This window comes from Lysobacter solisilvae, from assembly GCF_016613535.2.
Classification (GTDB): Bacteria; Pseudomonadota; Gammaproteobacteria; order Xanthomonadales; family Xanthomonadaceae; genus Agrilutibacter; species Agrilutibacter solisilvae.
The window spans coordinates 624,187-736,417 of record NZ_CP071518.1; the positions used below are offsets into that span (position 1 = coordinate 624,187).

At 69.3% G+C, this 112,231-nt stretch carries 100 protein-coding genes and 2 pseudogenes (2 of these 102 running past the window's edge); 52 read left to right on the forward strand and 50 right to left on the reverse strand.

Going from position 1 to position 112,231, the window contains the following annotated elements; genetic code table 11:
- Positions 1-428, reverse strand: partial view of a YaeQ family protein gene (locus I8J32_RS02865; protein ID WP_200615309.1) — the 5' portion only. 133 nt of this gene lie to the left of the window's left edge; only the first 428 of its 561 coding nucleotides appear in the window; it begins with the start codon at positions 426-428; its stop codon lies beyond the left edge, outside the window.
- Between the two features lie 248 nt (positions 429-676).
- On the opposite strand from I8J32_RS02865, the gene I8J32_RS02870 reads away from it, so the two are divergent.
- The 9 genes from I8J32_RS02870 (at position 677) to prpF (ending at position 10,108) form a co-directional block, all read left to right on the forward strand.
- Positions 677-1,039 (forward strand): RcnB family protein, encoded by a 363-nt coding sequence (locus tag I8J32_RS02870; RefSeq protein ID WP_200615308.1) that lies wholly within the window; start codon positions 677-679, stop codon positions 1,037-1,039.
- Positions 1,040-1,229: 190 nt separating this feature from the next.
- On the forward strand, positions 1,230-2,327 hold the full coding sequence (locus I8J32_RS17840; RefSeq protein WP_207526744.1) for an alpha/beta fold hydrolase: 1,098 nt from the start codon (positions 1,230-1,232) through the stop codon (positions 2,325-2,327).
- A gap of 175 nt (positions 2,328-2,502) precedes the next feature.
- A complete protein-coding gene (gene mddA, locus I8J32_RS02880) occupies positions 2,503-3,288 on the forward strand; it encodes a methanethiol S-methyltransferase (RefSeq protein ID WP_207526745.1) in 786 nt (261 codons plus the stop codon).
- Entirely contained in the window at positions 3,285-3,845 is a 561-nt protein-coding gene (locus tag I8J32_RS02885; protein ID WP_200615305.1) for a GNAT family N-acetyltransferase, read from the forward strand. Before mddA ends, I8J32_RS02885 begins: the two co-directional genes overlap by 4 nt.
- Positions 3,846-3,944: 99 nt before the next feature.
- Positions 3,945-4,202: a hypothetical protein gene (locus I8J32_RS02890; RefSeq protein WP_200615304.1), complete on the forward strand. Its 258-nt coding sequence runs from the start codon at positions 3,945-3,947 to the stop codon at positions 4,200-4,202.
- 204 nt (positions 4,203-4,406) lie between these two features.
- Positions 4,407-5,291, forward strand: a complete 885-nt coding sequence (locus tag I8J32_RS02895) for a tetratricopeptide repeat protein (protein WP_200615303.1) — start codon at positions 4,407-4,409, stop codon at positions 5,289-5,291.
- 280 nt (positions 5,292-5,571) lie between these two features.
- Positions 5,572-8,184 (forward strand): Fe/S-dependent 2-methylisocitrate dehydratase AcnD, encoded by a 2,613-nt coding sequence (gene acnD / locus I8J32_RS02900; RefSeq protein ID WP_200615302.1) that lies wholly within the window; start codon positions 5,572-5,574, stop codon positions 8,182-8,184.
- Positions 8,185-8,331: 147 nt separating this feature from the next.
- The gene (locus I8J32_RS02905) at positions 8,332-8,784 is read left to right on the forward strand and encodes an SRPBCC family protein (RefSeq protein WP_200615301.1); all 453 of its coding nucleotides are present in this window, start codon (positions 8,332-8,334) and stop codon (positions 8,782-8,784) included.
- A gap of 127 nt (positions 8,785-8,911) precedes the next feature.
- Entirely contained in the window at positions 8,912-10,108 is a 1,197-nt protein-coding gene (gene prpF / locus I8J32_RS02910) for a 2-methylaconitate cis-trans isomerase PrpF (RefSeq protein WP_200615299.1), read from the forward strand.
- 189 nt (positions 10,109-10,297) lie between these two features.
- Here the strand turns inward: prpF and I8J32_RS02915 are convergent, their stop codons facing one another.
- The gene (locus I8J32_RS02915; RefSeq protein ID WP_200615298.1) at positions 10,298-10,687 is read right to left on the reverse strand and encodes an SRPBCC family protein; all 390 of its coding nucleotides are present in this window, start codon (positions 10,685-10,687) and stop codon (positions 10,298-10,300) included.
- Positions 10,688-10,860: 173 nt separating this feature from the next.
- Between I8J32_RS02915 and I8J32_RS02920 the strand changes: the two genes are divergently transcribed.
- Positions 10,861-11,259 carry a YciI family protein gene (locus I8J32_RS02920; RefSeq protein WP_200615296.1) on the forward strand — a complete coding sequence of 133 codons (399 nt, stop codon included), beginning with the start codon at positions 10,861-10,863 and terminating at the stop codon, positions 11,257-11,259.
- An 81-nt stretch (positions 11,260-11,340) separates the two neighbouring features.
- On the opposite strand, the gene I8J32_RS02925 is transcribed toward I8J32_RS02920, so the two are convergent.
- Entirely contained in the window at positions 11,341-11,982 is a 642-nt protein-coding gene (locus I8J32_RS02925) for an HAD hydrolase-like protein (RefSeq protein ID WP_200615295.1), read from the reverse strand.
- A gap of 191 nt (positions 11,983-12,173) precedes the next feature.
- On the opposite strand from I8J32_RS02925, the gene I8J32_RS02930 reads away from it, so the two are divergent.
- Positions 12,174-12,443, forward strand: coding sequence for a hypothetical protein (locus I8J32_RS02930; protein ID WP_200615293.1), 270 nt, complete (start codon positions 12,174-12,176; stop codon positions 12,441-12,443).
- A gap of 76 nt (positions 12,444-12,519) precedes the next feature.
- Here I8J32_RS02930 and I8J32_RS02935 read toward each other — a convergent pair whose 3' ends face one another.
- Positions 12,520-13,749, reverse strand: coding sequence for an RCC1 domain-containing protein (locus I8J32_RS02935; protein ID WP_207526746.1), 1,230 nt, complete (start codon positions 13,747-13,749; stop codon positions 12,520-12,522).
- A 205-nt stretch (positions 13,750-13,954) separates the two neighbouring features.
- On the opposite strand from I8J32_RS02935, the gene I8J32_RS02940 reads away from it, so the two are divergent.
- The gene (locus I8J32_RS02940) at positions 13,955-14,854 is read left to right on the forward strand and encodes a hypothetical protein (RefSeq protein WP_200615291.1); all 900 of its coding nucleotides are present in this window, start codon (positions 13,955-13,957) and stop codon (positions 14,852-14,854) included.
- Between the two features lie 100 nt (positions 14,855-14,954).
- On the opposite strand, the gene I8J32_RS02945 is transcribed toward I8J32_RS02940, so the two are convergent.
- The 10 genes from I8J32_RS02945 to msrB form a co-directional block, all read right to left on the reverse strand.
- Positions 14,955-15,386 carry a hypothetical protein gene (locus tag I8J32_RS02945; RefSeq protein WP_207526747.1) on the reverse strand — a complete coding sequence of 144 codons (432 nt, stop codon included), beginning with the start codon at positions 15,384-15,386 and terminating at the stop codon, positions 14,955-14,957.
- Between the two features lie 178 nt (positions 15,387-15,564).
- Positions 15,565-15,942 (reverse strand): cupin domain-containing protein, encoded by a 378-nt coding sequence (locus I8J32_RS02950; protein ID WP_200615289.1) that lies wholly within the window; start codon positions 15,940-15,942, stop codon positions 15,565-15,567.
- Positions 15,943-16,086: 144 nt separating this feature from the next.
- Positions 16,087-17,787 (reverse strand): tetratricopeptide repeat protein, encoded by a 1,701-nt coding sequence (locus I8J32_RS02955; RefSeq protein ID WP_207526748.1) that lies wholly within the window; start codon positions 17,785-17,787, stop codon positions 16,087-16,089.
- Between the two features lie 306 nt (positions 17,788-18,093).
- Positions 18,094-18,930, reverse strand: a complete 837-nt coding sequence (locus tag I8J32_RS02960; RefSeq protein WP_200615287.1) for a right-handed parallel beta-helix repeat-containing protein — start codon at positions 18,928-18,930, stop codon at positions 18,094-18,096.
- A gap of 212 nt (positions 18,931-19,142) precedes the next feature.
- Positions 19,143-20,765: a hypothetical protein gene (locus I8J32_RS02965; RefSeq protein WP_207526749.1), complete on the reverse strand. Its 1,623-nt coding sequence runs from the start codon at positions 20,763-20,765 to the stop codon at positions 19,143-19,145.
- Between the two features lie 318 nt (positions 20,766-21,083).
- Positions 21,084-21,533, reverse strand: coding sequence for a DUF421 domain-containing protein (locus I8J32_RS02970; RefSeq protein WP_200615285.1), 450 nt, complete (start codon positions 21,531-21,533; stop codon positions 21,084-21,086).
- Between the two features lie 8 nt (positions 21,534-21,541).
- Positions 21,542-22,006, reverse strand: coding sequence for a hypothetical protein (locus I8J32_RS02975; RefSeq protein WP_200615283.1), 465 nt, complete (start codon positions 22,004-22,006; stop codon positions 21,542-21,544).
- Between the two features lie 94 nt (positions 22,007-22,100).
- Positions 22,101-22,622, reverse strand: a complete 522-nt coding sequence (locus I8J32_RS02980) for a hemerythrin domain-containing protein (RefSeq protein ID WP_200615282.1) — start codon at positions 22,620-22,622, stop codon at positions 22,101-22,103.
- A 190-nt stretch (positions 22,623-22,812) separates the two neighbouring features.
- Positions 22,813-23,319: a peptide-methionine (S)-S-oxide reductase MsrA gene (gene msrA / locus I8J32_RS02985; RefSeq protein ID WP_200615281.1), complete on the reverse strand. Its 507-nt coding sequence runs from the start codon at positions 23,317-23,319 to the stop codon at positions 22,813-22,815.
- Entirely contained in the window at positions 23,316-23,759 is a 444-nt protein-coding gene (gene msrB, locus I8J32_RS02990; RefSeq protein ID WP_200615280.1) for a peptide-methionine (R)-S-oxide reductase MsrB, read from the reverse strand. Before msrB ends, msrA begins: the two co-directional genes overlap by 4 nt.
- Positions 23,760-24,060: 301 nt before the next feature.
- Between msrB and I8J32_RS02995 the strand changes: the two genes are divergently transcribed.
- Entirely contained in the window at positions 24,061-25,350 is a 1,290-nt protein-coding gene (locus I8J32_RS02995; RefSeq protein ID WP_200615279.1) for a PQQ-dependent sugar dehydrogenase, read from the forward strand.
- Between the two features lie 126 nt (positions 25,351-25,476).
- Here the strand turns inward: I8J32_RS02995 and I8J32_RS17485 are convergent, their stop codons facing one another.
- The 3 genes and pseudogenes from I8J32_RS17485 to I8J32_RS03005 form a co-directional block, all read right to left on the reverse strand.
- A complete protein-coding gene (locus I8J32_RS17485) occupies positions 25,477-25,983 on the reverse strand; it encodes a glutaredoxin domain-containing protein (protein ID WP_245156477.1) in 507 nt (168 codons plus the stop codon).
- Positions 25,963-26,976 (reverse strand): annotated as a pseudogene (gene cysK, locus I8J32_RS03000) (cysteine synthase A); the annotation flags it as partial. The gene I8J32_RS17485 and the pseudogene cysK, both read right to left, overlap by 21 nt.
- A gap of 490 nt (positions 26,977-27,466) precedes the next feature.
- Entirely contained in the window at positions 27,467-27,955 is a 489-nt protein-coding gene (locus tag I8J32_RS03005) for a VOC family protein (protein ID WP_200615277.1), read from the reverse strand.
- Positions 27,956-28,527: 572 nt separating this feature from the next.
- Here I8J32_RS03005 and cueR point away from each other — a divergent pair.
- Positions 28,528-28,989: a Cu(I)-responsive transcriptional regulator gene (gene cueR, locus I8J32_RS03010; RefSeq protein ID WP_200615276.1), complete on the forward strand. Its 462-nt coding sequence runs from the start codon at positions 28,528-28,530 to the stop codon at positions 28,987-28,989.
- A gap of 626 nt (positions 28,990-29,615) precedes the next feature.
- Here cueR and I8J32_RS03015 read toward each other — a convergent pair.
- Positions 29,616-31,082 carry an ankyrin repeat domain-containing protein gene (locus tag I8J32_RS03015; RefSeq protein WP_207526750.1) on the reverse strand — a complete coding sequence of 489 codons (1,467 nt, stop codon included), beginning with the start codon at positions 31,080-31,082 and terminating at the stop codon, positions 29,616-29,618.
- Between the two features lie 119 nt (positions 31,083-31,201).
- Positions 31,202-32,170 (reverse strand): hypothetical protein, encoded by a 969-nt coding sequence (locus tag I8J32_RS03020; RefSeq protein WP_200615273.1) that lies wholly within the window; start codon positions 32,168-32,170, stop codon positions 31,202-31,204.
- 597 nt (positions 32,171-32,767) lie between these two features.
- Here I8J32_RS03020 and I8J32_RS03025 point away from each other — a divergent pair.
- On the forward strand, positions 32,768-35,578 hold the full coding sequence (locus I8J32_RS03025) for a M16 family metallopeptidase (RefSeq protein WP_200615271.1): 2,811 nt from the start codon (positions 32,768-32,770) through the stop codon (positions 35,576-35,578).
- Positions 35,579-35,936: 358 nt separating this feature from the next.
- Here I8J32_RS03025 and I8J32_RS03030 read toward each other — a convergent pair whose 3' ends face one another.
- The 3 genes from I8J32_RS03030 to I8J32_RS03040 all read right to left on the reverse strand — a co-directional run bounded on the left by I8J32_RS03030 (position 35,937) and on the right by I8J32_RS03040 (position 38,572).
- Complete coding sequence (locus tag I8J32_RS03030; RefSeq protein WP_200615270.1) at positions 35,937-37,019, reverse strand: methyltransferase; 1,083 nt, start codon at positions 37,017-37,019, stop codon at positions 35,937-35,939.
- Positions 37,020-37,272: 253 nt separating this feature from the next.
- Entirely contained in the window at positions 37,273-37,923 is a 651-nt protein-coding gene (locus tag I8J32_RS03035) for a helix-turn-helix transcriptional regulator (RefSeq protein ID WP_200615268.1), read from the reverse strand.
- Positions 37,924-37,933: 10 nt separating this feature from the next.
- Positions 37,934-38,572 carry a hypothetical protein gene (locus I8J32_RS03040; RefSeq protein WP_200615267.1) on the reverse strand — a complete coding sequence of 213 codons (639 nt, stop codon included), beginning with the start codon at positions 38,570-38,572 and terminating at the stop codon, positions 37,934-37,936.
- Positions 38,573-39,127: 555 nt separating this feature from the next.
- On the opposite strand from I8J32_RS03040, the gene I8J32_RS03045 reads away from it, so the two are divergent.
- The gene (locus I8J32_RS03045; protein WP_200615265.1) at positions 39,128-40,303 is read left to right on the forward strand and encodes a c-type cytochrome; all 1,176 of its coding nucleotides are present in this window, start codon (positions 39,128-39,130) and stop codon (positions 40,301-40,303) included.
- Positions 40,304-41,041: 738 nt separating this feature from the next.
- Here I8J32_RS03045 and galE read toward each other — a convergent pair.
- From galE to I8J32_RS03070, 5 genes are all read right to left on the reverse strand, one after another.
- Complete coding sequence (galE, locus tag I8J32_RS03050; protein ID WP_200615264.1) at positions 41,042-42,058, reverse strand: UDP-glucose 4-epimerase GalE; 1,017 nt, start codon at positions 42,056-42,058, stop codon at positions 41,042-41,044.
- 5 nt (positions 42,059-42,063) lie between these two features.
- Entirely contained in the window at positions 42,064-43,029 is a 966-nt protein-coding gene (locus I8J32_RS03055) for a glycosyltransferase family 4 protein (RefSeq protein ID WP_245156399.1), read from the reverse strand.
- Positions 43,026-43,892 carry a glycosyltransferase family A protein gene (locus tag I8J32_RS03060; RefSeq protein ID WP_200615263.1) on the reverse strand — a complete coding sequence of 289 codons (867 nt, stop codon included), beginning with the start codon at positions 43,890-43,892 and terminating at the stop codon, positions 43,026-43,028. Before I8J32_RS03060 ends, I8J32_RS03055 begins: the two co-directional genes overlap by 4 nt.
- 493 nt (positions 43,893-44,385) lie before the next feature.
- On the reverse strand, positions 44,386-44,697 hold the full coding sequence (locus tag I8J32_RS03065) for a hypothetical protein (protein ID WP_200615262.1): 312 nt from the start codon (positions 44,695-44,697) through the stop codon (positions 44,386-44,388).
- A gap of 59 nt (positions 44,698-44,756) precedes the next feature.
- Complete coding sequence (locus I8J32_RS03070; RefSeq protein WP_200615261.1) at positions 44,757-45,275, reverse strand: Hsp20/alpha crystallin family protein; 519 nt, start codon at positions 45,273-45,275, stop codon at positions 44,757-44,759.
- Between the two features lie 452 nt (positions 45,276-45,727).
- Here I8J32_RS03070 and I8J32_RS03075 point away from each other — a divergent pair, with 452 nt between their 5' ends.
- A complete protein-coding gene (locus tag I8J32_RS03075; protein WP_207526751.1) occupies positions 45,728-46,240 on the forward strand; it encodes a hypothetical protein in 513 nt (170 codons plus the stop codon).
- A gap of 635 nt (positions 46,241-46,875) precedes the next feature.
- Here the strand turns inward: I8J32_RS03075 and I8J32_RS03080 are convergent.
- The gene (locus I8J32_RS03080; protein ID WP_207526752.1) at positions 46,876-47,241 is read right to left on the reverse strand and encodes a hypothetical protein; all 366 of its coding nucleotides are present in this window, start codon (positions 47,239-47,241) and stop codon (positions 46,876-46,878) included.
- Between the two features lie 1,315 nt (positions 47,242-48,556).
- On the opposite strand from I8J32_RS03080, the gene I8J32_RS03085 reads away from it, so the two are divergent.
- The 3 genes from I8J32_RS03085 (at position 48,557) to I8J32_RS03095 (ending at position 50,329) form a co-directional block, all read left to right on the forward strand.
- Positions 48,557-49,090, forward strand: coding sequence for a CREC-EF hand family protein (locus I8J32_RS03085; RefSeq protein WP_200615258.1), 534 nt, complete (start codon positions 48,557-48,559; stop codon positions 49,088-49,090).
- A 54-nt stretch (positions 49,091-49,144) separates the two neighbouring features.
- Complete coding sequence (locus I8J32_RS03090; protein ID WP_200615256.1) at positions 49,145-49,393, forward strand: hypothetical protein; 249 nt, start codon at positions 49,145-49,147, stop codon at positions 49,391-49,393.
- Positions 49,394-49,546: 153 nt separating this feature from the next.
- On the forward strand, positions 49,547-50,329 hold the full coding sequence (locus tag I8J32_RS03095) for a hypothetical protein (protein ID WP_200615255.1): 783 nt from the start codon (positions 49,547-49,549) through the stop codon (positions 50,327-50,329).
- 261 nt (positions 50,330-50,590) lie between these two features.
- Here the strand turns inward: I8J32_RS03095 and I8J32_RS03100 are convergent, their stop codons facing one another.
- The 3 genes from I8J32_RS03100 to I8J32_RS18020 form a co-directional block, all read right to left on the reverse strand.
- Positions 50,591-51,127, reverse strand: a complete 537-nt coding sequence (locus I8J32_RS03100; RefSeq protein ID WP_200615253.1) for a DsbA family protein — start codon at positions 51,125-51,127, stop codon at positions 50,591-50,593.
- Positions 51,128-51,129: 2 nt separating this feature from the next.
- Positions 51,130-51,606, reverse strand: coding sequence for a redoxin domain-containing protein (locus I8J32_RS03105; protein WP_200615251.1), 477 nt, complete (start codon positions 51,604-51,606; stop codon positions 51,130-51,132).
- Positions 51,607-52,009: 403 nt separating this feature from the next.
- Positions 52,010-52,099 (reverse strand): hypothetical protein, encoded by a 90-nt coding sequence (locus tag I8J32_RS18020; protein WP_407060983.1) that lies wholly within the window; start codon positions 52,097-52,099, stop codon positions 52,010-52,012.
- Positions 52,100-52,379: 280 nt separating this feature from the next.
- On the opposite strand from I8J32_RS18020, the gene I8J32_RS03115 reads away from it, so the two are divergent.
- From I8J32_RS03115 to I8J32_RS03135, 5 genes are all read left to right on the forward strand, one after another.
- Positions 52,380-53,516: an extracellular catalytic domain type 1 short-chain-length polyhydroxyalkanoate depolymerase gene (locus I8J32_RS03115; RefSeq protein WP_207526753.1), complete on the forward strand. Its 1,137-nt coding sequence runs from the start codon at positions 52,380-52,382 to the stop codon at positions 53,514-53,516.
- Positions 53,517-53,775: 259 nt separating this feature from the next.
- Positions 53,776-55,020, forward strand: coding sequence for a DNA (cytosine-5-)-methyltransferase (gene dcm / locus I8J32_RS03120; RefSeq protein WP_200615246.1), 1,245 nt, complete (start codon positions 53,776-53,778; stop codon positions 55,018-55,020).
- A 42-nt stretch (positions 55,021-55,062) separates the two neighbouring features.
- On the forward strand, positions 55,063-55,527 hold the full coding sequence (locus I8J32_RS03125) for a very short patch repair endonuclease (RefSeq protein WP_245156478.1): 465 nt from the start codon (positions 55,063-55,065) through the stop codon (positions 55,525-55,527).
- Positions 55,485-56,864, forward strand: a complete 1,380-nt coding sequence (locus I8J32_RS03130) for a type II restriction endonuclease (RefSeq protein WP_200615242.1) — start codon at positions 55,485-55,487, stop codon at positions 56,862-56,864. Before I8J32_RS03125 ends, I8J32_RS03130 begins: the two co-directional genes overlap by 43 nt.
- Before the next feature lie 24 nt (positions 56,865-56,888).
- Entirely contained in the window at positions 56,889-57,713 is an 825-nt protein-coding gene (locus I8J32_RS03135; protein ID WP_200615241.1) for an endonuclease NucS domain-containing protein, read from the forward strand.
- Here the strand turns inward: I8J32_RS03135 and I8J32_RS03140 are convergent.
- A complete protein-coding gene (locus I8J32_RS03140; protein ID WP_200615239.1) occupies positions 57,710-58,258 on the reverse strand; it encodes a hypothetical protein in 549 nt (182 codons plus the stop codon). The two genes, I8J32_RS03135 and I8J32_RS03140, sit on opposite strands and share 4 nt — an antisense overlap.
- 529 nt (positions 58,259-58,787) lie before the next feature.
- On the opposite strand from I8J32_RS03140, the gene I8J32_RS03145 reads away from it, so the two are divergent.
- Positions 58,788-59,126: an excalibur calcium-binding domain-containing protein gene (locus tag I8J32_RS03145; RefSeq protein ID WP_245156400.1), complete on the forward strand. Its 339-nt coding sequence runs from the start codon at positions 58,788-58,790 to the stop codon at positions 59,124-59,126.
- 41 nt (positions 59,127-59,167) lie between these two features.
- Positions 59,168-60,070 (forward strand): nuclease-related domain-containing protein, encoded by a 903-nt coding sequence (locus I8J32_RS03150; protein WP_200615237.1) that lies wholly within the window; start codon positions 59,168-59,170, stop codon positions 60,068-60,070.
- A 203-nt stretch (positions 60,071-60,273) separates the two neighbouring features.
- Here the strand turns inward: I8J32_RS03150 and I8J32_RS03155 are convergent, their stop codons facing one another.
- Positions 60,274-62,076 carry a HEAT repeat domain-containing protein gene (locus I8J32_RS03155; protein WP_200615236.1) on the reverse strand — a complete coding sequence of 601 codons (1,803 nt, stop codon included), beginning with the start codon at positions 62,074-62,076 and terminating at the stop codon, positions 60,274-60,276.
- A 175-nt stretch (positions 62,077-62,251) separates the two neighbouring features.
- Here I8J32_RS03155 and I8J32_RS03160 point away from each other — a divergent pair, with 175 nt between their 5' ends.
- Positions 62,252-62,632: a YajD family HNH nuclease gene (locus I8J32_RS03160; RefSeq protein WP_200615233.1), complete on the forward strand. Its 381-nt coding sequence runs from the start codon at positions 62,252-62,254 to the stop codon at positions 62,630-62,632.
- Between the two features lie 5 nt (positions 62,633-62,637).
- On the opposite strand, the gene I8J32_RS03165 is transcribed toward I8J32_RS03160, so the two are convergent.
- From I8J32_RS03165 to I8J32_RS03175, 3 genes are all read right to left on the reverse strand, one after another.
- Positions 62,638-62,967, reverse strand: coding sequence for a hypothetical protein (locus I8J32_RS03165; protein WP_200615231.1), 330 nt, complete (start codon positions 62,965-62,967; stop codon positions 62,638-62,640).
- 54 nt (positions 62,968-63,021) lie between these two features.
- On the reverse strand, positions 63,022-63,633 hold the full coding sequence (locus I8J32_RS03170; protein ID WP_200615230.1) for a hypothetical protein: 612 nt from the start codon (positions 63,631-63,633) through the stop codon (positions 63,022-63,024).
- A gap of 175 nt (positions 63,634-63,808) precedes the next feature.
- Positions 63,809-65,275, reverse strand: coding sequence for an amidohydrolase family protein (locus I8J32_RS03175; RefSeq protein ID WP_200615229.1), 1,467 nt, complete (start codon positions 65,273-65,275; stop codon positions 63,809-63,811).
- Positions 65,276-65,889: 614 nt separating this feature from the next.
- Between I8J32_RS03175 and I8J32_RS03180 the strand changes: the two genes are divergently transcribed.
- Entirely contained in the window at positions 65,890-66,774 is an 885-nt protein-coding gene (locus tag I8J32_RS03180) for a right-handed parallel beta-helix repeat-containing protein (RefSeq protein WP_200615228.1), read from the forward strand.
- 90 nt (positions 66,775-66,864) lie between these two features.
- Here I8J32_RS03180 and aceE read toward each other — a convergent pair whose 3' ends face one another.
- Positions 66,865-69,555, reverse strand: coding sequence for a pyruvate dehydrogenase (acetyl-transferring), homodimeric type (gene aceE / locus I8J32_RS03185; protein ID WP_207526754.1), 2,691 nt, complete (start codon positions 69,553-69,555; stop codon positions 66,865-66,867).
- A gap of 276 nt (positions 69,556-69,831) precedes the next feature.
- Here aceE and I8J32_RS03190 point away from each other — a divergent pair, with 276 nt between their 5' ends.
- From I8J32_RS03190 to I8J32_RS03215, 6 genes are all read left to right on the forward strand, one after another.
- Entirely contained in the window at positions 69,832-70,770 is a 939-nt protein-coding gene (locus tag I8J32_RS03190; protein WP_200615226.1) for a UDP-glucuronic acid decarboxylase family protein, read from the forward strand.
- 43 nt (positions 70,771-70,813) lie between these two features.
- Positions 70,814-71,809: a glycosyltransferase family 2 protein gene (locus tag I8J32_RS03195; RefSeq protein WP_200615225.1), complete on the forward strand. Its 996-nt coding sequence runs from the start codon at positions 70,814-70,816 to the stop codon at positions 71,807-71,809.
- A gap of 45 nt (positions 71,810-71,854) precedes the next feature.
- Positions 71,855-72,979 (forward strand): glycosyltransferase, encoded by a 1,125-nt coding sequence (locus tag I8J32_RS03200; protein ID WP_200615224.1) that lies wholly within the window; start codon positions 71,855-71,857, stop codon positions 72,977-72,979.
- Positions 72,980-73,410: 431 nt separating this feature from the next.
- On the forward strand, positions 73,411-75,360 hold the full coding sequence (locus tag I8J32_RS03205) for a SpoIIE family protein phosphatase (RefSeq protein ID WP_200615222.1): 1,950 nt from the start codon (positions 73,411-73,413) through the stop codon (positions 75,358-75,360).
- Positions 75,360-75,776, forward strand: coding sequence for an ATP-binding protein (locus I8J32_RS03210; RefSeq protein WP_200615220.1), 417 nt, complete (start codon positions 75,360-75,362; stop codon positions 75,774-75,776). Before I8J32_RS03205 ends, I8J32_RS03210 begins: the two co-directional genes overlap by 1 nt.
- A 15-nt stretch (positions 75,777-75,791) precedes the next feature.
- Complete coding sequence (locus I8J32_RS03215; protein WP_200615218.1) at positions 75,792-76,181, forward strand: STAS domain-containing protein; 390 nt, start codon at positions 75,792-75,794, stop codon at positions 76,179-76,181.
- A gap of 429 nt (positions 76,182-76,610) precedes the next feature.
- Here the strand turns inward: I8J32_RS03215 and I8J32_RS03220 are convergent, their stop codons facing one another.
- The 3 genes from I8J32_RS03220 to rsgA form a co-directional block, all read right to left on the reverse strand.
- Positions 76,611-78,896 (reverse strand): NADP-dependent malic enzyme, encoded by a 2,286-nt coding sequence (locus tag I8J32_RS03220; RefSeq protein ID WP_200615216.1) that lies wholly within the window; start codon positions 78,894-78,896, stop codon positions 76,611-76,613.
- A 286-nt stretch (positions 78,897-79,182) separates the two neighbouring features.
- Entirely contained in the window at positions 79,183-80,445 is a 1,263-nt protein-coding gene (locus I8J32_RS03225; RefSeq protein WP_200615214.1) for a flavohemoglobin expression-modulating QEGLA motif protein, read from the reverse strand.
- A gap of 271 nt (positions 80,446-80,716) precedes the next feature.
- Positions 80,717-81,856 (reverse strand): ribosome small subunit-dependent GTPase A, encoded by a 1,140-nt coding sequence (gene rsgA, locus I8J32_RS03230; RefSeq protein WP_200615213.1) that lies wholly within the window; start codon positions 81,854-81,856, stop codon positions 80,717-80,719.
- 242 nt (positions 81,857-82,098) lie between these two features.
- Here rsgA and I8J32_RS03235 point away from each other — a divergent pair, with 242 nt between their 5' ends.
- The 3 genes from I8J32_RS03235 to I8J32_RS03245 all read left to right on the forward strand — a co-directional run bounded on the left by I8J32_RS03235 (position 82,099) and on the right by I8J32_RS03245 (position 84,892).
- Positions 82,099-83,349, forward strand: coding sequence for a pyridoxal phosphate-dependent aminotransferase (locus tag I8J32_RS03235; RefSeq protein WP_200615212.1), 1,251 nt, complete (start codon positions 82,099-82,101; stop codon positions 83,347-83,349).
- A gap of 169 nt (positions 83,350-83,518) precedes the next feature.
- Complete coding sequence (locus I8J32_RS03240) at positions 83,519-84,145, forward strand: SGNH/GDSL hydrolase family protein (protein ID WP_200615211.1); 627 nt, start codon at positions 83,519-83,521, stop codon at positions 84,143-84,145.
- Positions 84,146-84,223: 78 nt separating this feature from the next.
- Complete coding sequence (locus I8J32_RS03245; protein WP_407061004.1) at positions 84,224-84,892, forward strand: methyltransferase domain-containing protein; 669 nt, start codon at positions 84,224-84,226, stop codon at positions 84,890-84,892.
- A 214-nt stretch (positions 84,893-85,106) separates the two neighbouring features.
- Here the strand turns inward: I8J32_RS03245 and I8J32_RS03250 are convergent, their stop codons facing one another.
- A complete protein-coding gene (locus tag I8J32_RS03250; RefSeq protein WP_200615210.1) occupies positions 85,107-85,931 on the reverse strand; it encodes a polysaccharide deacetylase family protein in 825 nt (274 codons plus the stop codon).
- A gap of 80 nt (positions 85,932-86,011) precedes the next feature.
- Here I8J32_RS03250 and grxD point away from each other — a divergent pair, with 80 nt between their 5' ends.
- The 3 genes from grxD to I8J32_RS03265 all read left to right on the forward strand — a co-directional run bounded on the left by grxD (position 86,012) and on the right by I8J32_RS03265 (position 89,819).
- Positions 86,012-86,941, forward strand: coding sequence for a Grx4 family monothiol glutaredoxin (grxD, locus tag I8J32_RS03255; protein WP_200615209.1), 930 nt, complete (start codon positions 86,012-86,014; stop codon positions 86,939-86,941).
- A 96-nt stretch (positions 86,942-87,037) separates the two neighbouring features.
- Entirely contained in the window at positions 87,038-88,678 is a 1,641-nt protein-coding gene (locus I8J32_RS03260; RefSeq protein ID WP_200615208.1) for an alpha/beta hydrolase family protein, read from the forward strand.
- A 253-nt stretch (positions 88,679-88,931) separates the two neighbouring features.
- Positions 88,932-89,819 (forward strand): right-handed parallel beta-helix repeat-containing protein, encoded by an 888-nt coding sequence (locus I8J32_RS03265; RefSeq protein ID WP_200615207.1) that lies wholly within the window; start codon positions 88,932-88,934, stop codon positions 89,817-89,819.
- Between the two features lie 78 nt (positions 89,820-89,897).
- On the opposite strand, the gene I8J32_RS03270 is transcribed toward I8J32_RS03265, so the two are convergent.
- From I8J32_RS03270 to I8J32_RS03280, 3 genes are all read right to left on the reverse strand, one after another.
- A complete protein-coding gene (locus I8J32_RS03270; protein ID WP_200615205.1) occupies positions 89,898-90,434 on the reverse strand; it encodes a DUF924 family protein in 537 nt (178 codons plus the stop codon).
- 104 nt (positions 90,435-90,538) lie between these two features.
- The gene (locus I8J32_RS03275; protein WP_200615203.1) at positions 90,539-91,120 is read right to left on the reverse strand and encodes a lysozyme inhibitor LprI family protein; all 582 of its coding nucleotides are present in this window, start codon (positions 91,118-91,120) and stop codon (positions 90,539-90,541) included.
- 207 nt (positions 91,121-91,327) lie between these two features.
- Positions 91,328-91,735: a GFA family protein gene (locus tag I8J32_RS03280; protein WP_200615201.1), complete on the reverse strand. Its 408-nt coding sequence runs from the start codon at positions 91,733-91,735 to the stop codon at positions 91,328-91,330.
- Between the two features lie 145 nt (positions 91,736-91,880).
- Here I8J32_RS03280 and I8J32_RS03285 point away from each other — a divergent pair, with 145 nt between their 5' ends.
- Positions 91,881-92,927 (forward strand): hypothetical protein, encoded by a 1,047-nt coding sequence (locus tag I8J32_RS03285; RefSeq protein WP_200615199.1) that lies wholly within the window; start codon positions 91,881-91,883, stop codon positions 92,925-92,927.
- A gap of 21 nt (positions 92,928-92,948) precedes the next feature.
- Here the strand turns inward: I8J32_RS03285 and I8J32_RS03290 are convergent, their stop codons facing one another.
- Positions 92,949-93,725, reverse strand: coding sequence for an AMP nucleosidase (locus I8J32_RS03290; RefSeq protein ID WP_200615198.1), 777 nt, complete (start codon positions 93,723-93,725; stop codon positions 92,949-92,951).
- A 262-nt stretch (positions 93,726-93,987) separates the two neighbouring features.
- On the opposite strand from I8J32_RS03290, the gene I8J32_RS03295 reads away from it, so the two are divergent.
- Entirely contained in the window at positions 93,988-95,454 is a 1,467-nt protein-coding gene (locus I8J32_RS03295) for an amidohydrolase (protein ID WP_200615583.1), read from the forward strand.
- Positions 95,451-96,788, forward strand: a complete 1,338-nt coding sequence (locus tag I8J32_RS03300) for an amidohydrolase family protein (protein WP_407060984.1) — start codon at positions 95,451-95,453, stop codon at positions 96,786-96,788. The genes I8J32_RS03295 and I8J32_RS03300 overlap by 4 nt, the downstream gene beginning before the upstream one ends.
- Before the next feature lie 135 nt (positions 96,789-96,923).
- Here I8J32_RS03300 and I8J32_RS03305 read toward each other — a convergent pair whose 3' ends face one another.
- Positions 96,924-98,651, reverse strand: coding sequence for a sensor domain-containing diguanylate cyclase (locus tag I8J32_RS03305; protein WP_207526755.1), 1,728 nt, complete (start codon positions 98,649-98,651; stop codon positions 96,924-96,926).
- Between the two features lie 110 nt (positions 98,652-98,761).
- On the opposite strand from I8J32_RS03305, the gene I8J32_RS03310 reads away from it, so the two are divergent.
- The 4 genes and pseudogenes from I8J32_RS03310 to I8J32_RS03325 all read left to right on the forward strand — a co-directional run bounded on the left by I8J32_RS03310 (position 98,762) and on the right by I8J32_RS03325 (position 101,363).
- The gene (locus I8J32_RS03310; RefSeq protein ID WP_200615195.1) at positions 98,762-99,157 is read left to right on the forward strand and encodes a DUF1761 domain-containing protein; all 396 of its coding nucleotides are present in this window, start codon (positions 98,762-98,764) and stop codon (positions 99,155-99,157) included.
- Between the two features lie 55 nt (positions 99,158-99,212).
- Positions 99,213-99,836 carry a 2-hydroxychromene-2-carboxylate isomerase gene (locus tag I8J32_RS03315; protein ID WP_200615192.1) on the forward strand — a complete coding sequence of 208 codons (624 nt, stop codon included), beginning with the start codon at positions 99,213-99,215 and terminating at the stop codon, positions 99,834-99,836.
- Positions 99,837-99,973: 137 nt separating this feature from the next.
- Positions 99,974-100,923, forward strand: a pseudogene (locus I8J32_RS03320) (DegV family protein).
- 95 nt (positions 100,924-101,018) lie between these two features.
- A complete protein-coding gene (locus I8J32_RS03325; RefSeq protein WP_200615188.1) occupies positions 101,019-101,363 on the forward strand; it encodes a hypothetical protein in 345 nt (114 codons plus the stop codon).
- Positions 101,364-101,441: 78 nt separating this feature from the next.
- Here I8J32_RS03325 and I8J32_RS03330 read toward each other — a convergent pair whose 3' ends face one another.
- Complete coding sequence (locus tag I8J32_RS03330; RefSeq protein ID WP_200615187.1) at positions 101,442-102,071, reverse strand: helix-turn-helix transcriptional regulator; 630 nt, start codon at positions 102,069-102,071, stop codon at positions 101,442-101,444.
- Between the two features lie 207 nt (positions 102,072-102,278).
- On the opposite strand from I8J32_RS03330, the gene I8J32_RS03335 reads away from it, so the two are divergent.
- Both I8J32_RS03335 and I8J32_RS03340 read left to right on the forward strand, forming a co-directional pair.
- Positions 102,279-104,153: a hypothetical protein gene (locus tag I8J32_RS03335; protein WP_200615186.1), complete on the forward strand. Its 1,875-nt coding sequence runs from the start codon at positions 102,279-102,281 to the stop codon at positions 104,151-104,153.
- 472 nt (positions 104,154-104,625) lie between these two features.
- The gene (locus tag I8J32_RS03340) at positions 104,626-104,766 is read left to right on the forward strand and encodes a hypothetical protein (protein ID WP_207526756.1); all 141 of its coding nucleotides are present in this window, start codon (positions 104,626-104,628) and stop codon (positions 104,764-104,766) included.
- Here the strand turns inward: I8J32_RS03340 and I8J32_RS03345 are convergent.
- Positions 104,759-106,423 carry an NEW3 domain-containing protein gene (locus I8J32_RS03345; RefSeq protein ID WP_200615185.1) on the reverse strand — a complete coding sequence of 555 codons (1,665 nt, stop codon included), beginning with the start codon at positions 106,421-106,423 and terminating at the stop codon, positions 104,759-104,761. The genes I8J32_RS03340 and I8J32_RS03345 overlap by 8 nt on opposite strands.
- A gap of 413 nt (positions 106,424-106,836) precedes the next feature.
- Here I8J32_RS03345 and I8J32_RS03350 point away from each other — a divergent pair, with 413 nt between their 5' ends.
- Entirely contained in the window at positions 106,837-107,457 is a 621-nt protein-coding gene (locus I8J32_RS03350) for a Dph6-related ATP pyrophosphatase (RefSeq protein WP_207526873.1), read from the forward strand.
- Positions 107,458-107,582: 125 nt separating this feature from the next.
- The gene (locus tag I8J32_RS03355; protein ID WP_200615183.1) at positions 107,583-108,338 is read left to right on the forward strand and encodes a tetratricopeptide repeat protein; all 756 of its coding nucleotides are present in this window, start codon (positions 107,583-107,585) and stop codon (positions 108,336-108,338) included.
- Here the strand turns inward: I8J32_RS03355 and ppc are convergent.
- Both ppc and I8J32_RS03365 read right to left on the reverse strand, forming a co-directional pair.
- Positions 108,335-111,088 (reverse strand): phosphoenolpyruvate carboxylase, encoded by a 2,754-nt coding sequence (gene ppc / locus I8J32_RS03360; protein ID WP_200615182.1) that lies wholly within the window; start codon positions 111,086-111,088, stop codon positions 108,335-108,337. The genes I8J32_RS03355 and ppc overlap by 4 nt on opposite strands.
- Positions 111,089-111,235: 147 nt before the next feature.
- Positions 111,236-112,231, reverse strand: the 3' portion of a protein-coding gene (locus I8J32_RS03365; protein WP_200615180.1) for a glutamate--cysteine ligase. The gene runs 384 nt beyond the window's last position; 996 of the gene's 1,380 nt are visible here — the last part of the coding sequence; its start codon lies beyond the right edge, outside the window; its stop codon occupies positions 111,236-111,238.

Below are 112,231 nucleotides of genomic sequence, written 5' to 3' on the forward strand. Positions count from 1 at the left end.
GTGATCGCCTCGACGTCACGGGCGTCGAGGTCGAGCACGGTGAGGTTGCGCAGGCGCGCGAGGGTGGACGCGTTGCGGTTCCACCAGGATTCGGCGGCCTGGCCGCCGTAGCTGATCACCACGACTTCCTGCGCGCGTCCACTGGCCTTGCGCAGGCGCGACTCGTCGGGTTGGCCCAGCTCGATCCACTGTTCGATCTCGCCGGTGTAGTCGCGCCGCCACAGCGAAGGTTCGTCCTCGTCGCTCAGGCCGCGACCAAACTCCAGCCGTTCGTGCGCGTGCAGCGCGAACGCCAGCAGCCGCACCATCAGCCGCTCGTCGGTCTCGGAGGGATGCTGGGCGAGGGTGAGGTTGTGCGAGGCGTAGTAATGCCGGTCCAGGTCACTGACCTGCAGTTCGGCTTTGACGATGGTGGCCTTGGGCGCCATGCATGGATCCTGGCACGCGGCCGGGGCAGTAGGGGCGGCCATTCTAGGCCCTGGGCGGGTCGCACGCCGGCGCGACGCAGCGGCCGCTTCGTGAACACGTCACCGGCCGCCTCCGCAAGCCGGCCGCTTCACGACCCGTCACGCCACCTGCTCGACGATGAACCGTTGCGCAGCGTTCATCGCCCGCTGCGCCTGCGTGCACATGCTGCGGCCTAAGGTGCGCTCTGCAACCTCGAAGGAGGCACTGCATGAAAAAGCATCGGATTCTTTCGATCGCCCTGGCCACCCTGGCGCTGGCCGCCAGCCCGGCGTTCGCCGGCGACGGCAAGCACCACAAGGGCAAGCACCACAAGGGCCATGGCGACAATCACCATTACGTCGTCGACGGCCGCCACGACAACGGGCTGCACAAGGGCTGGTACAAGCAGGCCTGGAGGCGCGGTGACCGCATTCCGGTCGCCTATCTGGAGCCGGTCTATTACGTGGATGATTACCGCGTCTACCACCTGAGCGCTCCGCCGGTGGGTTACCGCTGGGTGCGCCCGATGGACGACCGCTACCTGCTGGTCGAACTGGCCACTGGCCTGGTGACCCAGGCGCTGGGCTACTGACCGCGGCGCGCTGTCGCCCGACGTCAGCAACCGGAGGCCCCGCACCACGCGGGGCCTTTTTTGTAGCGGACTGCGCGCGGATGGCGCCATGGCCGTCGACCGCAACCTTGCACCCGCTTCGCGCCAGCGCACCGACACCCACGGCCTACGCAGGCCGCGCGGGTCGCAGGACCGGCGTCCCATCGGCGTTATGCTCCCCTGCAACCTCCGCCGCGAGCGCGTGATGAAGCCGTCCATCCGCTACATCGCCACCGCAGACCAGATCAACCTGGCCTGGACCCAGACCGGCCGCGGCATGCCACTGGTCAAGGCCGCCACCTGGCTCACGCACCTGCAATACGACCTGGAAAGCCCGGTCTGGTCGCACTGGATCCGCTTCCTGGACGAGCACTTCCGCTACATCCGCTACGACGAGCGCGGCTGCGGCATGTCCGACTGGAAGGTGAAGGACCTCGACCTGCCGCGCTGGGTCGACGACCTGGAAAGCGTGGTCGACGCCGCGCAGATCGACCGGCCCTTCGCCCTACTGGGCATCAGCCAGGGCGCGGCCACGGCCATCCGCTACGCCGTGCGCCATCCCGAACGGGTCTCGCACCTGATCCTCTACGGCGGGTACGCCATCGGCAGCAGCCGCAACCCGGCCTCGGCCGAGCTCTATCAGGCGGTGCAGGACGTCGTCCGCCTGGGTTGGGGCCGCGACAATCCGGCCTTCCGCCAGCTGTTCACCTCGCGCTTCGTACCCGGCGGCACGCAGCAGCAGATCGACTGGTTCAACGAGCTGTGCCGCCGCACCACGTCGGTGGAGAACGCCGGCGCCCTGCTCGCCGCGCGCGGCAATGTCGACGTGCGCGAATACCTGTCACAGGTGCGCGTGCCCACGCTGGTGCTGCACGCCAGCCACGACCAGATCGCGCCCCTTTCGCAGGGCCACTACCTGGCCGGGCACATCCCCGGCGCGACCTTCGTGCCGCTGGATTCGCGCAACCACGTGCTGCTCGAGCACGAGCCGGCCTGGCAGCAGTTCCAGCAGGCGGTGCTGGAATTCACCGGCCAGTCGGCGCAGGCCGCACGCGACGCGGTCCTGCAGCAGCTCACCGATCGCGAACGCATGGCCCTGCGCCTGCTGTGCGAAGGCCGCAGCAACGCGCAGATCGGCTGGGAGCTGGGCATCTCGGAAAAAACGGTGCGCAACCACGTATCCAACCTCTACCGGAAGCTGGGTGTGCGCAGCCGGGCCGAAGCCATCGTGCTCGCGCACCGGCAGGCGCCGGCCGAACTGCCGGACTGAACAGGCAGGCCGGGACATTTGTCCCGGTGTCCCGGTCCCTGCAGCCGGCGACCGGGACAAGGTTCCCATCGTGCCGCCCCCGCCAGGTGCACAGACTTGCGGCACGCCAGCGCAGACCCGATCGCATCGGCCCCGCGCACTGGCGTCCCCCGAGTCCGCCCCCGCGAGGTTCCCCATGTTCCGCCTGCTCGCCCTGCTCTATGGCACCGCCGCGTACGCGGTGTTCCTGCTGACCTTCCTGTACGCCATCCCCTTCGTCGCCGGCCTGGGCGTGCCCAGGCACATCGACAACGGGCCCACGACCTCCTTCGCGCTGGCCCTGGCCATCGACCTGGCGCTGCTGGGCCTGTTCGCCGTGCAGCACAGCGGCATGGCGCGCCCGGCCTTCAAGCGCTGGTGGACGCGGTTCGTGCCCGCGCCGATCGAACGCAGCACGTTCGTGCTGGTCAGCAGCCTCACCCTGGCGCTGCTGTTCTGGCAGTGGCGGCCGCTGACGCAGGTGCTGTGGCACGTGGAGTACCAGCCCGCGCGCTGCGCGGTGCACACCCTGTCGGCACTGGGCTGGCTGCTGGTGCTGGCCGGCTCGTTCGCCATCAATCACTTCGACCTGTTCGGCCTGCGCCAGGTGTGGTTCTTCGCACGCGGACGCCACGCGGTCGACGGACCGTTCGTGACGCGCGCCTTCTACCGCATCGTGCGCCACCCGCTGATGCTGGGTTTCCTCGTCGCCTTCTGGGCAACCCCGACGATGACCCTGGGCCACCTGCTGTTCGCCCTGATGACCACCGGCTACATTCTGGTGGCGGTCAAGTTCCTGGAAGAGCGCGACCTGGTGGCCGCCCACGGGCAGACCTACCGCGAATACCAGCGCCGGGTGCCGATGCTGCTGCCCTCGCCGCGGCCCCGGCAACAGGACGATGCGGCCCGGGCGCAGGTGGCCTGGTCGGAGAAGCTGCAGTGAGTGGTGCCTTCATCCGTCCCGCCGGCGCCGGCGACGCCGCGCGCCTGTGCGCGCTGATGCGCGAGACCTTCGTTTCCGCCAACGGCCACTGCAGTTCGCCGCTCAACGTGGAGCGCTTCCTCGACGCGACCTACACCGTGCCGCGGCAGCGCGCGGAACTGGCCGACCCGGGCGTGACCACGCTGGTCGCGCAGGCCCGCAACGGCGACTGGGCCGGCTACGCGCAACTGCGCCGTGCCGGGCCGGCCAAGGACGGCGTCACGCTGGCGCGACCGATGGAGCTGGGCCGCATCTACCTGCTGCCGCGTTTCCATGGCCAGGGGCTGGGCACGGCCCTGCTGGAATGCCTGTCCGACCTCGCCCGCCGCGGCGGCGCCGACGGCCTGTGGCTCAACGCCTGGCAGCAGGCCCACGCGGCGCTGGCGTTCTACCTGCGCCACGGCTTCGAGATCGTCGGCCAGACCGTGTTCACCGTCGGCGACGACCCCAAGCCCAACTGGGTGATGCAGAAACGCTTCGCGGCCGCGCTGGCGCAACCCTTCCGGCGCGCCGGCTGAGGCCGCAGCGGGCGCGCCCGGCCGATGCCTGGTGCGCCCGCTGCACGATGGCGTGACATCATGCGGCGCCAGCACCCGCACGAGTCCCGCGTCATGGCCATGTCCGAATCCGATATCCAGCCGGGCTGGATCTATCGCACCAGCAACAACCAGGAGCGCCTGGTCCTGGGCTGGGACCGCGACGGCCGCGTCGTCTACACCTCCAAGGGCCGCGACGACGCCACGCCCTTCCAGAACTGCCACGTGCGCATCACCGGCAAGAAGTTCGCGCAGCGCGCCATCGGCAAGGTGCGTTTCATCGAGGACCTGAAGCCGTACATCATCGCCAACAAGGCGACGACGGTGGTGAGGCGCTGAAGGCAGGATCGCTGCAATGGCAGGGCCATCGGCGCGACGCCCCGACCTGCGCGCCCCCCGGCGACTCGGGGATCTACGACCCACGTGGTCTGTGCAGCGCTTCCCGGCCGCTGCCTGCCCGGGTCAGCGGCCCAACATCTCGCGGAAGGATCCTCGTCTGGCTGGGCATACTGTTCGCCAGGCCAGGCGAAACAGGGGACAGTGATGCGGATCGGCAAAGGGTGGGCACTGGTCCTGCTGCTGTGCGCGGGGACGGCGAACGCCTGCATCAATGAGGTGGGGACCGACCACCAGGGGAACCGCTTCCACGCGGACTGGCCGCTGGGTGACGGGCTGGCCATCAACCTGACGCGAGCCCCTTCGGACAACTTCTGGCTGCGAGATGCGGACGCGATCGTCACGCGAGCCCGCAGCGAGCCCGATTTCCAGACGTTGACAGCCCTGGGCATCGTGCTGATCCACCAGGGCAAGTACACGCAGGCGATCCGCCTGTTCCTGGCCCTGGAGAAGCGCTACCCCGGCCATCACCAGACGGCGGCCAATCTGGGTACGGCGCTGGAGCTGGCCGGCCACGACGCCACGGCCTTGCGATGGATCCGCCTCGGCATCCGGCGCAACGCCGATGAACACTATGGAACCGAATGGCTGCACGCCCGCATCCTGGAAGCCAAGTTGGCCCAGGCGAAGGATCCGACCTACCTGAAGCGGCATTCGGTGGCCGGCGTGACCTTCGACAAGACCCTCGTTCCCGACGTGCCGCGGCAGCTGCCCTTCGGCAATACGGGCAAGCCGGTGACCCCGCGGGAGCTCGACCAGGCCTTGTCGTATCAGCTGTTCGAGCGCACGACATTCGTGCGGTCCCGGGACCCGGTCGTCGCCAGCCTGCTCGAGGATTGGGCGACACTGAACCTGGCCGGCGGCGCCATCGAGAACGCCGCCGTGCTCTACGACGCGGCGGTGAAATACGGCGCGCCGCGCGATGCCCTGATGCGCAATCGGCAGGAATACATCGCACGGGTCCTCAGACAGGCAGGCGATTCCGAGCCCAAGGCCGACGCGCACTGCGAGATCTGCTGGCGCCAGGAGTAGCGAGCCGCACCCCACGGCGCAGCGACGTCGGGCGGGACGGCCTGCATGTTGCAGCCGGGCCGTTGCGTCCGGATCCGCTGCCACATGGCCCGGTTATTTGACCGAGCCTGACCCCAACCCCGCGATTGCGGGATAATTGCCCCAGCACCGGTAGCAACAGCTCCGGCGCCTGCCGATTGAGCCTCCGGCCGCCTCGTGAAGGCAGGCCCAGCGCTTCGGCCGCGCCACCGCCCCAGCCGGCGGCGCGCCCTGCCCCCCGCCACTTCGCAGCCGCCCAATCATGAACACTCTTTACCGCAAGCCGCTCCCGGGCACGACGCTCGACTACTTCGACGCGCGGGCCGCCATTGAAGCGATTTCGCCAGGCGCCTGGGACACGCTGCCCTACACCTCGCGCGTGCATGCGGAGAACCTGGTGCGCCGCGCGGAGCCGGCGATGCTGGAGGCCTACCTCACCCAGTTGATCGAGCGCCGGCGCGACCTCGACTTCCCCTGGTTCCCGGCGCGCGTGGTGTGCCACGACATCCTGGGCCAGACCGCGCTGGTCGACCTGGCCGGCCTGCGCGACGCCATCGCCGAACGCGGCGGCGACCCCGCGCAGATCAACCCGGTCGTGCCCACGCAGCTGATCGTCGACCACTCGCTCGCGGTCGAGGCGGCGGGCTTCGACCCGCAGGCCTTCGCCAAGAACCGCGCCGTGGAGGACCGTCGCAACGAGGACCGCTTCCACTTCATCAACTGGACGAAGAAGGCGTTCAAGAACGTCGACGTGATCCCGCCGGGCAACGGGATCATGCATCAGATCAACCTGGAGCGGATGTCGCCGGTGGTGCACGCGCGCGACGGCGTGGCCTTCCCCGACACGCTGGTGGGCACCGACAGCCACACCCCACACGTGGACGCGCTGGGCGTGATCGCGATCGGCGTCGGCGGCCTGGAAGCCGAGAGCGTGATGCTCGGCCGCGCCTCGTGGATGCGCCTGCCCGACATCATCGGCGTGGAGCTCACCGGCAAGCCGCAGCCCGGCATTACCGCCACCGACATCGTGCTGGCGCTGACCGAATTCCTGCGCCAGTCGAAAGTGGTCGGCGCCTACCTGGAATTCCGCGGCGAAGGCGCCGCCGCGCTCACGCTGGGCGACCGCGCCACGATCTCCAACATGGCTCCCGAGTACGGTGCCACCGCCGCGATGTTCTTCATCGACGACAAGACCATCGACTACCTGCGCCTGACCGGCCGCGAAGACGAGCAGGTCAAACTGGTGGAGACCTACGCCAGGCACACCGGCCTGTGGGCCGACGCGCTGGTTCGCGCCCAGTACGAACGCACGCTGTCCTTCGACCTGTCGAGCGTCGCGCGCAACATGGCCGGGCCGTCCAACCCGCACAAGCGCCTGCCGACTTCCGAGCTGGCCGCGCGCGGCATCGCCGGCGACCTCACCCAGGCACGCGCTGACGAAGCCCAGGGCCTGATGCCGGACGGCGCGGTGATCATCGCCGCCATCACCAGCTGCACCAACACCAGCAATCCGCGCAACGTGATCGCCGCCGGCCTGCTGGCGCGCAACGCCAACGCGCGTGGCCTGGTGCGCAAGCCGTGGGTCAAGACCTCGCTCGCGCCCGGCTCCAAGGCGGTGCAGCTGTACCTGGAAGACGCCAAGCTGCTGCCAGAACTTGAGAAGCTGGGCTTCGGCATCGTCGGCTTCGCCTGCACCACCTGCAACGGCATGAGCGGCGCGCTGGATCCGGCGATCCAGAAGGAAGTGCTCGAGCGCGACCTGTATGCCACCGCCGTGCTGTCGGGCAACCGCAACTTCGACGGCCGCATCCATCCCTACGCCAAGCAGGCCTTCCTGGCTTCGCCGCCGCTGGTGGTGGCCTACGCCATCGCCGGCACCGTGCGCTTCGACATCGAGAAGGACGTGCTGGGCATGGACGCGGACGGCCAGCCGGTGCGGCTCAAGGACATCTGGCCCAGCGACGAGGAGATCGACGCGATCGTCAAGGCCAGCGTCAAGCCCGAGCAGTTCCGCCAGGTGTACGAGCCGATGTTCCGCGTCGGGGCCGACCACGGCGAACGTGTCAGCCCGCTGTACGACTGGCGCCCGCAGAGCACCTACATCCGCCGCCCGCCGTACTGGGAGGGCGCGCTGGCCGGCGAACGCACGCTGCGCGGCATGCGGGCGCTGGCGGTGCTGGGCGACAACATCACCACCGACCACCTCTCCCCGTCGAACGCGATCCTGCTCGACAGCGCCGCCGGCGAATACCTGGCGAAGATGGGTTTGCCGGAAGAGGACTTCAATTCCTACGCCACCCACCGCGGCGACCACCTCACCGCGCAGCGCGCCACCTTCGCCAATCCCAAGCTGCTCAACGAGATGGTGCGCGACGACAACGGCAACGTCGTCCAGGGCTCGCTCGCACGCGTGGAACCCGAAGGCCAGGTCACGCGCATGTGGGAGGCGATCGAAACCTACATGGAACGCCGCCAGCCCCTGATCATCATCGCCGGCGCCGACTACGGCCAGGGATCCTCGCGCGACTGGGCCGCCAAGGGCGTGCGCCTGGCCGGCGTGGAGGCCATCGTGGCCGAGGGGTTCGAGCGGATCCACCGCACCAACCTGATCGGCATGGGCGTGCTGCCGCTGGAATTCCAGCCGGGCACCAACCGCACCACGCTCGGCCTGGACGGCACGGAAAGCTATGACGTCGTCGGCCCGCGCACTCCGCGCGCCACGCTCACCCTGGTGGTCCACCGCCGCGACGGGACGCGCGTGGAGGTGCCGGTCACCTGCCGCCTGGACACCGCCGAGGAGGTGTCGATCTACGACGCCGGCGGCGTGCTCCAGCGTTTCGCCAACGACTTCCTGGAGTCCGCGCAGGCCGCGTGACGCATGGCTGCCGTTCCGTGGATCCGTTGTCCGGGCAAGGCCATCGGCCGTACCCGGGGATCCACGGTGACCGGCACGAAGAACCCGGGTGCGCTGAGCATGCCCGGGCTACGGTAGAAAGAACCCCCCACGCAAAGGAGTAGCGACATGACCGGTACCGTCACCCTGCACCGCGTGCTCAAGGCGCCCGCCGAGCGCATCTACCGCGCCTTCCTGGATCCCGATGCGATGGCCAAGTGGCTGCCGCCACACGGCTTCACCGGCAAGGTCCATGCGATGGACGCGCGCGTGGGTGGCAGCTACCGCATGTCGTTCACCAATTTCTCCACCGGCAACAGCCACAGCTTCGGCGGCACCTACGTCGAGCTGGTCCCGAACGAGCGCATCGTCAACACCGACCGCTTCGACGACCCGAACCTGCCCGGCGAGATGCGCAACACCATCACCCTGCGCCCGGTGATGGGCGGCAACACCGAACTGCAGGTCGTGCAGGAAGGCATCCCCGCCGTGATTCCGGTGGAGATGTGCTACCTGGGCTGGCAGGAGTCGCTCACGCTGCTGGCGCAGCTGGTGGAAGCGAACATTCCCGACAACCCCTGAGCCATCCGATTGCCGTCATCCCCTCGAAAGCGGGGATCCAGTGTCTTGCGCCATTCGATCGTGAAGTCGCTGGATTCCCGCTTTCGCGGGAATGACGGCTTGTCCCGAACCGTCCATAGGTCTCCCCATGCCCCACGCCCCCCAACTCCGCATCCCCGCCACCTACATGCGTGGCGGCACCAGCAAGGGCGTGTTCTTCCGCCTGCAGGACCTGCCGGTCGCCGCGCAGGTCCCCGGTGCGGCGCGCGACGCGCTGCTGATGCGCGTGATCGGTTCGCCCGATCCCTACGGCAAGCACACCGACGGCATGGGCGGGGCGACCTCCAGCACCAGCAAGTGCGTGATCCTGTGCACCTCAAGCGTGGCCGACCACGACGTGGATTACCTGTACGGCCAGGTGTCGATCGACCAGGCCTTCGTCGACTGGAGCGGCAACTGCGGCAACCTGTCTTCTGCGGTGGGCCCGTTTGCCATCGCCCACGGCCTGATCGACCCCGCCCGCGTGCCGCGCGACGGCATCGCGACCGTGCGTATCTGGCAGGCCAACATCGGCAAGACCATCGTCGCCCACGTGCCGATGGCGAACGGCCAGGTGCAGGAAAGCGGCGACTTCGAACTGGACGGCGTGACCTTCCCCGCCGCGGAGATCCAGCTGGAGTTCCTCGATCCGGCCGACGAGGGCGAAGGCGGCGGCGCGATGTTCCCCACCGGGAACCTGGTAGACACGCTCGAGGTGCCCGGCGTGGGCACGCTGCAGGCCACGCTGATCAATGCCGGCATCCCCACCGTGTTCCTCAACGCCGCCGACCTGGGTTACACCGGCGCGGAACTGCAGGGCGCGATCAACGACGACAAGGCCGCGCTGGCGAAGTTCGAGGCCATCCGCGCCTACGGCGCGGTGCGCATGGGCCTGATCGCCGACGTCGCCCAGGCCGCCACCCGCCAGCACACGCCCAAGGTCGCCTTCGTCGCGCCGCCGCAGGACCACGTGGTGTCCAGCGGCAAGGCCATCGCGGCCGGCGATGTCGACCTGCTGGTGCGCGCGCTGTCGATGGGCAAGCTGCACCACGCGATGATGGGCACCGCCGCCGTCGCCATCGGCACGGCGGCGGCCATTCCCGGCACGCTGGTCAACCAGGCCGCCGGCGGCGGCGCGCGCGAAGCCGTGCGCTTCGGCCATCCTTCCGGCACCCTGCGCGTGGGCGCGCAGGCGCGCCAGGTCAACGGCGAGTGGACGGTGACCAAGGCGGTGATGAGCCGCAGCGCGCGCGTGCTGATGGAAGGCGCCGTGCGCGTGCCGGCCGATCCGGCTTACGCGGAGTAGAACAGCCCCCTGCTGCGGGACGGTGGGATGGGGACCGCCGATCGCCGCGTCGCTTTTAGCCCCTTCCCCCGCTCTGCGGGGGGTGAGAGGACGCGCTTGCGGACCACTGGTCCGCGCGTCATCGAACGCCAGCAGGCTGTGCCTGCTGGCCGGGACGGTTGGGATGGGGGCCAACGATCGCCGCGCGCCCTAACCCTCCAGCGTCCGCTTCATCGCCGCCAGCCCCTGCTCGATCATCGCCGCCACCTTCGGCTCCAGCTCGCTCGGCAGCAGGTCGGCGATCCACACCAGGCGCGTTCCCCCACTCTCGGCGAAGGCCTGCAACGAGGCGTTGTAATGGGTGAACGGCGCACCCACCGCCGACCACGCCACCCGCCGCCGCGTGTCGTCGATGGAGATGATCTGCTCGCGCGCGCTCATGCCACTGGCGAAAGTGACCACGCGGGTATCACCTTCCATGCGGCAGTCGGTCACGAAGCCCGGCACCAGCCGCTCATGGATGTGGCCCACATCGCGCATCGCGTCCCAGACGCCGTCGGTCGCGGCCGCAACCTGCACTTCCCGATGGATGGAGGCCATCTGCGTGCTCCTCGCCGGGGACCGCCCGGCTCCCGGAGCAGCCTAGCGCCGCGCGGGCGCTCGCGTTGGACACAAGTCGACGCTTCCGCACGCGCGCAGTGTCCGCCGCGCCCGTACTTCGCCCCGCGTCCCGCATGCGGCATCATCAGCGCTTCCCCACCACAGGCGATCCCATGCAGTTCCTGATGCTGGTCTATACCGATCCCGCCCTGCTGGAAGCCCTCGACGAAGACGAGTACGCCACGCTGATGCGCGGCTGCCTGGAGCATGCCGACGAGCTGCGCGAACAGGGCGTCCTGCTCGCCTCGCAGCAGCTGGAGGCGGCGGCCACGGCGCGCAGCTTCCGCACGCGCGGCGGCCGTACCCAGGTATTCGACGGGCCCTTCGCCGAAACCAAGGAAATGCTCGCCGGCTTCAACATCCTGGAGGCCGACAGCCTCGATGACGCCGTGCGTATCGCGCAGGAGTTCCCGTGGTCGCGCACCGGCAGCATCGAGGTACGGCCGGTCCGCGACATCGACGGCGTGCGCCGGCAGGTCGGCGCGCGGATGCCGGCGGCGGCCAATACCTGATTTCGCGTCGGCACGAGCGCCGGCATGGCTGAGTTCGTCGCGGCGTTGCGGGCGCGCTCAAGTTGAGCCGGTCCGAGCGCCTCACGCGCCGCCGAAGCGGCGCAGCTGTTCCACCGTTTCGAAGAATTCCTCCGGTTGCGCAGCGCGCAGCGCGTCGGCGTGCGCGTAACCCCAGCCAACCGCGCCGAAGGCCACGCCGGCCGCGCGTGCGGCCTCGCCATCGCTGAGCTGGTCGCCGACGTAGATCGCGTCCGTGGCCGCCGCCGGGGTCCCGCTCGCCGCCGCGCGCCGCACCAGGCGGGCGATGCGGCGCTGCTTGCCGAGCATGTGCGCGCCCCCGTCGATCAGTTCGATGGCGGCCATCAGCGTGTCGCCGAGCACGCGGCGCACGTTGTCGACGGAATTGGAGGTCAGGATCGCCAGCCGGACCTCGCGTTCGCGCAGGTGCAGCAGGGTGTCGGCGATGCCCGGAAACAGCGGCACCGGGGGCGCTTCACGCATGGCGCGGATGAAGTCGGCGGCCACCACAGGCAGCTTCCAGGCCGGCACCGCCAGTTCGCGCATGATCTCGCGGGGCCCGAGCCGGCGCAGGTCCTCGATTCGGTCCTCGGCCACCGCCGTGAAGCCGTGCCGCTGCGCCAGCACCTGCTGGGCCTGGAGGAAGAACGGGAACGAGTCGGCGAGCGTGCCGTCGAAATCGAAGATGACGAGCGGATATTTCATGGGTCCGGTCCGTGGCGCCGCGCGTTGCGGATGATGACCGGTCCGGCCGCCGACGGCGAGAGCGCAGGCCCGGCCAGCGGCCACGCGCGGGTACCCCCCATCCGGGTGAATGACAGCCCGGCCACGCCTCCCGGCAAATAGCCCTGTCACCCGAAGCGCTCCGCGCCCGGCCACGTCCCCCGAGGTGTCCGATGAACCTGATCTATTCGCACAGCTACGCCAGCGCGCGCACCTTCGCCCTGCACCACGACTTCATGCCGGGCGACTGGAAGTGGATCCAGGATTCCAACATCGTCCGGCAGAACCCGCGCGCCGACGTGTACCGCGTGCCCAAGTGGGAAGCCAACCCGAAGCGGCAGAAGATCGACGAAGCACTGGAGCAGGCGCGCAGGGCCCGGCGCCTGGGCACGGTGACCGACGCGGACGGATCGCCGGGCACGCTGGGGATCTCGGGCGCCTGAACGCGTCCTGCGCGGGCCGCGCGGCGGCCCGACGTCCTGCATCGCCCCCCGGCTACCGCGCCGCTACAGGCCGTCCCTAGCGGCACCCCATCAGCGCGCGGATGTCACCGCCCTGCGCGATCAGGTAGTCCGCCTGCGCCAGGGTCAGCTGCCGACCGCGCTGCGCGCGCGCCAGCTGGCGGAAGCTCTTCATCGCCAGGCAGGCCACGCGGGTGTTCTGCACGCCCAGGCCCACCAGCGCCAGGCTCAGCCGCGCCCGCAGCGCGCGGCGGATGACCACCCCGGGCAACTGCGCGACTTCGGCGCGCAGCTCGCGGATCGCCTGTTCCGGCGACAGCGCATCGCGCAGCGCGAGGTTGTGGAAGCCGCACGCGGCAATCGCCGTGACGCCGATCAGCCCGGCCGGAATGCTCGCCTGCCCGTCGCTGTCGAAACCCCACGCCACCAGCGTGCCGTCGGCGCGCAGGGCCAGGCTGTGGCTCACGCCGCCGGCGATGGCCACGACGTTGGTCAGGCCCGCGGGCGTTGGCCGGGGGCTGTCGAAGTCGCCCCAGCTCGCCACCGTGCCGTCCGCGCGCAGGGCCATGCTGACCAGGTTGCCCGCCGCGATGGCCACGACGTTGGCCAGGTCCGACGGAACGTCGAGCTGGCCGTTGATGTTGTCGCCCCAGGCGACCACGGTGCCGTCGCCCTTCAGCGCCAGGCTGTGGAAGCGGCCGGCGGCGATGGCGGTCACGCCGGCCAGGCCCGCGGGCACCGTGGACTGGCCGAACAGGTCGCTGCCCCAGCCCACCACCGTGCCGTCGGACCGCAGGGCCAGCGTATGCAGGCCCCCGGCCGCGATCGCGGTCACGCCGGCCAGGCCCGCGGGCACCTGCGCCTGCAGGTCGGCATTGCCGCCCCAGGCCACCACGGTGCCGTCCGACCGCAGGGCCACGCTGTGGAACAGCCCGCCGGCGACCGCGGTCACGCCGCTCAGGCCCGGGGGCACGTCGCACTGCCCGAAGCTGTTGCTGCCGAAGGCCGAAACGGTGCCGTCGGCATGCACGACCAGGCTGTGCAGGTGGCCGGCACCGATGGCCACGACGTCATTTGAATTGGCCGGGAGGGTGGTCTGGCCGTCGATCCCCAGCCCCCAGGCCGCGACGGTGCCCTGCGCGAGGACGGCCGCCGGCAGCAGGCACAGGCCCGCTGCCAGGAGCCACGCGCGCCAAGGCCACCGGCGAGCCGGGCGTTCATGGTTGCCGGATGCGGGTTGGCCAGGTGCGCCGACCCGGAGCTGCCTTGCTGTTTCGCGCGAAATCATCGCGTGCCTCCCATGGCGTCGGTCGGCGGCGGCGCTCGACTGACTCGACTACGAAGATGTCCGCCCTCTCAGGATCACGCGAAATTCGGACATGGTCGGTCAGGCCATTCGGGTCAGCCAGATGAACACGGCGGTCCGGCGCCCGCCTGCCGCCGCACCGGCCGGCGTTGCTACCCTGCGGGGAATTCCGCTTGTTTCCGCAGACATGCGCCGCACGATCCAGGCCACCGTTGCGATCCTCCTGCTCGGCGTCGTCGCCGTCGCCGACGCCGCCCAGCCCCCGCCCGGCTCACGCGCCGACCCGCAGGTCGCCGTGGCCGGCACGACCCTGCATTACACGGGGTTGCTCAACCGGGTCGGGCTCGAGCGGCTGCGCACGGTGCTGGCGCAGCATCCGGAGCTGGTCGAACTGCAGGTGAACTCGTCCGGCGGCGAAGCCCTGCCGGCCATCGAGATCGGCACGCTGGTCCGCGCGCGGGCGCTGTCGATCCGCGTCGAACAGCGCTGCAACTCGGCCTGCGCCAATTATCTGTTCGTGCCCGCCACGCGCCGCACGATCGCGCCCGGCGCGATGGTGGTGTGGCACAACGCCTGTCCGCAGAACCTGCCGGCCGACCTGCGCTTCTCGCAGGTGCTGCAGGGAAAAGTGGAGAACGTGGGCGGCATGGCCTACGTCGACGGCAAGGCCAGCACGCACACGCTGTCGCGCCGGCAGGCGCAGGCGCTGGATCGCGACATGCGGCGCTATTTCCGCCAGTACGCGCAGCGGCACACCGCGTTTTTCGCCGGCCTGGGCGTCGACAGCCGCATCGTCTGCCTGGGTGATTACGTCAACCTGCCCAAGGGCAAGGGCCAGGCGTACACGATGTCGGTCGAGGACATGGCGCGATTCGGCGTGTGCGGCGTCACCGCCGAGCCCGATTACCTCGCCCGCGTCGAGCGTGCGCTGGCGCGCGACGGCAAGTCGGCCACGGGCGGCGTGATCCGGCTGGCCGATTTCCCGCAACTCAAGTTGCGCCAGCCCCAACCGCGAGCCGCCTGCGCACCGGCCAGCGCACGCGCGGCGGCGCCGCCGGCCCTGCCTGCGGGCCGTCCGCGCAGATGAAACGCCGCGTGGCTCCGGGCGTGCCGGGAGCCGGCCGCATCACCACCCCTGGCCAAGTCGCCCGAAGCGCGTGCGGCGACGGCGAGCGTCCCCGAGTGGTTCAGCAGGGCCCGTCCTGCACCCAACCGTTGTCGACCCGACGCATGCGCTGGCCGTTTTCGCAGCGCACGCGATCGGTCTGCCGGGTCTGCTGCGCCTTGCGCGCCAGCTCCTGCGCGCGCAGGCGCTCCTGCATGCGGATGGTGGCCTCCCGTGCTTCGCGCCAGTTCGCCTCGCGCGTGCCGGCATCGGCGACCACCGTCGCGGGCGCTGCAGGCGCAGCCGGAGTCGTGTCGGCGAGATCGGTGTTTCCAGCCGTCGCCTCCGCGGGCAACGGCGCCGCGCTCGCGACCGCCATCGACGGCCCGGGTGCCGTGGCCGTGGGTTGCGGCGTCAGCCAGGCGCGCATCGCCATCGCGCCGCCTGCCACCAGCGCGCCGAGCACCACGACGGTGAGCAGGCGCCCACCCCTCCCAGACCTGCGTCGCCTCATGCTGTCCCCTGCACCCGGTGCCTGCGCCGGAACGGCGCGCCGCCGCCTTTGTGCTTCAAGGCGACGGCGGGATCAAGCCCGCGCCGGACGGACGGCGCCGCCGGGTGCCGCAACTGTGACGCGGTGCGGCGCTTGCCCGTGATGCAGGGCAGCCAGCAGCGATTTGCCGCCCCAGCGGCTACTTCAACTCGATCACCAGGGTCCGCGTGGGCTTCTTGCCGGTGTTCTTCGTCTCGTGGGTCGCCGGCCCGCTCCACATCACGTCGCCCGGCTTGCGGTCCAGGGTCTTCGTCGAGCCGTCCGCCTGGGTCTGGGTCGCCGACCCGCCCGACAGGAACACCACCATGCTGTCGCCCTCGTGCGAGTGCACGCCCGTCGTGGCGCCGGGGGGCATGTTGAGCTCGATCACCCGCACCTTGTCGTTGTCGAGCACCACCTTGGCGTTGCTGCCGGCGGTCACGGCCATGTCCTGCGCGCTGGCGAGCGGCGCGAGGATGAGCGAGGCCAGCAGGCCGGCGGCGAGCAGACCGCCACCCAAAAAGTAGTCGCGCTTCATGGGGCATCTCCGTTCCGAGGGGATGACCGTTAGAGCATTCAGGCTTGTGGTCGGATATCCCCCGGGTGGGGGTGGCTCACCGGTGCTGCCGCGCCCGGCACCGCAGGCGGCGGCGCTGCCCCCGCCTGCATGCCGGCCGTGACCCTACATGCGCGACGCCGTCAGCTTGATGTCCGCGTTCTGCCAGGCCTTCGCGAAGCGCGCTTCCACCTGCGCGGCGTCGGCATCGCGCTTCTGCGCGCGCAGCGCCTGGGCCAGCCCGTACAGCGACCAGCCGTTTTCCGGGTTGCGCTGCAGTTCCTCACGGTAGACGGCCTCGGCCTCCTTCGGCTGCCGGTTGGCCAGCAGCAGGTAGCCCAGCGTCTGGCGCGTCGGCGCGTGCCAGCCCGGCGGTTCGTCGTAGGGAATGCGGTCCTCGATCGTCACCGCCTCGCGCAGCGCGGCGATGCCGGCCGCGCGATCGCCGCGCGCGGTGGCCAGTTCGCCGGCGACATTCAGGCGGGCGATGCGGACCGCGTGCGACAGCGGGTAGCGATCCCAGACGGTGAGCGTGTCCATCACCGGATCCGCGGCGAGCTTGTCGAGCGCGGCCAGGTGTCCGGCGGCGGCGTCCAGGCGCTTCTGGCGCACGGCGGCCATGCCCTGCGCGTAGTGCCAGATCGCGGTGACGTAGGGCAGGTCGGGCGCGGGGTTGGGCTCGGCGACGATCTCGTCCCAGCGGCCGAAACGCACGCGCTCGAACCATGGCGTCAGCCAGAAATGCTGCAGGCCGGCGAAGCCCGGCTGGCGCATCAGCTCCGGCAGGTTCGTGCGCGTGGCGGTATGCGCGGCGGCGGACTTCGACAGCGCGCTGGTGCCTTCCATGCTCGAGGCGAACCACAGGAAGTGGTGGTTGTGCGGCACGTAGCCCAGCGGATAGACGCCCTTGGTATTGCCGCGGCACAGGGCCAGGTACCGGTCGTCGGCCTCGATCGCGATCTGGTTGGCCAGCACGGCGTCATGCCAGCGCCCCACGCGCGAATAGATGTGCGCCGGCATGTGCACCAGGTGCCCGGATGCCGGGATCAGCGTGCGCAGGCGGTCGGCGGCCGCGGCACCGCGTTGCGGGTCGGACGAGGCTTCCACCGCGTGCACGTAAAGGTGCAGCGCGCCGGCGTGCCCGGGGTCGCGCGCGATCACCTTCTCCAGCGTCGACACCACGCTCGCGGTGTGGCCCTTGGGCTTGAGCGCCGCGTCGTAGTAGTCCCAGGGCTGCGTGTCCATCATCGCTTCGGCGTGGAACGTGGCGGCGTCCAGGTCATCGGGCATCTGCGCGGCCAGCTGGCCCATCGCCTGCGCGTACGCCTCGTCCAGCGCCTTGCGATCGGCCGGCGGCTGCTCCGCGTAGCGCGCGGACAAGGCGCGGATGAAACCCTGCTCGCGCGCGGTGGCCTTGGGCGCCAGCGCGATCGCCTTCTGCAGGCGGCTCCACGCCACCGGATTGTTGGCCGGGTCCATGCCCGCGTTGACGTGCGGGCCGATCACCAGCGCCGCGCCCCACCAGCACATCGCGCAGTCCGGATCGAGCTCGGTCGCGCGCAGGAAGGACCGCTCGGCCGCGTCGTGGTTGAAGCCGTAGGTCAGCATCAGGCCCTGGTCGAACCAGCGATTGACCTCGGGATGGGCGGTGGTGATGGCGAAGTGGTAGTTGCCTAGGCCCTCGAGCAGCGTGGCGCCGACGGGCGCGGTCGCGGTCGGGGGCGGTGCGGAAGTCGCGGCAGGCACCGGCTCGCGCGCGGTCTGCATGCAGGACAGGGTGAAGGCGGCGAGGAAGGCGGTCACCGCAACGGCCAAAAGACGTTTCATGGGAATTTCCCGTGTCTGGGCGCCGATCTGTTCTACGCCGCAGCGGCGGGGGAAGCAATCTGCAGTGCGGGGTGAAGCCCCTTCCCCCGCTCCGCGAATCTGCTCCTTCCACCGCTCCGCGGATCTGCCCCTTCCCCCGCTCCGCGGGGGGGTGAGAGGACGCGTTTGCGGACCACTGGTCCGCGCGTCATCGAACGCCAGCAGGCTGTGCCTGCTGGCCGGGACGGTTGGGATGGGGGCCAACGATCGCTGCGTCGCTGCAATTAACCCCTTTCCCCGCGGATAGCAGAGAGGGGAACAAAAAAATCACGGAATCAAAAAATTCCCACCCGCATCCAGACAGTTGCCATCGAGCCCACCACCCGACTCCAGCGTGTTGTCCTTCGCCACGCCGCCGCCGGCGTCGTCGCAGTCCAGGGCCCAGCTCGCGCCGGACAGGCTGTTGTTCACCACCCGCACGCGATCGGCGCTTGCATAGAGCACCACCGCTCTGTTGCTCGTGCCGCCCAGGCCGCTGACGCGGTTGCCGATCACCGTGCCGTCCACGTTGTCGCCCACGCCAATCCCGGTCGTGGTGGTGGCCGTCACCATCGGGGTCGTGCCCCAGACGGTGTTGTCGATGATGTTGGTGGCGCCGCGGCTGTCGATGCCCAGCGTGGTGGCCAGGCCCTGGCCCAGGTTGGTGCTGCCGCCGGTGGCGAACACGAGGTTGCCGCGGATCAGCGAGCCATCGCCGCTCACGTGCACGCCGATGTAGGTATTGCCGTCGAAGCGGTTGTTCTCCACCACGTGCCCGCCGCCGGTCCCGGCGAGGTTGATGCCCTGGCGGAAGCCGCGCACGTTGCAGTTGCGCACCGTGATGTTGAGCCGGTTGTTGGCGTAGATGCCGGCGGTCATCGTGTTGTCGCCCGCCGCCAGCCCGCCCAGCTTGTAGCCGTTGCAGTCGATGGTGACGTTGTTGGTGGCGATGCCGATGGCGAAGCCGCTGGTGATGGCGGTCGACACGTCCTGCTTGAGGCAGTACACCCCCTGGGTGGAGATCGTCACCGGCAGGGTGGTCAGGTTGGTGCAGTTGACGGTTTCGGCGTGCGCGGGAAACACCCCGCAGCAGGCGAGCAGGAAGAAGGCGACGATGCGGTTCATGGACTCTCCGGAGGGACCGGCCCGAGGGGGGCCGATCGTTGGGTTAAACCTCTTTGACGCAATCCGGACCCCGGCCCGGCCGCGCCTGCCGATGGGCACCCGCGTTCCACCGCGACCGCAAACGAAAGTGGCCGGCACCGGGCCGGCCACTTCCGATCACACTCGATCGCGGTCGTCGCAGCGCACCCGCCGCGACGACTGCTCCCCGCGCATCACCGCATGCGCAGCTTCTTGCCCTGGTAGTTCGTTTCCTCGGCCTCGCGCAGTTCCTGCATCAGCAGGGCCTTGGTGGGATTGGCCAGCGCGCTGCACGCCGGCGCCTTGTCCGGGTTGCCCTGGTTGATGCAGATCTCCTTGGCCCAGTACTGCAGGGACTTGAAGGGGAAGTTCATCGCGTAGTCGGTCGCGGCCAGCACCTGCCGGTTGGCCGGGTCCTGCGGCTGCGTGCCGGGGCGGCTCTGGAACCAGCGCATCCAGTCGTCCGAGCCTTCCTGGAAGAACACCAGGTTGCCCTGCACGTTGCCGGGCACCGGCTGGCCGGTGGCGTTGATCTTGGCCAGCGGCGTGGGCAGCAGGAAGGAGGCCATCGCGTACTGCGACACGCCGTGGCAGCTCATGCACGAGGACATGGCCATGTTCGGGCCACCCACGTCGACCAGCTTGCAGGTCGTCGGGTCCTTGCAGATCGTCTTGGGATTGCAGCCCGCGCCGGTGCAGGTGTAGTACGGCGGGTTCTGCACCGCGCCGTCGTTGGGGCCCGACAGCCGGCCGCCCCAGCCCAGGGTCTCGGTCGCGTACACGGGCGCGGCGGGATTGATCCAGTTCTCGTTGAGCGTGTCGCCGGCCTTCGTCGCCTGCGGGTCGTTGCCCCACATCGCGCCCAGCGGCACCATCTGCGCCCACGCGTCGCTGGCCGGCGTGCCGCCCGGTGCCTTGACGGCGTTGTCGAAGGTGAGCGTGCTGAACACCCAGCCGGTCTTCGGCGCGGCCTTCGTATCCTTCACGATGATGTCGAACTGGAAGAACGACACCTGGAACTGCGAGGGCGTGCCGGCCTGCGTCTGCGAGGCGCAGTCGAAGGTGGGCAGGTAGATCGTCCATGGCAGCGCGCCCTTCATCGGCGGCCAGGTGCTGGCATCGGCGGTGGAGAACGCGGCCTTGACGACGATGGAGCCCTCGTCGAACTGCGAGGCGTTGTTGCTCAGGTCCGGCGCCAGCGAGGCGCTGCCCCACACGCGCTGCAGCGAGCGCGCGGCCACGTCGTTGTAGAACACCAGCACGTAGGTGGTGAACGGCTGCGTCAGCCCCGACTTGGGAAACAGCACCGGCGAGAAGCAGGTGGATCCGGTGTAGGCGCCGTGGATGCCGTCGCGGATCGGCGACAGCCAGGGCTGGTTGAACCAGCCCAGTTTCGCCGGATCCCAGGTCGAAGGCTGGCTGGTCGTGCGCGGGTCGGACAGCAGCGTCACCATGTCGTCGGTGATGTACTGCTTGAGCAGCTCGACGTACTGTCCGGCCGTCTGCGGCGTGATCGGCTGGCCGTTCAACGATTGCGTCCACGGGTAGCCGCCGGCCGGTGGCGGCGGTGTCGTGGTGGGATAGGCATAGCTGCCGTCGAAACCGCGGAACCCATCCGGAACACCGGTGGCGGGCGGCGCGTACGGACTGGCCGGCGCGGCGGCGGCGCCGACCGTGCCCTTGGCGGCGACCGCCTGCGTTGCTGCACTCTTCACGACCTCGCCCTTCTCCGGGCTGGCCTGCGCGATCTTCCAGATACCGGCGGCGGCGACGGCCGCCAATCCCACCAACAGCAACGACCTGATGTGCACGTGCATGAGCTGTCCTCCTTGAAGCAGACGAATGTTCCGGCGTACCTGCCGGCATGGCACGGGGTGGCGCGAAGTGGTGGTTGGTTGCCCTCGATGGCCAATGGACGCAATCGCGTCGCGGTTACCGGTGTGCACACCGCTTCGTGGCATCGCACAGCCGCGCGGCCTGCAAGGCCCGCATCGGCTGCGAAGTGCGACGTATCGGCGCTTTCCCCTGCCTGCTATATACGCCGCCGCCTGGCGGGGGGCAACCGCGGATGGCGGGTGGCCTCGTTCCGGGGCGGTGGTCGCCACGCAATGACGAAGGCGCGCCGCATCATCGGATCACGACGAACGGCGCGGCACCACGGAGATCTTCCCGTCGTTCTCCAGCGTGGCGTCCTTGATGGCGCCCATCGAATCGATGCCCTGCGTGAAGCGCGCCGACATCAGGATCTCCTCCTCGTCGACGCGCGCCTTGTCCATGTTTTCCTTCAGCAGCTTGCCGTCGCGCACCAGCGGCAACGGCAGGCCGTCCAGCCACCGGCTGACGCGGGGCGAACGATGCTTGACGATCGACAGCAGCACGCTCATGCCGGTGAGCGTCATGATCAGCAGGAAGGCGTTGGTGACCGAGTGGTCGCTGTCCACCATCGCCTGGTTGGTGACCTCGGAGATGATCAGCAGCAACACGAGTTCGAATGGCGTGGTCTGGGCCAGCGTCCGCTTGCCGGAGATGCGGAAGATCAGCCAGAGGAAGACGTAGACGGTGACACCGCGAAAGACCGATTCCATGGGACACCTCAGGGATAGGCGTACTGCTCGATGAGTACCCGGTGCCTGCCCTCCACCGACACGCCGCCGCGCATCTTCCCGAAGGTCGCCGGCGCGAAACGGAACTCGATCGCCGCTGGCGTGGTGCCCGCCGCGGTGTTGAACAGGAACTGGGTGTAACCGGGCCCGGCCTGCTGGCGTTCGGGCCCCGGCACGATGCTGTCGATCTCCATCCGGTCGACGAGCGCCTGGTCGATCCGCAGTTGCAGCACGCCGCTCGGCGTCACGGAAGGATCCACTCGGATGCTCAGGGCGGTGGGCGCGCTGGAGCGCACCAGCCGCTCGTACTCGACCTCCAGCGTCCCCGCCGAGCCCCGGCGGGCATGGCTGAGCGGACCGTCGCCGAACGCCCCCAACAGGGTGGCGGCCAGGGCGAGGGCCCCCACGGCCCAGCCCACCCGCTCCACGCGCCAGGCGGCGCGATGGTGCCGCATGACCTGCGCGCGGTCCGCCTGGCCTGCCGTTTCCGCGGACGCCGACGCCCGGGGTGATCTGCGCTGGCCTGGCGTGCTGCGCGCCATCGGGGGTTTACCGGGTGATGGACCTGACCGTGCCCTTCAAGCCGGCCTTGACCTTCTCCGCCACCAGCAGCGTCTGCGCGGCGGAGGAGTCCTTCCAGTTCTCGTAGCGCTCGTCCAGGTCGGCCAGTTCTTCGGCCGAGAACATCTTGCGCGCCATGGCGAACATGGTCTTCTCTTCTTCCTTGGCGTGGTGGTCGATGAACTCGCCGAACACCTTCACCCGGCCGGCGAACTCGGGCGTTCCCGGGTCTGCGGCGTGCACGTCGGGGATCACCGAGGTCTCAACCGCGTGGTGCTCGGCGAGCGCTTCGGCGTGCGTCTGCAGCCCGTCGCGGTCCGCGCGCTCCATGAATTCGGGATAGAACACCTGCTCTTCCCACTTGGCGTGCGGGATGAGGCTGGCCTCGATCTTCTCGAGCAGCTCGCCACGCGTCTTGACCGCGCGATCCGTGGTGTCCTTGATTTCGTCGAACAGGGCGCGCAGCACGTCGTGCTCACGCTTGAGGGTCTTGAGGATGTCGCGAGCCATGGGGTGTCTCCAGGTGTGGAGCGCCATGGTGTTCGCCGCATCGTCAATGGGGCGTGTTGTGCGACTGACCAACGTGCGCGCGCACCGCCGCGCGCATTCAGCACGCGGGTGTCAACGCCGCGTGGGTGCGCGCCCGCTCGATGAACCCTTCAGCCACGCGCCGCATGCGCGCGGGTGGGCATTTCCGCCGCTAGGCCGCACCGCGACGCGGCAGCCTCCAGTCTGGGCGCGCGAAGTGGCAGGTGTAGCCACCGGGATTGCGTTGCAGGTAATCCTGGTGCTCAGGCTCGGCTTCCCAGAAATCGCCCGCGGGCGCCACTTCGGTCACCGCCTTGCCGGGCCACAGGCCGGAGGCGTCGACGTCGGCGATGGTGTCCAGCGCGATGCGCTGCTGCTCCGGGGTGGTGTAGTAGATCGCCGACCGGTACGAGGTACCCAGGTCGTTGCCCTGCCGGTTGCGCGTGGAGGGGTCGTGGATCTGGAAGAAGAATTCGAGCAGGTCGCGGTAGCTGATGCGCGCCGGATCGAACACGATCTCCACCGCCTCGGCGTGCGTGCCGTGGTTGCGGTAGGTGGCGTTGCGCACGTCGCCGCCGCTGTAGCCCACGCGCGTGGCGAGCACGCCGTCCTTCGCGCGCAGCAGGTCCTGCACGCCCCAGAAGCAGCCGCCGGCGAGGATCGCGGTTTCCGTCGTCATCGCACGTCCTCCACCTGGTCGAGGTAGTCGCCATAGCCGGCCGCCGCCATCTCCTCGCGAGGGATGAAGCGCAGCGACGCCGAATTGATGCAGTAGCGCAGCCCGCCCCGGTCGGCCGGGCCGTCTTCGAAGACGTGGCCCAGGTGGCTGTCGCCATGCACGGAGCGCACTTCAGTGCGCAGCATGCCGTGCGAGCTGTCGCGCAGCTCGCGCACGTTGGCCAGCGGCCGGGTGAAACTGGGCCAGCCACAGCCGGATTCGTATTTTGCCGACGAGGCGAACAGCGGTTCGCCCGAGACGATGTCGACGTAGATGCCCGCCGCCTTGTTCTGCAGGTATTCCCCGGTGCCGGGGCGTTCGGTTCCGCTTTCCTGGGTAACCCGGTACTGCTCCGGCGTGAGCCGGGCAATGGCCTCGGGCGTCTTGCGGTAGTCGCTCATCGGGGGCTCCTGTGCGGTGGGCCTGGCGTCTGGGCGACGCCGGGGGTCTTGCTGGTGAAACCGTGTTCGCCGAATCGTGCTCCCGGAATGACGCTCCCGGAATCGTGCTCCAGAGATGGGCCCGAAGGCGCGCAGCGCAAGACCCGGCCGGGCGCTTCCAGCGCCCAGGGCCGGCAAGGCCGCCGACGCGGCCGGCGACACGGCCCCGGCAGCCGACGGATGAACCGCGATCCGCCCACGCCATGACAGCTTCATCGGCACGGGTGTACAACCGACCCGTCACCCCCCGGAGCCCGCGGCCATGACGCGCCTGCTTGGGACCCTCGCCTGCGTGATCGTACTGGCGGCGTGCGACCTGTCGCTGCGGTCGGGATCCGTCGAGGGCGGGACCGACGACGCCAAAGCCAACCGCGCCACGCTTACGGTCGAGCCGGGCACGGCGTCGGCGCTCGCCGCGCCCACGGCCGACGCCGCGTCCGCCCCGGCCGCCTCGACGCAGACCGCAGTCGTCTTCCGCCAGACCGGCGGCCCGCTGCCGCCCCAGCGGCTGCCCAACCCGCCCTTCCAGCCCGCCGAGATCGCGCGCTTCCACGAGCCCTGGGCGATGACCTTCCTGCCCGACGGCCGCCTGCTGGTGACCGAGAAACCCGGCCGGCTGCGGCTGCTGAACATCGCGACCCGTCAGGTCGGCGACATCGGCGGCGTACCGGCCGTCGCGTACGGCGGCCAGGGCGGCCTGGGCGACGTCGTGCTGCATCCGCAGTACGCGAGCAACCATCTGGTCTACCTGAGCTACGCCGAGGCGGGCGCCAACGACACGCGCGGGGCCGCCGTCGTGCGCGGCACGCTGACGCTCTCCGGCAGCGGCGGCAGCCTGACCGGCCTGCGCCTGATCTGGCGGCAGGTGCCGAAGGTCAGCGGCTACAACCACTACAGCCATCGCCTCGCGTTCGACCGCGGCGGCAAGCTGTGGATCAGCTCCGGCGAGCGCTTCACCTTCACGCCCGCGCAGGACCTGCAGACCAACCTCGGCAAGATCCTGCGCCTCAACGACGACGGCTCGGTCCCCGCCGACAATCCCTTCGTGGCCCGCGGCGGCGTCGCCGCCCAGGTCTGGTCGCTGGGCCATCGCAACGTGCTCGGCATCGCCTTCGACCCGCAGGGCCGCCTGTGGGTCGACGAGATGGGACCGCGCGGCGGCGACGAACTGAACCTGATCGAGCGCGGCTCGAACTACGGCTGGCCGATCGTCTCCAACGGCGACAACTACGACGGCACCGTCATCCCCGATCACCCCACGCGGCCGGAATTCAACGCACCCGAAGCCTGGTGGACGCCGGTGATCGCACCCGCGGGCTTCATCATCTACACCGGCTTGCGATTCCCCTTCTTCCACGGCCGCGGCCTCATCGGCGGCCTGGCCTCGCAGGCCCTGATCGTCATCGAGTTCGACGGCGTCCGCGCCCGCGAAGGCACGCGCTATCCGATGGGCCGGCGCATCCGCGAAGTGGAGCAGGGGCCGGACGGCACGCTGTGGGTGCTGGAGGACGGGGTGGATGCGCGATTGCTGAAGCTCAATGAGCGGTTTTGAGGTTTGGGTAGGGGGCGACGATCGCCGCGAATCAGCCCCTTCCCCCGCTTCGCGGGGGAAGGTTGGGATGGGGGCCAACGATCGCCGCGCTGTCCAGGCTGCTGGCAGAGCAGCGAAGGCGCCAACTCACCGCGGCTGCAACCACGCCGGCAACAACGCTCCCGGCTCCACGCGCACGCCCTCATCGCAAGCCACGCCCTGCGCCTTCAGCATCGCCTGCAGCCGGCCCTCCTTCGCCAGGTCGAGCGTCTCCGTGCAGCCGCCGATCCACTGCCCGCCGACGAAGACCTGCGGGATGGTCCGCTTGCCGGTGCGCGCGGCGAGCACCGCGCGGATCTGGCCGCCGCGGTCGTCGCGCTGGTACTCGGTGGAGTCCAGGTCCACCGACCGATACGGCACGCCGAGTGTCGCGAACAGCTTGCGCACGGACCAGCAGAACTCGCACCACTCCAGCGCGAACAACACCACCGGCTGCGCGGCATCGGCGAGCAACGCCTCGACGAAGGCTTCGACATCTTTCGATACCGGCGGCGCGACGGGCTGCTGCGCCGGTGCGGCCGGCGGCGGCGGCGCGGCCGCGTCGAAACGCGCGCCGGGCGTGGAGCGCGAGATCGCGAGTTCCTCCTGCGTCATGTCGATGCCGATCCCCTCGAACAGCGGCGTGCTCAGGTAGCGCTCGCCGGTGTCGGGCAACATGCACAGGATGGTGGCGCCGTCCGGCGCTTCCTCCGCGATCTGCAGCGCACCGGCCAGGGTCGCACCCGCCGAGATGCCGGCGAAGATGCCTTCCTGCTGCGCCAGCTCCTTCGCCCGCCGGACCGCATCGGCGCCGTTGATCGGCAGCACGCGGTCGATCCAGTGCGCGGTTATTGCGTCCTGGGTGAGCTTGGGAATGAAGTCGGGCGACCAGCCCTGCATCAGGTGCGGGCGGAAGGCCGGATGGCTCTCGCCCGGCGTGCCGTCGGCCGCGCGCGGTTGCGGCAGCCCGCTGCCGAGGATGGGCGAGTTGTCCGGTTCGCACACGACGATGCGCGTATCCGGCCGCGCCTGCCGCAGCACGCGCGCCACGCCCTTGAGCGTCCCGCCGGTGCCGTAGCCGGTGACGAAATAGTCCAGCCGCTCGCCCTCGAACGCCGCCAGGATCTCCGGCGCCGTGGTGCGCGTGTGCATGTCGGCGTTGGCCTCGTTCTCGAACTGGCGACACAGGAACCAGCCGTGCGCCTGCGCCAGCTCCACCGCCTTGGCGAGCATGCCGCTGCCCTTCAGCGCGGCCGGCGTGAGCACGACCTTCGCGCCAAGGAAGCGCATCATCCGCCGCCGCTCGACGCTGAAGTTCTCCGCCATCGTCACCACCAGCGGGAAGCCCTTCACCGCGCACACCATGGCCAGCCCGATCCCGGTGTTGCCGCTGGTCGCCTCGATCACCGTCTGCCCGGGCTTGAGCGCCCCGCGACGTTCGGCGTCCTCGATCACCCCGAGCGCGAGCCGGTCCTTGACCGACCCCATCGGATTGAAAGCCTCCACCTTGGCGAACACGTTGACGCGCGCCGGCGCCAGCTTGTTGATGCGCACGATCGGCGTGCGTCCAACCGTACCGAGGATGTCGTGGAAGCGGTTGGCGGCCATGGCGTTCCTCCCGCGCGCCAGTGTGCGCGGGAGATTGTTCGTTTTGCGATAAAGGGATCTGCCGGTCGCCGCGAATCAGCCCCTTCCCCGCTTCGCATGAGCCCCTTCCCCCGCTCCGCGGGGGGTGAGAGGACGCGTTTGCGGACCACTGGTCCGCGCGTCATCGAACGCCAGCAGGCTGTGCCTGCTGGCCGGGACGGTTGGGATGGGGGCCGACGATCGCCGCGAATCAACCCCTTCCCCCGCTCGGATGAGCCCCTTCCCCCGCTCCGCGGGGGAAGGTTGGGATGGGGGCAGCCGATCGCCCCGTCGCTCAACCCACGCCGGGCGCTGCTTCACCGCTGCACAGGATCAAGTGCGAAAGAGTGGGCATCCATGCCGGCCGCCCTCCGGGTCTACGTTTGAAGCGGGATCTTGGCCTGCGTGGCAGCAACAGCAGCCGCAACAGGTCCCTAGCCCGGGCAGCGAAGCACACCCGGGCTACCCTGCTTCAATTCCTAGTGTTTTCCATCCGCAGCGCGCGGCGGCGCGTTCGAAGCCCTCGCCGGTTTTTGTTCCGTCTGGCGCGGCTCGAACAGCTCGATCGGATTGCCGTCCGGATCCTCGATCTGCACCTGCCGGCCGGCCGGGCCCGACTCCATCTCGTTGCGGAAATGCAGCCCGCCTGCTTCAACTGGGCGATGAACCCGGGCAGGTCCTCGACCTCGAGCACCACCCGGTTCCACCCGCCCGGCTCCTGTTGCTGCCCGTCCGGCATCGGCCGCGAGCCCGATGCCTCCGGTCCGCTGAGCAGGACGTGTTCGCCGCCCAGCACGACGCTGGCGAACGCGGGCGGCTGCTGATGCTCCAGCGTGAAACCCAGGCGCTGCGTGTAGAACTCGACCGCGCGCGCGATGTCCCGCACCTGGTAACGCACACCGTGGAAACCCTTGACGAACGCGTGCTGTTCCACGCCACGGGATTGTGTCTTCTGGACCATGGGATCCTCCTCCTGTCGGGACCCGCGCGGATGAGCCACCGGCGGGATGCGAATGGCACAACCCCATGACGCTAGGACGGCACCGATCCCTGCGGGGTGAAAGCGTCCGTCGAAACCAACCACGTGGATCTCGCAAACGGCGACGGGCCGCCGTCCCTCGCAGACAGGCAAATGAACCGGCGCGCACAGCGCGTCGTGCGTGGCGACGCCCCGGAAACCGGGGCGTGCCCGCGGTACGTCAGAGGCTGGAGCCCGTACCACCACAACCGCAGCCGCCACCGCCGCACTTGCAGCACCGGCAGTCGACGCAGCGACACTCGACGCACTTGCAGCAGCCGCACGGGGTCGCGGTGGCGGCCTGGGAACCGGTGGGGAACAGGAACTTGCGCATGGGAATACTCCGAAGGGATGCGGCCGATTGCCGCGACGCGCACACTGGGGCTTGCCCCCATGGCAAGGTCAACCGCCCCATGACGACCGGGCGATGCCTTGACCTTCCCACGAGGGCAGGCTTCACCCTCCATGCCGATCAGCGTCGCGATTCCGCCACGCACTGTCCGCGGAGTTTCCCCATGGCCAAGCCCTCCCTGCGTCCTGAACTGGCCCAAGCGCGCCAGCAGGGTTTCCACAACATAGGCGAGGCCGCCGACGACACCGGGGTCAGCGCGAAGATGATCCGCCACTACGAACGCAGCGGCCTGATCCCACCGGCGCAGCGCACCTTCGCGGGCTACCGTCTGTACGCCGACAGCGACCTGCACCGGCTGCGCTTCATCAAGCGCGCGCGCGTGCTCGGCTTTTCGATGAAGCAGATCGAAGTGCTGCTGAACCTGTGGAACGACCGCCAGCGCGCCAGCGCCGAAGTGAAGGCCCTGGCCCAGGCACACGCCGCCGAACTCGGCCAGCGCATCGCGCAGATGCAGGCGATGCAGCACACGCTGGAGAACCTCGCCCGCCACTGCCACGGCGACGACCGCCCGGAATGCCCCATCCTGCAGGACCTGGCCGGGACGGCGCAGGCGGCTGCGCCGTAGTACGGGTCGCCGTAGTCAGCATCACCGTGCGCTTGCTCGGCTTCGCTTTGCTGTTGCTGTCACGCAAGCCAGCACGTTGCGCCAACCGTAGACCCGGAGGGCGGCCGGCATGGATGCCGGGCGTTTACCGCCGCGCCATGGATGGCGCGTCGCCGGCGACAATGATGCGGCCGGTTAGAGTTGGACTCACCCGCACTTTCATTGGTTACCTTCTTGATGAGCGCCTTTGGCGCTCACCCCTTCGGGGCCGGCTTCGCCGTTCGCACTTCGTGCGTGTGCGAGCAAAGAAAGTAACCCGCCGCCAGGCGAGGCGATTTTCAACAGCGAAGCTGGTCAAGCATTTGAACTGGCGTGTCCACTCTTTTGCATTTGATCTTGAGAGGCAGGGTGTGCGGCGTAGGTTGAGGGCGCCGCGATCGTCGGCCCCCATCCCAACCTTCCCCCGCAAGCGGGGGAAGGGGCTGATGCGCAGCGATCGTTGGCCCCCATCCCAACCTTCCCCCGCGGAGCGGGGGAAGGGGCTGATTCGCGGCGATCGTCGGCCCCCATCCCAACCTTCCCCCGCGCAGCGGGGGAAGGGGCTGATTCGCGGCGATCGTTGACCCCACAGGCGAAGGCGCCAAAGCTCAGCGCGCCTCATGCTCCCTCAGCACCTGCGCGACCGCATCGTGCCCGTTGCCCTGCGCCATCATCAGCGCAGTCCACTGCTTTTCCCCGGAGCGGGCGTCGGCGTCCGCACCCGCGTCCAGCAGCGCGCGGGCGAGCTCGGCGTTGTCGTACTGGGCCGCGGCCATCAGCGAGGTGAACCCGCGCTCGTCGGCGTGGTTGACGTCCGCGCCGCCCTGGATGAGCACCCTTGCCGCCGCGGTGTGGTTCCTCGATGCCGCCACGTGCAGCGCCTCGCCGGCGGCGGCGGCCTCGAGCTCGCCCTTGCCCAGCAGAGCCTGCACGTTGCCAGGCCTGTTCTCGCTGGCGGCCAGTATCAGCGCGTTGGCGTCGTAGGCGTTGCGCGCGCTCGTGGAGGCGCCCTGGGCCAGGAGCCAGCGGATGTCGTCCGGTTCGCCGCAGGCGGCGGCGGTCATCAGCGCGGTGTTGCCCTTCGGGCCGGGCGTATCGATCGACAGGCCCGAGCGCAGGAAGGCCAGCAGCATGCGTTGCAGGGCCTGATTGCCGCCGACGGTGCAACCCGCGGCCGCCATCACTTCCTCGGGACTGCCCGCCACTTCCGCCTCGCGACGGGCCTGCGGCGCCGCGGCAGGGTCCTGCTCCAGCCGCTGCGCCCAGCGGGCGTACAGGGCCATGATCCGCGTCAGCTCCATCTGGCGGTTGCCGCGCAGGGCCATCGCGCGGCCCACCATGTCGAGCGCCGCGTCGATGTCGCCCGCCTCGCGCAACAGGTACTGCGCGTAGTTGCCGTGCATGAAGGCCGATTCGGGGAAAGCCGCGATCGATTCGCGATATGCGCGCAGGGTGCCGGCGCGATCGCCCATGCCGGTGTACAGATTGATCCGCGCCGCGACGGCCAGCTTGCCGCCGCACACGCGCAGCTCCTGCTGGCCCGGCTTGCAGGGCGGCACGCGTTCGAGGCTGGCCTGCGCGCCCTGCCAGTCGCGGCGCTCGATCTGCAGCAGCGCGCGGTGCACGTGCAGCTGCGCGTCGGTGGCTCCCGCCTTCCCGGCGCGGTCGAGCGCCGCGGCCGCCTCGTCGTAGCGCCCCTGCTGGGTGTGCACGCGGCCGAGCTGGATGAGCGCGTCCACCTGCGCCGGGTCTTCCTCCAGCGCGATCTTCAGCTCCGACTCGGCCATGCGCAGGTGCTGCTCGTCCGCGGTCATCGTGCAGGCGCTGCCGCGGATGAGATGCAGCCGCGCGGTCTCCACATGTGCCGCGGTGTTCACGGTCGACGCCGTTTCGGCCGCGACCTTCGCCTGCTGCAGCAGATCCCCGATCAGCATCAGCTGTTCGTCGTCGTGGCAGGCCACCGCATCGAGCATGGGCCGGGCCTGGGCGACTTCGCGGTCGCCTGGCCTGCCCTCGCAGGCGGTCGTGGCGAGCGCCAGGGCGAGCAGCGCGAGGTGGCGGAAGGGGACGGGCATGCGGTGGTTCCTTGGGCAGGCAGCGTGGGTGAGGTGAGGCGTCATGTTGGAACGTGGGATCAGCGCGTCGCATCCGCGCGTGCGCAGCGCGCCGCGCCACGCTCGGGATGCACCGCCGCTCAAGTGGCCGGCGGGGCCCCGAGCGCCTTGACCAGTTCAACGCACAGCTTCTCCAGCGCCTCCGGATCGAGCGGCACCGGCGTGGGCGGTTCGGCGACCTTGTCCTGGAACGCCGCCGCATCCCACCAGCGGGGATCCGCGCGCATGCGCGCCGCCGACGCTTCGTCGAGCATCGACAGCAGGACCTCGTTGTCCAGTTGCGTCTCCGAGAGGATCCGCGCGATCCATTCGGGCGAGAGCACCCACGGCGTCGTGCCCGCGAGTTTCAGTTTCGACAGCACGAAATCGATCCGGCCCGCGTGGGCATGGGGCCGCAGCTCGCGATTGCGCTGGAACAGGCGCAGCACGTCCCCGGGCAGGCTGGCGTTGACGAAGGCCGTCTCCTCCGGCGGTTCCACGTCCAGGACGTGGCTGTACATGTCGGCCACCACGTCGTCGGGCAGCAGGCGTACGTTGACCGACCACACGCCGGGCACCGACCGCCACTCCTGCATGCGCGCGCCCCACAGGCTGCGCCGCAGCCGGGTCGCCATCCATTCGTCGAAGGGCTTGTCCTTCCACGCGCCCCATTGCCACCACGCCGAATTCAGCAGCGGCACCTGCGGCCTGACATAGGCGAACACCTCGGCGTCCATGCCGGTGCGCTGGAGGATGTCGGCCCAGTGCTCGGCCTGGTAGATCCACGCTTCCTCCGACAGCACCACGTCGTGCCCCACGTCCTGCAGCGCGCCGGCGAGCGCGGCCAGGTCCATGTCCCGCATCGGCCGGGCCGGCGGCGACGTCCGGTAGCCCGCGATCCCCGCGCTCTCGCGCAGGCGCTCGCCGCGGACCAACTGGCCCTGGCGATCGATGGCGATGTATTCGACGGTCGAACCATCACGGCGCTGAAAGCGCGGACGCTGCGTCAGCGCGGCCTGGATGGCGCTGGAACCGCACTTGCCGGCGCCGATGTGGAGGATCAGGGTCATGGCGGCATGATGCCGCGCCTGGGGGAGCGCAGACCAGCCCGGGCAGCGAACGCGCTGCGTGCAGCAGCGTAGCCCGGGTAAGCGAAGCGCACCCGGGGCTCTCCGCACAGATGAGGGGCTGCGTAGCTTCCCCGCTCGCGCATCAGCTCCTTCCCCCGCTCTGCGGGGGAAGGTTGGGATGGGGGCCGAAGATCGCCGCGCCCTCAACCCGCGCCGCGTGCCCGCTGCTCAAGATCAAATGCAGAAGAGTGGACAGGCCAGTTCCAAGGCTTCCGCCTTGCGGCGGGTTACTTTCTTTGCTCGCACAAAGAAAGGTAACCAAAGAAAGTGCGGGGAGGTCCACTTCTAACCGGCCGCATCGTTGACGCCGGGATTTTCCGACGCGCCATCCATGGCGCGGCGGAAAACGTCCGGCATCCATGCCGGACGCCCTCCGGGTCTACGGTTGGCGTGACGTGTTGGCTTGCGTGAGAGCAAGGACCGTAGCCCGGGCAAGCGAAGCGCACCCAGGCGGCACGGCGCCCCCCCTTTCCTTTGGCACTCCTGCCCCCCAGCCATATTCCCTATGTTCCTGCGATCCCAGCACCGGAGTGCCGTATGCGTCGCGCCGCCCTGTTCGTTGCCGTCTGCCTCGCCCTGTCGCCTGCGGCCTTCGCCGGCGCGCCTGCCAAGCACGCTCCCGCCAAGCCCGTGCCCGCCGCCGAACTGGCGCGCAGCGTCGACATTCCCTCTGAATCATTCACCCTCGACAACGGCCTGCGCGTGGTCGTGCATACCGACCGCAAGGCGCCGGTGGTGGCGGTGCAGGCCTGGTACAACGTCGGCTCCAAGGACGAACCGCAGGGCAAGACCGGTTTTGCGCACCTGTTCGAACACATCGGCCTGTTCAATCCGACCGAGAACCTTCCCGGCGGCCTGATGCAGCCGCTGCGCGCGATCGGCGCCACCGACTGGAACGGCACCACCTGGTTCGACCGCACCAACTTCTTCCAGACCGTGCCGACCGCCGCGCTCGAGCAGGCGCTGTACATGGAGAGCGACCGCATGGGCCACCTGCTCGGCGCGCTCAACCAGGAGCGGCTCGACAACCAGCGCGGCGTGGTGCAGAACGAGAAGCGCCAGGGCGACAACCAGCCCTACGGCCTGGTCGAGTACGCGCAGCTGGAGACGCTGTTCCCGCCGGGACATCCCTACCACCACTCCACCATCGGCTCGATGGCCGACCTCGACAGCGCCAGCCTCGAGGACCTGCGCCAGTGGCATCGCGACAACTACGGCCCGAACAACGCGGTGCTGGTGCTGGCCGGCGATGTCGACGTCGCCACCGCCAAGACCCTGGTGCAGAAGTACTTCGGCGACATCGCGCGCGGCGCGGTCAACGAACCGGCGCCCGCCGACGTACCCACGCTGCCGGCGCGCGTGGACAAGACCCTGCACGACCGCGTGGCCAACACGCGCCTGTATCGCACCTGGATCGTGCCCGGCCTGCTCGACGCGACCGCCGCCGACCTCGACATCGCGGCCACCGTGCTCGGCGGCCTGGCCAGCTCGCGCCTGGACAACGCGCTGGTGCGCGGCGACGAGAGCGCGGTGGCGGCCACCGCCAGCTACCAGCCCTTCCATCGCCTGGGCATGTTCGAACTGTCCGTCGACGTGAAGCCGGGGCAGGACGTCGCCGCGGTGTCGGCCAGGCTCGACGCGCTGGTCAACGACTTCATCGCGCAGGGCCCGACGCAGGACGAAGTCGCGCGCGTGACCGCCACGCGCATGGCCGAGCGCATCCGCGCGCTGGAGCCGGTGGGCGGCTTCACCGGCAAGGCCGTGGTGCTGGCCGAGGGCCAGCTGTACGCGGGCGACCCGTCGTACTACCGCCGCGAACTGGCCGCCTACGGCGAGGCGACGCCGGCCTCCGTGCGCAAGGCGATGGCGCAGTGGCTGAGCCGTCCGGTACTCGCCATCACCGTCGCCCCCGGCGAACGCGAACCCTACGCCGAAGCCGCCGCGACGCGGCCCGCGCCCAAGCCGCCCGCGCCGCTGGCGATCGCGCCGCGCGCGCCCATGCCCGGCGTGGGCGTGATGAAGGCGCTGGACTTCCCCACCGTCGAACGCGCGCACCTGCGCAATGGCATCGAAGTGGTGTACGCGCGCTCCGGCGCGGTGCCGATGACGCAGGTGGCGGTGGAATTCGACGCCGGCGTCGCGGCCGATCCGGGCGACGCGCTGGGCACGCAGAAGCTGGTGCTGTCGCTGCTCGACCAGGGCACGGCCTCGCGCAACGCGGTGCAGATCGCGGAGGAGAACGAACGCCTGGGCGCCACCCTGGCCACCAACGCCGGCCTGGACCGCACCGCGGTGATGCTGGGCGTGGTCAGCCCGAACCTGGCCCCGGGCCTGGAACTGCTGGCCGACGTCGTGCGCAACCCGGCCTTCCGCGCCGAAGACCTGGAACGCATGCGCGCGCAGCAGCTGGCCAACATCGACCAGGAGAAGACCTCGCCCAACGGCATCGGCGGCCGCGCGCTGCCGGGCATCCTGTACGGCGCCGCGCATCCCTACGGCCGTCCGTTCTCCGGCCTGGGCGACCCCGCCGCGGTGAAGACGCTCACGCGCGATGACCTCACGGCCTTCCACCAGCGCTGGCTGCGCCCCGACAACGCGCGCGTGTTCGTCGTCTCCGACCGCCCGCTGGCCGAACTGCAGCCGCTGCTGGACGCGCAGTTCGGCGCGTGGGCCGCACCGGCCACGCCGAAGGGCCAGAAGGTCTTCCCCGATGCCCTGCCCGCGCCGACCCCGCGCATCGTGCTGATCGACCGCCCGCAGTCCCCGCAGTCGCTGATCCTCGGCGCGGCCGTGCTGCCGGTCTCCGGCCGGGACGACCTGGTCGCCTTCAACGCCGCCAACGAAGTGATCGGCAACGGCTTCCTGTCGCGCATCAACCAGGACATCCGCGAGACCCGCGGTTGGTCGTACGGCCTTAACGGCCGCATCACCCTGGCGCAGCAGCGCTCGCCGTACATCATCAGCGCCCCCGTGCAGGCCAACCGCACCGGCGAATCGATCCAGGTGCTGATCGACCAGTACCGCCACTTCCTCAGCGACCAGGGCGTCACCGCCGCCGAACAGGAACGCACCATCAACGGCAACGTGCGCTCGCTGCCCGGCGGCTTCGAGACTTCGGCCAACGTGCTCAACGCACTGCGCACCAACGTCCTGTTCGAACGCCCCGACGACTACTGGGAAACCCTCGGCCCGCGCTACCAGGCGCTGTCGACCCAGGCCATGGACGACGCCGCCCGCCGCATCATCGACGACGGCGACTTCGTCTGGGTGGTGGTCGGCGACGCGGCCTCGGTGAAGCCGCAGCTGGAGAAGCTGGGGTTGCCGGTGGAAGTGCGGCAGGCGATGTAGTTGCGACTACTCCCTCCCCCGCTCGCGGCGGAGGGCTGGGGTGGGGGCCAAGTCGCGGCGAACGCATTTACCCCCTTCCCCGCTCCGCGGGGGGTGAGAGGACGCGCTTGCGGACCACGGGTCCGCGCGTCACCGAACGCCAGCAGGCTGTGCCTGCTGGCCGGGGCGGGGCGCAGCCACGTAGGCTGGGTTGGCCTCACCAACCCAGCGCCTCGCGGCGATCAGGTTGGACGCGAGGCTGGGTTGAAAGAGCCAACCCAGCCTACGTCACTGATTCGCGGCGATCGTCCGCCCCCATCCCAACCTTCCCCCGCGGAGCGGGGGAAGGGGCTGATCCGCAGCGGGGGAAGGGGCGAGGCTACTTGTACGCCACCCCCGCACTCGCCGGCCCACCCAAGCCGATCACCTCGGTGCGACTGAACCCCGCCTCCCGGCACCAGCCCGCGAAGTCGCTGCCGGTGAAATCGAATGCGTCGCCGAACTCGATCAGCATGTTCAGCGACATCAGCAGCCCGAACGCATTCTCCCGGCGCGCGTCATCGATCAGGTTCTCCACCACCACGAACGCACCGCCGGGCGGCAGCGCCTCGAACGCCGCGCGCACCAGGTGCCGCTTCGTCTCCAGGTTCCAGTCGTGCAGGATCATCCCCATCGTGATCACGTCCGCGCGCGGCAGCGGGTCGCGCAGGAAATCGATCGACTGCACGGTGACCCGGTCCGACAGTCCCGCCGCGGCGATCTCGCGCGCGGCGATCGCGGTGACCTCGGGCAGGTCCGCCGATATGCAGCGCATGTGCGGATGGCGGCGCGCCACGAACATCGACAGCTGCCCCGTCGCCCCGCCGACGTCGCACAGCGTGGTGTAGCGCGAGAAGTCGAACGCCTCGGCGAACGCGCGGAAGTTACCGGCGGAGATCCCGCTCATCGCGCGCATGAACTGCTCCAGCCGCGCCGGGTCGCGATAGAGCTCGGCGAACATCGACGCGCCGGTGCGCTTGATCTCGTTCTGCGGCTTCCCGGTGCGCAGCGCCTCGGTGAGATCACCCCAGAACGGATACAGCCGCGCATTGGCCATCTCCAGGAAGCCGCCGATATACCCCGCCCGATTACGGTCGAGGAACGCCGCCGTCTCGGGCGTGTTGCGATAGCGCGCCGCCGGGCCGTTGCCGTCGCGCTCCAGGAAGCCCAGCGCGAGCAGCGCATCGAAGAAATCCGGGTTGGCCCGCGCATGCAGCCCCGCCGCCGCCTGCAGCTGCGCACCCGTCATCGGCCCTGCCCCCAGATGGGTGAACAGTTCCAGCTCCACCGCCGACAGCAGCGTCTTCGCCGGCCAGAAGCCCATGCCCACCTCCATCAGCCGTGCGGGGGACAAGTCGTTCATGGCGGGCTCCTGCGTCGGGGTGACGAAGGAATAACGGGGCGGTTTGGCGAGTGCGGCCAAGGGTTCGCCGCGATCGTCGGCCCCATCCCAACCTTCCCCCGCGAAGCGGGGGAAGGGGCGCATTCGCCGCGATCGGCGGCCCCCATCCCAACCTTCCCCCGCAAGCGGGGGAAGGGGCGGATTCGCGGCGATCGGCGGCCCCCATCCCAACCGTCCCGGCCAGCAGGCACAGCCTGCCGGCGTTCGATGACGCGCGGGCCAGTGGTCCGCAAGCGCGTCCTCTCAACCCCCGCGAAGCGGGGGAAGGGGCTGTTCACCCCGCCGGCCGCTCCTTCCGCGCCCCAATGCGGAAGCGGCACACATTGCCGCCGCGCACCATGCATTCCATGTGGTGGATGCGGCGCGCCGACGCTGCCTCCATGAAGGCGATGTCGAATCGGCACACGTCGGGATGCTCGCGTGCGAGGGCGTGGAAGACGCAGTTGTAGGCTTCGACCTGTGCCTCGCCGCCGCGTTCGGTGGCGATGGCTTCGTAGCCCAGTTCGTCGAGGCGGGCCGCCAGGGCGCTGGCGATGGCGTCGGGCGGGGCGTCCGGATCGGGCGCCGGTTCGGCGTGGCCCAGGCCCTGGCCGAGGCTGACCAGCATCTCGCGCGCATCGTCCTCGCCGAGCCTGTCGATCACGCCCTGCATCAGCGCGCCGGCGATCTGCGCGTAGTTGCGCGGGAACAGTTCGTGCGCGGCCGCGGTGAGGCGGTAGCGCGCTTCGGGCCGGCCGCCGGTGGGGCGCGGCGCGATGCGTTCCACGCAGCCCTTGGAGATCAGCGCGGTGAGGTGCTGGCGCACGGCGTTGTGGCTGATGCGCAGGCGTTCGCACAGCGCCTCCACGCCGATGCCGTCGGGCTGCTGCAGCATGTGCCGCAGCAGCGCCTGTTGCGTGGTGCCCAGTTGACGCAGGTCGGCCATGTGTCCCCGCTCAGCTCACCTTGCCCGGAAACTGCTTGGCCAGTGCGCCGGCCATCGCGTCGGCGATCACGTCCATGTGCGCCTGCATCGCCGCCCAGGTCTTCGCCTCGGCGGCACGGTCGCCGCGCATGAGCTGCTCGATCTGCGCGGCGTGGTGCGCACCGTGCGCGAGCAGCAGGCCGCGCACCGCATCCTGCGGCAGGTAGGGATTGGCGCTGGACAGGAACACGGCGATCTCGCCGGCGTTCTGCGTCAGCGTCGCCATCGCCGCTTCGCCTGCGGCGCGATTGCCACCGTGCCCGGCATCGGTCATCGCCTTCACCGCGCCCCAGTGGCCGGCCAGCAGCGCCAGCATGCGCTCGCCGGCCGGCGCGCCGTAGAAGCTGCCGACGGCGTCCGCCAGCTGCCTGGCGTTGGCGACGACGGCGCTCGCCGCCGCTTCACTGCGCCTGGCGTCGTTGGCGTGGACGGCCAGCGCGTATTGGCGCGTTCTGTCGACGTGCCCGTGCCAGAGCGTGCGCAGCGTGGCCTGCAACTTGGGCGCGGGCGTGGCTGCGGTCGCGGCCGGCGCGCCGTGCGCAGCGTCGTGCGCCTGCACGCCCGGCGGGACCAGCAGGCCCGAGATCAGCAGAAAGGTCAGGTACTTCATGGGTTCCGCTCCTGTTCGGTCGCACACCGCGACAGGGGGATTCGGACAGGGATTGAGGGTATGGACAAGCTAGATATGTGTAAAGCGCGACGGTGGATCTTTCTGTTTCCACCGCGCGGGGGACAGGTCGCGGCGCAGTGGCCCCCGCGTGGGGCCCGGTCGCGGTGATCAGCCCCCTCCCCCGCTTCGCGGGGGAGGGTTGGGGTTGGGGACAGGTCGCGGCGAATCTTAGGAAGCAAGGGGGCTTTGCGTTTGGGTTGAGCGAGGCTTTCAGGAAGAGCTTTGGTCTGGTTCGCGGCGATCTGCGGCCCCCATCCCAACCTTCCCCCGCAAGCGGGGGAAGGGGCTGATCCGAAGCGGGGGAAGGGGCTGATCCGAAGCGGGGGAAGGGGCTGATCCGAAGCGGGGGAAGGGGCTGATCCGAAGCGGGGGAAGGGGCCAGGCACTGTCCAGCCACATCGTCCGCTCCGCACCCCACAGCCTTTGCACATGCCATCTCGCCGGCGATTCCGCCCCGGCGTAGCGTCCGGTGCATCCCGGCAAAGGAGAACCACCATGCCCCGCACCCCGCTCGCCGTTCTCTCCTGCGCGTGGCTGTCGACATTCGCATCGGGCTGCGCCCAGGCCCCCGCCGCGCCCGGCCCGGCGGCGTCCGGCCAGGCGCTGTCGCCGGCGATGATCGCCGAGGGCCAGCGCATCTTCCGCTTCGACACCTTCGGCGACGAACAGCTGTGGACCGACCAGCTGCAGATGCACCAGGTGGTCGAGACCGCGGTCGATCCCACCACCGCGCTCGCCGTCGGCCTGAAAGTCGACGCCGACGCCCTGCCGCCGGGCATCCTCGGCACCGTCGATCTCACCAGCCCGGCAACCACCGTCGCGCTGCTGAAGTTGAATGCCGTCGTCGGCCTGCAGGCCACCGTCGATGCGGGCAACCACATCACCAAACTCGGCGTCACTTGCGCGCTGTGCCATTCCACCGTCGACGACTCAGTCATGCCCGGCATCGGACATCGCAAGGACGGCTGGCCCAACCGCGACCTCGACGTCGGCCGCATCATCGCGCTGTCGCCGGCGCTGCCGCCGGCCAAGAAGGCCGTCTACAACGGCTGGGGCCCGGGCAAATACGACCCGCGCTACAACATCGATGGCTTGAACACGCCGCTCGTGCTGCCACCCGCCTACGGGCTGAAACACATCAGGAACGAGACCTACACCGGTGACGCGCCGATCTCGTACTGGAACGCGTATGTCGCGGTGACCCAGATGGGCGGCCAGGGCAACTTCGCCGACCCGCGCCTGGGCATCAACGTCACCCATACCCCCGACCTGGTCACGCCGAAGTTGCCCGCGCTGCGCGCCTACCAGCTCAGCCTGCGCGCGCCGGCGCCGCCGGCCGGCAGCTTCGACAAGATCGCGGCGACCCGCGGCCGCGCGGTGTTCGGCCAGCACTGCATGGGCTGCCATGTGGGCGCCAGCGGCTCGGACAACAACGGCGGCAAGCTGCACGCGCCGACCGAAACCGGCATGGACGGCGCGTACGCCGCGCGCACGGTGAACAAGGCATACCGCACCACGCCGTTGCGCGGCCTATGGCAGCACCCGCCGTATTTCCACGACGGCAGCGCGGCGACGCTGGCGGAGGTGGTGGCGCATTACGACACGGTGCGCGGGCTGCATCTGACGCAGGCCCAGCGGGATGATCTGGTGGAGTATTTGAAGACGCTTTGAGCGCCCGACGCCCGACCGCGTTTCCACCAACATAGGGCGGGTCTTGACCCGCCACCTGGTCGCCAACCAGGATGCGTACCGGCGGGTCAAGACCCGCCCTATGCGTCGTGGCTGTTGCAGTTGCGGTTGCAGTGGTTTTCACGCATACCAACATCCCGCTTCAAACGTAGACCCGGAGGGCGGCCGGCATGGATGCCGGACGTTTTCCGCCGCGCCATGGATGGCGCGTCGGAAAATCCCGGCGTCAACGATGCGGCCGGTTAGAAGTGGACCTCCCCGCACTTTCTTTGGTTACCTTTCTTGATGAGCGCCTTGGGCGCTCACCCCTACGGGGCCGGCTTCGCCGTTCGCACTTCGTGCGTGTGCGAGCAAAGAAAGTAACCCGCCGCCAGGCGAGGCGCTTTTCAACAGCGAAGCTGGTCAAGCATTGGAACTGGCCTGTCCACTCTTTTGCATTTGATGTTGTGCAGAGGCGAACAATCAAAGCTCGCGTGGGTTGGGCGCGACGCGACCGTCGGCCCCCATCCCAACCTTCCCCCGCGGAGCGGGGGAAGGGGCTATCAGCGACGCGGCGATCGGCTGCCCCCATCCCAACCGTCCCGGCCAGCAGGCACAGCCTGCTGGCGTTCGATGACGCGCGGACCAGTGGTCCGCAAGCGCGTCCTCTCAACCCCCGCGAAGCGGGGGAAGGGGCCAATCCGAAGCTGGGGAAGGAATTACCGCTGCCCCGTTAGAGCGTCAGCCCTCATACCCTCGCGGATTATCCCGCTCCCACCGCCACGCATCGGCACACATCTCCTCCAGCCCGCGCCGCGCGCGCCACCCCAGCCGCGCCTGCGCCGCGGTGGCGTCGGCGTACATCTCCGCGATGTCGCCAGCGCGGCGCGGCATCAGCTGCCGCGCGATTGGCCGCCCGCAGGCGTGCTCGAACGCGTGCACGAGTTCGAGCACCGAGGTGCCCTGCCCCGTGCCGAGGTTGTACGCCTCGAATCCAGCGGCGGCATCACCACCGACCAGCGCCGCCACATGCGCCTCGGCCAAGTCCATCACATGGACGTAGTCGCGCACGCCGGTGCCGTCGCGGGTGGGGTAGTCGCCGCCGAAGATCGCCAACTGCGCGCGCCGGCCGGCCGCGACCTGGGTGATGCAGGGCATCAGGTTGCCCGGCCGGCCGAACGGGTCTTCGCCCAGCAGGCCGCTGGCGTGCGCGCCGACGGGATTGAAGTAGCGAAGCGCGTGCACCGACAGTGCGGCGTCGGCCGTGCAGGCATCGCGCAGCAGCGTCTCGCACATCGCCTTGCTGCGGCCGTAGGGGCTGGCGGGCGCGAGCGCGGCCGACTCGTCGACCGGGCTGGCCTGCCGCCCGCCGTACACCGCGCAGGAGGAGCTGAACACCAGGCGGGTGACATCCGCCTGCTGCATCGCGCGCGCCACCGCGATCGTGCCGGCGACGTTGTTGGAGTAATAGCCCAGCGGATCGAGCGCCGACTCGCCGACGATCTTGCGGCCGGCGAAATGGATCACCGCCGCGACTGCGTGGGCACGCATCGCGGCCAGCACCGCGGCCTCGTCGCGCACGTCCGCGCGCACGAAGGCGGGGACCTCGCCGGTGATGCGCCCGATGCGGCCGAGCACGGCCTCGCGGCCGTGGCTCAGATCGTCGAGCACCACCGGGCGATGGCCGGCCTGGATCAGCGCCAGGCACGTATGCGAGCCGATGAAGCCGGCGCCGCCGGTGACCAGTACGACCGCCATCCGCCTCAGGTCGCCAGCGCGGTGTGCGACGCGCGCGCGGCCAGCATGGTGTCGAACATGCGCGCGTAGTGCTGCGCCTGCTGGCGCCAGTCCCACTCCAGGATCGAAGCGCGGATCGACGCGCCCCACTGCGCGGCGAGCGCGGGCTCATCGCGCAGCCGCGCGAGCTTGTCCGCCAGGCCCTGCGCGGTGCCGTCGAAGAAGCAGCCATTCTCGCCGTCGACGATCAGCTCGGGCATGTTGCCGACCCGCGTGGTGACGACCGGCACGCCGCAGGCGGCGGCTTCCAGGCAGGGATTGGGCGTACCTTCGTTGACGCTGGCGCACACGTACACATCCAGGTCGCGATAGAAGACCCGCATTTCCTCGCTGTTGCGCCACTTCTGCTCGCGGATCGCGGTGACCAGCGTGACGCCCGGCAACGCGGCGACCGCGGGCTGGATGACGTTGGGAAAGCCGCGATGCTCGGCGCCCATGTTGCCCAGGCTGCCCGCCCAGCCCACGCGCAGCTCGCCCGGCGCGCGCACGCGCGGTGTGGCGGCGGGCTGGTAGAACGTGGTGTCGACGCCGTTGGGCGTGTAATGCACCGGCACCCGGATCAAGGGCGCGAACTCGCGCTGCAGCAGCGCGTTGTTGGCGAACACGCAGCGCGGCAGGCGGTTGAGCGTCGCCAGACCCTCTTCGCGCAGCGGGCCCGACAGTTCGTAGTGGCTGCAGATGCCGATCATCAGCCGGTCCGCGTAACGCGCGAGCGTGGCTTCCGGGATCTGGATCTTACGCAGCTCCAGCCAGTAGAAGATCAGCACCAGGTCGGCGGCGTCGAGGTCGTCCTCGCTGACTTCGTGCTGGTAGCGCACGACGAGGTCGAAGCGCCCGGCCAGCTCACGCGCCAGGTTGCGCGCCTTGTTGTCGATCGCCCAGCCCGGCCGGTCGGCGATCGCCAGCACCCGCGGCAGCGCGGCGTCGCTCACGAGGCCGCGCACTGGTCGAGCCAGTGCTTGGTCCACGGGCTGGTGGAATCCAGGTCGTCGTCGTTCGCCGTCGTGCGCAGGTGCGCGGCGCTGGGCAGCGCGATCTGCTCGGTGCGCAGCCGCGGACGCCAGCCGTGCCAGCGCAGGCGGTTGACCTCGTCGTCGTGGTACTTGCGCCCCGGGTACTTGCGCGAGGCGTGGTCCGCGCTGAGGAAGATGTAGTGCTTCATCCGGAACTGTTCCGGGAACAGCGGCGGCTGGACGGGCTTGCCCGGCGCCTGGAAGCGCACGTGGTGCCCCCCGGACCAGGCGATCTCCATCGGCACCGGCTGCTTGCGGAACGCGCGCACGCAATGCGGCGAGCGCGGACGGAACGGGTAGTAGGTGCGCAGCTGCTGCACGAAATCGGGATGGTCGTGGTCGGGCGCTTCGCGCGTCGGCAGGAAGGTGAACTCGGCGAACTCGACCGCCTCATAGCCCTGCGCATCGGCGGCGGCGATCGCGGCGGCGATCGACGCATGGCCCGGCGGCGGCAGGTGGATCTCGTCGGCGTCCACATGCATCAGCCAGTCGGCGTCGAGTTCGCGGAACAGCGCCTCCTTGCGTTGCAGGATGCGCTCCCACTGGTAGGTGCCGTCGAACGGGATGTGCTCGATGCCGATCACCCCCGCGCCCAGGTAGGCCTTCGCGATCTCCACCGTGCGGTCGGTCGACCCGTTGTCGCAGACGTAGACCTCCACACCCTGGCGGAAGAGGTTCTCGAGGCAGGTTTTGAGGAAGCGCTCTTCGTTGCGCGCGGCGAGCACCGCGACGATGCGCGGAAGCCGCGACGGAGCCGAAGCGGGGCTGGGGACGTCGCTCATGGAATCACTGGAATTGGGGGGTCGCGGTGCGAAAGGCACCTGCGTCCGGGGCGCGACAGGATACACGGCGGTCATGAACGGCCCGGAGGGCGCGGCGTGTGACGTGGCCTGTGAAGTAGTGAAGCTGGTCGCGTTTTCACGGGCGTTTGTTGGGTGCGACAGAGGCTGCGGGGCCGGAGGCGGGCGTCGCGGAAATGGGGTGTGCCGATTGAGGTGAGTGGTGTGGTGGAACTGGCTTGTCCACTTTTTTGCATTGATCTTGTGCGGCGGCCAACGAGCAGAGCGCGGCGTGGTTGAGGGTGCGGCGATCGTTGGCCCCCATCCCAACCTTCCCCCGCGGAGCGGGGGAAGGGGCGCATTCGCCGCGACCGGCGGCCCCCATCCCAACCTTCCCCCGCAAGCGGGGAAGGGGCGGATTCGCGGCGATCGTTGGCCCCCATCCCAACCTTCCCCCGCGGAGCGGGGGAAGGAGCTGGGGAAGGGGCGAAGGCCCTTAATCCCTCACGACATGCAACGGCACCGCATCCCCGACCACCGCGCCAGCGGCATCGGCCGCCGGCAGCGTCAACTCCACCAGCTCCGCGGTCCAGTCCTCCGCCCGCACGCGGCAATGCTCCGCCAGGTACTCGCTGTCGCGCGCGTGGGCGGCGACGGGGCCGGAGCCGGCGTGGTCCAGGCATTGGTGCCAGATCGCCAGCAGGCGCGCGGGTTCCGGATGCGTGGCGACCAGGGCGCGCAGCACCAGTTCCTGCACGTGCACCTGCGCCTGCAGGCTGCACAGGGCTTCTTCGGTGATTCGGTCCATGGGGTGCTCCATAGAACGCGGCGGCGGCCAGGCCTGCGCCCGGCCGCCGCCAGCGTGGATCAACGCTCCGGCGAGTTGCCGACCTGCGCCGTACCCACGTAGGTCGTACCCGCCTGGGTCGTGCCCACCTGGATCCGCCGCGGCGTCGACTCGGGGCGCTTCGGGATGCTGATGGTCAGCACGCCGTTGAGGCCGGAGGCGGTGATGCCCTCGGCGTCGGCGCTGTCGGGCAGCGCGAAGCGCCGGTGGAACAGGCCGTGGCGGCGCTCGATGCGCGAATAGCGCTCGGTCTCGCTGGCGCGCTCCTCGCGGCGTTCGCCCTTGATCGTGAGCATGCCCTTGTCCATCTGCACCTCGATGTCCGCCGGATCCACGCCCGGGATGTCGGCGTGCAGCAGGAAGCGATGCGCTTCCTCCTTGATGTCGACGCGCGGCACCCACTGGCTGGTGACGACCGCGGACTCGTCGGTCGCGTTCTGGAACAGGTTCCCTTCGAACAGGCGGTCGAAGATCTGCTTGACCGGGTCCTTCATCCCGCCCTGCAGGGGCCACTGGTGATTGCGCACCATCTCGTTCATGGCGAAGTCTCCAATTGGGTGGACGGCCATCCCGTCCCTGCGAGGGTGGATATGTTCGCGGCGGCTGTTTTCAAGGGGTTTGGGGCGGGGGCCTTCGCGGATTAAATTTCGATTCAGGGTCGCGGCGCCGGCGGAAACCCCGGCCGGGGCGCGAGCTCCCGCGCGCCCGCAGGCGTGCCGCGACGACCTCGGCGCCGGCCCCAAGGCGATCGATGTGGCGGGGTGTCCGGCCGCCACCCGCACATCCCGATACATGGATACAAAACGACACAAAATTCTCCCCGGATTCCTGACCGGATCCGCGCCCCGCCCGCGTATCTTCGGCATGCACGGACACTCGTGCAGCGCGCGCTCGCCGCCCCGTCGGCCCGCACCAACCCGCACGGACCGCGGGTGCGCATGGACCCCCGGCCACTTCCGGGATTTGCCAAGGACCGTAAGGACACACGCACATGCAGAATCTTGTATCGCTACAACTCTCCGCGCAGGACCTCACCGATTTCGACGCCGCCCTGGCGACGCTGCGCCGGCTCACCGCCAACATGCGCGCGCTGCCGGCCAACACGCGCCGCGATCTCAACAAGATGGGCGAAAAGTCGGAATACTTCTGCCGGCAGACCCTCAACGTGCTGGCCGCCAACCCGCAGATCCTGCCGTCCACCCTCGACCTCGCCGAGGCCCAGCGCGACATGCTGGCGGTCGAACAGCTGCGCCCGCGCCTGCAGCAGCTCGAGCAGATGGTGGAGAAGCTCGACGACACCGTGCTGGCGCTGGGCAGCGACGTGATCAACTGCGCGCTGGAGGGCTACGCCCTGCTCCGCGTGACGGGCAAGAGCGAAGGCCTGAAGGCCGCCCGCCGGGAGCTGTCCGCGCGATGGTCCAAAGGGCCCGCGCGCGGTGTCGGCGGAGGAGCAGGAGCCGCCGAACCGCTGAGCCCGGCCGGCGCTCGCAATAACCTGAAGTGATGGAACCTGGGCCCGGTGTCCGGAGGCGAGCAGCCCCGGGGCACCGGGCCTTTTTTTTGGGCCAGGCAACCTCCGCCGGCCGCGCCGCGTGCGGGGTCTTCACACGTTTGGCGAATAGGGCTGCGAGCCCTGGCGATAAGGCTCCCAGGATCATTCCGCCAAGGCTCAAAGCCCTGGCGTTGAGGCTCAAAGCCTTGCCGGAACGGCACTCCAGCCTTGAGGGCCAAGGTGTGGAGCCTTTCGGCCAAGGCTTTGAGCCTTGACGGCAGGGCACCGGAGCTTCAAAGCCAGGGCTTTGAGCCTTGGCGGAATGAAGCAGAGCCTTGCCGTCAAGGCTCGTTTCCCTCTCCCGAAAGGCTCGGACACATTCCGCCAAGGCTTCGAGCCTCAGCGTCAGGGCCTGGATCCTCAACGCGGCGGCGCTTCCCGCAGCCCCGTAGGCTGGGTTGGCTTCACCAACCCAGCGCTTGTTGTGTCCTCGCCGCGCCGGGTTCGGCGGGTGCTGGGTTGGTGAGGCCAACCCAGCCTACGAGATTGGTCGTCCGTCCGATCGCCGACGTTTTGCTCGCTCCCGCGCTGGCCCAGCCCGTAGGCTGGGTTGGCTCCATCAACCCAGCGCTGCCCTGGACGAGGCGCTACTCCTCCAGCACCGCCCGGATCATCGCCTCCGAGTAGAACGCCCCGCTCGCCTCGCTCCTGGCCATCAGCGCCCGCCACAGCGGCACCGGTGGCATCGCGTAGCCGTGGAAGCGCTTGAAGCCGCAGGCGTAGAGGCCGCGGTTGACGTTCACGTCGTCGTGGAGCTGGTCGCACTCGGCCAGCAGTTCCTGTGCGTACTGGTCGCTGGCCTGCGCGGTGTAAAGGCCGGTGGCGCGCAGGGCCTCCAGCATGACGGCTTCCGCGCCGCCTTCGTGGACCCAGGGGTCGGTCTCGCCGATGCCGCCGCGGGTGAGGTTGAGCTGCCACAGGTGCGCCATTTCGTGCGCGACCAGGCGCGCCATCAGGGCGCGCTTCTTCGGGTGGTCCTCGACCCAGGCCCGCGCCCTCGAGGCGGTAGGCGATGCCGCCGCCGACCGCGCCGCCCTTGATGCTGATGCTGCCCGGCTTGCCGTCGAAGCCGACCAGCGCCACCGAGACCAGCGGCGTGTCGATCATCTTCCGGCCGAAGGCCTGCTCGTAGAACCGCGACACCTTGGCCGTGGTGTCGTCCAGCACTTCGCGCAGCCAGGCCGGCGCCTGCGGATCGATGATGACGTCGACGCTGCCCATCCGGGCCGGGCGCTGCGGCCCGAAGTAGGCGTAACCCGCCAGATCGCTGCCGGCCTTCGCCGGCGCCAGCGCGGTCTCGCCCGGCAGGCCCTTGAGCTGCAGCGCGACGTCCATCGCGCGCGCGGTGCCGTCCTGGCGCAGCGCACCGTGCAGGAAGCCGACATAGACATTCCGCCCGCCATCGGAGAAGCGGTTGATCGGCGCGTACTGCCCCTCGGGGAAATCATCGTAGGCGCTGATCTCCACGCTCAGCCGCGTGAGCGGCGCCGCACTGAACAGCGCCTCGTTGTCGCCCTCGGCCACCAGCGCCACGCCCGGCGTCAGCGGATGCCAGGCCTGCGTGCGGTAGGCGCCGACCTGCGCACCGAGTTCCACCGCCGTGACCGGCTCGGCGAAGACGTAATCGGCGCGCCACTTGTCGGCCGCGACATGGGTGAGCGTCAGGTCGGTGTGCAAGGGCGCGGGCGGGGCCGCGTTCGCCGCGCCGGCAAGCGCCGCCAGCAGCGCGCCGGCGAACAGGACGATCGAGTAGCGCCGCGCGCGTTGCGCCGACGCGTGTCCGCGATGAAGGGAAGTGCGCACGCCGGGCTCCATGCTCGATCCAGTGGCAGGCATTGTCGGCGGGACGCGCGGCGCGCAGGAATGTGCAGGAGGTCACCGTGTCATAGCTCCCTCCCCCGCTCCGCGCGAGCCCCTGCCCCGCTTTGCGGGGGGTGAGAGGACGCGCTTGCGGACCATTGGTCCGCGCGTCATCGAACGCCAGCAGGCTGTGCCTGCTGGCCGGGGTGGTTGGGGTGGGGCCAACGATCGCCGCGCCTCCCCGAAGCACCGCAGCTGCGTAGGCTGGGTTGGCCCCATCAACCCAGCGCTCCTGGTTCCCCCAACTCAACAACACGACACGCCCGCGAAAACCGCCCCGTTCTCCCATTCACCCGCACCGCGTTAACGCCACATCACCCCCACGCAAGCACCCCGCTAACACCCCCATTCGCACACTCACCAGCGCCCATTTACGGCCGCACCCCCGCGGCCCCGAGGAGGCCAGGCATGAACGAAGCAATGCGCAACACCTTCCGCCCATGGCGCATGGTCGCCGCCTTGTCGCTGGCGCTTTCCGCGCCCGCGTGGGCCGGCGGCGGCCACGCCGGCGACAAGTTCAAGGACATGGACGCTGACCGCGACGGCATGGTGTCGGCGACCGAATACGCCGCGTCGGTGAGCCGGATGTTCGGCGAGATGGACGCCAACCACGACGGCAACGTCACCGCCGCGGAAATGGACGCCCGCCACCACGGCAAGAAGATCGCCGCCGTCGAGTCGAAAGAACCGGTGACCTACAACGACGCGGCGACGGACGAGGGCCCCATGCGCCCCGAGCTGTCCTCGGCCGACAGGATCGCCAGGCTCGACGCCAGCGGCGACGGCATGCTCTCGGCCGCCGAGCACGAGGCCGGCGCCGAATCGATGTTCAAGGAGCTGGACAACGACGGCAACGGCAACCTGTCGCAGCAGGAAGTCGCCGCCAGCCACGCGTCGATGCATAAGGACAAGACCAGCAAGCCCACGTACAAGACGCCATGACGGCGACGCACGATGAGTGAGCGAACGGGCACCGGCGGCACAGGGAGCACATGCATGAAGGCACACACCACCCCGCCGGTGCCGGGCACGCCCGACGCGCCCGCCCCGGGCCCGCAGCGGCCCGACACGTCGGCACCCAAACCGGAAACCCCGACACCCGCGCCGGCACCACCGCAGCGCGAGATCCCCGTGCAGCCCGTGCCGAAACCGGAAATGCCGCCACCCGAAGCGCCACCGCCCGACGTGCCCGAGCCGGTGCAACCGCCGATGCATGATCCGGTGCCGCCCGCGCCGATCGATTAGGGCGGTTACGGCGTCGGGCATCGAACTGGGATCTGCAGTGCACACTTGCCGCGGCGTGCAGACGGCGCAGCCGCCCTTGCACCCTGCACCGCAACCCCGTTTCCGCCCCACTCCCGTTCCACTGGGATATCCCGCCTGCCAACCGCCCGCCCCATGCCCACACCCGCCCGCGTCGCCCGCCAGTTCCTGCTGCCCATCGCCTGCCTGCTCGCGCTCTCCGCCTGCGCACACTGGAGCGGAAACAGCCCCGGAACCTGGGCCGGCCAGTACGAACTCGGCACCGACCGCCTGCACCTGCTCCCGTCCGGCGAGTTCACCTACGACGGCGGCTACTGCATGCCCGAAGACACCGACGTCGGCCTGGGCGACGCCTTCGCCGGCCGCTACCGCGTGCACGCCGGCTGGATCACCCTGGAACCGCTGACCGGCGCACCCGGCTGCAGCTCCCTGGGCCTCAAACTCCACGCCCTGCGCATCGACGGCCACCGCTACCTGTTCGACGAGAAGTACCTGCGCTTCATCGTCAACGAAATCCGCAGCGGCAAGACCCGCGACAACTTCCCGACCTGGCACCCCACCGGCGAACCCGCCGCCTTCACCGCGCCCCCGACCGAGTGGCTCCCGGCCCCGTACGCGCAATGGGCGCGGCAACCCGCACCGTCCGGCCACGTGATCGCCATCGGCCCCACCTCCACCCGCACCCGCTACGGCTCCGCCGGCCTCGTCCTCGGGGAACAGCTCTCCGCGCGCCTCACCGTCGACATCGGCCGCCGCGACGGCGCGTTCGAAGGCATGCACATGTGCGTCCCGGGCGGCACCTGGAAGCTGGCGCTCGACAGCGTCGCGGAAGAGCAGGCGACGCTGGCCTGGTCGTGGGCCAAGGAGGGCGGCAACGCGCCGGAAGTGGGCATGCGGCTGGAGGGACGGTGCCCGTAGGCTGGGTTGGCTCCATCAACCCAGCCGTTGGAAGCACAGGATCCCGGCGCGGTGCCCACCAGCATCGAAATTGGTCTGGACCCTACCCCGCTTTCGACCAGAAGCGCTCCCCGCATCCCGCGTAAACGTGCGCAACTGTTGTGCCGGGGACGAAGTCACTCACCCACGCGCAGTAGCCAGGCATCACGGCTGACATCGCGACCTTCGCCGCTACGACAGCCTGCCACCTGGATCGTTGTTACTTCCGGCGGAGCAACAAACTCACCTCGTCATGGCCAGCATCGCGTCGTCGATGCTGGAGGCGAGGTCGGCGAAGGTGTAATCGGCGTCGTGGCGAACACCATTGACGAAGAACGTGGGCGTGCCGTTGACTCCGCTGCGCACACCACCCATGAAATGGGCCTGCACCTTGGGTGCGTGCAACCCCGAAGCCAGAGCTTCCTGGAATTCCTCGGCGGGCAGCTCAAGTGCGCTGACCAGCGTCAACAGCAACTCGGGACTGAGACGCGGCTGGTTGGCGAAGATGGCGTCATGCATCTCCCAGAAACGCCCATATCCTCCTGCGAATTCGGCCGTCTCCGCAGCCATGCCCGCCATCGGATGGACCTCGGTCAGCGGAAAATGCCGGAACACGAGACAGATCCTGCCGCCATAGTGCGACAGGATCTGCTTGACCGGCAATTGCGCGGCGGCGCAATGGGGACACTGGTAGTCGCCGTACTCGACCAACGTCACGGCACCACTGGAGGCGCCGAGGATGTGATCAGAAGTTGTCACGGGAACCTTGAGGCTGGCCATCGTCATTCTCCGGTCGTCGGCATCGCGTCGAGCGCATCAAGAATTCCATCGGCGCCAGGGTTGACTGCGATCGGCGAGCAGTAGCTCCAAGCTATTGCCTGGTTCTCGTCGATCACGAACAGCGCACGTTCGCAAACGCCTTCCGACGCCCGGTAAGCTCCGTAGGCACGCGCCACATCGCCCTTGGGCTCGAAATCCGCGAGCAGCGGAAAGTGCAGGTTCCTGGCCTGCGCGAATGCCTGATGGCACCACGCACCGTCCACCGAGATGCCGAATATATGGGCACCCCGACTGCGGAACTCCGGAAGTACCTGGTTGTACAGCGCCATCTGGTCGCCACACACCGGACTCCAGTCCGCCGGGTAGAACGCAAGCACAATTCGTTTGCCCCGCATCTCGTCCAGCGAGAGCACCTGGTCCGGAGTCACGTGGAGCCTGAAGTCTGGCGCCCGGGCGCCGGCAGCAAGAATCGTCGACATGTCGTGTCCTCAAGAGAGTGCCCGAGCCAAGGCGGCTGGCTGACCCTCTTCGCGCCATTTCCTGAGCCGGAATGCCAGCAGCAGTGCGACCCCGAACGCGAACGAGTATGCACCCGCCCACCCGCGGCCATGGTGACGGGCTTGCCACCAGGATGGGTGCATCGCGTGCCAACCACCAGGCAGGCACTACGGCACCATCACTGCGCTGCGAACAACACCACGCCGCATACCCCGACAGTAGACCGCCCGCCACCATCAACCGGCGGCCGGGCGCGCTCGTGAGGCTTGATTGCAGCGGCCGGCAGCAGAACGCCGGATATCGGCGATGACGAAGTACCGCACAGTCAGGTTCGGCCAGCGGCACGTGCCGAATGACGCATTCGGCCGTCAGCGAACTTCGATGTTAGGTTGATCGCATGATGAAGCCGCCGTCTACTGAAGTGGGCTGGCCGGTGACGTAGCTGGCTGCGTCACTTGAGAGCCAGAGAACCACGTCGGCAATTTCGTTTGGCTCGCCGCAGCGTAGTCGGCGTTGAATCGACTCCAGTGGTTCGATAGCCGACCTGCGCCAATCGATCTGCTTGGGCCTGCGTCTTGAGTTGCTCCGGATTCTTCCGCGTTGTGAAGCGCAGGGTGCCCGTCCGGGCCGCGGGCTTTGATCCGACCAAGCGGGCAATGCCGATGGCCGCGCTCGCGGACAGCCTTCATGCCGGGCTCACGCTGCATGCCACAGGGTTTTGTGCACTGCAGCAAGCGCAACATCAGGAAGTCCCTTGTCCCTTTTGTCCGAGCTTTTGACCCGCGCACGCCTGGCACTTGCCAAGCCCCAGTCACACACCGGCAGCGGAGCGCTGCAGGCGCAGGTCAGCAAGACGATCAACGATGCGCTGGTGGCCGCGGGCCTGTCGCCGCATCCACCGTCGGCGCCCCCGCAAGCAGAGGAGCTACCTGCGCAGCGTCCGCGGGAGGACCGGCCCGCCCGTGGATCCAACCGCGCGGCAAAGTCGACGTCGCTGCCAGGCACATTCGTGGAGCATTCGTTTGCCCACGCCGCCGGTACGCGCCGCTACAAGCTCTACACCCCGTCGCACTACCTGGCGGACGCGCAGGCGACCTCGCCGTTGCTGCTGATGCTCCACGGCTGCACGCAGTCGCCCGACGATTTTGCCGCGGGCACGCGCATGAACGAACTCGCCGAACAACACGGCTTCCTGGTCGCCTACCCAGCGCAATCGGCGAAAGCCAACCATTCCAGATGCTGGAACTGGTTCCGCCCGGGTGACCAGCTGCGCGCCGGCGGCGAACCCGCACTGCTCGCCGCCCTCGCCCAGGACATCGCCCACCACCACGCCGTCGACCCGACGCGCATCTACGTGGCCGGCCTGTCCGCAGGCGCCGCCATGGCCGTGATCCTGGGCGCCACCTACCCCGACGTCTTCGCAGCCGTCGGCTCCCACTCCGGCCTCCCCTACCGCGCCGCCCACGACATGCCTTCAGCCTTCGCAGCGATGGGCGGCCGGGCAGTCGCTCGCGCGCCCGTCGAGAACGTGTCAGCGGCAGGGTTGCCTGTCACCCCATTGATCGCGTTCCAGGGCGATTGCGACAGGACGGTCGCGGCTAGCAATGCCGACACCCTGGTCCGTCACGCGATCCGGGCCGCGGATTTGCTGTCGCCGGAACGTCGCGTGAGCACAGGCGAAGGCACCGGTCGGGCCTATACACGAACCACCTACACGACCGCGCAGGGCGATCCCCTGATCGAGTTCTGGCAGATCCACGGTGCCGGCCACGCGTGGTCGGGAGGCAGTCCGAGTGGTAGTTACACGGACGCGCAGGGGCCTGATGCTTCGGCTGAGATGGTGCGGTTTTTCTTGCAGGTCAGGCGGCGGGAGATCAGGGCGGCGGCATAGGGTGTAAGGGGGTGAGCGCAGGCTTTAACCCATGTCCCATGGCGACGATGCAACATTGGGAATCCAAGCGCGTCCTCGACCGCAGCGAATACCCGCGCGATCGAACTGCCCCATCGCCATCGGTGACTTCAGAGGGCGCGGCACCAACTTATCCACAACCAGTCTCATCTCGTGCGTCACGGCTGCGGTTTGATGCCTTCTGCCCCTTCCCCCACGGGACAGAAACGGACAATATGCCCACGTGCCTCCTGGAGCCCTGATGGACACCCACGCCCTGATCGACTACGCGCTTCAGCGCTACAGCCCACGCGAGATTGCCATGGCACTCGGTGTGGACGCCCGGACCATCCGCCGCTGGCATGCCCGGGAAAGCGACCCGCCGCCCTACGTCAACGACGCCATCCGGCAGCGGCTCCTGCCCCTCCAGGGCCTCGAGAAGGACGCCCCCGCTGATTTCACCTTCATCGACCTGTTTGCCGGCATCGGTGGCCTCCGGACGGCGTTCGAGAAGCAGGGCGGCAAGTGCGTCTTCACCAGCGAGTGGGACGCGTACGCCCGCAAGACCTACGCGGCCAACTTCCATGACGGACCGGATCACGTGTTTGCGGGCGACATCACCGCCGTGCATGAAAAGGATGTCCCCGACCATGATGTCCTGCTGGCCGGGTTCCCGTGCCAGCCCTTCTCGATCGCGGGTGTGTCCAAGAAGAACGCACTCGGTCGTCCGCATGGCTTCGCGGACAAGACCCAAGGCACGCTGTTCTTTGACGTGGCCCGGATCATCGCGGAGAAGCGGCCGAAGGCGTTCCTGCTGGAAAACGTCAAGAACCTCGTCAGCCACGACAAGGGCCGCACTTTTTCCACGATTGTCGACGTGCTGAAGAACGAGCTTGGCTATCACGTCAAGACCAAGGTCATCAACGGCAAGCACTTCGTCCCGCAGCACCGCGAACGCATCATCATCGTCGGGTTCCGGGACAGCGAGGAGTTCGACTGGCAGGGCCTGTCCCTGCCCGCCTTCGATACGGGTCCGAAGCTGGCAAGCATCCTGCACAAGCAGGACGGAACCGAACCGGCCGAATGGCATTGCCTGGAGGGCAAAAAGGGCAAGGTGACTGCCAACTACACCCTGTCGGACAAGCTCTGGGAGTACCTTCAGGGCTATGCCGCCAAGCACCGCGACAAGGGCAATGGTTTTGGGTTTGGCCTGGTGACCGGCAAGGACACGACCAGAACCCTGTCCGCGCGGTATTACAAGGATGGCTCGGAAATTCTGGTGTCACAGGGACCGAAGCGGAATCCCCGACGTCTCACGCCGCGCGAGTGTGCCCGCCTGATGGGGTTCGACGACAACTTCCGCATTCCGGTCTCGGACACCCGCGCCTACAAGCAGTTCGGCAATTCCGTGGTCGTCCCCGTCATCGCCGAGGTCGCGCGCGTGATGGCCCCCTTCATCAAGGAAGAGAACGCCGCGCCACGGAAGCGCCCCAAGAAAGCCGCATGATCGTTGGCTGACATCCTCACCCCCGAGCAGCGGTCCGCGCAGATGTCGCGGATCCGCGGGTCTGATACGAAGCTGGAACTGGTGGTGCGCCGGGCCCTGCACGCCCGGGGCCTCCGGTATCGGCTGGGTGGGGCGGGGTTACCGGGTCGGCCAGATCTCGTCCTTCCCAGACACAAGGCCGTAGTGTTCGTCCACGGGTGCTTCTGGCATGGTCACGCGTGCCCCCTGTTCCGGTTGCCCAAGACACGACCGGAATTCTGGCGTGCCAAGATCGAGTCCAACCAGCGTAGGGATGAGCGCGTGCTGGAACAGCTTGAGCTGATGGGATGGCGGGCGCTTGTGGTGTGGGAGTGTTCGCTGCGGGGCGTGAAGGAGCCCGGTCGCGAACGCGTTTTCGATGATCTCGCGCGTCAGGTCCTTTCTGGCCTGCACGGCATTCCGGGTCAGGCACGCGGAGCAGACGAATGCACCCAGTCGCGCAAGAAGAGTCCGTCTGGCCGAAGGTAGAGGAACTGGCTGCCAGGAGCAGCCAGCTTTTCCTGAAGAAGCTGTCCCGTAATGACACGTCTTGGGCTGACGACAGCAGCAAACACCAGGCTGGCTTCTACATCCCGCGCCTCATCAGAGAGTCCGGCTTCTTCCCCGAGCTTGCCGCGACGAATCCGGACAAGCCGCATATCTTTTACGCCCCCTGTGTATCCCTGTGGCCGCAGACCGGCGAGATCAAGCAGTCGGGCATGCGGCACTACAGCAACAAAGGGCCCGAGACGCATTTCACGGTGATTCCCCATGACCTGTTCTCGGGCCTGAGCCCAGCATCGCTGCTTCTGGCCGGGCGGTTCCGCGAATCTGCAGGCGATGCCACGCACTGGTTCATCCTGCTGGACTCCACGAGCGAGGACGCGGAGATCCTGGAGACGGCGCTCAACATTCCGTCCGACTTTCACTTCGATCTGTTTGACCCGGATCAGCTCGCTGTCGCCAATGCCTTGGCTGTTGACGAGGCGGCGCAGCTGATCGATGAACTTCGCCATGCGATCCGCACGGGCACTCTGGATGCCTTCATGGCGGGCGTGTCCCGCATCCCCTCGCCTGACACGATCGCCGAGGAAGCCAGGCAGCGCTACTTCGCCGCAACGGGGCGCACCAACCTCGATCCTTACGAGATGGACGCCCCCGGCGACGCCATCATGCGGATCAGCCGGGACATCGAGTACGAGGTGTTCAAGCATTACGAGCTCCGGCGCCGCGGCTCGGAGATCGTCAGACTCCTGATCGGCGAGCAGGACCTGATCTCCGCTGTGATAAGGGGATTCCCGGTCCTTGACGCGGTGTTCCTGAGTGCCAGCCAGCAGCGGAAGACCCGGGCAGGTCGGTCCTTCGAGAATCACCTGGCAGCCACGCTGCAGGGCGGACGGATCAGGTTCCAGGAGCAGGCGGTACTTGGCGGCCGGCGGCCCGACTTCGTCCTTCCCGATGCTCCAACCCTGATGCGACGGGAGGCCCGCCCGTTCAACGACGCACTCGTACTGTCCGCCAAGACGACGCTTCGTGAGCGGTGGAAGCAGATCACCCATGAACGGTTCAACTGTGCGCTCTTTCTCGCCACGGTCGATGACCGCGTTTCCCGACAGGCACTGGACGAACTCCAAGCAGCCGAGATTGTCCTGGTGGTTCCAGAATCCCTTAAGGGCAACAGGGAGAGTGAATACGTCGGGCACGCGAACGTGATTTCCTTCCGGGACTTTTTCGAATCCCAGGTCAGGCAGACACGCCCGTTTCTGATCGACCCCGTGGGCGCGACCGCCATAGTTGAAGAGCGCGCCCGGGGCTTGTTCGACTGATCCAAACTACTGTCCTGGGACCCCATGGCACGAACAATCTACGAAAAGGCGACGCGGGCCCTCCTCGCAGACATGCTGGTGGATCTGGGGCTGAAGCCCGGCCAGGTTTTCACTACGTCGCGGGCCATCGAGTGGTTCGAACAGCACTATCCCAAGCTGCAACCCAGCAGCATTCGCGCCCATCTCGTTCAGGCCTCCACGAACGATCGGAGTCGCCTACACCATTCATCAATGAATGCGTCCGACGATCTGCTGTTCAAGGTCGACTCGGGCCTGTTCCGACTGTACGAACCGGGCAAGGACCCGGCGCCGATTCACGAACTCGTTCCCGGCGATGTCGCCCGCGAGGAGGAGATCACCGCTGCCATGGAGGACGACGATGAAGATCGTGGGGCGCTGGTCGGCTCATCGGAGTTCCTGCTCGAGCGGGACCTGCAGCGCTATCTCGCTGAGAATCTCGAATGCATCGAGCCTGGCCTGAAGCTTTACGAGGCGGACGGCGTGCGTGGCATTGAGTTCGAGGCCGGTGGCGGCCGGCGAATCGACATTCTTGCTGTCGACCGGACTGGCGCGTTCGTCGTGCTGGAACTGAAGGTTTCGAAGGGATACGACCGCGTCGTCGGGCAGCTCCTGCGATACGTCAACTGGGTCCGCCAGAATCTCGCCGAAACGGGCCAGCGGGTACGGGGCATCATCGTGTGCAGGACGATGTCCGAGGACCTTCGACTGGCCTGCGCCAGCATTCCGGACGTCGACCTTTTCGAGTATCAGCTCTCGGTCACCGTCAGCAGGGTCGCCGCTCTGGACGTCCATGAAGGTCGCCGCGCATTGGGGGGCGAGCAAAACTAGATTGCCGTCGAAACTTTTCCGGCGATCCGCGCCATGTCATCCCCAAAATCAGAAAGGCTCCTGAAGAGAGGACGGCCGTTGATGTTAATTGCATCGCTTGTGGTGTTATTTGCCTTCAAGTGATTCAGGATCGCTTGGAGCGTGCTGTCTGGCATGTAGATGGCGACGAACCCCCAGCGCTTCATGAGATTCATTCGGCTCGACGTCCAGAACTCATCGGGCTCTGCGAAGAACCCAAAGCCCACCGATTCCAGCCTATTTCCTGAAACTATGAAGCGTTCTCTCGCAGCCTCGCTCTTGACGGAAATGAGGAGATTGTGGGGAGCGCATGGAATTAAGAAGTCGCCGTATAGCTTTAGCTGCCGCAGCTTTCCGGTGTTGAGGGAGACGTGGGCTCGAGATGACCAGGTCGGCCAGCCTTCAACGTCCAGGCTCATGTGAGGCACGCCATGATTGGAGAGCACCTCAGAACACAACGCTTCCATGATGTCACCGCCAGCCGTTGCGGCAACGAGTGGTGGGTGAAGAAATGGAGTATGGGGCATGCCTGGGTGTTGGACTTCGAACGCTTTGTAGACGTTCGCCGACACAATCGGCGCACCTAGAGTCACCTCGCAAAGGTGAACCACTGCCGGTGCAGTAGCGCGAATCGGCAACTGAGCGTAAAGGCAAGGACTCGACTGCAGCAACCGCTTGAAGACCTGCGTCTGTAGAACGCTCGGAGGCACAGCTCCGACTGTCCCCAGAGGCCCACAGGCAGCAAGTGCTCCCAGGAGCGCGGCCTTGTCCGTCGCTCTGACCTTAAGCTCGGGAACTTCGAGCACTTCGTACCAAGAGACGAGCCCACCCTTCCCAGGACAGTGTGGATGCAGGCATTGCACTGACTTCTCCAACAGCAGCCGACAATCTCAGCCAGTCACGGAGGCTACGTCAGTGCGCCTGGGTTTCGCGAGCTTTGCAGAGGTGCATGCCTGGCAAGGTGGAAGATGACTTATTCAGGTTCTGCGATAGACACTCCCGTTGGGAGTCCCAACAGTGCTACGTTCCCCAAGTCGCACCAGGGAAGGGGGTCCCATGACGACGACGGCACGGGCTGCCTTGCTCGGCCTGTGTGCATTGGCCACGAATGCGGCGGCCCATGGCGGGGGATTGAACGCCGAGGGCTGCCATAACGACCGCAAGAATGGCGGCTACCACTGCCATCGCGGTGGCGAATCACCCGCACCGGCTCCAAAATTGATTGCCCCGAAACCCGCTGACGGTCACCGCTATGACGGTGGTCGCGGCGGGTCCGGGACTTATTACGCCAACTGCAGCGCCGCGCGTGCTGCCGGGGCCGCCCCGGTGCGCCGTGGCGATCCGGGCTATGCGGCACATCTGGATCGAGACAACGATGGCGTCGGCTGCGAGTAGCACCCGCACTTGACCTGTTCCAAGGATCGGAGACTCAGCATTTGACTGCTCTACTGCTTGTCGTCGCGTTCACCTTCATGCCCAGCCTTCTGATGGTCGGCCTGTTGTGGGCGTATCGGAAATGGCAGGACCGCGAGGGCCGTCGCAGCCCAATCGAGAAACGGGCCATCTACGGTGCTGGCGAGCAGCTGCGCGTGCGGATGGACAAGCACATGGACCAGGTGATGGTGTCGTTCGTCGCCCTGTTCTTCATGGGGCCGTACTTTCTGGCCTATTGGGCCATGAGCCGCATCAACCTTGCCCAGGTGCGGTTTGGCTTCGGCGACTATCTGCTTCTCGTGCTCTTCCTGATCATGGTCGGCGCTGCGACCTGGTGGCTGATCAAGCACGGCAGCGCCCGACGAATTGCCAACGCCGGCCTCCAGGCCGAGCTGTACACCGCACAGGAGCTCAACCGGCTGATGGCGCTGGGCTGCACGGTGCTTCACGACGTGCCCGCCGACGGCTTCAACCTCGATCACGTCGTCATCGGCCCCACTGCGGTGTATGCCGTAGAGACCAAGTCCGTGCGGAAGCCGGCTCCCACAGGAGGCAAGGACCACTTCAAGGTGACCTACGACGGCCAGTGCCTGCGCTTTCCTGACTTCAGCGACAGCAAGCGCCTGAAGCAGACGAGGCGCCAAGCCGACTGGCTTGCCGGTCATCTCCGCCAAGCACTGGGTCGGTCCATCCCCGTTGTGCCGGCATTGGCGTTGCCCGGATGGTGGATCGAGACCCAAACCTCGGCCGCCGCCACCGATCTGCGGGTGTTCAACCCGGCCGGTCGCGGTTCGAACTTCATGGCGGATGCCCGAGGCGGGCACGCGATTGCGCCAGAGATTGCTGCCCTCGTGGTGCAGGCACTGGTGATGCGATATCCGACGCTAGGTGCGAAATCCTCGTGAGTCGGCGACCGAGTGGCAGTTAGGCGATTGCCCTAGGGCGGCTGATCGATCGGCGGACCTGGGCGGATGCAATGCTGAAAATTGCGGTCAGAGGTGCCTTCTTCGAAGGTGAAATCGGCCCCTGTTCTGTCGTGAGAATCGGTTCTACCCCAACTTCCGCCTTGTGATTGGCGAAGTACGCTGCGCTCCATACCTGCGCGTAGTCACTGAAGGCACGGCGCCATTCGCATTGTGCCGTTCGCGTCCACCAGCAAGGAGGCGTCGCCGACGCTCACCTGCAACTCGCCGCCCTCCACCAGCCATGACTCGTCGGGCGCACCCGGCAGGGCCCGCCACGGATGGGCGGACCATCGGCCGGCGGCATCGCGGACCAGTTCGTACAACATGCCCTCTTGCATGAACAAGTGTCCCAAGCCGGTCACGGCGACCAGGCGCGAACCCAGCTTGTAGATGTCTTCCACATTCTTTTCCAGGAGCGTCTGCCGAACACCTCGGTCGTCGAGGAAGATCAGTTCGCCACCCCATTCGCCGCGATTGGAGCCGGCCAGCCAACCCCCCTCCACGCGCAGGGCGACGTTGGGTTCCTGTAACACGGTCTGGCGATGCTCGACCATGTTGTCCTTCGTCACCGCGATGAGTTCGCCCGGCTTGGCAGTTCCATCCCTGTCCTCGGCGGCGCCGTAGCTCAGGATGGTTGCGGCGAAAGACAATTTGGCCAGCCGTTCTCCGGCTTCCGGCGCGCGCAGCTTTTGCTGGGGCGACTCGTCGACCCTGGCCAGCGCCGGGACAGAACAGGCCGGCACGTCGTTGGCAATGTGCTGGTACTTGAAGAACTCGGGCATGAAGGTGTCGTCGTCGGCGGCATACGGCGTGCCGTCGCGGATTGCAGCCAAGGCCTTGGCCGCGGCCTGCCGCACCGGTGGAAACCAATGCGCCTGCGCCGCCCGCTGCAATGCCGGCTCGGCAGAGGCTGCATGCAGGCGACCGAGCGATTCGGCGGCGGACCAGTTGATCCGTACGTCTTCGGAATCATCGAGCAACGCGGCCAAGGCTTCCGCCGATGGCTCGTAGCCGATGAAGCCCAGCGCGCGCGCTGCGCCCAGGCGCACGTCCCAGTCCTCATGGCCAAGCAACTCCACCAGCAAGGGTCCCGCCGGCCGGCCTGCCCGGCCGGTCTCGGCCAGATCGCGGAGTACGTACAGGTCCGCCTGCTCGCGCAAGCGCGCGGTGAAGATGGTGCCCGCTGCGGAAGAACCGGTTCCGACCAGGGCTTCGTCCACTGCCGGTGCCAATAGCGGTGCGCGCTGCCGCAGTGCGATCAGCTGGGTTTCCAGCGAGGCACCGTCGCTCTGAAGCCTCCCGATCATCTGCAAGGCGCCTGCCGCCACCTCTGGGAGCACGCTGGGGTCAGCCGCCAATGCCATTAGACCCGGCGCCGCAAGCGCGCGCACCTCACCCATTTCGCTCAGCACATAGCCCAGGTAGTAGTGGTCGTTCGGACCACAGCCGTTGGCGCATCGGGCGGCCTCGATGATGAACGGGATGGCGCGCTTGCCCGACAGCTGGACGGCGTAGGCTTCCTGGTTGTGCGGCGCGCTCTTCGACACCAGCAAGCGCGCGACCGCCTCGCGTGCAGCCGCGTCGCTGTCCATGTGGCCCAAGGCGGGCGCCAGCCATTTCAGTTCGCGATCCAGCCCTGCCTTGACCTGAGGCAGGTAAACAGGATCGATGGCCTCCGCATCTCGCAGGCCCTTGGCCCCCATGACTGCCACGCGCTTGTCCGCGTCGGCCAGCAGGGCCACGAGGGCGGGTATGCCCTCATCAAAGCTGCGCACCCGCGCCAGCAGATCGGCCTCGGGACTCTGCATTTGCTCCGCCCGGTGCTCGGGGCGAGTCGCCAGTGCGCGAAGCTGCGTCAGGCAGGCCTGTAGCGATGCACACTCGCCGGCGGCTTGGGCGGGACCGGCCGCGAACGTGAGCAGCAGAAGGAGGGACGGCAGACGCATGCGGGTCGATCCTTGATGGACGTGCGAGTTGCAGAGCGGGGCGGCAACCGCAGCTTAGTTGGTCGCGCCGATCCCGCCTACAGTTCTACAAAGCGGCCTCAGAACGATTCACTCAGAGCTGGCTTGGGGCAACATTGGCGAAGGCCCACGCCCACGCCCAGCGACGGAGTTCCCAATGTCCACCCACAATCCACCCCCCGACAACGCCAAGCTTGACCGCATCGTCGCCGAGGCCCGGCGCCAGGCGAAGGAGCGTGAGCAGGGCTACCGCGAGCGGGCGTTGAAGATGTACCCGTGGGTCTGCGGGCGCTGTGGGCGCGAGTTCACGCGCGCGAACCTGCAGGAGCTGACGGTGCACCACCGCAATCATGACCACGACTTCAACCCGGCTGATGGCAGCAATTGGGAATTGCTTTGCCTGTACTGCCACGACAACGAGCACTCGCGCTATACCGACTACACGGGTGTCAGTGCGTCGGCTGCGGAAGATGCGCCGGCGGCGGCCACGGGGACGCCGTTCGCCAATCTGAAGGCGTTGTTGAAGCGTGGGGATTGAAACCCTCAGGCCTGCCCGGTGGCGATGTTGAATGTCTGATACGCGCCAGCCAGGGTGAGAAAGCCGCTGGCAAGCGCCAGCACGCGCAGCGTGGGCTTGATCTTCTCGTAGTCACCATAGGATGCCGTCACCCGGCGTCTGCCGCCGGCTGTGAACAGGCCGAGCAGCGAGGTGATGAAGGCAAACAGGCTTGCCACCACCATGGCGAGTGAGCCGGGAAGTGTCTCGATGGGGCCGTAGCCATCGAAGTAGAGGCCGATCCCGCAGAGGACATTCCAGGCCACGATCCACAGCCCTGCCGTCAGCAGGTTCACGTTCTTGAAGAGATCAATCATCGTCACGCCCAACGCTTGTTGCGAAAGTGGGGAAGTGGGGCCTGCGTCTGCAGGTCAGTTCGGTGCAGCCAGCTGGATGCTCTCCAGCGCGTCCTGGATCTGCGCGCGGGTTGCGGCGTCGCCCTGCGTGTACCCCGCACCGATCATGAAGAAGTAGTCGCCGGCCGGGACGATCCACATTTCCGACGTGGTGGGGAACTCGCCGCCTTCGGCCGAGCGCAGGGTGTAGTTGATCACCAGGTGGCCCGCCGGGCGCGCGGCGACGGTGGCGTCGGTGGGGGGTGTGACCACTTCGAGGTTGGCGAACTGCTGCCGGAACGACGGCAGGATGGCCTGCAGGATCGCCTTGCCGTCGCGCGGCATGGCGCCGAAGGGCTTGAGGTTGACCTTGAAGCTGGCGTTGAGGCCGTCGTAGGGCTCTTCGTGCTGGGCCAGGACCACCAGGGGCGCGGTGGTGTACTTGACGAGGTTCTGCTTGAACTCCGCGCTGCCGAAGTCGGTGCGCTTGAGGTTCTCCAGGTTCTGGGCGGCGCTGAGGTAGTGCCAGCCGTCGGGCTTGGTGAGCTGCAGGCCGACGGTGTTGTTGACGTAGTGGCTGTCGGCTTCGGCGGCGGTGGCGGCGCCGGCGACCAGCAGCAGGGCGGTCGCGATGAGGTGCTTGAACATGGGGATTCCGCTGGCGTGGATCAGAAGATGGTAGTCGGGTGGCCTTCGCCGCAACTGCAGCAGGCGCGGGGGAACTGGGCCCGGCAGGGTACTAGGACCGGGATAGCGGCGGGAGTGCGCCGGACTTGAACGTGTTCAGCTGCCCCTGCCCGGCTCCACGGGCCAGGCGCCTGCCTCAGCCCCACCGCCGCAGGTTGAGAAACTCCCGCCGCGTCTTCGGGCCGTACGTGGCAAAGCGCGGGTCGGGCGCGTTGCGGTAGTCCTCGCGCAGGCGGGTGACGGCATCGCGCGCGAGGTGCTTGTCGAGCACTTCCTTCGGCACGGGATACAGCTTGAGGGCATTGCGGCCGAACACCTTGGCGCGGATCGCCGGGGTGATTTCCGGGTAGCCGTAGCGCTCGCGGAACTGCGGCGAGATCTGGAACGCGCGGAAGGCCTGGATCTGGTCCTGCGGGCTGCCGTACCAGATGGAGTCGGTGCCCCACAGCACGTTGTCCGCGCCCAGGTGGGTGAGCAGCTTGCCCAGTGCGTGCGCGGCGGCGTCGGGGTCGCGCATCAGGAAGCGCCAGGTGGAGCCGAGCTCGGCATACACGTTGCCGCCCTGGCCGATGCCGTTGTCGCGCAGGGAGGTGATGAGGGCATCGATGCCGTCGCTGCGATTGGCGTCATACGGGCCTTCGCCTTTGTCGGTGACGAAGCCGGAGTGGTAGATCAGGAAGTTGACGTCCGGATAGCGCCTGGCCACGCGGCCGATGTCGACGCTGGTGCTGTGCTCGTAGGAACGCTGGCCGAAGGGCAGGCCCTTGTGGATGGCGATGTTGCGCACGCCCAGGCGGCGCGCTTCCTCGATCATGCGCAGGCCGGGTTCGTCGTCCATGAAGAAGCCGCGCCCGTCCGGGCCCCACTGCGTGTAGGTCTTCCAAGCCGCGATGCCGAACTGCCTGGCCAGCCGCTCCATGTCTTCGACGTCGCCGGGCTGGTTGGGGTTGACGCGGCCGTGCAGGTACAGGCGGTGGGTGCCTTCCATCTTCTCGACCAGCGCGGCGGTGGCCGCGGCTTCCTCGATGGTGAGCGGCTCGCCCGCGCGCGTGGAGGGGACGAAGCTGAGCACGGTCAGGTCGGTGTCGGAGTCGAGGAAGATGTCCTTGATGAACTCGTCGCGGCCGACGCATTGCAGGTAGCTCAGGCCCGGGCCCTGCGCGGCGGCGCAGCCTTCGGTGTTGACGAAGCCCAGGGGTCTGGCGTCGTTCGGCAATTGTTTGGTCCAGGCGCCGCTGGGATTCACGAAGTGGCCCTGGACGTCGAAGATGAATTCGTCGCCGCTGAGGACGCTACTGGCCGCGGCGGGGTCGAGGGCGGCTTCGCGCGGCAGCTCGTAAGACGCGCCGCGCTTGCAGCCGGCGAGGAAGGCGGCGTTCATTGCCAGCAGCGTGCTGGCGGCGCCGCACAGGGAGACCATGAAGTCGCGGCGGGAGAGGCCGAGGCGACGGGCGTTGTGCGTGGCGTTTTCAAAGGCGAGGCGGCGGGCTTCGCGGTGGACGGGTTCGAGGGGGACGGGGACGAATTCACCGTTGCTGGTGCTGTCGAGCTTGATCGGCAGGCGCAGGCCGTCGGGGTCATGCCGGGAGCGATGCGGGCGCATGGGGTCCTCGCTTGTCATCACGACGGGGGGAACGTAGCGCTGTGGGTGGGGTGGGCCAAGTGCCGGGGGCTGGGGTGGTGCAGGGTTGGGTGATAGCAACCGGCGCGTTGGTAGGGCGTTTGAGCTGGGCACTGGTTGGTCCGTGGCGATCGTTGGCCCCCACCCCAACCACCCCGGCCAGCAGGCACAGCCTGCTGGCGTTCGATGACGCGCGGACCAGTGGTCCGCAAGCGCGTCCTCTCAACCCCCGCGAAGCGGGGGAGGGAGTAATACGCGGCGGCACTGTTGGGTGCGTGGCGATCGTTGGCCCCCAACCCAACCCTCCCCCGCAGAGCGGGGGAGGGAGTGATTCGCCGCGGCTTCTTGTGATGCGTGGCGATCGTTGACCCCTACCCCAACCACCCCGGCCAGCATGCACAACCTGCTGGCGTTCGACGACGCGCGGACCAGTGGTCCGCAAGCGCGTCCTCTCACCCCCCGCAGAGCGGGGAGGGAGTGGTGTGCCGGACGTCACCGTGACCGTTGGTTTGCTTCCGGCTTCGGCCAAATGATGCCAAGGAGATTTGCAGGCGCGTTGTTAGTTTTCCCGGCCACTGGCCTGACAAGGAGAACCCATGAAAGCGCTGTATCTGCTGGCGGCAACCTCGGTGATCTTCCTCGTTCCTCATGGCGCGCACGCGGCCGAGAGTTACGACAACTGCACCGGCTACATCACCTCGGTGCCCACCACCATCACCACGCAGGGCACCTGGTGCCTGAAGAGCGACGTGTCCGCGGCGATCGCCAGCGGTGCGGCCATTACGGTGGGCGTCAACAACGTCACGCTGGACTGCAACGGCTTCAAGCTGGGTGGGCTGGCCGCGGGCGTCGGCACGCTGGCCAAGGGCGTGCATGCCAAGGACCGGGTGGGCGTGACGGTGCGCCACTGCAACATCCGGGGCTTCCACTATGGCGTGCTGTTCGAAGGCGGCGCCGGGCATGTCGTGGAGGACGACACCTTCTACGGCAATACCTTCGCCGGGGCTTCGGCGACGACCGTCGACAGCGTGATCATCCGCGACAGTGTGTTCACCGACACCGGCGGCAGCAGCGTGACCAGCTGGCCCAATCCCGTGCAGGTGGTCGGCGGGTCGGGTGCCATCGTCAGCGACAACGTGATCAACGGGGTCGTACCGGGCGGCACGAGTGGCAATGTCGACGGAATCCAGATGTCGTCCACGGCCAGGGGCGCCGTGGTGTCGGGCAATCGCATCTTCGGGCTCAACGCCGGGACCAACGGCACCGCCACCGGCATCACGCTGAGCCCTTATGGGAAGTCGCTGGACAACATCGTGGACGACATCAACAGCGGCGGTGGCGGCAGCAGTTCGCGTGGCGTGTTCTGCCTGAGCGGCACGGCCTCGGACCAGGGCATCGTGCGGAATACGGTGGTCACCCGCACCACGAACTTCTGGGCGGGCAGCTGCGTGGAGGCTGGCGGTAACGTGCATCGGCCGTAACGCGACAGCGGTACCCGGCACGTTGGGCTGGCGCACCAACCCCCAAAAAAATGGCGGCCATTGGCCGCCATTTTTTCGCTTGCGTTTCCGTTACACGGTCACGGGATTGGGCTTTTCGCCGTCGATCTTGTACTGCTTGATCGCGCGCGCCACGTCCTTCGCCGTCATCTTGCCTTCCGCCGCAAGCGCCGCGATGGCGGCGTGGGCGATGTGGAAGCGGTCGACTTCGAAGTGGCGGCGCAGGTTGGCGCGGGTGTCGCTGCGGCCGAAGCCGTCGGTGCCCAGCACGGTGTAGCGCATCGGGACGAACTCGCGGATCTGGTTGGCGAAGGTGCGCACGTAGTCGGTGGCGGCGATCGCGGGGCCCTGGCGGCCTTCCAGCAGCGAGGTGACGTAGGGCTGGCGGGCGGTCTTGGCTTCCGGGTTCAGGCGGTTGAAGCGGACGGCGTCCTCGCCGTCGCGCGCCAGCTCGGTGAAGCTCGGGCAGGACCAGATGTCGGCGGTGACGCCGAAGTCCTTGTCGAGCAGTTCGGCGGCGGCGATGGCTTCGCGCAGGATGGTGCCGGAACCCAGCAGCTGCACGCGCAGTTCGCCCTTCTTCGGCTTGCCGGCGTCCTTGAGCAGGTACATGCCCTTGATGATGCCCTCGGCCGCGCCCTCGGGCATGTCCGGGTGGGCGTAGTTCTCGTTCATCAGGGTGATGTAGAAGTACTCGTCGCGCTGTTCGGCGAGCATGCGCTGCATGCCGTACTGGACGATCACGGCCACTTCGAAGCCGAAGGTGGGATCGTAGCTGCGGCAGTTCGGGATCGCGCTGCTGAGCAGGTGGCTGTGGCCGTCCTCGTGCTGCAGGCCTTCACCATTCAACGTGGTGCGGCCGGCGGTGGCGCCGAGGAGGAAGCCGCGGGCGCGCATGTCGGCGGCCTGCCAGCAGCTGTCGCCGACGCGCTGCATGCCGAACATCGAGTAGTAGATGTAGAACGGCAGCATCGGCAGGTCGTTGGTGCTGTAGCTGGTGGCGCAGGCCATCCAGCTGGAGAACGCGCCGCACTCGGTGATGCCCTCTTCCAGCACCTTGCCGGCCGCGTCCTCGCGGTAGTACATCAGCTGGTCGCGGTCGACCGGCTTGTACTTCTGGCCGAACGGGGCGTAGATGCCGATCTGGCGGAACAGGCCTTCCATGCCGAAGGTGCGCGCCTCGTCGGCGACGATCGGCACGCAGCGCGGGCCGACCTGCTTGTCGCGCAAGGTGATGTTGAGCACCTGCACGAAGGCCATGGTGGTGCTGATCTCGCGGTCGCCGCTGGACTTGAGCAGACGGTCGAAGGTTTCCAGCGCGGGCACTTCCAGCGTCTGCGTGCTCTTGCGGCGACGCTGCGGCAGGTAGCCGCCCAGGGCCTTGCGGCGTTCGTGCAGGTATTCCACTTCCGGCGAGTCCTTGCCGGGGTGGAAGAACGGCACGGCGCTGTCTTTCAGCTGGTCGTCGGTGACCGGGATGTTGAAGCGGTCGCGGAAGATGCGCACGGCATCGTCGTCGAGCTTCTTGGTCTGGTGGGTCGGGTTGAGCGCCTCGCCGGCCTGGCCCATGCCGTAGCCCTTGACCGTCTTGGCCAGGATCACGGTGGGCATGCCGCGGGTTTCGGTGGCCTGCTTGTAGCTGGCGTAGACCTTGTGCGGGTCGTGGCCGCCGCGGTTGAGGCGCCAGATGTCGTCGTCGCTCATGTTGGCGACCAGGGCGGCGGTTTCCGGGTACTTGCCGAAGAAGTTGTCGCGCGTGTACTTGCCGCCGAAGGCCTTGCAGTTCTGGTATTCGCCGTCGACGGTTTCCATCATCAGCTGGCGCAGGCGGCCGCTGGTGTCGCGGGCGAGCAGCGGATCCCAGTAGCTGCCCCAGATGTTCTTGATGACGTTCCAGCCGGCGCCGCGGAAGCCGCCTTCCAGTTCCTGGATGATCTTGCCGTTGCCGCGCACCGGGCCGTCCAGGCGCTGCAGGTTGCAGTTGATGACGAACACCAGGTTGTCCAGGCCTTCGCGGCCGGCGACCGAGATCGCGCCCAGGCTCTCGGGCTCGTCGCACTCGCCGTCGCCCATGAAGCACCAGACCTTGCGGTCGGTCTTGGGCATCAGGCCGCGGCCTTCCAGGTACTTCCAGTTGCGCGCCTGGTAGATGGCGCTGATCGGGCCCAGGCCCATGGAGACGGTGGGCGTCTGCCAGTAGTCGGGCATCAGCCAGGGGTGCGGGTAGGAGCTGATGCCGCGGCCGTCGACTTCCATGCGGAAGTTGTCGAGCTGGTTCTCGCTGATGCGGCCTTCCAGGAAGCTGCGGGCGTAGATGCCGGGCGAGCTGTGGCCCTGGATGTACAGCAGGTCGCCGGGGTGGTCGTCGGACGGGGCGCGCCAGAAGTGGTTGAAGCCGACGTCGTACAGCGTGGCGGCCGAGGCGAAGCTGGCGATGTGGCCGCCCAGGTCACCGGGCTTGCGGTTGGCGCGCACGACCATGGCCAGCGCGTTCCAGCGGATGATCGAGCGGATCCGCCATTCCATCGCGGCGTCGCCGGGGCTCTTGGCCTCCAGGTGCGGCGGGATGGTGTTGATGTATTCGGTGGTGGGCTGGAACGGCAGGTGCGCGCCGGCGCGGCGGGTCACCTCGACCATGCCCTCCAGCAGTTGGTGGGCGCGGGGCGCGCCTTCGCGCGCGATCACGGCCTGCATCGATTCGATCCACTCGCGGGTCTCGGTGGGATCGGGGTCGTTGAGGAGCAGCTCGTTCAGCCAGTTCATGGGGGTGGGGGCTCCGCGCGGCGCATCGGCCACGCTCTATGGGGGCATTGGAGTTAGAGCCGGAATTCTAACCTCCCCGTCCGCGGGGCTGGTCGCGGGGCCGCGAGGGCGGGATCGCGCGTCCGGCGCGGGCGGCGGCACCGGCCTTCATGTCCAAATCGTTATGTGAACCCGTGCCCGGAAGGGCCTGTCCACGGCCCGTGAAGGCTTACCGCCAGACCCGGCAAAGGGCATGATGGCGGCCCGCCAACCCGGTGGCGCCCCAGGCGCCTTTCGATGATCAAGACCCTGGTGACCGGCGGTGCCGGATTTCTCGGCTCGCACCTGTGCGAACGCCTGCTGCGCGACGGCCATGACGTGCTGTGCGTGGACAACTTCTTTACCGGCTCCAAGCAGAACATCGCCCACCTGCTGGGCAATCCCTATTTCGAGCTGATGCGGCACGACGTGACCTTCCCGCTCTACGTGGAGGTCGACCGCATCTTCAACCTGGCCTGCCCGGCCTCGCCGATCCACTACCAGTTCGACCCGGTCCAGACCACCAAGACCAGCGTGCATGGCGCGATCAACATGCTGGGCCTGGCCAAGCGGCTGAAGGCGCGCATCCTGCAGGCCTCCACCAGCGAGGTCTACGGCGATCCGGAAGTGCATCCGCAGACCGAGGACTACTGGGGCCGCGTCAATCCGGTCGGTATCCGCTCGTGCTACGACGAGGGCAAGCGCTGCGCCGAGACGCTGTTCTTCGACTACTTCCGCCAGCACGGCCTGGACATCAAGGTGGTGCGGATCTTCAACACCTACGGGCCGCGCATGCACCCCAACGACGGGCGCGTGGTCAGCAACTTCATCGTGCAGGCGCTGCGCGGGCAGGACATCACCATCTACGGCGATGGCAGCCAGACGCGCAGCTTCTGCTACGTGGACGACCTCGTCGAAGGCTTCGTGCGGATGATGGAGACGCAGCCCGGCTTCACCGGCCCGATCAACATGGGCAACCCCGGCGAGTTCACCATGCTGGAGCTGGCCGAGAAGGTGGTGGCGCTGGTGGGCGGGCAGTCGAAGCTGGTGTTCAAGCCGCTGCCGCCGGACGACCCGCGCCAGCGCCAGCCGGACATCTCGCTGGCCCGCGACAAGCTGGGCTGGCAGCCGAAGGTGGGCCTGGAAGACGGCCTGCGCGAAACCATCGCCTATTTCCGCCGCACCCTGGAGCTGTGAGATGGTGACCACCACGCTTCCCCCCGCGCCGGAGGCCAGGACCATGGCCGCGCCTGACAAGACCGCCGCCACGACCGCTGCCCCGGCGGCGGCGTCCACCGCCGCGGCGCCGGCGACGACACGTTTCTCGGTGATCGTCACCTGCTACAACTACAAGGCCTTCGTCGAGGAAGCGGTGGACAGCGCGCTGGCGCAGACGCACGCGCCGGCGCAGGTGATCGTGGTGGACGACGGCTCCACCGACGGCAGCACCGAACTGCTGCGCGCGCGCTATGGCGACGATGAGCGCGTGACCCTGCTCTGCGGCCCGAACGGCGGCCAGCTGGCGGCCTTCGTCCGCGGCGTTGAGGCGGCCACCGGCGAGGTGCTGTGCTTCCTCGATGCCGACGACCGCTGGGAGCCGGGCTACCTGCAACAGCTGGCGGCGGTGTACGACACGCGGCCGGACGTGGGCTTCGTCTTCAGCGACATCCACCTGTTCGGCCAGGAGACGCGTCGGATCGGCTATGCCGACCGCGCGATCGACCTGGGCTACACCGCCATCGCCACCTATGCGCTGACGCACTGGTATGGCGCGCCGACGTCGGCCCTGTCGCTGCGCCGGGCCTGCGCGCAGCGCTGCCTTGACCTGCCCGCCGACCAGGCGCGCATCTGGCGCCTGTCGGCCGACAACTGCCTGGTGTACGGCGCCAGCGTGCTGGGCGCGCGCAAGTATTTCCTGCCCACCGGCTGCGTGGGCTACCGCATCCACGGCAACAACGGCTGGTGGTCGAAGCGGTCGGCGACGAACAACTATCACAACCGCCTGGCCTCGCGCGCGCTCATCGCGCACTACGCGCGGGTGGCGGGGATCGACGAGTCCTGCCTGGAACTCACCAGGCTGGAGTACCGGACCAAGCCCGATCCGGGCTGGGACGAGACCAAGCGCTACGCTACATTGGCGCTGCGCGGGCAGGCGCCGTGGTGGAAGCGCCTCGAGCGCGCGCTGAGCGTGCTCAGCACGCGCCGCCGCAAGCGCCGCGGGTCGCAGCGCGGGTAGGACGCGGGTAGCGACGTCATCCTGGCGTTCGCCGGGAGAGCTGCGTTGAAGATCCTCTTTACGAATTTCCACGAAGGCGACGGCGGTGGGCACACCACCTACGTCGTCGCGCTGGCACGCGGGCTGGCCGGCCGCCACGAGGTGCACGTCGCCGCGCCCGAGGGCAGCCGCCTGCTGCGCGAGGCGCGCGAAGTGCCGGGCGTGACCGCGCTGGCGCAGGCGTTTCCGAACGGGCTGCGGGAACTGGCCGCGCGTCGGCGGGCCTTGCAGGCGCTGGCCGCGCGGCTGCGCGCGGAAGCCTACGACGTGGTGCACGTCAACGGCTCGGCCGACCACCGGCTGGTGCTGGCGGCGATGGGCGGCCTGCCGCGCCGGCCGAAACTGGTGCTGACCAAGCACAACTCCAAACCCCTGGGCGGCTTCGGCCATGCATGGCGGGCGCGGTCCACCGACCAGGTGATCGCGGTGTGCGATTTCACCCTGCGCCAGTTGCGGCAGTCGGCGTACCGCCGCTGCGCGCTGGCGACGGTGCACAACGGCATCGACGTGGCGCATTTCTCGCCGTGGCCGGAGCAGCAGGCGCTGGCCGAACGGCAGCGGTGGTTCGGCGACTTCGGCGGGCTGGTGCTGGGCAGCACGGCGGGCACGGCGGCGTACAAGGGCTGGATGGACCTGGTCGAGGCCCTGGCGCTGCTGCCGGCCGATGCGCGCGCGCAGGTGCGCGTGCTGATGGCGGGCAAGCCGCCGGGCGCGGAACAGGTGGCCCGGATCGACGCGCTGGGGCTGGCTTCGCAGGTGGTGTTCACCGGCCTGCTGACGGACGTGCGGCCGGCGGTGGCGGCCATCGATGCGGGCTTCGTGTTGTCGTATGACGTGGAGACGATCTCCTTTGCCTGCCGCGAGATGATGGCGATGGGCAAGCCGGTGCTGCTGAGCGACTACGCGGGGCTGCCGGAAAACGTCGCCGAAGGCCGCGAAGGCTGGGTGGTGCCGGTGCGCGACCGGCGGGCGATTGCCGCCGCGGTGGAGAAGATCCTGGCGCTGCGGCCGCGCCTGCCGGCGATGGGCGCGGCGGCGCGCGAGCGCGCGGCGCGCGAGTTCGGCATCGAGCTGTTCGTGGAGCGGACGCTGGCGGTGTATGCGGCGGTGCTGGGGATGTCGGCTGGGTAGCGGCGGGCGGTGGGCGGTTTGAGGACGCGGCGATCGGTGGCCCCCATCCCAACCGTCCCCCGCGGAGCGGGGGAAGGGGCTGAGGCGCGGCGATCGGTGGCCCCCATCCCAACCGTCCCGGCCAGCAGGCACAGCCTGCTGGCGTTCGATGACGCGCGGACCAGTGGTCCGCAAGCGCGTCCTCTCACCCCCCGCGGAGCGGGGGGAAGGGGCTGAGGCGGGCGCAGCGCGCGGCGGCGCGTTTGGAGACTGCGGCGGTTTGCGCTCACCCCGGCGCGGCGCGGCGCGGCGCGGCCCTGTCACTTGCCTTCTGCCGTGATCCATTACAGGGTGGCCGGGTCGTGGCCGTGGCTGCCCTGGCGCGATGACTGACGCCTTCAGGCCGCGGGCCCCGCCCGCGGCGCTGCCACCGCAAGGGGGTTCGCGAACGGATGAGCGCGCAGGTGTCCCCGGACCGGCCCATCTCGGCCTCGGTGGCGAGAGTCTCGCTGCGCCGCAGCGTGCGTGCGCGGGTGGTGTTCTGGGGCGCGCTGCTCAATGCGCTGCTGCTGTTGCTGGTGCTGGCGGCGTCGTTCTTCATCGCCCGGCAGATCCTGTGGAACAACGCCCAGAACCGGGTCCGCCAGCAGACCGACCAGCAGGCCGAGCGGATCGGCGCGACCCTGCGCTCGGTGGCCATCAGCGCCGGCATCGTCAACCTGCTGGCCCGCGAGCATCCGACCGACACGCGGCGGCTGGTCGAACTGCTCAATGCCTCGGTGGATGCCGATCCCGACGCCAGCGGCGGCCTGATCGCGCTGGAACCGGGCGTGGCCGACCCCCGCGGATTCGCCTACTACGTCGGGCCCCGCGGCAGCCGCGACCTGACCGGACGCTACCTTGACCGGGCCTGGTACCGCCGCACGCGCGACGGCAAGGCCGCATGGTGGTCGGAGCCCTACCTGAGCCAGAACGCCGGCAACACCTGGGTGGTGACCTACAACCACCCGCTGCGCAGCGAGGAAGGCCGGCCGCTGGGGATGATCAGCCTGGACGTGCCGGTGAGCCACATCCAGGAGCTGATGAAGACGGTGCTCAACCGCAATGGCCTGCGCGCCGTGCTGATCGCGCCGGGCGGGACCATCGCCGTGCATCCGGTCCCCGGCGTGGCGCTGCGGACCACCCTGGACCAGCTGATCGCCCGCGGTCGCGAGGACCTGCGCCCGCTGGCGACGGCGCGCACGCGCGGGCAGCCGCTGGAGTTCGACCACCTGGACCGCACCCTGGACGAGCGCCGCTTCACCGTGTTCACGCCGATCGACGACACCGGCTGGAGCGTGAACCTGTCGCTCTCGCACCGGCTGGTGCTGGCCGAGCTCACCTCGGCGACGCGCTGGCTGCTGGTGGGTGCGCTGCTGGCCCTGCTGGTGAGTGCGCTGGGGCAGCTGCGGCTGGCCGAGCGCCTGACCCGCCCGCTGGAACAGGTGACCGAGTCGGTGCGGCATTTCAGCCAGGGCGAATACGACGAGACCGTGCCCCACCTGGCCCGGCAGGACGAGGTCGGGGTGATGGCGCGCGCGATGGAAAGCGCGCGCACGTCGATCAAGCGCCAGCTGGGCGAGATCGAGGCGATGGGCGCGGCGCGGCAGAAGCTGGAGAGCGAGCTGGCCATCGCCCGCGACATCCAGCAGGCCATGCTGCCGCTGGCGCCCACGCTGACCAGCCGCGGCCGCACGCTGCACGTGTACGCGGCGCTGGAACCGGCCAAGGCGGTCGGCGGGGATTTCTATTCCTTCTCGGTGCGCGGCGGGCGCTGGCTGTGGTTCGCCATCGGCGACGTGTCCGACAAGGGCGTGCCGGCGGCGCTGTTCATGGCGCGCGCGATCACCGTGCTGGAAGTGGCGGCCGGCCTGGGCGGCTCGCCGGGCGATGCGCTGTACACGGCGGCGCAGCGCCTGGTGGAAGGCAACGAGACCTGCATGTTCGCCACCGTGCTGTGCGGCGTGCTGGACGTGGAAAGCGGCGAGCTGCAGCTGGCCAGCGCCGGCCACGAACCGGCCGTGCTGCTGCGGGCCGACGGCGCCACGCAGCTGCTCGACGTCGAGTCGGGCGCGGCCCTGGGCGTGGGCACGGACGACATCTACCCGGTCTGGAGCGGCATCATGCGCCCAGGCGATACCCTGCTGGCCTATACCGATGGCATCACCGAGGCCTTCGACACCGGCCAGGTCGCCTTCGGCATGGACCGCCTGCTGGCGGCACTGGTGCCCGGGGAAGAGCCCCAGCGCATCTGCCAGCGTTTGCTGGACGCGGTCCACCGCTTCTGCGAGGGGGCCGCGCAATCGGACGACATCACCGTGCTCGCGCTTTGCCTGCAGGTGCAGTCCACGGAGGAACGCTGATGCATTGGCGGATCGAAGTGCCCAACGAGCGCCATCGCCTCGGCGCGCTGCTGGATGCGATCGAGCACGCGCTCATCGCCCACGGCATCGAACAGGGCGTACGCGACGACCTGCGCCTGATCGCGGAGGAAGTGGTGAGCAACGCGATGGATTACGGCGGCAGCCCACCGAGCGAGCCGCAGCACCAGATCGTGGTGGACATCCGTCGCCACGAGGACCGGCTGCACGTGGAATTCAGGGACAGCGGACAGCCGTTCGATCCGTTCTCCCAGGCGCCGCCGGATCTGGATGCCGACCTGCTCGACCGCGCCATCGGCGGGCTGGGCGTGCACCTGGTGCGCGAGATCGCCGAGTCGGCCAGCTACGAGCGCGAAGAACCCTATAACATCGTGCGCGTGGTACTGCGCGCCGTTTGACTCCCAGGAGCGAGCATGGACCTGCAGATCCGGATCGGCCCCGTGGTACAGGGCAGCCAGCGCGTCTCCCTCAGCGGGCGGCTGGACACGAACAGCTACGACAGCCTGGATGCGCAGCTGGCCCCCGTGCTGGCGGGCGATATCGAATCGCTGGTGCTCGACCTGGCCGGGCTCAGCTACATCAGTTCCGCCGGCATCCGCTCGATATTGAAGGCGCGCAAGGCGATGGCCGGACGCCAGGGCAAGGTGCTGGTGGTCAATCCGCAGCCGCAGATCCAGAAGGTGTTCGACGTGGTGAAGGCGGTGCCGATGGGCGACATCTTCGCGTCGGTGGAAGAAGCCGATGCGTACCTGGATGCGATGCAGCGCAAGGTGTTGCGGGGGGATGAGGAAGATGAGGGGTGAGCTGGGGCTGGTGAAGCCGGCTTTTTCGGGAGTGCGGCGATCGGCGAGCCCGGTTCCGACCTTTGCCCGCCAGGGGCTGGTTCGCGGCGATCGGTGACTCCCCCATCCCAACCTTCCCCCGCGGAGCGGGGGAAGGGGCTGATGCGCGGCGATCGGTGGCTCCCATCCCGACCTTCCCCCGCGCAGCGGGGGAAGGGGCTGATGCGCGGCGATCGGTGCCCCCCATCCCAACCTTCCCCCGCGGAGCGGGGGAAGGGGCTGGTTCGCGGCGATCGGTGACTCCCCCATCCCAACCTTCCCCCGCGGAGCGGGGGAAGGGGCTGGTGCGCGGCGATCGGTGGCTCCCCCATCCCAACCTTCCCCCGCGGAGCGGGGGAAGGGGCTCATCCGAAGTGGGGGAATCGACTCCTGTGGAAGGGGCTGACCTGATCAGATTTTCCGGGCGGCGCGGATCTGGGCGTCGACCGCGGCGATCGCGGTCATGTTCACCACGCGGCGCGGGGTGGAGGCGGGCGTCAGGATGTGCGCGGACTTGTCCAGGCCCATCAGGATCGGGCCGATGGCCACGCCTTCGGTCATCACGCGGACCATGTTGTAGGTGATGTTGGCCGCGTCCAGGTTGGGCATCACGTAGAGGTTCGCGCGGCCCTTGAGCGTGGTGTTGGGGAAGATGCGGTGGCGCAGCTCCTCGTCCCAGGCGGTGTCGGCCATCATTTCGCCGTCGATTTCGAGCTTGGGCACGCGCTCGCGGATGATCTGGTAGGCGCGGCGCATCTTCGCGGCCGACGGGTTGTCGTGGCTGCCGAAATTGGAATGCGACACCAGCGCGACCTTGGGCTCCACGCCGAACAGCTTGAGGCGGTAGGTGGCCTGCAGGGTGGCCTCGGCGATCTGTTCGGCGCTGGGATCCACCTGCACGTGGGTGTCGAGGAAGAACCACACGCCCTGGTCGTTGATGACGCCGGTCATCGCGGCGGTGCCGACCACGCCCTTCTCGAAGTCGAAGATGCTGCGCAGGTAGCCCAGCTTCTTGTGGAAGCGGCCGACCAGGCCGCAGATCATCGCGTCGGCTTCGCCGCGTTCGACCATCAGCGCGGCGATCAGCGTCGGGCGCGAGCGCAGCAGGTTCTTCGCGGCGGCCGGCGTGACGCCGCGGCGCTGGGTGACGGCGTGGTACTGCTGCCAGTAGTCGTCGAAGCGCGGGTCGGAGTTGATGTTGGTCAGCTCGAAATCGACGCCGGGCCGCATCCGCAGGCCCAGGCGCTTGATGCGCGATTCGATCACGTCGGGGCGGCCGATCACGATCGGGAAGGCCAGCTGTTCGTCGATCACCGTCTGCACGGCGCGCAGCACGGTCTCCTCTTCGCCTTCGGCGTAGACCACGCGCTTGCGGTCGGCGCGCGCGCGGTCGTACACGGGCTTCATCAGCAGGCCGGTGCGGTAGATGAACTGGCCGAGCTTTTCCTCGTAGACCTTCATGTCCGCGATCGGGCGCGTGGCCAGGCCCGAGTCCATCGCGGCGCGCGCGACGGCCGGCGCCAGCATCACCAGCAGGCGCGGGTCGAACGGACGCGGGATCAGGTAATCGGGGCCGAACTTGGGCACGTCGCCGCCGTAGGCGCTGCCCAGGTCGGAGGCCTCCATCCGCGCCAATGCGGCGATGGCGCGTACCGAGGCCAGCTTCATCGCCTCGTTGATTTCCGTGGCGCCGACGTCGAGCGCGCCGCGGAAGATGTAGGGGAAGCACAGCGCGTTGTTGACCTGGTTGGGGTAGTCCGAACGGCCGGTGGCGATGATGCAGTCGGGACGGACCTTCTTGGCGTCCTCGGGCAGGATCTCCGGATACGGATTGGCCAGCGCCAGGATGATCGGGCGGTCGGCCATGGTGGCGACCATCTCGGCCTTGAGCACGCCGCCGGCCGACAGGCCCAGGAAGATGTCGGCGCCGGCGACGATGTCGGCGAGCGTGCGCTTGTCGGTGTCGCGCGCGTAGCGTTCCTTGTCGGGGTCCATCTTGCCGCGGCCGGTGTAGAGCACGCCGTCGCGGTCGACCGCCAAAATGTTCTGCGGGTTCATGCCCAGGGCGACCAGCATGTCCAGGCAGGCGATGCCGGCCGCGCCCGCGCCGGAGGTGGCCAGCTTCACCTGGCCGATGTCCTTGCCGACGATCTCCAGCGCGTTGAGCACGGCCGAGCCGACGATGATCGCGGTGCCGTGCTGGTCGTCGTGGAAGACGGGGATGTTCATCCGCTCGCGCAGCTTGCGCTCGACGATGAAACACTCCGGCGCCTTGATGTCCTCCAGGTTGATGCCGCCGAAGGTGGGCTCGAGCGAGGCGATGATGTCGACGAGCTTGTCGGGGTCCTTCTCGTCGATCTCGATGTCGAACACGTCGATGCCGGCGAACTTCTGGAACAGCACGCCCTTGCCTTCCATCACCGGCTTGCCGGCGAGCGGCCCGATGTCGCCCAGGCCCAGGACGGCGGTGCCGTTGGAGATGACCGCGACCAGGTTGCCGCGCGCGGTGTACTGGCTGGCCAGGGTCGGGTCCCGGGCGATTTCCTCGCAGGCGAAGGCCACGCCCGGCGAATAGGCCAGGGCCAAGTCGCGCTGGGTGACCATCGGCTTGGTGGCGCTGACCTTGATCTTGCCCTTGGGTTCGACCGAGTGATAGTCGAGCGCGGCCTGTTTGAAGTCTTCGTCGTGATTGGACATGGGGGGCGTGGGGGCGCGGTGAGGCTAGTGGGGGATTGATTCTAGCGCCGGGGTGAGAGCAGGCGCGGGAGTGCAGCTCCCTCCCCCGTTCCACGTGGGAGGGTTGGGGCGGGGGCGACGGTCGCGTCGGACTCGATGGGGTTGGCTCGCTGGATCATGGGGCGCGGCGATCTGTGGCCCCCATCCCAACCTTCCCCCGTGGAACGGGGGAAGGGGCTGATTCGCTGCGATCTGGAGCCCCCATCCCAGCCTTCCCGGCCCGCAAGCGGGGGAAGGGGCTCTCATGTCAGATGTCGTGGAAATCGTCCTGCTTGCCCACCGTGTCCAGCCGGATGCGGTTGGCGAACAGCGAGAAGGCCAGCATGCCGGCCAGGCCGTTGGCGCGGACGACCCACTGGGGCAGCCAGCGCGGGGGCACGATGATGCCGGCATCGAACAGCGGCTCCAGGCGCTGCACGTCGCCCAGCGTCATCTTGCCGGCGAACAGGCGCCGACACAGCAGCAGCTTGCGCTGGCGCAGGGCCCAGCGGAAGAAGGTGTGCACGCTGATCAGGCCGCGCAGGTACACCGTGTCCTTGGTGAAGGCCGCGCCGCCGGTCAGCGGCACGCCGCGGAACACGCGCTGGGCCGAGGTGAAGCTGTCGACGTCGTTCTGCCCGGCGCTGCGGAAGTAATGGAACACCTGCAGGAAGTCGGCGCCGTTGAGCGCCATTTCCACCGCCTCGATGCGCAGGCTGATGCGCTTCATGCGCTCGATGTCGATCGCACCGGTGATCTGCTCGGCGAAGGTCGCCAGGCCTTCCTGCGTGGCGGTGGTGCGCGGCGAGGACAGCGCCAGGCTGGGGAAATGGGGCTGTTCGCGCCCGTTGAGCGCGGTGAGCGAGTGCACGAAGGCTTCGTGCTGCACCAGCTGGTGGCGGTCGTAGTCGCTGAAGGCCGCGCCGTGGCGCAGGCGGATGCGGGTGGCGCCGGCGGCCGCCTTGGAGATCAGGTCGGGGTCGAGCACCACCTCGATCACGCGCTCGTTGAAGAAATCATCGAGCACCGACTGCAGCTGCAGCTGCAGCGCGGTGGCGGAGATGGGCACGCACTCGGCCGGCGACAGCAGTTCGCGGTCGAGTTCATCGGCGATGTCGATGAAGTGCTGGGCGGCCTCGGTGGTGGTGGGGCCGTTGCCGGGCAGCGGGTCGTCGGGACGCCCGTACAGGCGGATCGAGTGCGTGGCCACGGCATTGGTGCCCAGCGATTCGAGCAGCTCGGCCGCGATCGACCAGCTGCGCGCCGAACCCAGCAGGTACTGGCCCATCGGGTGGCCGTGCTCGGCCTCGTCCATCACCGCGTCCAGTTCGCGGCGCGCCTCGGCGAAATCGAGCTTGGGGTATTCGATGACGGGCAGCGCGTAGCGGTTCTGCGCGGCTTCGTTGAGGAAATGCTTCTGCGCGCTGGCCGGCCAGCTGACCAGGGCCAGCAGTCGGATGCCCCGGACGGCCCGCACCATGCGCTGATCGAGCGCCGAGTGATGGGCGATGTCGGGGGCGAGGTCGGTCATGGCGAGGCGCGGAGATCCCTGCGGAGGCGCGAACCCATCGAGTTTACGTCGGCCAGCGCGAGGACGGACGCCCTGGGATGACCGGAGCTGCGCCTGGTGCCGCCACACCTCCGCCGGAAGGACGAGCTTCGGCGGACCCGCGCGCGCCGGAATGACCGGCGGCGGTGTCCGCGCTCGCGATGGGCGTCTGCGCGACGAGCACCGGGATAGCCTGGCCGCGGCACCGACGGGATTTCACATGCCCGTGGTGGCTGGAGCGTCGGGAGCGGCCTCAGCGCCGCCCGTGTTTCTCGGCTGGCCGCTTGGCCGGCGCCTTGCCCGGCACCTTCGCCTTCTCGTCGGCCTTCTGTGCGCGCCGGCCGGCGGCCTTGTCGGCGGCGGCGGCGACTTCGCCGCTGAGCTTGAGGAAATTGGCGAAGCGCTGCGGGTCGAGGCGGCCGGATTCGATCGCGGCGCGCACGGCGCAGCCGGGTTCGCGCTGGTGGGCGCAGTCGCGGAAGCGGCACTGCTCGGCCAGTGTCTCCACGTCGGTGAAGTTCTCGGCGACGTCTTCCTCGCCGGTGGGCTTGAGCTCGCGCATGCCCGGCGTGTCGATCAGGCAGGCGCCGGTGGGCAGCGGGATCAGCGCGCGGTAGGTGGTGGTGTGGCGGCCGCGCGAGTCGCTCTCGCGGACCTCGCTGGTCTTCATCTTCTCCGTGCCCAGCAGCGTGTTGGTCAGCGTGGACTTGCCCGCGCCCGAAGAGCCGACCAGGACGGCGGTGCGGCCGGGTTGCAGCCATTCGTTCAGGGCCGCGACGCTGGCGGAGTCCTTGGCGTTGACCGCGCGGACCGGCACTTCCTGCGCGGCCAGTTCCACCAGCGCGGCCAATGCGTCGTCGACCGCGCTGGCGCTGCCGCCGCCTGCCAGATCGGACTTGGTCAGCACCACCACCGGCTCGGCGCCGCCGCGTACCAGCAGCAGGTAGCGCTCGATGCGGCGCGGATTGAAGTCCGCATCCATGCCGCAGACGACGAAGACGGTGTCGATGTTGGCGGCGATCAGCTGCTGGCGGTAATGCTCGCCGGCGGCGGCTCGCTTGATCGAGGTGCGGCGCGGCAGCAGTTCGACGATCTTGCTGTGCTTGGGCGTGTCGCCCTCGATCAGGACCCAGTCGCCGACCGCGGGCCGGTCTTCCGGCGCGGTGCCGCCCTTGCGGTAGTTGGCCGGGCGCTGCCATTCGGGCAGCGATTCGACCGGAAAGCTGTGCTCGGGGCCGTCGGCGACGATATATCCGGTGCGGTGCTGTTCGACGATGCGGGCGGGGCGGGCCTTGGGGCGCAGGGCCAGGGCCTCGCGCCAGACCGGGTCGGAGGGCAGACCGTCTTGCGCGAGGGGCCATCCGATGGCCTGCAGGGCGTCGGGCGTGGTCAAACGGAAGGGTCAGCGGCGGTCATGGCCGGATTCTAGCGGGGGGATGGCGGACGGGAAGGGAAACCGCGGTCGGCCGCACGGGAAACGCAGGCGGGCCGTGGCACGCGGTCCGCCGGGTAGTGGCCGACCTCGCCTGCCGGGCGCTCAAGTGCGCGAAACCTGCCGCATTTCCGGCCGGCGCGCTCCCTCCATTCGCCGCATTTGAGCTAGTCTGGCCGGCCCCTCGTCCTGCTCGTGCGCCAATGTCCCTGCCCCCCGTGAAGACCCGCGAACGCCTGTCCGAAGTCCGTTACGAGATCCGCGGCGAACTGGCCCGGCGCGCCCGCGAACTGGAGGCCCAGGGCCGCAAGCAGATCAAGCTCAACATCGGCAATCCCGGCGCGTTCGGTTTCCGCGCCCCCGAGCACCTGCAGCGGGCCATCGCGCAGCGCATCGACCAGACCGATCCCTATACCCACCAGCAGGGCCTGCCGGTCGCACGCGAAGCCATCGCGGCCTTCCATCGCCAGCGCGGCACGCCCAACGCCTCGCCCGAGCGCGTGTTCGTCGGCAACGGCGTGAGCGAACTGATCGACCTGTCGCTGCGCGCGCTGCTCAACCCGGGCGACGAAGTGCTGCTGCCCTCGCCCGACTACCCGCTGTGGTCGGCCGCGACGATCCTCAACGACGGCCGGCCGGTGTACTACCGCTGCCGCCCGGAAAACGGCTTCCTGCCGGACCCGGACGAGATCGAGTCGCTGGTGTCCCCGCGCACGCGGGCGATCGTGCTGATCAACCCCAACAATCCGACCGGCGCCGCCTACCCGCGCGAGCTGCTGGAGCAGATCGTCGCGGTGGCCGCGCGGCACAAGCTGCTGCTGATGAGCGACGAGATCTACGACTCGATCCTCTACGACGGCGCACAGTTCACCCCGGTCGCGCCGCTGGCCGGCGACCTGCCCTGCCTGTCGTTCGGCGGCCTGAGCAAGGTGCACCGCGCCTGCGGCTGGCGCGTGGGCTGGGCGGTGCTCAGCGGCGATCCGCTGGCCTGCGGCGACCTGCACCACGCGATGGACCTGCTCGGCGCCCTGCGCCTGTGCGCCAACGTGCCGGGGCAGTTCGCGATCGAGGCCGCGCTGCACGGCGAAGACACCATCGCGCCGCTGTGCGCGCCCGACGGCCGCCTGTACGAGGCGCGCCGCGCGGTGATGGATGCCGTGGCCGCGAGCCGCCACCTGGAACTGGTGGCCCCCGCCGGCGCGCTCTACGCGTTCCCGGCGGTGGCTGGCGATGCCGCCGTGGGCTTCGACGACCACCGTTTCGCGCTGGAACTGCTGGAAACCGAAGACGTGCTGGTGGTGCCGGGGTCGAGCTTCAACGTGCCGTACCGCAACCACTTCCGCGTGACCCTGCTGCCGCAGCCGGACGACCTGCGCGAAGTGTTCGACCGCATCGAACGGGTGCTCGACCGCTACGCGGAAACGGCGCAGGCACGCCGCAGCGCGGTCGCGTAAGGCGGGCGCAGGCCCGTCGCCGCCACCCGGCGCGCCCGCCTGGCGCGCGGGGCTCGCGTCCGGCCGGTCATCAGACAGCAGTCACGCCCACGCCGGCAAGCCCGGCGCGTGGCGGCACGCGTCATCCGGCGTAGACGCGGCCGCCCCGGGCGCGCCCTACAATGCGGACATGGACGCATCCGACACCGGCAACCGCCTGACCTACCTCGCCCTGGGTGACAGCTACACCATCGGCGAGAGCGTGCCCGAGGACAGCCGCTGGCCGGTGCAGCTGGTGCGCGAACTGCGCGCGCAGGGCGTGGCGCTGGATGATCCGCGCATCATCGCCACCACCGGCTGGACCACCGACGAGCTGGAATGGGGCATCGACTCGGCCGAGCCGCTGGGCAGCTACGACTTCGTCTCGCTGCTGATCGGCGTCAACAACCAGTACCGCAATCGCAGCGCGGTGGCCTACCGGGGCGAGTTCCACACCCTGCTCAAGCGCGCGATCCGCTATGCGCATGGCCGCGCCGACCGGGTGCTGGTGCTGTCCATTCCCGACTGGGGCGTGACGCCGTTCGCCCGCGACGACAAGCGCGACGTGGCGACGATCGCCGCCGAGATCGACGCGTTCAACGCGGCCGCGCGCTCGGTCTGCGAGGCCGAAGGGGTCGCGTTCGTCGACATCACGCCCTGCTCGCGCGAGCACGGCGCCACGCTGCTGGCCTCCGACGGCCTGCATCCCTCGGCGGAGATGTACACGCGGTGGACGCAGCAGGCGCTGCCCGTCGCACGGTCGCTGCTGTCACGATGACCGCTGTGTCCCGATGACCGCTGTATCCCCATGACTTCCGTGCCGATGACTTCGGCCGCGCAGACGCCCCCGCGGCCGCTGCCGCGCGAACAGGTGCGCGCGATCGCCCACGCCTTCCTGCCCGACCGGCCGTGGGGCAACCGCTGGGACCACTACTACACGCGCAGCAAGCTGGGCAGCGACCCGCTGTACCCGGGCGTCTGCGAAGCGTTGCGTGCCACGCAGGCGCCGCTGCTCGACCTGGGGTGCGGGCTGGGGCTGCTGGCGCACGCGCTGCGCGCACAGGGCCTGGCGCTGCCCTATCGCGGCGTGGACAACGATGCCGGCAAGATCGACCGCGCCCGCCTGGCCGCGCAGCGCGCGGGCCTGGCCGACACCGGTTTCGAGGTGGTGGACCTGTCCCGCGAATACCCCGCGCATGCCGGCAGCGTGGCGCTGCTGGACGTGCTGCAGTTCATTTCGCCCGAAGCGCAGGCGCGCACGCTCGACGCGGCCATCGCGATGCTGGTGCCCGGCGCGAAGCTGGTGATCCGGACCGGCCTGGAAGACGGCAGCCGGCGGGCGCGGGTCACGCGCGCGGTGGATGTGTTCTCGCGCGCCCTGGGCTGGATGAATGCCGGGCCGTCGCGCTACCCCGAGGCGGCCGCGCTGCGTGCGCGACTGGAGTCGGCGGGTCTGGCGGTGGAGTTCACCCCGCTGTTCGCGGGCACGCCGTTCAACAACTGGCGGGTGGTGGCGACGCGGTAGGCATCGGCCTGCCGCAGGCTCGCGAGATGGACCGCACCACCGGGGACAGACACCCGCGATGGCGTTGAAGGCGCCGCGCCGCGAACTTCCGTCCCCGGCAAGAACCGCCGGCGCGATCTGACCGGGCAGCCCCGGGTGCGCTTGGCCTGACCAGCTTCGCTGTTGAAAGCCGCGGGCTCTGTGGCTGAACGATCCGGCCCGGAATGCGAGCGGGTCAGCCCGCTTGCGCGGCGGCGGCCGGTTCGGTCGCGGGGCCTTCGTCTTCGAGCGCTTCGGGCAACAGGGTGGAATATCCCAGCGCATCCAGCCTCTGCAGCAGCAGGCCCAGGCTCTCCACGTTCCGGCCATGTCGCGCGCCTTCGTGCAGCAGCACGATGGCGCCGGGGCGCAGGTCGCGTTCGATGCGGGCGACCACGCGGGTGACATCCGCGGCGAGGGCGTCGAAGCCGCGCGCCGTCCAGGCGACGCGTGCCAGGCCGTGCGCGCGCAGCGGAGCGGAGACGAAGGGATTGGCCATGCCGACCACGGCGCGGAACCAGCGCGGCGTGGTGCCCGTGATGGCGCGGATCGTGGCCTGCGTGCGGGTGATCTCCTCGCGCATGCGCCCCGGGCCCAGCGCCCAGAACCAGGCTTGCGGATGGCTCGCGCTGTGGTTGCCCACGCCGTGGCCACGGCGGACGATCTCGCGCAGCAGCTCCGGCCGTGCCGCGGCGCGGTCGCCGACCACGAAGAAAGTGGCGCGCGCGCGGTGGCGGTCGAGCAGATCAAGGATGGCGGGCGTGTCGTCGCTGGGACCGTCGTCGATGGTGAGCCAGACCTGGCGTTGCGTCGTCGGGAGCCGCGTCAATACGGGGCTGAACAGGCGCGAGCCGGGCTTGAGCGTGCCCCACCAGAACACCGCGTGCGACGCGAACATGACCGGCAGGCCCCAGGCCCAGCCCCAGCGCCAGAACACCGCCACTACAAGCAGCTGCGACAGCAGCAGGGCGCCGATCCAGGCGTGCGGACGGCGCGGTGGGCGGTGGAGGGCTTCGGGCATGAACCGATCATGCCACGCGCGCCGCGGCGACCCGGCCGCGGGGCGTAAAATGCGGGGCTTCTCCCCTGCCGTACGCCCCCATGTCCCTCGATCCCGCCCTGCGCTCGCGCATCGACACCCTGCTGCATTCCAACCGCGTCGTCCTGTTCATGAAGGGCGAACCGCGCGCGCCGCAGTGCGGCTTTTCGGCCAAGGCCGTGGGTGCGCTGTCCTCGCTGGGCATCGACTTCGCGCACGTGGATGTGCTGGCCGATCCGGAAATCCGCGAGGGCATCAAGCAGTACGGCGACTGGCCGACGATCCCGCAGCTGTACGTCGGCGGCGACCTGGTCGGGGGCAGCGACATCATCGAGCAGATGGTGAATTCCGGGGAACTGCAGTCACTGCTCGGCATCGCCGCCCCCGACCGCACGCCGCCGCAGATCACCATCACCCCCGCCGCGGCCGCGATGCTGCGCGAGTCGCTCGCCGACGCCGGCGAGGGCTACGCGCTGCAGGTGGAGATCGACGCCCGCTTCGAGACGCGCCTGCAGCTGGCCGCCTTCGATGAGCGCGCGATCGCCGCCGAAAGCGAAGGCGTGCGCGCCCAGTTCGACCTCGCCAGCGCGCGCCGCGCGCAGGGCCTGCGCATCGACTGGGTCGACGACGAACGTGGCCGCGGCCTCACCATCGACAACCCCAATGCGCCGCCCAAGGTGCAGCCGCTGTCGCCGACGCAGGCGCGCGAGCGCGCCGCCGCCGGCACGGTGACCCTGGTCGACGTGCGCCCGCCGGACGAGCGCGCGCAGGCCGCGATCAACGAGCCCTTCAGCGTCTTCGACGACGGCGGCTCCACCCGCCTGGAAGCGCTGCCCAAGGACACCCCGCTGGCCTTCCTGTGCCACCACGGCGGCCGCAGCGCGCGGGCGGCGGAGCATTTCCGCGGCCTGGGCTTCACCCAGGTGTTCAACGTGGAAGGTGGGATCGAGGCATGGGCGCTGGATGCCGACACGCACGTGGCGCGCTACTGAGAGCGGACCCGGCGCGGGCCTGTCCGCAATCCCGGGCCCGGCCTTAAACCCGGAACGGGACGCCGGCATCTGACCTCGACTGCACGGAGGTTTGCGATGACCCGTTCCCGTTGGACCCTGCTGTCTTCCACCGTCGCCGCGCTGGCGCTGGCCGGCGCTATCTGCGCCGCCCCGGCTTTCGCGGTCCTGCCCGCGGTGCCGGCGCCCCCCGCGCCGGCGGATTTTCGCGGCGGCCTGTACCAGGGCCTGATCGACGGCGCCGGCGAGCTCAATCCGGCGCAGGTGCAGTTCACCGCCAGCGCCGACGGCGGCTGGCAGGCGCAGGTGCGCATCGCCGGCCGCGCCGAAGCCCTGCCGGCCACGGTCGGCTTCCAGGGCCAGCGCCTGACGCTGGCGCTGCCCGGGCCCGCGGGTCCGCTGGCGTGCGCCGGCGACGTCAGCGCGGCCGCCGTGGTCGCGCCCGCCGACCTGCCGGGCTGCCGGCTCGAGCTGGTCGCCGCGCAGGAAGGCCCGCTGGCCCAGTCGCTGGCCGGCGCCTGGGTCGATGCGCAGGGCGGTGTATACGCGATCGCCCGCAGTGGCGATTCGCCGCAGCCGATATGGATCGATTACCGCACCGGCGCCTGGCGCGGCCTGGTCGAACGCGACGGCGCGCTGCATTTCGGCCCGGGCACGGCCACGCCCTGGCCGGAGCAGGCCACGCTCGCCCCGAAGGACGGCGCGCTGTACCTGCAGGCGTCCGGCGGCCCGAAGGAAGGCACGCGACTGCAGCGGCTCGCCCTGCGGGAGCAAGCGCTGGAATGGCAGGCCGGTGACGCCGTGCTCAAGGGCACGCTGATCCTGCCGGCCGCGGCGTCGGCGGGCACCGGCACTCGCACCACGCGCTGGCCGGCGGTGATCCTGACCCACATGTCCGGGTCCGGCGACCGCGACGCCTACCGCCAGTTCGCCTACTTCTTCGCCGCGCAGGGCGTGGCCGCGCTCATCTACGACCGCCGCGGCGCCGGCCAGTCGGGTGGCGATGAAGCTTCGGCAGGCATGCACCGCCTGGCCGACGACGCCGTCGCCGCCGCGCAGGCGCTGGGCGCCGTGCCGCAGATCGACCCGGCGCGCATCGGCACGTTCGGCCACAGCCAGGGCGGCTGGGTGGCCCCGATCGCCGCGGCGCGCTCGGATGCGATCGCCTTCGTCATCGCGCAGGCCGCGTCCGGCGTGTCGCCCGCGGAGCAGGAGCTGTTCCGCGTGGAGCACAACGCGCGCGATGCCGGCCTGGACGAGCAGGAGATCGCGGCCGCGGTCGATTACGAGCGTCGCCTGATGGACTGGGTGCGCACCGGCGAGGGCCGCGACCAGATCCACGCCCTGGCCCGTGCGAACCGGGACGCGCGCTGGGCGCGTTTCGTCGAGCTGCGCGAAGACCTGCCCGAGCGGCCGGCGGCGCGCAGCCAGTCGTTCTGGTGGTTCGATCCCGCGCCCGACCTCGCGCGCGTGCGCGTGCCGGTGCTGGTGATCCATGGCGATCGCGACGGCTTCGTTCCGGTCGAGCGCAGCCGCGAGATCCAGCGCACGGCGTTCGCCCAGGCGCAGCCGACGTTCGTGCTGCTGCCGCGCACCGCGCACGGCATGTGGACGGGGGAGCGCGACAGCGCCCGCGAAGCGATGCGCTCGCCCGGTTCCGCGCCCGAATACTGGGCACAGCTGCGCGCGTGGCTGCGGGCGCAGCACCTGGCGCAGTAGCAGCCCCTGCGCCCGGTGCGCGTTGCTGACGAACCGCGTCCGGACTCGCGGCTCCGCGCGCGCCGCCCTCCCCTGCAGCGGCACTAGCGTGACGCGATGCGCGGTTCGCGACGCGGCCACGGCGGCCGCGGCCGCACCGCGGATGCCGCCCCTATACTCCGCCCGCGGCCTGGGCGTCCGGGACACGGAAAGCCGCATCCGTCGGCAGCCTGGCGTGCCCGCGTGGCTGCTTCATCGAAGGGAATCCAATCAGATGCTGCGACCCATTTGTGCTGTGGCCGTACTGGCCACGGCGTGCCTGACTTCGCCCGCGAAGGCCGAGACCACGCTCTGCACCGAAATCACCACCCTGCCCACGACGATCAACGTCCAGGGCACCTACTGCATGAAGGGCGACCTGTCGACCAGCCTGGCCGCGGGCAGTGCGATCACCGTGGCTGCCAACAACGTCACCATCGACTGCAACGGCCGCAAGCTGGGCGGGCTCGGGGCCGGCGTCACCACCCGCGCGTCCGGCATCCAGGCCACCAACCGATCCAACATCACGGTGCGCGGCTGCAATATCCGCGGCTTCTATCGCGGGATCGTGCTGGAGGGCACCGGCTCCGGGCACGTGGTGGAACACAATGCGCTGGACGGCATCACCTACCTGGGCATGCGCGTCCATGGCGCGGGCGCCACGATCCGCGGCAACCGCATCGTCAACGTCGGCGGGACCGACGACACCAACGGTACCTACGGCGGCATCCTGCTCAATGGCAGCGGCGGCCGGATCGTCGACAACGATATTTCCGGCCTGAGCACCACCGGTCCGTCCAGCCTGCGCGGCATCCTGGCCACCGGCCCGCGCAACGTGATCGAGTCCAACCGCCTCAGCGACCTGGTCGCGCCCAACGCGGGCCAGGTCAAGGCGATCATGCTGCTGGGTTCGCCCGACACCGAACTGCCGATGCAGGCCGTGCTGCGCGAGAACTCGGTGCTCGTGCCGCCGGGCACGCAGGGCTATGCGGTGTGGGTGAAGACCGCCTCGAGCGTGTGCCGCAACAACGACCTGCTCGGCTTCGACGGCAGCTGGCTGGAAGCGCAGGCCAGCTCCGCGCTGGACGCCTGCGGCGACGCGGGCGGCAACGTCACCAAGTAAGGCCACCCGGCAAGAAGGCGCCCATTGCAGGCGTGCGGCGACGGGCCGGGGTCACTCCGGCCCGTTGCGTTGTCGGCATCAGCCGGAAAAGCCACCCTGCGCGAGGAACTCGCGTTCCTCGCGCGTGCTCTCGCGCCCCAGCGCGGCGTTGCGATGGGGAAAACGGCCGAAGCGCCGGATGATGTCGTGGTGGTGGCGCGCCCAGCGATCGGCACCGGCGGGCAGGCGGCCGAACAGTTCCAGTGCGCGCTCCTGGTCGGCCATCGCCTCGGAGTGCTGGAAAGGCAGGTAGAAGAAGCTGCGCAGGGTGAGGTCCACCTGCGTGTCCAAGCCCAGCTGCAGCGCGCGTTGCGCATAGTGCCGGGCCAGCGGATCGGTGGCGTAGGCGTGGCCGCTGCGGCGGAACACGTTGCGCGGAATCTGGTCCAGCAGCAGCACCAGGGCCAGCGCACCTTCCGCATTCCCGAGCCAGTCCTCGAACTCGCGACGCGCGGCGCGCAGGTGCGCTTCCAGGAAACCGTCGCGGCACTCCAGGTCGAAGCGGTCGCCGCCGCCAAACCAGCGCTCGGGGCCGGCCTGGCGCCAGAAGTCGACGACATCGGCGGCGGTGGTCATGGCAGGTCTCCTTGCGCGGGTGGTGCGGCGGTGGTCACCAGGGCGGTGGCTTGAAGACTGTGGGCGTCAGGCCAGCAGCCTTCAAGACCGTCCGGCTGCCGGCTTCAAACCGGCTCCAGCTCGAACTCGTCGTGTCCCAGCTGGGTCTCCAGTTCGGCGATCCACGCCGCGGTGATGCTTTCCAGCGTGACCGCATGGATCAGCGGCTGGATCGCGCCCGCCGAATAGGACTGGGCGATGAAGCGCGCGTAGCGTTCGCGGAAAGTCAGCCAGGCGATGTGGACCTCGTCGAAGGCGTCCTGGTGCGGCCCGTCCAGCTGCGCCCGCAGGTGCACCACCAGTTCGCCCAGGCGGGCATCCAGGGCGCGGAACTCGTCCACGGCCTGGGCGCTGAGTTCGTCGTGCGCGAGCAGCGCCGCATCGCCCTGGCGGGCGACCTCGCCGGCCTGGGTGACGTAGCGGCCGGCGATCTTCACCGCGGCCTCGGCCTTGCCGATCAGGCGGCTTTCGAACTGGCGCAGTTCCTCCAGGCTGGTGCGCGCCTGCTCCATGCCCTGCTTGAGGTTGAGCAGCTTCTGGTTGCGCTCGATGGTCTCGTTCGTGCGGCGGCCTTCCAGGCGGCGCTGGATGAAGTACAGGCCCCAGGTGATCGCGGCGCCGATGAGCAGGTAGAGCAGCTTTTCCATGGTCTCTCCCGTATGGGGTGACAGTGTGCCTGCACGGGGTCGCAGGGACTGCGATTGCGGGCTTCTCCCTCCGGCTTGCGCCCCTCAGCCCGGTGGTTTCAACAGCGGGTCAAGCGCAGCGCGCCCGGGGAGAGCCGCCGCGATCGGGCCGGAGAGCCCGGGTGCGGGCCTGTGGCGTGCCACGGCGTGCGGGCGGCACCGCGGCCGTTACAGGTGCCGGGTTTCGGCCGGGGCTTCCATCCAGTTGTTGTTGCGGCCGTCGCAGCAGCGCACCGGGCCTGAGAGCAGTTCGTCCACCGCGGCGTCATCCAGGCAGGCGACCTGCACCGACACGTAGTGGCCGCCGATCTGCTCCACGAAACCGCGGCCGAAGGGGCGCACGCCGCAGGTCCTGCAGAACAGCCAGTGCGTGCTGAGCGTGCCGAACTGGTAGTCCGACAGCGCGGACTCGTCGGTGAGCAGGCGGAAGGCGTCGGGCTTGATGGTGATGCCCCAGTTGCGGGTCTTGGTGCAGATCGAGCAGTTGCACTTGCCGGTGCCCGCGGCGAGGTCCAGGTCGGCTTCGAAACGCACGGCGCCGCAATGGCAGCTGCCGGAGTAGGTCCGGGTCGTCATGGTCAGTCCTTTGGTCAGGGCGGCACAGGTTAACGTCCCGGGCTGCGCGGAGGACACCGGACCCGGGGGGCCGCCCACACGGCGCATCCCGTGCTACAACTCCGCCCCAGGGAAGTTCCACGCCATGGACAGGGGAGACAAGGACATGCGATCGATCGTGGTGTTGTGCGTGCTGGCCGTGGCTTCGGCCGGCTGTTCGCAGATGGACCGGATGACGCGGCCGCGCGATGCGGCGTACCCGTATCCGGACGGCCAGCAGACGCAGTACAGCGAAATGCTGGCAGCGGACCTCACGCTGGAAGTGCGCTGCATCCAGTCCGGGCGCAGCCAGCGGGAAGCGGGGGCCAACGCGCAGGACGGCTGCGCCTACAAGAGCGTCAACGAGGCCAAGACCGCCGATGGCGCCAAGGTGTCCGCGCTCAGCAAGTATTTCCACGCCTGCGGCCAGCCCGGCACGCGCGCGGATGCCGAGTGCATCGCAACCCGCAACCGCGTGGTGGACCTGCTGCTGAAGGTGACCGACGAGAACTGCTCGACGTTCCTGCAGCGGACCTTCCTGACCAAGTCGACCAGCGACTCGGCCTATGCGTTTGGCCGCGACATGCTTACCGGCGGCACCGCGGCCGTCGCCAGCGCCTCGCCGCCCACGGCGATCGGTTTCAGCTTCGCCAACCTGCTGCTGGGCTCCTACGAGACTGTCAACGGGACCTTCTTCCTGAACTCGGCGTTCCAGTCGCTGGAGACGGCGATCAACTTGGAGCGCGAGACCCGCCTGACCGCGCTGCGCGACGAGTGCACGCGCCCCGGCACGACGACGGCGGGCTACAACGACTGCACCATCCACGAGGCCCTGCGGCTGGTGAAATCCTACGGCGACGCCTGCTCGCTGCGCACCGGCGTCAACAAGCTGCAGTCGCTGGTGCACCTGCAGCAGACCAACCAGGAGAACGTGAACGTCAAGGCCGATCTGGAGAAGACGAAGAAGGAGCTGGCCGCGAACAAGGCGGATCTGCAGGCCCAGCAGGAGGCGATGAAGACGCTGCCCGTGGAGGCCATTTCCCGGCGGGTGCGGGAAGAACTGCTGGCCGACTTCAACGAGCTGCGCGAACGACTGCCGAAGCAGACGACCACGACGCCGCCCGATCCGAAACCGTCCACGACGCCAACGGTTCCACCCGATTCCCAGCGGTAGCCCGCGGCGGCCGCCGGCCGCCTACTCGTCGAACCGCAGGTGTCGCACCGACTTGCCGTGGCGGCGGATCAGGCGCAGCGCTTCGATGCCCACCTGGATGTGGTTGTCGACGAACTCGCCGGTGACCTTGGCGTCGGACGATTCGGTCTTGACGCCCTCGGGGATCATCGGCTGGTCGGACACCAGCAGCAGGGCGCCGCAGGGCAGGCGGTTGGCGAAGCCGGCGGCGAAGATCGTCGCGGTCTCCATGTCGATGGCCATGCAGCGCAGGCGTCGCAGGTAGTCCTTGAAGTTCTCGTCGTGTTCCCAGACGCGGCGGTTGGTCGTGTAGACGGTGCCGGTCCAGTAATCGTGGCCGAGGTCGCGGATCATGGTGGACACCGCGCGCTGCAGCGCGAAGGCCGGCAACGCCGGCACCTCGGCGGGCAGGTAGTCGTTGGACGTGCCCTCGCCGCGGATCGCGGCGATCGGCAGCACTAGGTCGCCGAGCTGGTTCTTCTTCTTCAGGCCGCCGCACTTGCCCAGGAACAGCACGGCCTTGGGCATGATCGCGGTGAGCAGGTCCATCATCGTGGCGGCGTTGGGGCTGCCCATGCCGAAGTTGATCATGGTGATGCCGTCGGCGGTGGCGCTGGGCATCGGGCGATCCAGGCCGACCACGGTGGCGCCGGTCAGGCGCGCGAAGGTGTGCAGGTAGCCGCTGAAGTTGGTCAGCAGGATGTGCTCGCCGAATTCGCCCAGCGGGACGCCGGTGTAGCGCGGGAGCCAGTTGTCGACGATCTGTTCTTTGTCTTTCATGGGGGCGACGGCGATGGGGGAGAGGCAGCGGGGCGCGGTGATGCAGGGGACCGCGTGATCCGATGAATCTACGCGACCGCGGGCCGGCATGAAATCGGTCCGGCGCGGCGCGGATGGCAGCGGCGACCTTGCCGACCTTGGCGAGCTTGCCGCGCGGGCAACCCGCCCGTCGCCCGTGACCGTCGCCCTGCTTCCCCCGCCCTGCCCCAGCGGCTACCGTCGGACGGTTCATTCCGCATCCATCCCGGGGAAAACCATGTCCATGAGACCCGTCTGGGCCGGCGCCGCGCTGACCCTGCTGGTCGGTGCGGCGCAGGCCGCGCCGCCCGATTCCACGCCGCCGCAGCCGTCCGCCGCCTCGACGCCGTCGCGCTTCGTGCAGGACCCGTATCCGAGCACCTACCGGCGCATCGCCGCACCGCCCGTGCTGATCCAGCACGCCACCGTGCTCACCGGCACCGGCCTGCGGCTGGACGATGCCGACGTGCTGATGCGCGAGGGCCGCGTCGTGGCCGTCGGCACCGCGCTGGACGTACCCGCCGACGCGACCCGGGTCGACGGCACGGGCAAGTGGGTCACCCCCGGCATCATCGACGTGCACTCGCACCTGGGCGTGTATCCGAGCCCGGGCATGAGCGCCCACAGCGACGGCAACGAGGCCACCTCGCCGGTCACCGCCAACGTCTGGGCCGAGCACTCGGTGTGGCCCCAGGACCCGGGCTTCAGCACGGCGCTGGCCGGTGGCATTACCTCGCTGCAGGTCCTGCCCGGCAGCGCCAACCTGATCGGCGGCCGCGGCGTCACCCTGAAGAACGTCCCGGCCACCACCTATCAGGCGATGAAATTCCCCGGCGCGCCCTGGGGCCTGAAGATGGCCTGCGGCGAGAACCCCAAGCGCGTGTACGGCCAGAAGGGCGGCCCGGGCACGAGGATGGCGAACGTGGCCGGCTACCGCGCGGCCTTCATCGACGCCAGCGAATACCTGCGCAAGAGCACGCCGAAGAAGGCCGCCGCGAAGAAGCGCAGCTGGTGGCAGTTCGGCAAGGGCAGCAGCAACGGCGAGGCCGACAGCGAGAAGGACACCGGCGGCAAGCGTGACCTCAAGCTGGACACGCTGGCCGGCGCGATCAACGGCGACATCCAGGTGCACATCCACTGCTACCGCGCCGACGAGATGGCCACGATGCTCGACCTCGCCAAGGAGTTCGGGTTCAAGATCGCCGCGTTCCACCACGGGGTGGAGGCCTACAAGCTGGCCGACCGCCTGGCCGCTGAAGGCGTGTGCGGCGCGCTGTGGGCCGACTGGTGGGGCTTCAAGATGGAAGCCTTCGACGGCATCCAGGAGAACATCGCCCTGGTCGACCGCCCGGCGGGCAGCTGCGCGATCGTCCACTCCGATTCGGAGGAAGGCATCCAGCGCCTCAACCAGGAGGCGGCCAAGGTGATCGGACATGCGCGCCTGGCCGGCATGGAGATCGCCCCCGAACGCGCGATCACCTGGCTGACGCGCAACGCCGCCAAGGCGCTGGGCGTGCTCGACCAGACAGGCACGCTGGAGGCCGGCAAGATGGCCGACGTCGTGCTGTGGAACGGCAACCCCTTCAGCGTGTACGCCAAGGCCGAGCAGGTCTACATCGATGGCGCGCGCATCTTCGACCGCGCCGATCCCCAGCGGCAGCCGGAGTCCGACTTCATGCTGGGCCAGGGCGTGAGCGGAGGTGTGCGATGAGCGCGCGGAACATGACGACCACGACGATGAAGGCGCTCGCCGCCGCGGTGATGCTGTGCGTGGGCGGCGTCGCCGCGGCGCAGGGCCTGCCGTCGGGCACCGTGCTGATCCGCAATGCCACCGTGCACACCGCAGGCGCGCAGGGCACGCTGCACAACGCCGACGTGCTGGTCAGCGGCGGCGTGATCCGCGCCGTCGGCACCGGCCTGCCGGCCACGCCGGACGCGCAGGTGGTCGACGCGAAGGGCGCGCCGCTGACGCCGACGCTGTTCGGCGGCATCACCGAGACCGGGCTGGAGGAAGTCTCCGGCGAAAAGGCGACGGTGGACGCGTCGTTGGGCCTGGGCGCGGCGACCAAGGAAATGTCGGTGCGGCCGGAGTTCGACGTCACCCTGGCCTACAACCCCGACTCCGTGCTGTTGCCGGTCTCGCGGGTGGAGGGCATCGGCTGGACGCTGCTGGGCGCCAACACCACCGAAGGCGGCTCGATCATCGGCGGCCTGGGCGGCGTCGTGCGGCTGGACGGCAGCCCCGATCCGGTCGGCGCCCGCGTGCTGTTCGTCAGCCTGGGCAGCCGCGCCGCCGCGCTCACCGGCAGTTCCCGCGCCGCGCAGTGGATGCTGCTGGACCAGCTGATCGACGAGGTGCGCGGCCGCATCTCGCCCGACTCGCACGCCGCCCTGCTCACGCCGGCCGGACGCGCGACGCTGGCGCGCTACATCGGTGGCGGCGGGCGGGTGATGGTCAACGTGCAGCGCGCGGCCGACATCCGCCAGCTGCTGCGCTGGTCGGCGCGCCACAACGTGCGCGTGGCCATCGCCGGCGGAGCCGAGGCCTGGATGCTCGCGCCGGAGCTGGCGCGGGCCAAGGTGCCGGTGTTCGTCGATCCGCTGGCCAACCTGCCGGCGAGCTTCGATGAGATCCACTCGACGATGGAGAACGCCGCGCGCCTGAAGGCCGGCGGGGTGGACGTGAGCTTCGCGCAGGGCGGCGACGCATCGCACAACGCGCGCAAGGTGCGCCAGCTGGCCGGCAACGCGGTGGCCAACGGGCTGCCCTGGGAAGACGGCCTGGCCGGGCTCACCCGGGTGCCCGCGCAGGCGCTGGGCGTCGGTGACCGCATGGGCACGATCGCGCCGGGCAAGCGGGCCGACCTGGTGCTGTGGAGCGGCGACCCGCTCGAGGTCAGCTCCGTGGCCCTGCAGGTGTGGCTGGACGGGCGCGCGATCCCGATGCGCAGCCGCCAGACCGAGCTGCGCGACCGCTACCTGCGCGCCACCACGCCGGCCGAGGCCGGTGGCATGCCGCGCGCGTACCCGGCGCAGGACCGTTGACGGCCTGACGAAGGCACGGCATCGCGGCCCGTCCCCGACGGGTCGCGATGCATTCGGATTCGACCGACAAGCCGCTTCGCCTGCGCCCGCGCATGCGTCGGGCAATCGCCGCACAGTCGCCCGCCGCGGGTAGGGCTACCCGCGCGCCGAATCGAGCACGACCACCCGGTTGCGGCCTTCGTGCTTGGCCTGGTACATGGCCTCGTCCGCGCGCTGCACCAGCGACCCGGCGCCGTCGCCCACGCCGCTTTCGACCACGCCGACGCTGAGCGTGAGCCCGACCGGCGCCTTGCGCACGCGCGCGCAGGCCACCTCCACCAGTTCACGGATGCGCTCGGCCAGGTCGCGTGCATGGCGGCGGCTGTAACCGGGCATCAGCAGCAGGAATTCTTCGCCGCCCAGCCGGCCCAGCTTCTGGTCGGGCTGCATCTCCTCCCGGATCGCCTCGGTGACCGCGCACAGGCAGGCATCGCCGATGGCATGGCCGTGGGTGTCGTTGATGCGCTTGAAGTGGTCCAGGTCCAGGAACAGCACCGACAACGGCACGCCCTCGCGGCGGCATTCGGCGATGGCGTGCTCCAGGCGCCGCATCATCCCGGCGCGGTTGAGCACGCCGGTGAGGGCGTCGTGTTCGGCGTCCTGCTTGGCCGCGTCGCGTTCGCGGCGGAACGTGAGCATGCGGTAGGCCAGGCCCAGCACCAGCACCACGGCGGCGAAGGCCTGCATCAGCGGCAGGCCGTATTCCAGCCACGGACTGAGCGGCTGGCCGGACACCAGCTGCAGCGCGCGCGCAGTGGAGACCACCACCAGCGGCACCCAGGCGATCAGCACCAGGCCCGCGTGGCGGCCGCCCCGACGCCAGGCGGTGAACAGCGAGACGATCGCCAGCAGGTTGGCCAGCAGCAGCAGCGCGTTGCCGATCGGCGGGAACCAGCGCTTGTCGGCCGGCCACGGCGACAGCAGCACCAGCAGCAGCACGGCCGGCACCAGCGCGCCGACCACCCACAGCACGCGGCTCAGCCAGGGCGTGCGCGGGCGCAGTTCGGCCAGTTCGATCAGGAAGTACACCGAGACGATGGTGGAGGCGGTCGCCACGCACCACACCCCGACCACGCCAAAGCGCCCCAGCCAGGCCAGCGGCGCGATCGCATAGACCTCGCCATAGGCCATCAGGATGTACAGCGACTGCAGCAGCATGGTGGCGGCGAACAGCAGGTACACCCGCTCGCGCAGCAGTGTCCAGAACAGCAGCGTCACCAGCGAGACGCCCAGGAGGATGCCCATGCTCAGCCACAGCACTCGCACGTGGCCGTGGTCCTCCACGCTATAGGCGTGCGGCGTGCGCAGGGCGACCTGCAGCGGATAGCGGGCGTCCACAACACCGATGTAGACCGGGCCAGCCGCGCTGCCGGGCACGGCGAAGGCCAGCGCCCGCCGCGAGTGCCCGGCATCCAGGCCGGGATCGAAGATGGACGCGCGCTGCGGCCGGTAGTCCGGCGGGACCAGGACGGTCAGGCGGGCGCTGTAGGGGTGGTAGACCAGCAGCAGGCGATCGACGTCGCCGCTGCGTAGCGGATGCACGCGCCACCAGCCGCGACCCGCCTGCGCGCCGGCCAGCTGGTGCGGCTGCTGCGACGGGATCCACGCACTGCTGGCCAGCTTCGGCATCTGGCTGGCGGGCGTGTCCAGCGCGGAGGCCTCCATCCGGTCGATGCCCAGGATGCCGTTGACGCCAGTGTCGTGATCGAAGGCGCCGGCGGGCCCAGGCAGCAGGCCCAGCAGGCCGCACAGGCAGAACAGCCCGATCAGCCCCAGGAGCAGGCCCGGTCGCGCGTTGACGGATACCCGCTTCCCCGCCGCCATCATCCTCCCCTGTGAGGAATGACTCCTTCCGCAGTGTCGGTGCCGGTCGCCAACACCGCAACCCCCTCCGGGACGTATGCTCGCTCCCGGAATCCACAGGGGAGCACTCCATGTCGTTCGACGTCAACTGGCTGGCCGTCGTGGCCGCCGCCGTGTCCGCCTTCATGCTCGGCGGTATCTGGTACGGCCCGCTGTTCAAGAACGTCTGGTGCCGCGAGGCGGGCGTGGACCCGCAGGGCAAGCCGGGCCATCCCGGGCGCGTCTTCGGCAGCGCCTTCGTACTGGCACTGATCGCCGCAGTGGCCTTCGCCCTGCTGCTCGGCCCGTCGCCCTCGCTGCACCTGGGGCTGCACCACGGTGTGCTGGTCGGCTTCGCCTTCGTGGCCACCAGCTTCGGCATCAACTACGCCTTCGCCCAGCGCAGCCTCAAGCTGTGGCTGATCGATGGCGGCTACCACGTGCTGCAGTTCACCCTCTACGGCCTGATCCTGGGCCTGTGGCACTGAGCCGCGCCGGACACGCCCGAGCGACGGCACCACCCTGGACACATCCGGTCACGCCATGAACGCGCTGCGCTGGTACTTCGACTTCATCTCGCCCTTCGCCTATCTGCACTGGCAGAAGCTGCGCGCACTGGAGGGCACGCTGGACATCGAGCCGGTGCCCGTCGTGTTCGGCGCCGTGCTGGCTGCGCATGCCCACAAGGGGCCGGCCGAGATACCGGGCAAGCGCGAGTTCACCTACCGGCACGTGCTGTGGCAGGCGCAGCGGCAAGGCGTGACGCTGCACTTCCCGCCCGCGCACCCCTTCAACCCGCTGGCCGCGCTGCGACTGTGCGTGGCGGCCGGCAGCCGGCCGGAGGCCGTCACCGCGATCTTCGACTGGATCTGGGGCCAGGGCCGCGCCGGCGACGACGCCCAGGCCCTGGCGCCCGTGGCCGACGCCCTGGGCGTGGGTGCGGCCGCCCTGGCCTCACCGCAGGTCAAGGACGCGCTGCGCGCCAACACCGACGCCGCGCTGGCGGCCGGCGTGTTCGGTGTGCCGACGTTGGCGGTAGCGGGGGAACTGTTCTGGGGCAATGACGCCCACGAGTTCGCGCTGGCGGTGCTGGCGCAGCCGGAGCTGCTGCAGACGCCGGAAATGCAGCGGGTCAGCCGCCTGCCCCAGGCGGTCCGGCGCATCTGATCACGCCTGGTTGACCTTCGCCGTGGAAGCTGGCCGCAGCTGGCCGATCCCCGGCAGAAACTGTGGCAGGGGTCGGTGATGGCCGCCCGGGCGTATCCTGTCGCCCACTTACGTATCCCGCACCGGGTGGAGGGCCCATGCGCATCGGTCTCGTAGTCGACTCGCCATGCGACCTCCCGGAGGACTACCTCCGGGCCCATAACGTCTCCATCCTGCCCACCACGGTCCGCATGGGCGCGGCGGTGATGGCCGACTACCGCAATCCCGAAGCTTCGCTGCAGTTCGTGCAGACGCACCTGGCCGAACGCGGCTGGGAGGCCGAGAGCAGTCCGTTCTCGGTCGAGCAGATCCGCGAGCTCTTCCTGACCCGGCTGGTCATCGACTACGACTACGTCTTCTGCCTGACGATCACCAAGACGCGCAGCCAGATCTTCGACAACGCGCAGCAGGCCAGCTTCGCGATCCTCAACGAATACAAGGCGCCACGCGCGGCGGCTGGCAACACCCTCGCCGTTCGCGCTGCGCGTGATCGACACCCAGAACCTGTTCGCCGCGCAGGGCGTGATGGCGGTCGAGGCCATCCGCCTGCGCGAGGCCGGCGAAGGCACCGCGAAGATCCGCGCGCGCCTGGAGTTCCTGGCGATGCACACGCAGGGCTTCCTGATCCCGCGCGACCTCAACTACATGCGCGAACGCACCCGCATCCGCGGCGACCGCAGCGTGAGCTTCCTGGCCGCCAAGCTCGGCACGGCCTTCGACATCAAGCCGATCCTGCACTGCAACCGCGGGGAGACCGGCCCGGTGGGCAAGGTCAAGGAGTTTCGACGCCGCCGCGCAGAAGCTGTTCGACCACGCGGTGCGCCGCGTCGAGGCGCGCGAACTGCTGACGCCGACGATGTGCATCAGCTACGGCGGCGAACTCGACGAGCTGCATGCCCTGCCCGGCTATGCCGCCCTGCGCCAGGCCTGCGCGGCGAACAACATCCAGATGTTCGAGACGGTGATGGCGCTGACCAGCATGGTCAACATCGGCAAGGGCGGACTGGCGCTGGGCTACGCGGCGGAGACCGGCCGGATCGAACTGTAGTAGCCGCGCGCGGCGACCGGCGCGACGCCGCGCGCTTCACGTGCATGCCATGCGCGCGGCCCTATCCTGCGCCTACCCCGAATGGATGCAGTCCCATGCCGACCCGCTACTACCTGAGCCTGCGTGACCCCGAACGCGCGCGTGGCAGCGATCCCAGCCTGGCCTTCAGCGCGCACGGCGCGGACGAATTCGCCGCGCAGCTGCAGGACGCGCTGCGCACCACGGCCCTGTTCGAACGCTGGCGCGCCAAGCAGGACGATCCCGACGCGGTCGACCCCGCGCTGGGCGCCACCGATCCGCAGACCACCGTCACCGGCGCGCAGGACGACCTGCACGTGGACCTGGTGGTCACCTCATCCATTCCGGGTAGTGTGCTCAAGCACCGCCTGCGCCTGCTGGCGGGCAGCGGCTGGGAACTGAGCGACGTGACCTCGGCCTGAGGCGGGGATCGCCCCGGGCGCGGCGCGTACGCAACCGGACCGCGCACGCCTGGACCCGGATCACCGGGCTCCAGGCGCCTAGATCCGGATCACCTCATCGGCGCCGTTGGTGTGCGCTTCGGGGCGGTGCAGGGCCAGCAGGGCCACGCGTCCGCTGATGCCTTCGCGCTCGAACACCTGGTGCAGGTGGCTCTTTACCGTCTCCGGACTGATGCCCAGCCGGCGGCCGATCTGCTTGTTGCTCATGCCCATCGCCGCCCAGTGCACGATTTCGCGCTGCCGGTCGGTGAGGTGCGAGAGGTTGTCGACCGGCGCCGGCGCGCGGCGTTCGGCGGCCAGGGCCCGTGCCAGCAGCGCGCTGTCCACGGCGAAAAGCCCGGTTTCCACGGCGCGCAGCGCGCGCAGGATCACTTCCGGGGCGGCGTTCTTGTCCAGGCATCCCGAACCGGCCAGCCGCGCGCAATGGCGCAGCGCCGACACATCCGGCTGCGTGTAGAAGTAGATGCGCGCCGATTGCTGCGCGTCGCCCCGCAGGTGCTGGCAGCGGATGTCGTCGCCGTCGAGCAGCCATATCGCCCTTCCGGGCCGGGCGCCTTCCATGGCCTGCGCGGACAGTACGCCGCGCCAGTCGAACTCGCCCCGCTGCACCAGCACGCGTTGCAGATGGGAAGCCCAGCGACGGTCACGACCGAACGCGAGAACGGGCAAGCCTGCCATGAGGGAACCCCCGTCTGCGCGCTGAGGAACGCACATTCGTACAGGCATCAACGCGGCGTGTATGAATTGTCGGCCATCGACGCTTCGTCACCCGTGCGGGCGATTCACTGAGCACCGCAGTCAGGCAGAAGCTCAAGCGGCCGCGACAGCCGCCCCGCTTGCCGTGCGCACCCTCCCCCACCCGCCTGGAGCGCCGTCATGGCCTTCTTTTCCCGATCAAAATGGCCTGCGGCAACGCTGGGCCTGACCCTAGGTGCCGTACTCGGCGCTACGGGCCTGCTGTCTACCGCACTTGCGGTACATGATCCCGCCGATCCGTTCGAACTCGACGGCGACCCGACGCAGACCACCGCCGACGACGACTGGAACAACGTCTTCAACCTGTCCACGCCTTTCCCGACCCCGCGGGGAACGCCGAGCGCCGGTGGCGGTGAAACCTTCGTTCCCGATCCGGCCAACCTGCCCGGCGGCAAGGAAACCACCGCGTGGAAGGGCAGCAACAAGGACATCGACCTGATCAATACCTGGGAGTACGAGTCCTCCAAGGTCACGCCCGACAAGGACAACATCACCAACGCCTACGCCAAGGCCTACCCGGTCGAGGGCTTCCCCGGCGGCGACCTGCCTGGCCATCCAGCCGTCGCGCACTCCCACCTGATCATCTACTTCGGCGCGGACCGCTTCGCCAACAACGGCGACGCCGCGCTGGGTTTCTGGTTCTTCAAGGGCGATGTCGGCCTGGATGACAACAACCAGTTCTCCGGCGAACACCAGGTCGGCGACGTGCTGGTGCAGGTGGACTTCGTGTCCGGCGGCCGCAGCAGCGAGATCCAGATTTTCACCTGGGTCGGCAGCGGTGGCGACTTCGGTGCGCTGGAGGAAATCCTGCCACCGACCTCGGCCAACGGCTTCACTGTCTGCGACGCCAACGACCGCGCCTGCGCCACGACCAACAACGCAGCCACGGCTTCGCCCTGGGCGTACACGCCCAAGTCCGGTGTCTCGGGCACCTTCCCGGCCGAGAGCTTCTTCGAGGCCGGCATCGACGTCACCGCGCTGGTGGGGCAGGTCTGCTTCTCCAGCTTCATGGCCGAGACCCGCAGCTCGCACTCGGAGACCGCGGAGTTGAAGGACTTCGCGCTGGGTGATTTCGACCTGTGCTCGATCAACGTCGAGAAGGTCTGCTTCAGCGACGCCGGCGCCACCAGCCCGGTGTTCAACCCGACCGCCGAGACCTACACCACCAAGCACACCGTCACCATCACCAACGATGGCTTCGGGCCGATCAACGACGTGGCGCTGCGCGACAACGCGGTGACCTCGACCAAGGTCTGCTCGATCCGGTCGATCACCGGTGGCGGCACCGGCATGACCACGGTACCCATGGGTGGCATCCTGTTCGCCAACAACACCTCCTTCCAGGCGATTGCGTCCGGGTTGCCCGCGGGCAATTCGATCACCGTGAACCTGGTCTGCGTCACCGACGACAACCCGTTCGTCAACTCGGTGACCGCGAGGTCCTCCGCCTCCGCAGGCGGCACGGCTGACGTGACCGATACCGACGTGGAGAGTTCGCTCGTGCCGGGCGACGGCCTGGCCGGCTGCACCAAGGAGCTGTTCGCCGGGCTGAAACTGCTGAAGTTCTGCCAGGGTGATCCGGGCGCAGCGCCCGATCCGAACACGCAGTACCAGGCAGGCGACCTGTCGGTCGTGCTCAACGCGGCCACCGGCTACAAGCCGCGCGTATGCGTCGACATCGCACTGTCCAACACCACCAGCAGCCAGAAGATGGTCGTCGACACGTTCAGCGACTCCGACCTGGGCAACCTGATGCCGACGGGTGGCATCACCCTGGAGCCGATGGGCACCACGGGCGACACGTACTACCTGTCGCGGTGCTATGACCCGGTTGCCCCGGATGGCAACGCCACCAACCCGGCCCTCGCCCAGTACACCGACGAGGTCAGCGCGACCGGCCACGGCAAGACCCAGGCGATTCCCGCCACGGCCACGCCGAAGACCGCCACGTGCAAGCTGTGCCCGACCTGCCCCAACTGCCCACCCAGTGGCTGACACGCAACCGCAGGTCGTGAAGTACCGCCGCGTCATCGTCCCCGCACGGTGGCGCGGCCACCTCGCCCTCGCGCAGCACTTCCCCCGTTCCGCTGCGTGATGGCAGGGGCGGTGCGGTCGCAAGACCGCACCGTCCTCCCGCGTCGCGCCGCGCCGCGGGCAACCTGCAGCGGCAGTGGAACTCAAACGCGCCGCAGCGCGCCGCGTAAGCCAGAACAACCTCTGAGCCCTCACCGTCCCCGGACGAAGAGTCCCGGGCGCGCAGCGCTTACCCGGGCTCGTGCACGGCGTCACTGCAGGTGGCGATCCTCCGAATAAAAAAGGCCCGGACATGCGCACATGTCCGGGCCCTCGCTTGCGGTACCGCCGAAAGCCGCATCGCCTCTTCCCTGGAGACCGGATGCCGCGGGGGCCGAGCCCGTATCGCTGCCTCTTCCGGTCACCAGGCGATGCGGCCTGGTCGACTCGAACGATGGTGGCTCCGCCCCTGCCGGACACCACGATCGCGTTCCCCCGTGTCGAACCTTTCGACGGCACCGGCTTTACGCGGTGCCTGCCTGGAGTGCTGTATCAGCCAGGCCTGATGCTGGATGCCTGCGCCGCCGTCACTTGACGGCGAAGGCGGTGCTTGTGGTCGCGGTCGCGCCGTTACCGGTGGCGTCGGCGCGCAGGCCGTAGTTGCCGGCGGCGGACTTGCCCTTGGCCAGCCGGTAGGTGGCGCGGGCGTAGCCGTCGCTGCCGCTGACGGCCATGATCACGACCGGGCTGCCGGCGGGCAGGCTCACCGTGAACTTCACGCTGGCCGCATTCAACGCCACGCCGGCGCTGGTGATGCGCGCGCTCATGTACACCGTCTCGCCGCGCAGATAGTTGAGCTTGTCCGTGCCGAGGGTCTGGCTGAGCGCGCCGCCCGTTGCGGCGACCGAATACGTGGCCGACGCGCTGGCGGTATGCAGGCTGCCCGCGGGGCTGCCCGTGCCGACACCGACGGCATAGCTGCCGGCCGCGGCGGACGCGGGCGAGGTCACGCCCAGCGTCGCGGTGCCGGTGGCGCCCGGGCTCAGCGTCAGGCTGCTGCCGGACAGCGCGCCGGTCCAGCCGGTGGGCAGCGTGCGGGCGAGGTTGAAGGTGGTCGCGGCGCAGGCGGCGCTGTCGTGGTTGGCGACGCTGATCGTGTACTGCGCGGTGCTGCCGGCGGCCATCGCCGTGGTCGGCCCGGACAGGCTGACCGAGGGTGCCGCACGCGTGCAGGTCGGCGCCGGCGCCGTGCCACCCATCTTCACTTCCACGACCGCGCCGGCGGCGCTGGCCGACTTCAGCGTGAGCGTGATGCCGTTGGCATCGGTCCAGCTGCGGCCGGCCATCAGCGCGGCGTCGCGCGTATCGGCGTAGGTGGACGAGGCGTCGCTGTTGGGCGTCATGTCCAGCAGGACGCTGTTGGCGCCGTCCAGGTGCACCAGCACGCCCTGCGCGAGGTTGCCCAGGCTGGCCAGCGTCGCGTCGAAGCCGGTCGGCTGGCGATATTCGATGTAGTAGTAGCCGGGCTGGCCGGTGGCCGCATCGATGCCGCGCGGGACCTTCAGCACCTTCAGGCCGGCGGTGCCGGTCTCGAAGGGGGTCAGCGTGTACGTGCCGGTGGTGGACACCGTGGCGACGCGCGCGGCGTCCAGCCAGCCCATGCGGTCCTTGTGCACCGCGCTGAAATGGTTGACGTAGCCGCTGCCCATCGTGTCGGCGAGGTCGCCGTAGCTGTTGCTCGTGCAGGCGGGGCCGAGCACCGCGCCACCGCACTCGGTGGTGCCCGAATGCAGCAGGCCGAAGTTGTGGCCCAGTTCGTGGGTGATCAGCTGCGCGTTGAATTCGTTGGCCGTGGCGAACATGCGCGACGGCAGCGCGGTGCCGGAGTTCGCGCCGCCGTCCATGCAGGCCTTGCGCGGCATGAGGTAGATCAGGCGCGAGTACTGCGCCAGGTTGATCCCGGCCGCGGCGGCCATCCTGTCGGCTTCCTGCGCGAAGCGGTTGTTGTCGCAAAGCGACTCGCTCAGCGGCAGGGTGAACCAGCCCAGTGTATCGCCGGACAGGAACGTCTTGCCGTAGGAGTTCTCCCAGTAGAAATCGCTCACGGTGCCGAACACCATCGCGTGGGCGGCGGCGGGCGTGATCGGCTGGGTGGGCAGGTCCTGGAAGTTGACCAGCACGACGGCGGTCTTCTGCTCGCCCGTCGTGGCGGCGTGGGCCGCGTTGGGCAGCCACGGGGAAACCAGGAGCAAAGCGGTGGCGCAGAGCCCGCCAAGGCGGACTGTCGGGGAGAACGGCATGATTCGCTAACCTCGAGTGGACCGCCCCCGGCCTCCTGGCCGGTGCCGCGGACCTGGGCCCGTGGCGGGGCAGGTACTCGCGACTGCGATCGCAGTGGATTCGCCGAAGCATCCCTTCGTCGACCATCGCCGCGCCCTCCCCCGAAGACGCTGCGACGGGCGCATCCTCGCGATCACCGCGCTACCGAACCGGGACCGCCGCCACAGTTCGGCATCCGCATGGGGGACGGCATCGCCATGCGTGCCACGGGTCACAGTTCGGCACGCGCCCCGCCCCGGGTAAGCTTTGTCAATGAACCCATTTCCCGCCGGTCGTACGCCGATCCTCGTGTCCCTGGAGCGGCGGCAAGGACGCGGCCTGGACGCTGCACACGCTGCGACAGGACCCGCGCTGGCAGGTCGTCGGCCTGCTCACCACCGTCACCGACGGCTATGAACGCATCGCCATGCACGGCATCCGCCGCGAGATCCTGCTCGCCCAGGCGCGGGCCGCGGGGCTGCCGGTGCTCGAAGCACGCATCCCGCAGGCCTGCGACAACGACACCTACACCGCGTCCTTCGCCGCCGCGCTGGCGCAGGCCGCGCAACGCTGGCCGGGCTTGTCGACGATCGCGTTCGGCGACCTGTTCCTGGCCGACGTGCGCGCCTGGCGCCAGGCCCTGTGCGCCGGCCTGGGCTGGGACATCCAGACGCCGCTGTTCGGCGCCGACACCACGCAACTGGCCGCGGCGATGATCACCGGCGGCCTGCGCGCGCGGCTGTGCTGCGTGGATACCCAGCAGCTGGACGCGGACTTCTGCGGGCGGGAATTCGACGCCGCGCTGCTGCGCGACCTGCCCGCCGGGGTCGATCCCTGCGGCGAGAACGGCGAGTTCCACACCTGCGTGCACGCCGGGCCGATGTTCGACCGCGCGCTGGCGCTGGTGCCCGGAGAACGCGTGCTGCGCGAAGCGCGCTTCGAGTACGTCGAGCTCAGCCTGGGCTGACACTGCCGCGTTCAGTTTCCCGCGCGGCGCGCGGCGTGGCCGCCCCCCGCCTTCCCCGGTAGACTTCGCGCGCCGCGTGAGCACTCCCGCGGTGTCCAACCGCAAGGCTCCAGGGGGAGTTCCACATGCCGTTTCTGGGAATTGGCCTGCACATGGCCATCGCGCTCTATTTCGCCACCCATGCCATCCGCAGCGGGCAGGAGCGCTACTGGCTGATGATCCTGTTCGCGTTCCCCGGCCTGGGCAGCCTGGTATACGCACTCACGATCTGGCTGCCGTCGATGCGCCACAGCCGCCAGGGGCGGCAGGTGGTGCAGGGCGTGCGCAAGGTGCTGGACCCGATGCGCGAGCTGCGCCTGGCGCAGGACGATTTCGACGGCGCCGCGACCACCGGCCACCGCCTGCGGCTGGCCGATGCGCTGATCGACGCCGGCCGCGCCTCCGAGGCTGTCGTCCATTACCAGGAATCCCTGCGTGGCATCCACGCGCAGGACCCGGACATCCAGGTGCGCCTGGCGCGCGCCCTGCTGGAATCCGGCCACGCGACCGCCGCGCGCGAACTGCTGGACGAGGTGATCGCGCGCCGGCCGGATTACCGCTCGCAGGAAGGACACGTCACCTACGCGCGTGCCGCCGCCGCGGAAGGCAACCGCGCCAAGGCGCGTGAGGAATTCGACGCCCTGCTGGAATACGCCAACGGCTTCGACGCGCACGCGTACTACGCGCCCCTGCTGGTGACCTGGGGCGACCAGGCGCGCGCGCTGGCGGTGTGCGAACAGGTACTGGCGCGGGTCAAGCGCATGCCGGGCTATGCCCGCGGCCTGCACAAGGCGGAGATCGCGCAGCTGCGCAAGCTGCACGCGGAGCTCACCCGCGCCTAGCCCGTGTTCTGGATGCCGGCGGCGATGCCGTTGATGGTGGCGATCAGCGCCTGCAGCAACGCGTCGTCCTCGCGCCCGCCGGCGCGCCAGCGCGCCAGCAGGTCGACCTGCAGCACGCTGATCGGATCGACGTAGGGGTTGCGCAGGCGGATCGACTGCCGCAGGCGGGGGTCATCGGCCAGCAGCTCGCGGCGGCCCTTGATCGCGAAGACCGCTTCGCGCGTGCCTTCGAACTCGGCCGTGATCCCCGGATGGAAGCGCGCGTGCAGCGCGCCGGCCAGCTGCGAGTAGTGGGCGAAGATCCCCAGGTCCGACTTGGCCAGCACCATCTCCACGTCGTCGACCAGCGTGCTGAAGAACGGCCAGTCGCGCGCCATCTCCGCCAGCGCCTCGACGCCGTGCCGCTGCAGGCCGTGCGCCAGCGCGGTGCCCACGCCGTACCAGGCGGTGAGCCCGGACCGGTTCTGCGCCCAGGCGAACACCCACGGAATCGCGCGCAGCGTGCCGATGCCAGGCGCGCCTTCGCCGCCGACCGCCGCCGCGGCGCGCTTGCTCGGGCGCGAACCGATGCGCAGCCGCTCGATCACGTCGATCGGCGTGGCGCTGCGGAAATAGTCGGGGAAGCCTGCCGCTTCGTGCACCAGCGCGCGATAGTGGCTGCGCGAATGGTCGGACAGTTCCGCGGCGATGGCGCGCCAGCTTTCCTCGCGCGGCTCGGCGCGACGCGGCCGCAGCGTGGCATGCAGCACCGCGGCGGTGGTCTGCTCCAGGTTGCGCAGCGCGATGGCGCGGATGCCGTACTTGCGGTGGATCACCTCGCCCTGCTCGGTCAGGCGCAGGGTGCCGTCGACGGAACCGCGTGGCGCGGCATCGATGGCGCGCGCAGTCTTGCCACCACCACGGCTCACCGAGCCGCCACGGCCGTGGAAGAACGCGATGTGCACGCCGCTGTCCTGCGCCAGCCTCGTCAGCGCCACCTGGGTCTGCTGCAGCGACCACCGCGAGGCGAGCAGGCCCCCGTCCTTCGCGCTGTCGGAATAGCCCAGCATGACGACCTGGCGATCGCCGCGGCGGGACAGGTGCGCTCGGTAATGCGGGTCGGCGAACAGTGCGCGCAACGTGTCGGCCGCGGCGTCCAGGTCGTCGATGGTTTCGAACAGGGGTGCGATGTCCAGCGGCACCGCGCCGTCCTCAAGGCACCCGGCCACGCGCGCCAGGGCAAGCACCGCCAGCGCGTCGGCGGCGCTGCGGGTCATGCTGATGATGTACGGGCCGAATGCGTGCGCCCCGTAACGCGGACGCAGTTCGGCGACCGCGGCGAAGACGTCGAGCGTCGCGCGCGCGGCGGCGCCGTCCATCACCGCCGACGGGTCTTCCAGCAGGCCATGCAGGCGTGCCGTGCGCGTGGCGACGTCGCGCGCCGCCCAGCCGGCGTCGCCGAGCAGGGCGGCGAGGGCGGCGTCGTGGGTGGCCGAGTCCTGGCGCAGGTCCAGGCTGGCCAAGTGGAAGCCGAAGCAGGCCGCGCGGCGACGCAGACGGCGTACGGCAAAACCACCCGCGTGCTCGCCCCGATGCGCCTGCAGGCTGTCCTGGATCAGCGCAAGGTCTTCCTCGAACTGCGCCGCGTCCGCGTAGCCCTCCGCGCGATCCTCCGCAGTGGCCTGCAGTCGCGCCTGCACGAGCGCGAGCAGGTTGCGGTACGGCATGTCCTCGTGGCGCGGCTTGAGCCGCGCGGCCGCCGCCGGCAACAGCTCGCGGTACCGGGCGATGCGGGCCAGCAGCGCGTCCGACACCTGCACGCGCGTGAGTGACTGCGACAGCAGTTCGGCCAGCGACGCCAGGTCGCGCCGGTAGGCGGCGAGCACCATGGACCGCTGGCCGGCCAGCGTGGCGCGCACGGTATCGGCGCCCACGTTGGGATTGCCGTCCATGTCGCCGCCCACCCAGGTGCCGAAGCGCAGCACGTCGGGCAGAGCGATTTCATCAGCGCAAGCCGCGCCGTAGTGGTCGCGCAGGGCGTCCTCGAACACTTCGAAGAACACCGGCAGCACGCGGTACAGCACTTCGGTCAGGTAGAAGCCGACGTGCTGGAATTCGTCGGCCACGCTCGGCCGCGCGGTCGCCGCTTCGCTGGTCTGCCAGCTGGTGGTCAGTGCCAGGCGGATGCGTTCGCGATCGGCGCGGCGCTCGGCCGGCGTGCGGCCGCGGTCGATGTCGGCCACCAGGCAGGTGACGATCTCGCGTTCCTTCTTCAGCAGCGCGCGCCGCACCGCTTCGGTCGGATGCGCGGTGAACACCGGCTCGACCCGCAGCCGCGCCAGCAGCGCCTGCAGTTCGTCCGCGCCCACGCCCTGGCCCGACAGCCGCTGCACGGCTTCGCGCAGGCCGCCAGGTTGCGGCGCCGCGCCCTGGCGTTCGTAGTCGCGGCGACGGCGGATGCGGTGCACGCGTTCGCCCAGGTTGACGGCCTGGAAATAGGTCGAGAACGCGCGCACCAGGTCACCGGCCAGCTCGAGCGGCACTTCGTGCAGCGCCTGCGCCAGCGCGGCCACCGGTGCGTCGGCCTCGCGTCGCGCGATGGCCGCGCGGCGCAGCTGTTCGACCTGGTCGAGGAATCCGGGCGAGCGCTGTTCGGCGAGGATCTCGCCCACCAGCGCGCCCAGCATGTTGACGTCCTCGCGCAGCAGCGCGTCGGTGGCGGCGAACTCGACCGTGCGCAGCGGCGCGGCATGGGGGGCGGGCAGGCTCATGGCCCCAGTCTAGGACGCGCGGATGACGGCCGTCAGGATGATTTCGTATGCAGCGCGCGCGACGGGAAATGAAGCACGCAATCCGGGCGCGGGGGCTGGGCAGCTCCGGGACCGGTCACCCGATCCCGACGTGGGCCGCACGCGCCGTCAGTACGCGAACTCCTCGAACACGCGGTCGATGTTGCCCTGCCAGGCGCCATGGAACAGCGCCAGCTTGCGTTCGGCCGGCGTCTCGTTGGCTTGGGCCAGTTCGATCAGCGGCTCCAGGAACCGGCTCTCGTCGGCGCCCGAGGCATTGCGGCGCGCGCGGCGCTGCAGGCCGGCGGCGGAGATCTTCAGCGCTTCCAGCGCGAGGTCGCGCACGGTGCCGCCGCGGAATGGGAGCTTGAGCGCGTGGCGTGGCACGCCGTCGCGCAGCGCGTTGCGCTCGGCCATGCTGAAGTCGCGGACCAGGTCCCAGGCGGCGTCGAGCGCGGCATCGTCGTAGAGCAGGCCCACCCAGAACGCGGGCAGCGCGCACAGCCGCCCCCAGGGCCCGCCGTCGGCGCCGCGCATCTCCAGGTATTTCTTCAGGCGCACTTCCGGGAAGGCGGTGGTCATGTGGTCCGACCAGTCGCGCATCGTCGGCCGCTCGCCGGGCAGCGCATCCAGGCGTCCGTGCATGAAATCGACGAAGGAGCGCCCCGACAGGTCGACGTAGCGGCCGTCGCGATAGGCGAAATACATCGGCACGTCGAGCAGGTAGTCGACGTAGCGCTCGAAGCCGAAGCCATCCTCGAACACGAAGTCGAGCATGCCCGTGCGGTCGGGATCGGTGTCGGTCCAGATGTGCGAACGGTAGGAGAGGTAGCCGTTGGGCTGGCCCTCCTTGAACGGCGAATCGGCGAACAGCGCCGTGGCGATGGGCTGCAGCGCCAGCGACACGCGGAACTTCTTCACCATGTCGGCTTCAGACGCGAAGTCCAGGTTGACCTGCACCGTGCAGGTGCGCGTCATCATGTCCAGGCCCAGGTCGCCGCGCTTGGGCATGTAGTCGCGCATGATTTTGTAACGCCCCTTGGGCATCCAGGGCATCTCCTCGCGCTTCCACTTGGGCTGGAAGCCCATGCCCAGGAAGCCGAGCTGCAACTCTTCGGCGACCGT

What these genes read in the sequence shown, in the direction of transcription:
- I8J32_RS02870 (WP_200615308.1), top strand. Translation starts at nt 677, where the DNA reads ATGAAAAAGCATCGGATTCTTTCGATCGCCCTGGCCACCCTGGCGCTG.
- I8J32_RS17840 (WP_207526744.1), top strand. Translation starts at nt 1,230, where the DNA reads ATGCTCCCCTGCAACCTCCGCCGCGAGCGCGTGATGAAGCCGTCCATC.
- mddA (WP_207526745.1), top strand. Translation starts at nt 2,503, where the DNA reads ATGTTCCGCCTGCTCGCCCTGCTCTATGGCACCGCCGCGTACGCGGTG.
- I8J32_RS02890 (WP_200615304.1), top strand. Translation starts at nt 3,945, where the DNA reads ATGTCCGAATCCGATATCCAGCCGGGCTGGATCTATCGCACCAGCAAC.
- I8J32_RS02895 (WP_200615303.1), top strand. Translation starts at nt 4,407, where the DNA reads ATGCGGATCGGCAAAGGGTGGGCACTGGTCCTGCTGCTGTGCGCGGGG.
- acnD (WP_200615302.1), top strand. Translation starts at nt 5,572, where the DNA reads ATGAACACTCTTTACCGCAAGCCGCTCCCGGGCACGACGCTCGACTAC.
- I8J32_RS02905 (WP_200615301.1), top strand. Translation starts at nt 8,332, where the DNA reads ATGACCGGTACCGTCACCCTGCACCGCGTGCTCAAGGCGCCCGCCGAG.
- prpF (WP_200615299.1), top strand. Translation starts at nt 8,912, where the DNA reads ATGCCCCACGCCCCCCAACTCCGCATCCCCGCCACCTACATGCGTGGC.
- I8J32_RS02915 (WP_200615298.1), bottom strand. Translation starts at nt 10,687, where the DNA reads ATGGCCTCCATCCATCGGGAAGTGCAGGTTGCGGCCGCGACCGACGGC.
- I8J32_RS02920 (WP_200615296.1), top strand. Translation starts at nt 10,861, where the DNA reads ATGCAGTTCCTGATGCTGGTCTATACCGATCCCGCCCTGCTGGAAGCC.
- I8J32_RS02925 (WP_200615295.1), bottom strand. Translation starts at nt 11,982, where the DNA reads ATGAAATATCCGCTCGTCATCTTCGATTTCGACGGCACGCTCGCCGAC.
- I8J32_RS02930 (WP_200615293.1), top strand. Translation starts at nt 12,174, where the DNA reads ATGAACCTGATCTATTCGCACAGCTACGCCAGCGCGCGCACCTTCGCC.
- I8J32_RS02935 (WP_207526746.1), bottom strand. Translation starts at nt 13,749, where the DNA reads ATGATTTCGCGCGAAACAGCAAGGCAGCTCCGGGTCGGCGCACCTGGC.
- I8J32_RS02940 (WP_200615291.1), top strand. Translation starts at nt 13,955, where the DNA reads ATGCGCCGCACGATCCAGGCCACCGTTGCGATCCTCCTGCTCGGCGTC.
- I8J32_RS02945 (WP_207526747.1), bottom strand. Translation starts at nt 15,386, where the DNA reads ATGAGGCGACGCAGGTCTGGGAGGGGTGGGCGCCTGCTCACCGTCGTG.
- I8J32_RS02950 (WP_200615289.1), bottom strand. Translation starts at nt 15,942, where the DNA reads ATGAAGCGCGACTACTTTTTGGGTGGCGGTCTGCTCGCCGCCGGCCTG.
- I8J32_RS02955 (WP_207526748.1), bottom strand. Translation starts at nt 17,787, where the DNA reads ATGAAACGTCTTTTGGCCGTTGCGGTGACCGCCTTCCTCGCCGCCTTC.
- I8J32_RS02960 (WP_200615287.1), bottom strand. Translation starts at nt 18,930, where the DNA reads ATGAACCGCATCGTCGCCTTCTTCCTGCTCGCCTGCTGCGGGGTGTTT.
- I8J32_RS02965 (WP_207526749.1), bottom strand. Translation starts at nt 20,765, where the DNA reads ATGCACGTGCACATCAGGTCGTTGCTGTTGGTGGGATTGGCGGCCGTC.
- I8J32_RS02970 (WP_200615285.1), bottom strand. Translation starts at nt 21,533, where the DNA reads ATGGAATCGGTCTTTCGCGGTGTCACCGTCTACGTCTTCCTCTGGCTG.
- I8J32_RS02975 (WP_200615283.1), bottom strand. Translation starts at nt 22,006, where the DNA reads ATGCGGCACCATCGCGCCGCCTGGCGCGTGGAGCGGGTGGGCTGGGCC.
- I8J32_RS02980 (WP_200615282.1), bottom strand. Translation starts at nt 22,622, where the DNA reads ATGGCTCGCGACATCCTCAAGACCCTCAAGCGTGAGCACGACGTGCTG.
- msrA (WP_200615281.1), bottom strand. Translation starts at nt 23,319, where the DNA reads ATGACGACGGAAACCGCGATCCTCGCCGGCGGCTGCTTCTGGGGCGTG.
- msrB (WP_200615280.1), bottom strand. Translation starts at nt 23,759, where the DNA reads ATGAGCGACTACCGCAAGACGCCCGAGGCCATTGCCCGGCTCACGCCG.
- I8J32_RS02995 (WP_200615279.1), top strand. Translation starts at nt 24,061, where the DNA reads ATGACGCGCCTGCTTGGGACCCTCGCCTGCGTGATCGTACTGGCGGCG.
- I8J32_RS17485 (WP_245156477.1), bottom strand. Translation starts at nt 25,983, where the DNA reads ATGACGCAGGAGGAACTCGCGATCTCGCGCTCCACGCCCGGCGCGCGT.
- I8J32_RS03005 (WP_200615277.1), bottom strand. Translation starts at nt 27,955, where the DNA reads ATGGTCCAGAAGACACAATCCCGTGGCGTGGAACAGCACGCGTTCGTC.
- cueR (WP_200615276.1), top strand. Translation starts at nt 28,528, where the DNA reads ATGGCCAAGCCCTCCCTGCGTCCTGAACTGGCCCAAGCGCGCCAGCAG.
- I8J32_RS03015 (WP_207526750.1), bottom strand. Translation starts at nt 31,082, where the DNA reads ATGCCCGTCCCCTTCCGCCACCTCGCGCTGCTCGCCCTGGCGCTCGCC.
- I8J32_RS03020 (WP_200615273.1), bottom strand. Translation starts at nt 32,170, where the DNA reads ATGACCCTGATCCTCCACATCGGCGCCGGCAAGTGCGGTTCCAGCGCC.
- I8J32_RS03025 (WP_200615271.1), top strand. Translation starts at nt 32,768, where the DNA reads ATGCGTCGCGCCGCCCTGTTCGTTGCCGTCTGCCTCGCCCTGTCGCCT.
- I8J32_RS03035 (WP_200615268.1), bottom strand. Translation starts at nt 37,923, where the DNA reads ATGGCCGACCTGCGTCAACTGGGCACCACGCAACAGGCGCTGCTGCGG.
- I8J32_RS03040 (WP_200615267.1), bottom strand. Translation starts at nt 38,572, where the DNA reads ATGAAGTACCTGACCTTTCTGCTGATCTCGGGCCTGCTGGTCCCGCCG.
- I8J32_RS03045 (WP_200615265.1), top strand. Translation starts at nt 39,128, where the DNA reads ATGCCCCGCACCCCGCTCGCCGTTCTCTCCTGCGCGTGGCTGTCGACA.
- galE (WP_200615264.1), bottom strand. Translation starts at nt 42,058, where the DNA reads ATGGCGGTCGTACTGGTCACCGGCGGCGCCGGCTTCATCGGCTCGCAT.
- I8J32_RS03060 (WP_200615263.1), bottom strand. Translation starts at nt 43,892, where the DNA reads ATGAGCGACGTCCCCAGCCCCGCTTCGGCTCCGTCGCGGCTTCCGCGC.
- I8J32_RS03065 (WP_200615262.1), bottom strand. Translation starts at nt 44,697, where the DNA reads ATGGACCGAATCACCGAAGAAGCCCTGTGCAGCCTGCAGGCGCAGGTG.
- I8J32_RS03070 (WP_200615261.1), bottom strand. Translation starts at nt 45,275, where the DNA reads ATGAACGAGATGGTGCGCAATCACCAGTGGCCCCTGCAGGGCGGGATG.
- I8J32_RS03075 (WP_207526751.1), top strand. Translation starts at nt 45,728, where the DNA reads ATGCAGAATCTTGTATCGCTACAACTCTCCGCGCAGGACCTCACCGAT.
- I8J32_RS03080 (WP_207526752.1), bottom strand. Translation starts at nt 47,241, where the DNA reads ATGGCGCGCCTGGTCGCGCACGAAATGGCGCACCTGTGGCAGCTCAAC.
- I8J32_RS03085 (WP_200615258.1), top strand. Translation starts at nt 48,557, where the DNA reads ATGAACGAAGCAATGCGCAACACCTTCCGCCCATGGCGCATGGTCGCC.
- I8J32_RS03090 (WP_200615256.1), top strand. Translation starts at nt 49,145, where the DNA reads ATGAAGGCACACACCACCCCGCCGGTGCCGGGCACGCCCGACGCGCCC.
- I8J32_RS03095 (WP_200615255.1), top strand. Translation starts at nt 49,547, where the DNA reads ATGCCCACACCCGCCCGCGTCGCCCGCCAGTTCCTGCTGCCCATCGCC.
- I8J32_RS03100 (WP_200615253.1), bottom strand. Translation starts at nt 51,127, where the DNA reads ATGGCCAGCCTCAAGGTTCCCGTGACAACTTCTGATCACATCCTCGGC.
- I8J32_RS03105 (WP_200615251.1), bottom strand. Translation starts at nt 51,606, where the DNA reads ATGTCGACGATTCTTGCTGCCGGCGCCCGGGCGCCAGACTTCAGGCTC.
- dcm (WP_200615246.1), top strand. Translation starts at nt 53,776, where the DNA reads ATGGACACCCACGCCCTGATCGACTACGCGCTTCAGCGCTACAGCCCA.
- I8J32_RS03125 (WP_245156478.1), top strand. Translation starts at nt 55,063, where the DNA reads ATGTCGCGGATCCGCGGGTCTGATACGAAGCTGGAACTGGTGGTGCGC.
- I8J32_RS03130 (WP_200615242.1), top strand. Translation starts at nt 55,485, where the DNA reads ATGCACCCAGTCGCGCAAGAAGAGTCCGTCTGGCCGAAGGTAGAGGAA.
- I8J32_RS03135 (WP_200615241.1), top strand. Translation starts at nt 56,889, where the DNA reads ATGGCACGAACAATCTACGAAAAGGCGACGCGGGCCCTCCTCGCAGAC.
- I8J32_RS03140 (WP_200615239.1), bottom strand. Translation starts at nt 58,258, where the DNA reads ATGCCCCATACTCCATTTCTTCACCCACCACTCGTTGCCGCAACGGCT.
- I8J32_RS03145 (WP_245156400.1), top strand. Translation starts at nt 58,788, where the DNA reads ATGACGACGACGGCACGGGCTGCCTTGCTCGGCCTGTGTGCATTGGCC.
- I8J32_RS03155 (WP_200615236.1), bottom strand. Translation starts at nt 62,076, where the DNA reads ATGCGTCTGCCGTCCCTCCTTCTGCTGCTCACGTTCGCGGCCGGTCCC.
- I8J32_RS03160 (WP_200615233.1), top strand. Translation starts at nt 62,252, where the DNA reads ATGTCCACCCACAATCCACCCCCCGACAACGCCAAGCTTGACCGCATC.
- I8J32_RS03165 (WP_200615231.1), bottom strand. Translation starts at nt 62,967, where the DNA reads ATGATTGATCTCTTCAAGAACGTGAACCTGCTGACGGCAGGGCTGTGG.
- I8J32_RS03170 (WP_200615230.1), bottom strand. Translation starts at nt 63,633, where the DNA reads ATGTTCAAGCACCTCATCGCGACCGCCCTGCTGCTGGTCGCCGGCGCC.
- I8J32_RS03175 (WP_200615229.1), bottom strand. Translation starts at nt 65,275, where the DNA reads ATGCGCCCGCATCGCTCCCGGCATGACCCCGACGGCCTGCGCCTGCCG.
- I8J32_RS03180 (WP_200615228.1), top strand. Translation starts at nt 65,890, where the DNA reads ATGAAAGCGCTGTATCTGCTGGCGGCAACCTCGGTGATCTTCCTCGTT.
- aceE (WP_207526754.1), bottom strand. Translation starts at nt 69,555, where the DNA reads ATGAACTGGCTGAACGAGCTGCTCCTCAACGACCCCGATCCCACCGAG.
- I8J32_RS03190 (WP_200615226.1), top strand. Translation starts at nt 69,832, where the DNA reads ATGATCAAGACCCTGGTGACCGGCGGTGCCGGATTTCTCGGCTCGCAC.
- I8J32_RS03195 (WP_200615225.1), top strand. Translation starts at nt 70,814, where the DNA reads ATGGCCGCGCCTGACAAGACCGCCGCCACGACCGCTGCCCCGGCGGCG.
- I8J32_RS03205 (WP_200615222.1), top strand. Translation starts at nt 73,411, where the DNA reads ATGAGCGCGCAGGTGTCCCCGGACCGGCCCATCTCGGCCTCGGTGGCG.
- I8J32_RS03210 (WP_200615220.1), top strand. Translation starts at nt 75,360, where the DNA reads ATGCATTGGCGGATCGAAGTGCCCAACGAGCGCCATCGCCTCGGCGCG.
- I8J32_RS03215 (WP_200615218.1), top strand. Translation starts at nt 75,792, where the DNA reads ATGGACCTGCAGATCCGGATCGGCCCCGTGGTACAGGGCAGCCAGCGC.
- I8J32_RS03220 (WP_200615216.1), bottom strand. Translation starts at nt 78,896, where the DNA reads ATGTCCAATCACGACGAAGACTTCAAACAGGCCGCGCTCGACTATCAC.
- I8J32_RS03225 (WP_200615214.1), bottom strand. Translation starts at nt 80,445, where the DNA reads ATGACCGACCTCGCCCCCGACATCGCCCATCACTCGGCGCTCGATCAG.
- I8J32_RS03235 (WP_200615212.1), top strand. Translation starts at nt 82,099, where the DNA reads ATGTCCCTGCCCCCCGTGAAGACCCGCGAACGCCTGTCCGAAGTCCGT.
- I8J32_RS03240 (WP_200615211.1), top strand. Translation starts at nt 83,519, where the DNA reads ATGGACGCATCCGACACCGGCAACCGCCTGACCTACCTCGCCCTGGGT.
- I8J32_RS03250 (WP_200615210.1), bottom strand. Translation starts at nt 85,931, where the DNA reads ATGCCCGAAGCCCTCCACCGCCCACCGCGCCGTCCGCACGCCTGGATC.
- grxD (WP_200615209.1), top strand. Translation starts at nt 86,012, where the DNA reads ATGTCCCTCGATCCCGCCCTGCGCTCGCGCATCGACACCCTGCTGCAT.
- I8J32_RS03260 (WP_200615208.1), top strand. Translation starts at nt 87,038, where the DNA reads ATGACCCGTTCCCGTTGGACCCTGCTGTCTTCCACCGTCGCCGCGCTG.
- I8J32_RS03265 (WP_200615207.1), top strand. Translation starts at nt 88,932, where the DNA reads ATGCTGCGACCCATTTGTGCTGTGGCCGTACTGGCCACGGCGTGCCTG.
- I8J32_RS03270 (WP_200615205.1), bottom strand. Translation starts at nt 90,434, where the DNA reads ATGACCACCGCCGCCGATGTCGTCGACTTCTGGCGCCAGGCCGGCCCC.
- I8J32_RS03275 (WP_200615203.1), bottom strand. Translation starts at nt 91,120, where the DNA reads ATGGAAAAGCTGCTCTACCTGCTCATCGGCGCCGCGATCACCTGGGGC.
- I8J32_RS03280 (WP_200615201.1), bottom strand. Translation starts at nt 91,735, where the DNA reads ATGACGACCCGGACCTACTCCGGCAGCTGCCATTGCGGCGCCGTGCGT.
- I8J32_RS03285 (WP_200615199.1), top strand. Translation starts at nt 91,881, where the DNA reads ATGCGATCGATCGTGGTGTTGTGCGTGCTGGCCGTGGCTTCGGCCGGC.
- I8J32_RS03290 (WP_200615198.1), bottom strand. Translation starts at nt 93,725, where the DNA reads ATGAAAGACAAAGAACAGATCGTCGACAACTGGCTCCCGCGCTACACC.
- I8J32_RS03295 (WP_200615583.1), top strand. Translation starts at nt 93,988, where the DNA reads ATGAGACCCGTCTGGGCCGGCGCCGCGCTGACCCTGCTGGTCGGTGCG.
- I8J32_RS03300 (WP_407060984.1), top strand. Translation starts at nt 95,451, where the DNA reads ATGAGCGCGCGGAACATGACGACCACGACGATGAAGGCGCTCGCCGCC.
- I8J32_RS03305 (WP_207526755.1), bottom strand. Translation starts at nt 98,651, where the DNA reads ATGGCGGCGGGGAAGCGGGTATCCGTCAACGCGCGACCGGGCCTGCTC.
- I8J32_RS03310 (WP_200615195.1), top strand. Translation starts at nt 98,762, where the DNA reads ATGTCGTTCGACGTCAACTGGCTGGCCGTCGTGGCCGCCGCCGTGTCC.
- I8J32_RS03315 (WP_200615192.1), top strand. Translation starts at nt 99,213, where the DNA reads ATGAACGCGCTGCGCTGGTACTTCGACTTCATCTCGCCCTTCGCCTAT.
- I8J32_RS03325 (WP_200615188.1), top strand. Translation starts at nt 101,019, where the DNA reads ATGCCGACCCGCTACTACCTGAGCCTGCGTGACCCCGAACGCGCGCGT.
- I8J32_RS03335 (WP_200615186.1), top strand. Translation starts at nt 102,279, where the DNA reads ATGGCCTTCTTTTCCCGATCAAAATGGCCTGCGGCAACGCTGGGCCTG.
- I8J32_RS03340 (WP_207526756.1), top strand. Translation starts at nt 104,626, where the DNA reads ATGGTGGCTCCGCCCCTGCCGGACACCACGATCGCGTTCCCCCGTGTC.
- I8J32_RS03355 (WP_200615183.1), top strand. Translation starts at nt 107,583, where the DNA reads ATGCCGTTTCTGGGAATTGGCCTGCACATGGCCATCGCGCTCTATTTC.
- ppc (WP_200615182.1), bottom strand. Translation starts at nt 111,088, where the DNA reads ATGAGCCTGCCCGCCCCCCATGCCGCGCCGCTGCGCACGGTCGAGTTC.